This window comes from Nitrospirillum iridis (assembly GCF_014205765.1).
Lineage (GTDB): Bacteria > Pseudomonadota > Alphaproteobacteria > Azospirillales > Azospirillaceae > Nitrospirillum > Nitrospirillum iridis.
Map to the genome: position 1 here is coordinate 1 of NZ_JACIIZ010000018.1, position 115,343 is coordinate 115,343.

Consider the following 115,343-nt stretch of genomic DNA (forward strand, 5'->3'; position numbering starts at 1 on the left):
GGTAGGGCAGGCGGTGGTGGTGCTGCGGGAGGATCGTGCGGGCGAGAAGCGGCTGGTCGGGTATGTGGTGGCGCGGGACGGGGGCTGCGCGCCGGCGGCGTTGCGGCGGGCGCTGGCCGTGCGTCTGCCGGACTACATGGTGCCGGCGGCGATCCTGGTGCTGGACGCGCTGCCGCTGACGCCGAACGGCAAGCTCGACCGCCGGGCGCTGCCGGCGCCCGATTTTGTGCCCACGTCGTACCGGGGGCCGTGCACGCCCGAGGAGGAGATCCTGGCCGGGCTCTTCGCCGATCTGCTCGGGCTGGACCGCGTCGGCATTGATGACAGTTTCTTCGATCTCGGCGGAAATTCGCTGCTGGCATTGCAGATGATCGGCCGGATCCGCTCGACCTTCGGGGTCGAGGTTCCGATCCGGACGTTTTTCGAGACGCCCTCCGTCGTCTCGTTGGCCCCGCAGCTCGGCCGGGGCGGGACGGCCCGTCTCGCCTTGAGCCCGAGACGGGACGATCGGTCGAATGCGATACCGCTGACCCCCGCCCAGCGCGGCCTGTGGTTGTTGGACCAGATCGAGGGGCCGGCGGCGACATACAACCTGCCCTTGGCCTTGCGCCTCAGCGGCCCATTGGACGCCGGTGCTCTGGCCGGCGCCCTGGCCGCTGTGATGGAGCGGCATGAGAGTTTAAGAACGCTCTATGTCGAAAACGACGAAGCCGAGGCGCAGGGAATCCTGCTGCCTTCGCCCCTGGGGGCCAATTTTACTCTGATCGAGACGGGCGCGGACGAGTTGCCGGCGAGACTCGCGCAGGCAGCCGCGTACGCCTTCGATCTGTCGCGTGAGCCCCCCTGTCGCGTCACCCTGTTCCGACTGGCCGAGCACCATCATATCCTGTTGATCGTGCTGCATCATATCGCCGGCGATGGCTGGTCCATGGCGCCGCTGCTGCGCGATCTCGCGACCGCTTATGCCGCGTGCCGAGAAAATGAGGTACCCGGATGGGCACCCCTGCCAGTGCAGTATCGGGATTACACGCTATGGCAGCGCGAATTGCTCGGCAGCGAGGCCGATCCCAACAGTCTGGCCGCGCAGCAACTGCGCTACTGGCAAGCGGCACTCGCCGGCTTGCCGGAGCGGCTCGCTTTGCCGACCGATCGGCCATATTCGCGGGTCGCAAGTCGGCGCGGCGACCATCTCGAATTCAGCATCGATGGCACCTTGCATCGGCGCTTGTCCGGCTTGGCACGTGAGAGCCGAGCGACGCTCTTCATGATGCTGCAGGCCGGACTGACGGCGTTGCTCGCCGGCTTCGGGAGCGGTACGGATATCGTTTTGGGCAGCACCGTCGCCGGACGGACGGACCAAGCGCTGGACGATCTGGTCGGCTATTTCGTGAATACTTTGGTATTGCGCGTCGACATATCGGGCGATCCGAGCACCCGAGAGTTGCTGACCCGCATAAGAGAAGTCGACCTCGCCGCCTATGCGAACCAGGATCTGCCGTTCCAGCGGCTGGCGGAGCTGCTGAACCGGCCGCGCTCGCTGCCACTGTTTCAAGTGATGCTCGTGCTGCTGAACACCGTCGAGCCGAACTTTGTCGCACCGGCTGTCACGGGGGAGTTGGAGTTCGTCACCACGGGAACCGCGAAATACGATTTGACCATCGCCTTTGCCGAACGGCGTAGCGCAGACGGGATGTTCCAAGGCATCCAGGGATCGATCGAGTATGCGACGGACCTGTTCGACCGGGATACGATTGCACATCTTGCGCAGCAGTTGCTCAGCCTGCTCACGGCAATGGTCGAGAAGCCCGATCAGGTCATCAGCACGCTTTACTCAATTCCTGAATGCAAAAAATGAGATTCGTCATTGCCACAAGGGATGAAGGTATGCGCGCGCCGGGAATGCGGAATCCTGCTGAAGCGAGTTCAGCACCAAATCGATGCGCGCAACCCGTCGAGGCGTGCGGGGGCGGGCACCCAACGTCATGCGTAAGATCGGGAGGAAAGCTTTGGTTGAATTGATTGAACTGCAGGACGCTGACTTCGAATGGCTTACCGATGAGCGCCTCCCGACCCGCGCAGGGCTGATACGGCCGCCCGGCGGTCTCGATGACATCGCCGTGCTCATGGTGATTCGCCGGATGACGAGGCGCCTTGCCGAAGCAGGATGCCGCGCTGCTTGGATGGTCGTCGCGGATAAGGAAGTCGTCGGTCTCTGTAGCTACAAGGCGCCGCCATCGGCCGGACAGGCCGAGATCGGCTATGGGATCGCGGCCAGCCGTCGGACCCTCGGGTACGCGACGAAGGCAGTCGGTACGATCATCAAAATTGCTCGACGCGATCCTGGGCTGAGGGCCCTGGTTGCCGAAACCGCAGTCGGGAATCCAGCGTCCGCGCGTGTACTCGAGAAGAATGGGTTTGTCGAGGTCGGGCGTCGAAACGACCCCGAAGATGGTCTGATGAGACTGTGGGAACTCCTGGTCTAAATTTTGGCGGATGTCGTTAGTTATAGCGTCGCGGGTAGGTTTCGTACCGATAAGCGCACAAAAATAATCTTGACAGGCATACTTGGGTGCATCATCGTAATTCGCGTAAGGGTAGAGTTTAATTGTTAATTAAACTTAATTGGGCGCCCACCCCTCGAAAAAAAAGCTATTTGGCGAGCTTTCCTGACGGTGCGTCATAGCCGAGTCTGCCCCTGATCGGGATGGCTCGCGAATATTGTGTGTGCGATAAATAATTATCGACTTCTATAAAGATCAGGGTGGCCTGCTCTGCTCGGCCACGGTTCGTTTATTTGTAAGCCCATGCAACCGGCATGCGCGCTCGACAGCCTGGTTTGAGCCCTATCGAATCGTCTTGCCTGTGCTGGATCGACTTGCTCGTGGAAGGACCTCGCGTCTTGGTTGAGCCGGATCTGCCTATGCTGATCGATGATCTGCCGCGGTTCGCGCCGGTGGCCGGACATTTCCATGACGTGCCGTTCTATGTTTCGCGGGAGATGTTCGGCGGCGTCCCGATCGAGATCGCCGGAGGCGAAATTGCCCATTTGGTGGAAACGCCGGTGGCGGCGACGCATAGGCATGATTGCCCCGAAATCTACCTGCTGCTCTCGCCAAGCCCCAAGGGTGCTGTAATCGAGGTCGAGGTGAACGATCAGATCTTCACAGTCGTGTCGCCTGCGGCGTTTTATGTGCCTGCCGGAGCGCCCCATCGCTTCGTCACGCGCCGGGCCGAACGGGGTAGCTACTGTCTCGGCGTTCTCCTGCCCCGCGCGTCAAGCGGTGGCGCATGAGCCAGGCGCGCCTTTTCGATATGGGCGACAGCAACCTCTTGAGGTTGCAGCTCAGCGAGTCCCATTGGGGACCTTCTCCGAGCGTTCGGGCCGCGCTCGACCGGGAACGCGAAAGGTTGCACCTCTATCCGGATCCGAGCGCCCACATCCTGCGCCAGTCGATCTCGGCATTCCACGGTGTCGCGGCCGAGCAGGTGCTGATCGGCAATGGTTCCGACGAGGTTCTCCTGCTCCTGGCGCTCGCTTATCTCGCGAAGCGCCGGATCGTCGCTGTCACACCTGGTTTCCCCGGCTATGCGATTTCGTCCCGTCTTGCCGGCGCGCAAGTCGAGATCGTTCAGCAAACCGAACTCGGTGTCGGTCTGGACGACATTATGACACGGCCACGAGCCGACGCCGCCTTCATCTGTCATCCCAACAATCCGACTGGCGGCATCGTGTCGAAATCGGCGCTTGCGGCCTTTGTCGCCCAAATGGACCGAGACCGGACGCTTGCCATCGTCGACGAGGCCTATGCCGAATTCGCAGGAGCAGACTTCGCATCCGCGATTCCTTTTGTGCGGGAAGGAAGTGAGATTGCCGTGTTGCGGACATTCTCGAAGGCCTACGGCCTCGCCGCGCTTCGCGTGGGTTATATTATCGCACCTCGCGCCGTCATCGCGGCGATGGAACAGGTCCGTGCCAGTCTTCCTTTCTCGGTCAACCATCTGGCGCAGGTCGCCGCGCACGCGGCGCTGTCGGATCAAGCCCATCTCGGTCACGTGCAAAGCCTGACCGCGCAATCGCGCGAGGAATTCTGCGCCCGGCTTGCCGCGATGAATGTCCCGTTCCTTCGATCGGACACGAATTTCGTTGCCGTAGGTCCTCTGCCCGACGCCGGCCGGCTCACAGTCGAACTGGAGCGGCGGCACGGCATCCTCGTGCGGCACCTGAAAAGCTTCGGCTTGCCGAACTTCATTCGTATTTCCATGCCGATGCCGGATGCGCTGCCGCGTGTAGTCAACGCGATCAGCCTGTGTTTGGCGGCCAGCTTGAACAGAGAGGCGGTTTAGCTGTGGCGCATTCCGAGTCCTCGTCCCGTGAACTGCCTTGCATGAACCCGACCGAGGAAGACCAAAACCTCCGGTTTCGCTATGGACGTGGGAGTTACTATGAAGAAGGCACCTTCATAACCCGGACACTGGACGTAATATCCAATGAACATCAATTGATGTGCCATGACGAGAGAACTTTTCAATTACTTCATCTGCAAACCGAGCTTGCCTGGTATGATATGCATTTCGAGCTCAGAAAGGCGATCCGTCTCATCAAAGACGCCGAGTTCACAGCCGCGATATCGATCATCCATCGCGTAAATCGTCTGTCCGAAATCCCCATTCTAGCCATCGACATAATGTTAAGTTGTATAAATCAGTTTGGATTGCTCAATTTCCGTGCTATGCTGCCGAACAATGCAACGGGAATTGATTCCCCGGGCATGATAAATTTAAAATATGCCGCAAGAACAATTTGGAATCAGTTCAAATCAAATGTAAATGAATTGGGGTATACACTAGAGGAATTCGCTATGGCGCGCGTCTCGGGATTTCCAGACAATGCGCGGGCCCGTGATATCGGGGCACTCTTTGATGGAATTCAGCAGCTCGACATCAAGATTATGAATTGGAAGCAGTCCCACCTCAGAATGGTGTGGATGTATCTGGGCGGGGCGGCTGCGGCAAGTGCCTCTCCGCGGGATCGGAAAACCGGAGCCCCGTCGAGGCAGTCGACCGAGACCGATGACGCGCCGGTCCCGACCAGTTTGCGCGGCCGGCCGATCACGGAGCTGCAACGCATGACGGCAACGCCTCTTTTCCCAGAACTCTGGAAATTATCCGATGTCGTCTACGAGCGGATGAATGCCCAACGTCATGTAGGTGCATAGATGAACGGCCCGTTCCACTCAACGAAACTGCTCATCGACCGGTTTGACGAGCAGGCTTTGCGGCGACCCGAGGCTATTGCTGTCGTCGACCAAGGCGTGACGCTGACTTATGCACAACTCTTGGCCCGAGCTCGCGGTCTGGCCGCGCAGTTATGCGCGCGCGGGATCGGACCTGGATCAAGAGTCGGGGTTCTGGTCGGGCGATCTGTCGATCTCGTCGTCACGATCGTCGCCGTCGGTTATACGGGCGCTGCCTATGTTCCCCTCGACGTGGACTGTCCGCCCGATCGGGCACGCTTCGTACTCACCGACGCCAAAGTTTCGTTGATCGTGACCGATCAACCACTTGGCGAGCAGCTCGGCATGGCGGCGCTCCCGCCCGCGGGATCGGCAGAAGGCGGGGGGGGCTCCGACCTCACGAGCAGATCAGCACCAAACTCGAACGATCCCGCCTACATCATCTATACTTCCGGTTCGACGGGGCAGCCGAAAGGCGTGCTCGTTTCCCACGGCAACGCGGCACGATTGTTCGACGCGACGAAGTCCTATTATGACTTCGGTCCAGAGGATGTCTGGCTGCTGTTCCATTCGATCGCCTTCGATTTTTCCGTGTGGGAATTGTGGGGGGCGCTCGCCCATGGCGGTCGGCTCGTCGTGGTCCCCTACATCGTCTCCCGATCCGGTCGGGAGTTGATCGCGTTGGTCGCGTCCGAGGGCGTGACCATCTTGAATTTGACGCCATCGGGTTTCCGCCAGCTCGTTGCCGACATTGTGCTTGATGAGTTGGTGCTGCCGGATCTGCGGTGGCTGATCTTTGCAGGCGAACCGCTCGCGCCCGTTATGCTGACAAAATGGTGCGACCGATTCGGCGACAAGCACCCCCAGATCGCCAACATGTACGGCATCACCGAAACGACTGTGCATTCCGCCTTTCGACGGATCCGAGCGCCGGACCTGCTGGTCCCGCGCAGCCCGATCGGGCGGCCGATCGACGATACCACGATCACACTTCGCGACGCGGAGGGACGGCTGGTCGGTCCCGGCGAGATCGGCGAAATCTGGGTACACGGACCTGGGGTGGCGCTCGGCTATCTCGATCGGCCAGAACTGACGGCTTCGCGATTTTTCACGGAGGGGCCGGGAGCCTTGTTCGATACTTACCGGTCCGGCGATCTCGCCGCCTGGAACGCCGAGGGCGAACTCGAATACCACGGACGGATGGATGACCAGATCAAGCTGCGAGGCTATCGCATCGAGCTTGGCGAGATCGAGCATCGTATCCGTTTGGCCTGGCCGGGCTGCGAAGCGGCGGTGATCGTGTCGGGTGAAGGGAGCGAGGCGCAACTCGCCGCCTTCATGACCGTCGCGGATGGCAAGATGATCGCCTCGACCGAAATCCGTCAAGCACTTGCTCCGCATCTGCCGTCTTACATGATGCCAGCCACGATTATGGCCGTCTCGGAGCTGCCGCTGACGGTAAACGGCAAGACCGATCGGGCGGCCCTGCGGAGACGTTTGTTGCGCGCGAGTAGCGACAGCGATTCCTCGACGGCGGTCGGTGCCCCTTCGACACTGTTGGCGATCTGGCGCGACGTCCTGAACGTGCCGGACCTCGGAGAGGCCGACAACATCTTCGATCACGGCGCGAATTCATTCTTGGTTGTCCAGGCTTCGCACCGGATCAAGCGTGAATTCGGGGCCAAGCTCACGCTTCGGGAAATCTTCACCTCGCCGAGCGTCGCGGAAATGCTCTCGGTGCTGGCTCAAAAAGCTCCCTCGATTGTGACGCAACTGGTGTCCGGATGAAATGGCCGTCGAACTCGATATAGCCGGCCAGCCCGTCGGCCGCCAGTCGCCAATGGATCGGCCCTCCGCAGCGGGAAGGAGTCTGAGCGCCGACCAGCATCAAATCTGGACGGCCCAACAACTGAGTCCGACGAGTACGATCTACAATGCGGGGTGCCCGATTCTCATCACGGGCGCTCTCGACATAAGACTTCTGTTCGAGGCGCTGTCGGATCTCTATCGACGGTACGATATATTTCGCTTCCAAATGGCCGAGGGCGGTGATCGCTGGCTGCTGGCGCCGGAACCGGCTGAGCAACCGCCTGCCAGCGTCATCGATCTTTCGTTCCTAGCGGGAGAGGAACTCGCAACGGCCTGGCGTCGTCGGGTCGCTGATCTCCGCGCGCGCGTCATGGATCTGACCACCGCGCCTTTGGCCCATATCGAGCTGATCCGGCTGTCCCCAACCGAACATATTCTGGCGTGGTTTCACCATCATCTGATTACCGACGGCACCAGCCAGCGGATCCTGATTGCCGAACTCGGGGCTCGCTACGAGCATAAGTCCGAGGATCGCGCGTGGCCGCATGTTCCGCCCTTGTCGTTCGCGGAATATTTGATGGAGCAGCCCGACGTCGCGGGTAACATCCCGCCAATCGAGGCCACCGTGCCCTTATTGCCGGCGTCAGCCATGCCGCATCCGGGCGAAAACGGTTTCCCGGCAGATTTCACCAGAACTGCCATCGGTGTCGGCCCGGCTGGCGCGACCGAGCGCCGCCTCCCGCCGGATCATTCGAAGCGGTTGACGCAATTCGCGCGATCGCGGCACGCGAGTCCGTTGATGGTGGTCTTGGCCGCCTATGCCGCGGTGTTGGCACGGTACAGCTTGGAGAGCGGCGTTTCGATCGGCCTCCCGATCGACAGGAGACAGGCACGTCACGCGGGCATGGTGGGGATGGCGGTCCATACGCAAGCCATCCGCATCGCCGTGCGGCCTTCGGCGACCATGGACGAGTTGGTGAGCATTGCGCGCGACGCGATATTTGCGGCGCATGAAGCGATGGACGCTGAGGCCGGCGTCCTTGCCGCGGCAAACCCGGCGCGAGCGAGATTTGCCGTCCTTTGTACCCATGAACGCATGCACGAGCCGCGTCGCTTCGGCACGGTGGTGTTCACGCCGGTGGTCGTCCAAGAACGGCGAGATACGTTCTTCGAATTCTCGCTCACCCTGGTGGAGACCGAGAATGGCGAATACATGCTGCGTGCCGAGTACCGAGCCGACCTTTTCGCGGCCGAGAGCGCTGATCGGATCCTGGATCATATCGCCGAACTCCTGTCCAAGGCGATCGACGCGCCCGATATGGCGGTGTGCGATTGGCCGCTGAACATCGCCGATCATCGTTGGCAATATTCGATCGATGGGGGGGCGGACGCTCTTCCGTATCGGACCGTCGATCATATGGTCGAAACGGCTGCAAAGGCCAGACCGGCCAGCATCGCGCTCGAGCACGGCCCAAGCACGCTCAGCTATGGCCAACTGATGAACCGCGCCGAGCGGATCGCGGCGGGGCTGGCGGCCCACGGTCTGAAACGAGGAGACATCGTCGTTCTCCTGTTTCATCAGGGCATTGATGTCATCGTCGCGATGCTCGGGGTCATGATGGCTGGCGGCGCCTACATGCCACTCACCCCCGAGGACCCGGTCATCCGTCTGAACGACTGTATAGCCGATGCGAAACCGGCGGCGATCGTGACCGGCGAAGGTGTCTCGTCTGGGGGATTGCGTGTCGACACGGCCTTGTTTTCCTTCGTCGCATTGGAGGCCGGGGCAGCGGGGGTTTCGTTTGTACGGCCCTCGACGGGTCCGGACGACCTCATCAACGTCCTCTACACCTCGGGATCGACGGGCAGGCCGAAGGGGGTGATGCTGCCGCACCGGGGCGTGCTGAGGCTGCTTGGGCAGGCAGGTGTCGTCGAGGTTTCCAGCACCGACATCATGATGCAACTGTCGCCGTTGAACTTCGACGGCGCCACATACGAGATCTGGGCCGCTCTGACGTCGGGCGCCCGCCTTGTGATCGTCGACAAGACAATCGTGCTCTCACCGATCGCGCTGGGGCATGCGCTCGAGGGGGCCGGGACAACCATCCTGCTGTTGACTACCCCGCTGCTGAACCGTTTGATCGAGGACGCACCGCATGCCCTTGGCAAACTCCGCAAGGTCGTCTTCGGCGGCGAACTGATTTCCAAGCGGCACATCGCGGTCGCCTTGGATCATGTGTCCGGCGACGTCCTTCTGCACACTTACGGTCCGACCGAGAACTCGTTTACCTCGTGCTCGTTCCTCATCCGGCACGTCGATGAGAGGGCGCCGACGATCCCGATCGGAACGGCGGTCAACGGCACCGGCGTTTTGTTGCTCGATGACAGGTTGCGACAAGTGCCGGTCGGCGGTTTGGGTGAGCTTTATCTGACGGGCGACGGTCTGGCCCACGGCTATCTCAACGATCCCGCGAAGAGTGCCGCCGCCTTCCTGCCGAATCCGTTCGCCACGGCGTGCGCCGATCGGCGGATGTACCGCACCGGCGATCGCGCGCGCCGCCGGTCGGATGGCGCGATCGAGTTCATCGGTCGTACCGACCATCAAACCAAAATTCGTAGCCAGCGCGTGGAATTGGCTGAGGTCGAGGCCGTGTTGCGGCGCAGCGACATGGTCAGGAGCTGCATCGTCGTGGCGATGTCGCGAACAACCGGTGAGAAATATCTTGCGGCCTATGTCGTGCGCCGGCAGCAGGAAAGCGCCCACGCCGCGCCCGCGGCCGGCATGCATGAGCCGGCGCTGCGGGCATTCTTGAGGGAACGACTGCCGGAATTCATGATTCCGGCGCATATCGTGGAACTCGACAGCCTTCCCCTCAACGCCAACGGCAAGATCGACAGATCCAGGCTTCCCAAGCCCTGGGAAGCAGGGCCGCCGGTTCCGCTCCGCCGCGGCAATCTTACGCCGATGGAAGTGGAGATCGCTGCAATCTGGTCGCATGTCATCGGCACCGAGATCGACACGGTCGAGGCGCATTTTTTCGATGTGGGCGGGCACTCGCTGCTTCTCGCGCGGGTTCAAGCCGAAATTGCACGCCGTCTAGCGCGCAAGGTTTCTATTGGCGAATTGTTTAAGTTTCCGACAGTCCGTGAACTGGCCAGTCATCTGGACGGCGGCAGCACCGCGGGCCTTTGGACGCCGCCGCGCGATCTCGCTGCCTTCGTCCGGCAGGAAGACAACGCTATCGCCATCGTCGGCATGTCCATTCGAGCGCCGAAATCGCCCTCCCTCTCGGCTTACTGGGACAATCTGGTCGCCGGACGGGATTGCATCACGCGTTTTTCGCCCGAAGCCGCGCATCCCGTCGCCCGCGACCGGCTGGGCGGTGCAGGAGACAGATGGGTGCGTGCCTTCGGCGTGGTCGAGCGGGCGTTCGAGTTCGATCATGAATTTTTCGGCATGACGGCGCGAGAGGCTGCGCGCACCGATCCGCAGCAGCGCCTCTTCCTCGAATGCGCATGGGAGGCCCTGGAGGATGCAGGGGTCCCAAATGGTGGGATGGGCGCGCGCGTGTGCGTTTATGCTGGTGGTGCTCCCGGCGCGCTCGGCGGTCAGGGGGAGGAAGGGGATGGCGCCGCGGGATTGGCCGACGCGGTCGGTTCGAGCATTGCCTTCCTGGCGACGCGGACCTCCTTCAAACTGAATTTGCTGGGCGAAAGCGTCATGGTCGAGTCTCTTTGCTCGACCTCGCTGCTGGCCGTTCACATGGCATGCGCGTCGTTGCTGCGCGGTGACGCTGACTATGCCCTCGCCGGCGGTGCGAACCTTCTCTTTCCCCAGAACGTCGGATATCTCTACGAGCCGGATTTCATCCTGTCCGCCGATGGCTATTGCCGTCCCTTCGACGAGCGTGCGGCGGGAACGGTGCCGAGCAACGGCGTGGGTGTCGTCTTGCTGCGAAGGCTGAGCGATGCGCTACGTGACCGCGACCCGGTCTATGCCGTGATCGCCGGTTCGGCCGCCAACAATGACGGCAATGGCAAAATGGGATATTACGCGCCGAGCGTCCGGGGCCAGGCCGCCGTCATTTCCAGCGCTCTGGAGCGCGCCCGTTTCGACCCGTCGACAATCGGCTTCGTAGAAGCGCATGGCACGGCGACGGCGCTTGGGGATCCGATCGAGATCGAGGCTTTGAATCAAGTCTTCCGCGCCTCGACCCGGAAGGCGGCGGTCTGTGCCCTCGGTGCGGTTAAGGGAAATATGGGGCATATGGGGGTCGCCGCCGGTATCGGCGGGCTGATCAAGGCGGTCCTTGCCGTTCAGTCTGGCGTCATCCCGATGAGCCCCCATTTCCAGCGCGCAAATCCGCTGATCGAATTGCCCCGGACGCCCTTCTATATCTCAGCGCAAGGTCAGGCGTGGCCGGAAAAACCGACGCCCCGCCGGGCCTGCGTCAGCTCATACGGTATCGGTGGGACGAATGTCCATGTCGTGCTGGAGCAGGCGCCTTGAACGCCGTGGCCCCAGCGCGTCGCACGGCGGGCTTGGCTCTGCCCAGCGTCGTGCCCGTCTCGGCGCGGAACGCATCCTCGCTGGTCAGCGGGCTCCATCAACTGGCTGACCATATCGAGCGTAATCGCGACGTTCCGCTCGTCGACATCGCTTATTCCTACCAGGTCGGCAAGGTCGCCTTTCCCTTTCGCGCCGCCGCGGTCGCTCGAACCCACGAAGAGATGATTGTCCACTGCCGGACGCTGGCCGGCCGGTTGGAGCGGTCAGCCCCTGCCGGTGTCTCGGCCGTAGCGGAGCCACGCGTCGCTTTCCTTTTTTCCGGGCAGGGGTCGCAGTATCCCGGAATGGGAAAGGAATTATTCGACACCTCGGAAATCTTCAGAGACGCCATCCTGCGCTGCGCGGCGGTGTTGGATCGAAAATTGCCGGTCCCCCTACGAGATTTACTGTTCGAGGCGGAATTCGCTGCGATGCTCGGTCGAACCGAATTTACGCAACCAGCGTTGTTTGCATATCAATACGCGCTCGCGCAGCTCTGGATCTCGATTGGATTCGTCCCTTGCGTGGTGCTCGGCCATAGTCTCGGCGAGTGGACGGCCGCCTGCATCGCAGGCGCCTACACGCTTGAGGAGGCTTGTACCCTCGTTGCGGCGCGCGGCGCGCTGATGGTCGGCCGCTGCGAACCTGGCGCCATGATCGCGGTCGGTACGAACGCGGCGGCTGTGCACGATCTGCTTGGGAGCGGATACGATCTCGAGGTGGCCGCGATAAACGGCGAAGACCAGACCGTCGTGGCCGGGACCGGGACCGTAATTGAGGCGTTTGCGCACGAGCTCGCGCGGCTGGATCTTCCGCATCGGCGGCTCGATGTTTCGCACGCATTTCACTCCCGCGCGATGGTGCCGATGCTCGAACCCCTCGCTGGTGTCGTCAGTCCCATTCCGGTTCGGGCCCTCGACATTACGCTCATCGGCAACAGCGACGGGGCCACCGTGGCCGCGCCCCTGACGGCCGAGCACTGGCTCAGGCAGACGCGTGAACCGGTTCAGTTCACGCGGTGTCTTGAGACCCTCAATAGTCATGATTGCGACGTCGTCATCGAAATCGGGCCAAAGGCCGCTCTTGCCCATCTGGCGAGAGCGGTTTTGAATTCGGATACTCTCGTCGTTTCCGCCCGGGCGGGCCAGACCGGTGAGCCTCACGCGATCGCCGACGCACTGGCGGAGTGCTGGGTGGCGGGGGTCCAAATCCCCTGGGATTCGATTGGGGGACCGGACCGACGCAGGGTCCGCGTTCCGACCTATCCGTTCGACAGGACAGAGTCGATGGGCGCCACGGCCGATCCGGGGCGATCCGGCAATGCGGCGCCTGCGGAACAGGCACCGATGAGCGAGCGGCGTTCGACGCCCCAGGCAAGGCGGCCCAGCCTGGCCGTGCTCCTCGAAATCTGGTGCGACACGCTCGGGAAGACCGATGTCGATGCCGATACCGAGTTCGGCAAATTGGGGGGGGATTCGCTCGATGCCATCAAGTTGCTGAATCACATCAGAAAGGCGACGGGCGTAACGATCTCGATGGCCGAGCTGTACCGCTTGGGCACGCTTCGTGCTGTCGCGGAGCTGCATGAAGGCCGGGCGGTGGATTCGCCGCCGGAAACCGGCGCACGGGCGAGCAGCGCGGGTCGACAAAATGACGGGGGGCAAGCGCCGCAGGCCCGGCGGCAGATGGTTGGGGAGACCGAAATACGCCCGGGCACCGGCCCGGCTCAAGCTCAAGGTTCGGCGCCGCAGACCAATCCCATGGGCTCGCGTATGATTGGCGCCAAGGCAACGAGGCCCTCGCCCTGGTCGCCGAGACGAGTTCTAGTCGCCGGCGGCAGACCGGCGATCCGTTTTCATCTTGTGCGAGAGTTGTTGTCGAGCTCGGGTGCCGACATCTACACGTCACCCTATTCGCGAGACATGGTGTCTCGACTTCCGATCGAAGATGCGGACCGTGTCCGGGGCGTCAACCTGGCCGGGGCTGAGGACGGTGATTTCGACCAGGTCTTCGTTCTTGATGCGCCGCATCTCGTCGCTCTCGACACCGCCAACTGGCTTTCGGTCGACGGGGCGGCCCTCATCGCGCTCCCGGTGACGGCGACGCGCGACTTGCGCCAGGCCGCCGAGGATGCGACGCGCCGTGATCCACGGGTGCGGACCTGCGTGATCGGCCAGCTTGCCGCGATCGGGCAAACCGAGCTCGACAAGGATTTTTCGGCAGGTGCGGCGCGCCTTGCCGAAATCGCGGTGAACGCGGTCGGCTCTGGTGTTCTGCCGGATATCGCCCTGGATGTGATCCGGCCGGTCGATGCGGCGACGGCTCTGTTCACGCTCGCGCAGATTCGTGACCGGCCCGAGCGGCTCTTTGCCGTCCATGCCGACAAAGGGATGGAGATGGGGAGCCTGGCGGATGCGCTCAGAAGCTTCGGATATGGCGTGGCCGTTGTGCCGTGGCATGCTTATGCGGCCGTTCTCGCTGCTAATGTGCCGGATTGTGCAGGGTTTCTTGCCGATCTCAGCGTGCTCGCCGCGCCTGTGCCGTCGGAAGTGAAGCGCCTCGATTTGTCCGAAACCGGAGTTTCGCTGTCCCCACCGGATCAGCTTTCGCTCAAAGCCGTCTTACTGGACGCGATCCAGTCCGGCACCGTCCCACAGCCTCGCAATTGGAACGAACTCCATCATGAATTCGCCCGTCACCGAGCTTAAACGACCCGGCGTAGCCGCCACCGGCGAGCATCGCGGCAGTCTTCCGCCCTTGGACCCCGCGACGATGTTCAACGGCTTCATTGGCGCGAATGTCGCATTTGCCTTGGTCGAGAGCGGCGTGTTCACTGCGCTGGCGCCCGATGCCCATGCGACGATTCCGGAACTTGCGCGCAGCGCAGCATGCCTCGAATACCGCTTGCGCCCCTTGCTGCAAGCGGGACGACACTTGGGCCTCGTGACGATCGACGATGAAGAAACCGTATCCTGGACCGACAGTGGACGCGAATTGCATCGGAACAAGGGGTATTTCACTTGGTGCGTGGGGGGCTATGGTCGCTTCCTCCGGGAACTCGGTGCATTGACGAGAGAACCCAGCCCGGCCACGAAGTTGCGCGACGGTAGCTATGTCGCGCTCGGGGCCGATCAGAATAACGCCGCTTTGATGCAGCAAACATTGAATGCGGTCATGGATACGCTGGAGTTCCGCCGGGTTGCCGATCTCGGCTGCGGCAATGCGGGGCGCCTCATCGACTTTTGTCGTCGCTACGACGGAATTACAGGCGTCGGTATCGATATTAATCCTCTGGCGATGTCAGCGGCCGAGGAAAACATTCGCCAGTCACGGATGACGTCCCGTATCTCCCTACATTGTCAAGACGTGCTAAAATCGATCCAAGATCCGAAAATTCTGGAAAGTCTGCGGGATGTCGACGTTGTCACTTGTTTTATGATGCTTCATGATTTGATGAATGTAGATGATCTAAAAGATCATTTGTTCGATCGACTTAGGGTGGCCTTTCCATCCGCAAAATATTTCGTGATCGCCGATACGGCAACGATGGAATTTGATCAGGGTCTGATAGAGCGTCCAATATTTAATATTGGATACGAGTTATTGCACGCATTTATGGATACTAAGCTATTCACGAAACAATTCTATATAGAAAAGTTTATAACTGCAGGCCTGGAATTACAGTCATGTGATGATTTTGGAACGCCAAACACATATCTCTTTGTTTTGAAGAGTTGAACTCAAATCTTGAAAGACGGCCCGGCGCTGCATCGCCGGCTCGGCCCTTTGGCTCAATGTCAATCGATGGGTTGGACGATGACAAAATCTGGAGAACTCCAAGCGGCCGACGGGAAGAATAAAATTCATCTTCTTTGCTTTCCGTATGCCTGCGGATCTGCATCGATCTACCGAAACTGGCCGGAAAATCTCCCGGAATACGTCGTGCGACCGGTCGAACTTGCCGGGCGCGGCGCCAGATTCGGCGAAGCGCCGGCGACCACGGTCCAGGAAATCGTCAGCGAGGTCCTTCGGGATGTCGTGAGCAAACTCGATTGCCCGATTTGCCTGTTCGGTCACAGCATGGGGGCGACGATCGCCTTCGAGTTGGCGCGGGCCATGGTAACGGGCGGGTTTGCGCCGCCTCTGCACCTCTTCGTCTCGGCGCGTATCGCCCCACAGGAGCCCTGCGAACCTCTGGCTTTGGCAGATGCCAGCGACGAAGCGGTGACGGAAGTTCTCCATCGCCTGGGCGGCACCAGCCCTGAACTTCTGGCTGATCCAGGTTTCCTGGAATTCTTTCTGCCGGTGGCACGCGCCGATTTCGGCCTAGTCAACGGCTATGTCTACCAGCCGTCTTCGCCGCTCCAAATACCGATAACCGCAATCAGCGGGTCCGCCGACATGACGGCCCCGGAACCGAAAATGTTGAGTTGGCGGCGCGAGACGTCGATGTCTTTTCGACATCATGTCGTCGGTGGCGAGCATTTCTACATCGATCACAATCCGGCGAAGCTGTTGGACATCGTCGGTCGAATGGGCGCGAGCCTCAACCTGTCGCTCGAGGCCCGCCTCAGGAGGCAGGGATGACCACGTCCGGCAACCTGAGGTCGTTGAGTGAGATTCTAGAACTGTCAGCCGCTACTCTCGGCGATCCGCCCGATCATGCGGAAGGATCGCTGCTGAAGTGCGTCGCCCGCTGGGCGCGGGCCTATCTCTGCGAGCCGCATGCGGAACTCGGCCGGACTGGCCCGGTCTGTCCCTGGTCGCCGACGTCGATGGAATTCGATCTCTTCATGATGACTGAGTTGCCCTGCGACGGTATGAGCGACGCGCAGATCGAGCAGGATATTCTTGCGCTGATTCCGCGTTTCCAGGCAATCCCCTTGCGAAAGCCGAGCCAGAGCCAGTTCAGGACGATCGTTGCGGTCTTGCACGGACTGACACCCAATGAACGCGTCGCTAAGCTGCATTCGGCACTGAAGCCGGCATTTCTCGACGCGGGCTTGATGCTGGGAGAGTTTTACGACTCATGTGACAAGAGAGGTATTCGAAATTCCGCGTTTCGGCCGCTCCGTTCGCCTGTCCCGCTGCTGGTCATCCGAGAAATGCTGGAGGTCGACTTGGCCTTCCTGTCCGATGACGTTCGATTTATCAGGGCCTATCTCAAGGCACACCCGAAACAGGGACATATAATGATCCAGCAAACGCTGTCAGGCACGGCGCAATTGCCCCTCCCGCCGGAACAACGCGAAATATTGCAGGCCTTCCTGGCGGAAGCCGAACAACGCCCCCACCGTGGGGCGAAGTGAAGGGACGGCGCCCGGCACGAGCCGACAAACCGCTCGACGCATATCGCCGGAGGTTGTAGGTATAGTGCTCAAAGTTGCAGAGAATCGGCGCTCCACCGGTGACCACCGCGCGCATCAAACATCCGAACACGAAGACTGCGAAAGTGAAACCTTGATGGATTTCCTGTCATGGGCGCGAAGGCCCGGTCGTGCTCATGGACATGTCGTGGCGTTCTGGGGAGCTGAAAGGGAATGTGTCGCGAATGGCGCTTGCTGAACTCCTGGATCGCGAGGCCGCTGGTTCGCGTCGCGAACTCGCTGCTGCCGTGATTGTGTCCGGAGCGGCCAACGCCGCGATTCTGGCAGTCATCAATGGTGCTACGCAATCCGTTTCTGCCGAGTCACTCGATCTCCGCAATTTGGTGATTTTCGTCGTCTCCATGGCGCTCTACGTCGTTGGGCTCAAATACACCTTCGATACATCAACGCGCATCTTCGAGCAGGCTCTCACTAAATTACGAATTCGTCTTGCCGAGAAAATCGCCGGTTCCGAACTCTTAGTGTTGCACCGGATCGGCAAGGCACGAATTTTCCAGGCGATCACCCAGGAGACGACCCTTATCTCCGAATCTCTTGGGATCCTCGTTGCCGCGGCTCAATCCGTGGTGATGGTCGTGTTCTCGTCGATCTACATCATGACCATGTCGCTGGCGGCCTTCCTGACCATTCTTGGCGTGATGGCGGTCGGGGTGCTTATTTTTATGTCGTCGCAGAAGGAACTGATGCAGTTCATGCACCGCAGTGTCGCCGAGGAGGTCCGTTTCGTCGGTATGACCAGTGATTTGATCGATGGTCTGAAGGAAATCAAGCTCAGTCGCGCCCGGGCATCGGATGTAGTCACCGACCTCACCCAAGTCGCCGTATCAATGCGTGATCTAAAGATCAAGACGACCGATCAGTACAATCTCAATACGATATTCACTTTGTCATTTTTTTACACATTAATTGGATTTATTGTTTTTATACTGCCGGTATTCATCGAGCGCTCCGCCGATTCCGTTCAGGAACTGATCACGTCCGTCATGTTCGTTCTCGGGCCGGTCTCGATGATACTGAATGCCGTGCCCGTCTACACGAAGTCCAACCGGGCGGCCCAGGCGCTGCACGCGCTGGAAGCCGAAATAAATGAGATGACGGATTCGGCCAAGTCATACGAGCGTCCGGTCCGACCATTCAAATTTCGACAGTCGATTGACTGCCGTGGCGTCGAATTCGGCTATCCGAACGGCGATGTGGAGATTTTTCACATCGGGCCTATCGAACTCGCCATCCCGCATGGCGAGATTACGATGATCATTGGCGGGAATGGCAGCGGCAAGACGACCCTGTTGAAGGTCCTGGCCGGTCTCTATCTGCCGACCGGAGGTCGCCTGAGCCTCGATGGCAAGATTGTAACTGCCGATTTACTGCAGGATTACCGGGAATTGTTCAGTGCGATCTATACTGATTTCCACTTGTTCCGAAAGCTGTATGGCATCTCGGCCGGTTCCGACGCCATCGCGGCCGAGCTTAGCCGCATGCGGATCGGCGACAAGATCGCCTACGGTGCCGAAGGTTTCAGCACGCTCGACCTCTCGACCGGCCAGCGCAAGCGCGTAGCTCTTGCTGTGACTCTCCTTGAGGATCGGCCGATCATGATCTTTGATGAATGGGCGGCCGATCAAGACCCAGAATTTCGAAGATTCTTTTATGAGGACCTGCTGCCCGAACTGCGGGCGCAAGGCAAAACTTTACTTATTGCGACCCATGACGATCGATTTTTCTCTGTTGCAGACACTGTCGTCAAAATGGAATTGGGCCAAATCCAGTCGATCACGCGGAAGACGACGTCATGACCGAGCTCCAACAAACCTTGCCGCCGGTGCCGCCTGCTGGGCTGACCACGCGCAAATTACGCCGTTGGCTCTACGGCCTCTTGTTTGTTCTGTTCGGATTGCTGATCTGGCACAGCGTCTTCATTCCCATCGAATCCGGTCAGCTCGGCGTCTTGTGGTCGCGCTTCGGCGGCGGCACGGTCAAGGATCATGTCTTCGGCGAAGGCTATCGTGTCATCTGGCCCTGGAATCGGATGCAGATTTACGATGTGCGCCTTCAGGACATGCATGGCACGGTAGAGACGCTGACGGCTGATGCGCTTCGCGTATCCGTTGATGTTACCGCACGTTTTGCGCCGCGGGCGACGGATCTGACGACGCTGCATCAGACCGTCGGGCCTCGCTACAGGGAGACCGTGGTCTGGCCTGATGTTGTCGAGGCTGTGCGCCACGTTATCCGTCAGTTAAAGCCGGACGATCTGCGCGTTCTGGGCGAGGTCGAACTCGCCGGCAAGGTCGATGCCGCGGCGCGGGAGGCGATTCAGAAACATTGGGTCGATCTCGACCGGGTCTTGATCACCCGTATCGCGTTGCCTGATCGGCTCGACGCCGAGATCCAGGACAAACTTGCCGAAGAGCAGAAATTGCTAGCCTATCAATATATACTCAAGCAGGCCGAACAACAGAACCAGAAATGGCAGATCGAGGCTGACGGTATCCGTCAGTTCGAGGAAAAATCGCACATCTCGATGCTGAAATGGCGCGGTATTGAGGCAACCGAGCAATTAGCAGCGTCGCCCAACACCAAGATCGTCGTGACAGGTAATGGTGGAAGTCAGATTCCGGTGTTGCTCAGCGGCGATAAATAGGCCTGATTAGCGATTTGTCATGCGCCGGCGCTTTCGGTGAACTCGGTTGCGCCGGTCCTTTGATCGGCGGTCCCGCGCCCCGATAAGCGGCCCAATGCCGCGAGGTCGATTACCCGCTGTGGATGTGGGGTCGCGATTGGGCAATGACTCGGACCATGTTCCAAATTGAGTTGAGCGGAAAGCGCGTGACGCGACGGAAATGGCTTGACGCCGAGCAATTCCATCCATAATATCAACCATTACTTGTGCATTGTTAGAATTGCGTGATATATCCTATGAAGCGTAGTTAATGGCTCGCTATAAGTTGTCACGATATGATTTCTCGGATTTGTCGCATTGTTTTGTCTGCCAATAGCGATGGAAAGCGTAATCAAGAGTTAGTCACTTTGATGTTGTACAAGCTCTTCCGGTGTTGATGTGGTATCCTCGCGTAGCCCGTATTGGGTGAACTCGGAATTGGAGACGAAAATGGCGAAAGTCGAGACCGATCAAATCGATGTTTTGGGGAACACCGCTCTCCTGGCCGGCGAAATCGTTGTTCCTGGTGCCAGTGACATGATTGCTGGAAATATCGCCTCGGGTGCCGGCACATTGTTGGCTTCTGGTTTGGTGGCTGCCGTGATCGCGCCATCGATGCCCCTCATCGGGATTTTGGCGGCCGTGGGCTTGCGGATCAATTCTTTCCGCCACGCGACGACGGGTCAGCATGTCTGGAGCAATGTCCGGATGAGGCGGAGCGGGGTGTTCGTCGAGAAGGCGTGACCGCACCGTGGACCGGACGGGAGCGCTGTCGAGGCCTCCGCGGGCTTGACGGGAAGGTGTTTGGTCTGGTGGGTCGATTTGCGGCCTTTCGCGCCAATAGGACCGAGCGTGTCGGTCGATTGTGCGATGGGTGGCAATTGACGCGTGAGCGGTCTGCGTCGAACCAACGTCGGGCCGTCAAGTCGTTGGCGGGCGCTCGGGTTGGGCGATGCCGTCGCGGAACGTCACCCTAGCCTTGGTGAGGTTCGGGCGCCTGATCCATATCGTTCCCGGACGTTTTCGAGATCCGAAAAGCCATCCCACTCGTAATCAGGTCGTGACGATGCCGAATCCATTTGATGACGACAGCGGGACCTTTCTCGTTCTGGTCAATGACGAGGGGCAGCATTCGCTGTGGCCGGTCTTCGCCGAAGTTCCCATTGGATGGAACGTCCATTTCGGCCCCGGAAGCCGACAAAGTTGCCTTGAATATATTGAGGCTCATTGGACTGATATGAGACCGAGAAGCCTGGCGGCTGCGATGGACGGGACCTGAGTCACTCCTGAGTTCTCGCGCCGGAACAACCGGTGTCGCGAGGCAGCTCCTCCTGCGGGCTGGCTCGAGGCTTTCACAGGATGAACAGGATGGCGGTCCCGAAACCGACTCTCAAGCCTCTGCGGCCTTGGTTCTCCTCGGGGCCTTGTGCCAAGAGGCCCGGTTGGGTGCCGGCCGGGTTGAGCGATGCCGTTGTCGGTCGATCACATCGCGCTCCTGCAGGCCGGGCAAAGCTGCGTGAAATCATAGACAAGTCGAAGCATCTGCTCGACTTGCCGGTGACTTATAAGCTGGCGATTGTGCCGGGTTCCGACACTGGTGCGATAGAGATGGCGTTGTGGAATCTGCTGGGGCACACCGGTGTTGAGGTCTGCTGCTGGGAGAATTTCGGATTCACGTGGCTCGCCGATATCGTCGGACAGTTGAAATTGACGGACGTCACCGTTCATAGAGCCGACACCTATGGATCCATACCGGATCTCGCTAAGGTGAATTTCGAGCATGATGTCGTCTTCACCTGGAACGGCACTACGTCGGGCGTCTGTGTTCCAGGAGATAGCTGGATCCCAGAAACTCGAAAGGGGCTTACAATTTGCGACGCCACGTCGGCTGCGTTCGGAATGGAGATCGACTACCGTAAACTGGATGTCGTTACCTGGTCCTGGCAGAAGGCGCTGGGCGGGGAGGGTGCGCATGGCATGATCGCGCTGTCTCCAGCGGCGATCGAGCGCCTCTCGACGTTCACGCCCGATCGGCCTTTGCCGAAGATCTTCCGGCTCGTGAAACAAGGTGTTCTTCTCGGAGAGATCTTCGATGGGTCGACAATCAACACGCCGTCTATGCTTGCGGTCGAGGACGCGCTCGACACGTTGAACTGGTGTATCGATATCGGAGGACAGGCCGAGTTAATCAGGCGGTCGCGACGGAATCTGGACACCATCGCACGCTGGGTATCCGCGAATCCGCATATAGACTTTCTCGCCACTGATGCGAGAACGACCTCGTCGACCAGCATTTGTTTGAAATTTCGCCACGATGTCTTCGACGCGCTGACCGATACAGGCAAAGCAGATTTCACGAGACGAGTTTGTGCCAAGGTCGAAGAGAATGGCGCCGGATACGATATCGGTTCGCACCGAGAAGCCCCGCCCGGCCTCCGAATCTGGGGTGGCCCGACCGTCGAGACGGAGGATATCGACAGGCTGTTGCCTTGGATTGACTGGGCATTCTTGGAAACGACACGGGAATTCGCCTGAGGCCGCTGGCGGTTCGCAGCGAGACCGAAGCGTTGCCAACCTCCGAGCGGCCAGGTCCGGACGATGGATGCTTTTACAGCAGAATTGCTTCGATTTGCCGAACATCTCGCAGATGAGAGCAGGGTGCTGCTCGAAGGGGCGGCGACCGCGCGGGTGAATGTCGAATCCAAGGCCGATAACAGTTTCGTCACGGAGGCGGACCGCGCCATCGAGGCCAGGTTGCGCGGGCTGATCGAACGAACATATCCGCAGCATGGTATCTTGGGTGAGGAGTATGGGCCTCATAATTTGGAGGCCGAGATCGTCTGGGTGCTCGACCCGATCGACGGTACCGCCCCTTTTATTGCCGGGATACCGGTCTATGGCACCCTAATCGGCGTGAGCCGGTTCGGCAGGCCTTGGATCGGAGCGCTCGACTATCCTGCCACCGGCGACCGATGGCTGGGTGCGGCGGGCGCAAGCGCCAGCCGGAACGGGGTCGCGATCCGCACACGGCCATGCGCGGGCCTCGGCGCGGCGCTCATGACTTGCTCGAATCCTGATTTCTTTCATGACGATGAGTATGCGGCCCTCACCCAGGTGCGCAATGCCGTCCGCTATACTTTGTATGGCGCGAGTTCCTTCGCCTATGGCTTGCTCGCGAGCGGCCGGACCGATCTCGCCGTCGATTGCGGCCTGAAAGCCTATGATGTTTTCGCGCCCGCGGCGGTGATCTCCGGTGCCGGCGGCATAGTGACGGACTGGTCCGGTGCCGACATCACGCTCGGCGCACCAGTCCCCATCGTTGCGGCGGGGGACGCTGCGCTCCATGCGCAGGCGCTGGAGCTGCTTCGGGCGTCCCAAACGGCCGGCTCGTCGCGCCGGATCAAGAGATAGGGAGGGCGAAGCTCTGCTTCACCGTCTGGCTCGGAACATCCGTCTTGACGCTCTGGATCCCATTTCTTCGCGTCAGGTGGGTGGACTGGAATTTCCGGTAGCCGTCGAGGTCCGCGACGACGACACGGATCAAGGCATCGCTCTCGCCCAGCATGATGTAGCACTCCACAACTTCGGGAAGCTGCTCCATCGCCGATATGAAGAGGTCGATCGTTTCCGCGTCTTGCGTCGTGAGCCAGATGCGCGCGAAGAGCGAGAAGCGCAGCCCGATCTTGGCCGGATCGATCACGGCCACATACCGGTCGATCACACCGGCATCCTCCAGCAAACGAACGCGTCGCAGACATGGGGAGGGCGATAGGCCGACCTCCTTGGCCAGTTCCACATTCTGCAGCCTTCCATTGCGTTGGAGCGCGCGAAGGATCCGCTTGTCGATCGCATCCAAGATTAGCATAGAATGCCAATATCATGCAAAAATTATTCGATCAATGCCAAACTAACGACGATTTTCGATATATCCGCAACCAAATTTCGTCAATTGACGCGTATAACATATTTCATGAGCGCCGATCGCAGCTTTCCAAGCGGAACGATACCGGAAGTGTCCGCGCGGACTCTTCTGTCCGAATTCACGCGCGCCGCCTTGCCGGTCACAGTCGCTGGCCTATGGGCTGGTGCTGGGCGCGCAAGCGACACAAAAAGGGCTGCGTTTCCTCGAAGTCCCGCTTATGACCGGGACCAATTACGCGGGCGGGGCGGAATTTGCAGCGATCGATTTGTGGGCGTCTCCGCCACCGATCTTGATGATCGCCGCCGTCACCTTGCTATCAACAGCCGCCGAGGCGACTGCCGATATGGGCAACCGTCGCGATCGCCGTTGGCTCGGCGGGAGTGTTGCGGCTCGCCATCAGTTGAGAGAGTTGGAGACAGCCATGACCATAAAGCGATATCTCGACGATCGTGCGTTGAACGGTGTCGTGGAAGTAACCGCTGTGATTCCGGGCGACCGGCCAATCGTGCGATGCAATGAGACATGGTTTCATGCGCAGGGGGGAGGCCAGAAGGCCGATCGCGGGACGCTTGCCGCGATTCCGGTCCTCGATGTGCGGCACGCGCCCGATGGCGCTGTCGATCACATCGTCGCCGTTTCCGACGGTTTGGAGGTCGGGGGGCGATACGCCTTCGCGGTCGACGAGGAGTGGCGCGTTCTAAACTCGAAATTTCATACTGCGGCGCATCTGCTCGTCAGCGTTTGTGAATCGATGTTTCCGAGTGTGTCCGTCATAGCCGGCCATCAATGGCCGGGTGAGGCCCGGGTGGATTTTGTCGGCGAGGCGGTAGAAGAGATCATAGAGCGCTCCGACCAACTTGAGCAGGTGATCAGAGACGAGATTCGCCGCGATCTGCCGGTGACCTTTGTCGGCGATCCCTATGTCAGTCGGGCCTGCCAAATTGGGGGCTACGCGCCGATCGCGTGCAGCGGAACCCACGCTTTGTCGACGGGGGAATTGGGCCAGTTCAGAATCCGCTCGGCCAAGCTGAAGCGTGGCCAATTACGCCTCGGCTACGAGATCACGGCAGCCTAGCCTGGATAATTCATCAGGGTTGGTGGGCATAGCGTAAGCCTATGGAATCACTTAAGATTCGATTGCTAAAGCCGAACCTGCAGTTTCCGGAGCGCTATGCCCGCCGAAGTTGATCCTACTCTGCCGCTGCCGGAGCTGTCGCCGGTCTGCGGCAAGCCTGTTGTCGCCCGCTTTGACGGTGGGCGGCTGTCGTCGGACGGCGGCGTCCTGCTGTTGGCGGAGGTGGAACGCTGGCTGGGGATCGTCGACCGGCCGGCGCGCGGCATCGAGGACCCCGCGGATGCCGGAGCGGGTTGTCCATGGGGGGGCGGAGATGATTCGGTTCCGTGCCCCGGCGGTCACACCGGGGTTGATCTGAACGCCGCTCGAAGCCGCTCATGCGTCCTTGTCAGGTCACTCGTCTGATACATCGCCCTATAGGCTGCTAGGGACGGGTAACCGGCGTCGGCCTCCCTTTTCAGAATTTGAACGAAGGCGCCATCCCGAATTTGTTGCAAGATTGCGCGGCCTTTAACTTTGACGTCCTCGCCGAGCAACGTACCAAGATAATGCTGAACGCCGAGGCGGCAGGTCGGCGACCCTTGTTGCTCGATGACTTCGTACAAGCCCGCAGTCGCGGCCTCGGACATCATTTCCGCCATCTCGCCCGATGCATGCATGTCCAGCAGTGCTGCGGCTGGGTCGAAGCCGGCCTCGATCAATATCTCGAACGCGATCCGGGTCGCGTCGATCAATAGCGGCGTCAGAAACTGCTCCTGGAACAAATCCAATTCCGTTTCGCTCACATGGGATACCGGCATGACGCCGTAGCGGGTGAAACCGACGGCCTTGGCGATGGCGAGGGTGCGCGGCAAGGCCTGACCCGATACGTCTTGAATCACGTCGATGAACGCCGGGACGCCCGAGCCCGCGGTATAGTGCTGTCGTATGGGCTTGCCGAACATCTTCGGGGCGAGCAAGGCGGCATCGACATCTGGGCGAAGCTCGATCTGACCGAAGCGGATCGAAAAGCCATGGGCGAGGATCAAGAGATCACTCTGCCGCAGATGGGGCGCAATCTCCGCGCGATAGACCTCCGGATGCGCGTCATCCGGAATGAGCAGGATGACGACGGAGGCATTCTCGACGGCGTCTGCAATCGGGCGGGTGTCGAAGCCATCCCTGAGCGCGGCATCCCGATAGTCGTCAGGACGATTGCCGATGATGACCGACACACCACTATCGCGAAGGTTGGCGGCGAAAGCCTTACCTTGAATGCCATAGCCGATGATGGCAACGACCTTCTCCGCGATATGATGAAGACTGGCATCTTGCTCGAAATACATGCCCGATTTCTCCAGCGCAAAATATTACAGAGTTAGGGAGGACGTTGCTTGACGAAACATTGCGCACCGATATGTGGGAGAAAGCAAGATCATTTTTCTATTAAGGGTTGTCAAAATGGATTGAATATCGTGGACGCTTGAGGCACGCTTTCCGTGGTTGAGTTTCGTGTGTTGTCTTGCGTTCTCTCTCTTCGGTGTCCAGATCGAAGCGCTAGCGGCCGGTATCGCTTAAGTCTTGTTGGATCGGTTGCCTGACTACAATCGGGAGTGAAGTCCGGCATGAGTGATGCCATGAGAATGCAGCGCCTCGCAGATGCGCCGGCCTTTCGCCTGGTGGAACCGGGGCCGGGTTTCAGGATCCCGGTCCGGAATCGCGCTTTCTTGGCTGGGTCGAGCGACGAGGCCGTTCCGGAAGCGATACCGGATGCCGGCGGAATGATCCCGATTTTTGCTGCAGACCGGGTCGATACCGTACTGTCTTCGCTCGCGCTTTCGGCGAGGGCGACGATCGATGCGATGTTGCCCGCATGCGGCGGCGTTGTGCTGAGCGCTTTGGCCTTGGCTGACAAGGCCGATTTCGAGCGGTTCATGATCGCTCTCGGATATGACTTCACGGGATATGTCGGTGGCATCGCGGTCCGAGGGGATGGTGCGGGGGTAGTGCTCGTGGCGAGCGAGGAGGATGCGCGGATCACCTTGTCCCCCCATAACGAGATGGCCTATCTCGCGACCTATCCAAACAAGATCTTCTTCTTCTGTCAAACCGAGGCCCCGCTTGGTGGCGAGGTTCCAGTCAACGATATTCGGCAAAGCATTCGCTTCATTCCCGATTCCGTGAAAGATGATTTCAGAAAAAAGGGAATTCGATACTATAGGAACTTGCCTAAGGCGTCGTCTATTTCGGAACGGGGCTGGGTCGATACATTCCTCACGGACGATAAGGTGTCGATAGAGCGTATTATGAGGAGTTTAAATTATGATTTCGATTGGATAAAAGATGATAGGCTTATCTATTCCTATGCCCGCCCTGCTTTCATCGCACATCCAGAGACAGGGGCGGAGATATGGTTCAATCAAGTTACCGAATTGCACAGTTCCTATTGGCGATCTCATCCAAATTTTCCCGATGGTCTGACGGATCTAGACTATCCAGCTACGACAACATATGGGGACGGGTCGCCGATCGACGATGATCTGATCTCCCTCCTTCGGTCTACACTTTGGACGGCCGCGCGGGCTGTTAAGATGAAGAAAGGAGATGTCCTCGTGCTGGACAACCAAGTCTTGCAGCACGGGCGGTTTTCCTTCGAGGGGGAACGCAGACACTTCGTCAGCTTGACGCGATAGCGGATGGGGTTTGAGCCGATTCGTCACCGACGCGGGGGCTTCCAAGAATCATTGCGCGGGATAATCTGGTTGAAGATTGTGTAGCTTCATGGTATGCAATTCAAAGAAGAATAAACTTAAATCCACACCTCTTATAATCGCCTTCGGCACTTTTGAGCACCGTCGCGGTACCGACAGGGTTTGCCCATCGGAATGTAACGTTGGAATGTAACGTTGCGCCGTAGTAAGGCGCAATGTTCTGCCGTTCCGTGTACTGGAGAAAGCTTTCCGACGATGAGGCAAAGTCCACAGCGGCGCATTTCTCTTGTGGCGAAGGACGCTCGCCATATCCTTCATCCTTGGGCGGATCTCACCAGTCTCGGTCGGCAAAACTCCCTGGTCATCAGCGAAGCCGATGGCATCAGAGTTACGGACAGTCAGGGTAAGACATATCTCGACGGAATTGGCGGGATGTGGTGCATCACGGTTGGTTACCGGCATCGAGATCTGATCGCTGCGATGCGTGCCCAAGCGGAAACAATGGTATATTTCACCCCGTTTGGCAACGTTACGAGCGAACCAGCGTCTCAATTGGCGAGTCTTCTATCGGAGCTCTCGCCAGGAGATCTGAACCGTGTCCATTTCACAACCTGTGGCTCGACCGCCGTCGAATCTGCGGTCCGCATCGCTCATTATTATTTCTCATGTCGAGGGCAGCGGCAGAAGCGTCACGTCCTGGCGCAGACCAATGCGTATCACGGCAGCACCTATCTTGCTGCCTCGTTATCCGGCAAGGCAGTGGACCGTACCCATTTTCATTATGAGGGCGGATGGGTGCATCACCTTGAGAGCCCCGCCTTCGATCCCGACAACTCGACTGTGTCAGCGGCGGAGCGTCTCGATCATCTGATCGCGGGAATGGAACGGGCGATTGCGCGGATCGGGCCCGAGCAGATCGCCTGTTTTGTGGCAGAACCGATACTCGCCTCGGGCGGGGTGCTCATTCCGCCGCCAGGCTACCATCAGGCTGCGCTCGACCTCTGCCGTCAACACGACATTCTTTATATTTCGGACGAGGTCGTCTCCGCGTTTGGTCGACTGGGCCATTTTTTCGCGTCGGAGACGCGGTTCGGGATCGTTCCCGATCTGTTGGTCACAGCCAAGGGAATTACCTCGGGATATCAGCCGCTCGGGGCCGTCCTCCTTTCCGATCGCATCGCTGACGCGCTGGTCGAGGCCGCCGACCCCGCCAAGCCGGTGTTGTCGAATGGCTTCACCTATTCCGGGCATCCGGTCGCCTGCGCGACGGCAATCGCGAATATCGCTGTCATGCAGCGCGAGAAGATCTGCGAGCATGTGCGCGACGTCGGGCCCTATTTCCTCGAACGCCTACGGGGATTGCGCAATTGGTCGATCGTCGCTGCAGTCAGGGGAGATCATCTCATGGCCTGTGTCGAATGCCACGTTCCCGGTGAGACCGGTCCGACGCCGCGTAATCAAGCGCTCGCGCGCGCCGTCGACGCGTATTGCGCACGGTCCGGACTCCTGGTGCGGCCATACGAGAATCTTTGCATCCTGTCTCCGGCCTTGATCATAGTAAAGGAGGAGATTGACCAAATTGTCGCAATCCTGGACGACGCCCTCGCGCGTGCGGAACGCGATCTCTGGGCTGGGGCATTTTAGATAAAGGAGATACGTCGCCCGCTCAATTTTGGCTGATAACGTGAAGATGTGGATGAGAAATGAAATATGTCGGGTGTTTTCTTGTTTGAAACTCCTCCTTTTGGAGAGGTATTGTGACAATGTCGCCCTCTACCCTCGACTGTCGTGGCTTGACGGAGGCGCTGTCGATCCTGCGGATCAAGCAGACCATCTGTTCCGGCACCCGCGTTGAGGCGCCGCTGCTGGTCGTGTTGGGGGCGGATTGCGGATCTGAACGGGTTTCAAACGCACTCGGCAACCTGGCTGACCGCGTGCAGTACGTTATCTCCGACGCTGCCCCGACGGGCGAAGACTTAGCGGCGGTACCATCGACATGGTGGCAACGGCATGATCTCCGCTACCGAGATGGCCGTCTCCACCTCGGCGGCGTGGACCTCGCCGAACTGGCCACGCAAATCGGTACGCCATCCTACGTTTACCGGGCCGCACGGGTCAGGGAAAACATTGAACGTCTGGACGAGGCAATGTCGTCCGCCGGGATCGACCACAGACTTTATTACGCGATGAAGGCGAACAGATCGCCCGCTCTGTTGTCATATTTGCGTACTTTAAATCTGTGCGGTGTCGACGTTTGTTCTGCGGGAGAATTGCTGCACGCCGTCAGTTGCGGGTTTCCCGCCGACGCGATCTCGTTCACCGGTACGTCGCTCACACGTCACGACATCCAAGCGTTGTCCGCTTTCAAGCAAGTCCGGGTCAATTTGGACTCGCTCGCTTCCTTGAACAGTCTTGGACGGGCATGTCCGGGTCGGGCTGTCGGTCTCCGGGTCAATCCCGGCCGAGGGCTCGGCTATCACGGCGACAGTCGATTGAACTACAGCGGCGCGGCGACGACGAAATTCGGAATCTATCCTGATCATGTCGAGGAGGCGAAGGCCATTGCCGCGACATGGGACTTGCGGATCGTCCGCCTTCACGTCCACGCCGGATGCGGCTATCTCGACAACGAGTTGGGACAATTGGCGGATATCTTCGAGATCGTCGGCGAACTCGCGGCACAGTTCGCGGACCTCGAAGAAATCAATATCGGAGGTGGGTTGGGTGTTCCGCACGTCGCGGGCGACAAGGCGCTCGACCTCCGGTCCTGGGCCGCGGTTATCGCACGACACTTTGCCGGCAGCGGCCTGCGCGTTGCGGTCGAACCGGGAGACTATCTGGTGAAGGACGCCGGATTGCTGCTCACCACGGTGACGTATGTGGAGCGGCGAAGGGATGTTTTGTTCGCCGGCCTCGACGCGGGCTTCAATCTGGCGATGGAGCCAGCCTTCTATGGGCTGCCGTGCGAGCCAGTGGCGGTGGCGCCGCGATCGGACGAAGAGACCGAAATCTACACCATCGTCGGCAATATCAACGAGGCTCTCGACCGATGGGCGACCGGTCATCGGATGCCGCGGCTGCAGGAGGGCGATTACGTCGCCCTGCTGAATTGCGGCGGCTATGCCGCCTCGATGCGGTCGGATCACTGCTTGCGCGGCCAAGCCAGGGAGGTTTTTTTGATTGATTAGAACATCTTGGCGGTAGCGGCGGACGGTCGTGTCGACGCGACCGAACAGTCATAGTCGAAGCTGTAATTCGCGCTTCATGGGGATGAGTAGATGTGGGCAGAGAGCGTGCGCCCGGCGTGGCGGGAAGATCTCGACGGCGCCGCTCCAAGCTTTGCTTTCGATCCATCCGATTCCTGGACCGTCGCGTTTCAGGCCGGGTTGGCGCGTGCCGAGTTGAGCGGCCGGCGCGTTTACGAGGTCGGGATTGGCACTGGCACGAACATGGCGTTCATGCTGCAGCATTGCGCTGCCGCATTCGTGTCGGGCAGCGATCTCGATCCACGCCTGCCGGCGTTCGCGCGGCGGTTCATCGGACGCATGGCCCCAGAATTGCTGGATCGGTTTCGCCTGATCGCCGGCTCCGTCAACCTCATCGACACGCCGGCTGCGATGGCAGAGGTCTCGGCGGCAGACGTCGTCGTCGGTTGCCTTCCTCAGGTGCCCGATTGCGAAGATGAAATGTACGAAGCCTTCCATCTCGCCCAGTTGGAGCGGCCGGCCGGAAGCAGCCAGCGAGCTGCCGATCACATTGCGCATTATTATCCTTGGGCAAGGTTCAACGACTATCCATTCAACTCGGTGGGCCTTGGATTGAACGAGGCTCTGCTGCGAAGGGTTCGGCGTTGCGCCCCCCACGCACAGGTCATTCTGAATTTCGGCTGCCGGATCGGCAAAGGCGTCTTGTTGAATCTGTTCAAATCGAACGGCTATCGGCCGGAGGAACTTGCTTCGCGCATCGTCCGCCACCACGACGGCACCAGCATTTCGTTCTTCGTCGCTCTCGAGGCGGCCATGCGCGGAACGGGGTATGAGCGCGACTTTCGATGCGAATTCTATACCGATCCGAGTGGCGCGACCGTTATTCCTGCCAGTGAAGCCCAAGAGCGGTTGGATATCGATCCGACAACGCCGCTTTATCACGAAATCTGCGTTCTGCGCGGACATCCCATAAATGGATAGACGATCCGATCAGCGCCACGAGACCGGCCTGTAGCGTGGTCTTCGAAAGGGACTCCTGAATATTCGCGATAAATACGCCGGGAAAATTCTAGGGGGATGATGATGGATGCCTCGACGATGAAATCGACAAAAATGTCCGATGGGGTCGAGGCTGTCACCTTGGCACGGCCTGAAAATGCGAGTTTGCGGCTATTTCTTTTCCCGCACGCCGGCGGCAATCACGACAGCTTTCGTGACTGGGCATCCCACTTGCCGAAAGATATCGAGATCATCTCGTATTCGCTGCCGGGGCGCGGCCGGAAGCCCTACACGCGGCCCTATACCGACTGGACTTCCCTAGTGGCCGATCTGGCCGAACTGGTTGCCGGATATACGGATGGCATGGCGACGGCATTCTTCGGCCACAGCTTCGGCGCCTTGCTCGCATTCGAGGTCTGTCGCGAGATTTCCAGGACAACATTGCGGGCCCCGAATATCCTCATGTTATCGGCCCACAAGGCGCCGCATCTTTCTGAATCTGGTGATAACAGGTCTTCCCTTCCTCAAGAGCAATTTCTCGAACTGGTCCGGAACTGGGGTCTCATACCCGAGGAGTTTTTCAAGAACCAGGATTTGCTCCAATTCATACTTCCGCCTCTTCGGGCCGATTTACGCCTGGATGAAGGTTATAAATGCCAGACGGGTAATAGAACCGGCCGGCGGCTGGAAGTTCCTTGCGTGATATACGGCGGATCGGATGACAAGACAGTCGCAGCGGCAGAGCTTCAGGCGTGGCGCGAGCATTTCGATGGGCAGGCGTCGTTTCAGATCGAAATCTTCCAGGGTGGCCATTTCTACACCATCAGCGCGCAAGCCGCTCTCCTGGACAGTATCGAACGGCAATTGGATCGCGTGCGTAAGGCGGTGGAGCCCTCGATCATCGTGGCGCGCCAGAACGATAGAAGACCCTATCGGAATATCTGGGCGCGCTTCGAAGACTGCGTCGCCGTCCAGCCGGACGCGCTCGCGCTGGTCGATCATCCACGGCGATGGTCTTATCGGGAGCTCGGCGCCTGTGTGCGGGCGCTCGGGACCGAGTTGACCGCGCTCGGGATCAGCAAGGGCGATGCCGTCGGCCTGTACTTTCCACACGACGCCGAATATTGCATCAGCCTTCTGACCTGTTGTGCGATCGGGGCACCGGGCTGCCTGCTCGAGAAGAATTGGCCGCCCGTCCTGCTGGCTCAATTCCTGGAAAGCGCAGACGTCAAGCTCGTCCTCACGACGCCGGAACTTGCGGCCAGCCTGCCGGCTTCGTTCCAGGCGCCCGGTAGGCATCTCGTCCTGCACCAAGATCGATGGTCGAAGATCGACTTGGCTCATGACGGCTCGCACGCGTTCGGGGATGTCGAGCCGGATGATATCGCGCTGATCTCGATGACGAGCGGGACCTCCGGCACGCCGAAGGCCGTGCTGAACACATATCGCGGCTGTCTATACTGTTTTGATGCCCGCTATGAGCTCTATCCCTATCGGGACGGATCACAAGACGGGCTGAACGCGTTCTTTGCCTGGGAATGCCTTCGGCCGCTCCTGCAGGGAAGAACCGCCGTGGTCATTCCCGATGCCGACATTTTCGACCCTGTCCGGTTCGTGACCGCGCTTGAGGTATTCGACATCACGCGCATTGTCGTTCCCCCCGCTTTGTTCGAGAGCGTGCTCGATCATCCGGTGATCGGCCCGACGCTGGCGGACCGGCTGCGCCACATGGAGATCTGGTTCCTGATGGGCGAGGTCGTGCCGACCCGTATCGTCGAGAAGGCCGCTCGTCTGCTGCCGGGCCATGTGCGGCTTGTCAATTCGTATAGTACATGGGAAAGCCTCGATATTTCATTCGCCGACCTTCTCCCGCAGCCGCAACCCCAGACTGGGAGATCGTCTTTCGCGCCGGTCGGCCGGCTCTTGAACGACAGTGCGGCGATCCTGCTGGACGAGGACGACATTCCGGTGCCGTATGGCGCCGTCGGCGAGCTCTATGTCGCGAGCCCTGGAGTCGCCGTCGGTTATCTGAACGACGCCGCGAAAACCGCCGAGCGCTTCGTGTCCTGTCCTGCGGCGCTCGCCGATTCGGCTTTTGCCGATGCGATCTTTTACCGGACAGGCGATCGCGCGCGTTTCCTGGCGCAGGGCGAGATCGAGGTGCTCGGTCGGGCCGGCGATACGGTCAAACTGCGCGGCTTCAAAGTCTCTTTGCGGGCGATCGAGGTCGTTCTCGAGGAACAGGCGGGGGTTTCCCGCGTCGTCGTACGACCTGTCCTCGACAGCCAGACGAAGCAGCCCGAGAGCCTCGTCGCCTATATTATCGGAGATCACGGCAAACCATCGGAAACCGTGCTTGCGCGGTTGCGCCAGAAGGCGAGGCGCGACCTGGCCGAGTATGCGCGGCCGCGGCACTTCATCCCGCTCGAAGCGCTGCCTATCAGCCGAAGTGACTCGCGCAAGCTCGACCTATCGGCGCTTCCCTCGCCGCAGGACGACCTTTCCCATGAGGAAGCGACCGAGGACTCGCTCACCGCCGTGGAGCAGCGTGTTGCCGCGGTCTGGCGTGACGTCCTCGGCGTTCAAAGGATTGGACTCGACGACAATTTCTTCGACCTCGGCGGCAATTCCCTCACTGCGGCTCGATTGTCGGGGCTCATGGCGGCGCGGTTGGGCCTCTCCTTGCCGGTGGTCGAGGTGTTTCAGTTCAGCACCTTGAGGGCGATGGCCCGATATTGTTCGAGCCAGGCGGCAAACGGCGGGAAGGAGGTCCTGCGAGGCCGGCGGCTCCGCGCCCCGCAAGCCACCCCAAAACTGGCGGTGGTCGGCATGGCGGGACGTTTCCCAGGGGCGGCGAATATCGAGGCTTTCTGGGCGAACCTGGAGGGCGGGGTCGACTCCCTCAGCCATTTCTCCAAGGAGACGTTGCGCCAGAAGGGCGTGCCCGAGGCCGTTCTGGCACATCCGAAATGGGTCGCCGCCGGACAAGTATTGGCCGACGCGGACATGTTCGACGCAGGGTTCTGGGGCATCGGCCGCCGCGAGGCCGAGATCATCGACCCGCAGCATCGGGTATTCATCGAAGTCGCATGGACCGCGCTGGAGCAGGCGGGATACGCGCGGCGCGACAATCCCTACCGCGAACGCACCGGCGTATTCGCGTCTTGCGGGCTCGACGGCTATCTCATCCTCCATCTGGCGGGAGGCGGGCTGAAAGATCCATTGGATCCCGGCGGATTGTTCCTGACGGAAATCGGCAACGAAAAGGACTACATCGCGACCAGGGTAGCCTATCTGCTGGACCTCGGGGGGCCAGCGATAACGGTCACATCAGCTTGTAGCAGCGCGCTCGTCGCGGTGGCCCAGGCCGCTCAATCCATCGTTAGCGGACAATGCGACATGGCGATTGCGGGCGGCGCGTCGATCAATTTTCCCAATTTCGGATATTGCTACGAGGAGGGGTTGGTCGGCAGCGTCGATGGCTACGTGCGGCCATTCGATGCCGAGGCGAGCGGTACGCTTTTCGGCGACTCGGTCGGTGCCATCGTCTTGAAGCGTCTCGATGACGCCATCGAGGACGGCGATCACATCTGGGGCGTCCTGACCGGCTTCGGCGTCTCGAATGACGGACGCATGAAAGCGGGCTATGCCGCGCCGAGCGCGCGGGCGCAGGCGCAATGCATCTCCGACGCCATTGAAATGGCCGGAATCGGCTCCGAACAGCTCTCTTATGTGGAATGTCATGCGACCGCGACGCATGTCGGTGACGCCATCGAGCTGAGCGGGCTGCTCGACGCGTTTTCCCGCCATCGCCGGGCCGACGCTTTCGCAGCCCGAAGCTGCGCCATCGGCAGCGTAAAGGGCAATATTGGCCACGCCAACTGTGCCGCGGGGATCACCGGTTTCATCAAGACGGTGTTGTCCCTGTACAATCGGAAGCTGGTCCCAACCGTGAATTACCGGACGCTAAATCCGAAGCTGGTCGAGTTCGTCGACTGCGGCGGGTCGCCATTTGTCGTCCAGGAGACATGCGGGGCCTGGACCGTCGCGGATCCAGCGACCCAGCTTCCGCGCCGTGCTGGGGTGTCGAGTTTCGGGATCGGCGGCACCAATGCCCATGTGATTCTTGAGGAAGCGCCGGAAATCGAGCCTAGCGGCGCCGATCGGGGATATACGAGACAGCTCCATCTGGTGACGGTCTCGGCCAAGAGTGCTGACGCCCTGCAACGCAACGCGGATGAGGTGGCGCGGTTCATCGAGGCCTTGCCCGACGAGGAGATTGCGCCCGCGATTCGATGCTTGCATGTCTCGCGCGAGGCTCATCCCCTGCGCGCCGCCGCCGTTTTCGCACCGGGATCGGCCGCCGGGCTGGACGAACTACGCCGCCTCGGCAGGGCATTTCCGGGAGGGCGAGCGCCTTTGGGCCAGAGCGCCACGGTCGCCTTCTGCTTCTCGGGCCAGGGCTCGCAAGCGGCAGGCATGGCACGCGGTCTCTATCGCGGCCGGGCCGATGGCGGCCGGTTCCGGCGGCATTTCGATGAAGCTTGTGCCGAACTGGCGCGCCATCTGCCGGGTAATCCCGCCGGCTTGATCCTCGAGGCGGACGACGACTCGGTGTTGCGGCCGATCGCGACGCAATGCGGATTATTCGCCGTCGAATTCGCGATTGCTACGACATTGCTCGATCTCGGCGTGAAGCCGGTCGCTGTCGCCGGTCACAGCATCGGGGAATACGCCGCGGCGGTGGTTTCGGGTATCCACACCCTCGAAGAGGCTGCCGCATTGGTGGCCATCCGCGCTCAGGCGTCGGAGGACATGCTCCGGCTTGCCGACACGAGCCAGGGCGGCGGCGGGATGCTCAGCATCCTCGGTGACGAGGATCGGCTTCGGGACTGGCTCGACGGTCGGAAAGATCTGTGGCTGGCGGCCGAGAATGCTCCCGGCCAAGTCGTGGTGGCCGGAACGAAGAGGGCGCTGGAGCAGGCGGCCGTGGCCGTGGCCGGGGCGGGTTTCACCTGTCGTCCGGTCCCTGTCTCACATCCGTTTCACAGCGCGCTGATGTCGCCCGTGGCCGAACGGCTCGACGCCGTCGCATTCGGCTTAGACGCGCGCGTGCCGCGGATCCCGATGGCGAGCAACCTGACCGGAGCGTGGCTCGATACGACATTCCGGCCGGATCGGTATTGGGGCCAGCATGTCGTTTCCACGGTCCGGTGGCGTGACGATCTTCGCAAGCTGCTCGAGTGGGAGCCGAACATCATCCTCGAGATCGGGCCGGGTAGCGTCCTCACCACGCTTACGAAGAAATGCCTGAAGCACTGGACCGTTTCGGGGCCGCTGCCAATTGCGGCCATGCCCGACGCGAAAAATGACGATCGGGACGACGAGGCCAGTTTCTTGCGAACGATCGGCGAGCTTTGGTGCAACGGCGTTGATCTGGATTTCGTGGCTTTCCACGACGGCGAACGCGGCAGCGATGGCCGTCGTCCGACCCACCCCTTCGTTCCGACATATAGCTTCGAGCGGACCCGTTGTTGGACGAACCCCAATGCCTCGATTTACGTCTCAGAGGGGACGGCAGCTGCGCTGCCCGAGGTGGGCGGTGAGTCCGCCGACGCTGGCTCGGACTTGCTGATCCGCTTCGTCGAGAAGCCCGCTGCGCGGCTGAAGCTGTATTGCTTTCCTTACGCGGGCGGCACCTCGGGCGCCTTCCGATCTTGGGCTCGCGGTACGCCGCCTTGGCTCGACCTCGTCGCGGTAGAACCGCCCGGACGGAATGGTCGGTCCGCTTCCGCGGCCCGGCCGCAGGATCGCGACGACCCCGCCTCCTTCGATCTGGCCTTCTTGGACCGTCTGGCTGCCGGAATTCGGGAAGACGCCGGGGCGAGCCCGGTCGCGTTCTGCGGCCTCAGCTTCGGCGTCTCGATGATGATGGATTTGTTGAGCGGGCCGCTCGCCGACTGGGCCCGGGGCGGGCGGGTGCGGGCGGTCTCGGTCGCCGGCCGGGTGGCGGTCACGGGGGCAGCCCAAGCCGAAGCGTGGCCGCTGGATGCCTTGTTGATGGCGCCCGAGGAACTGCGTGCCACCCCCGAATGGGAGCGTGCCATGCTGCCCATTCTCATGGCCGACCTCCGGTTCGACGTGCGGTCGGCCGAACGGATTGTCGAAAGACGGCGGCGCCATCGCGCGCCGCTGCTCGATTGTCCCGTTCAAGTCCATTGCGGCGCGGATGATCCCACCTTCCCGCAAGCCTCGACGACGGAGTGGGCGAGGGAGACGAGCAGTCCGATCCTGGATGTGAATGTCTATCCGGGCGCGCATGATTTCTTGCTCCATCAGCGCAGCCCGATGCTTGACCGCCTCGTCGCGTTTCTAGATCGCCTCGATCCGACGAGCACTGTGGAGCGCGACCGAAGTCTTGGGCGGCTCCATCAACTCCGGTGGCTGCCGGCCAAACCCGGTGGCGATGTTGAGACGTCAACTCCCATCCCCTGGATCGATTTCGATACGGCCGGGCTTTCACCATCGGTGCGATTCTTGAAAGAGCGTCTGCGAGAGGCGGGGGCGCAAGCTGCTCTTTTGTGCGGACTGCCGTCGGCGGTGTCCCCGAGCCGGTATTGCGAGATCTTCTTCGAACTCTTGAAGGAGCTGACGCTCGGGGAGGCGCGGGGCAGATTGATCCTGATTCTGCCTGCACACGACACCGGCGGTATGCTGGCCGGCATGACGCGGTCATTGGTTCGTGAAGAGCCGGGCCTCGTGGTGCAACGCATTTTTGTGCGGGATTGGCCGACGAGTGGTCGCGACGATCATGGCCCGGAATGGCCGAGCCGATTGCTTCAGGCGTCGCGCCGTTACGCGCAGGAGATCGACCTTCTTTACGATGGCGGGCATTTCCTGGCCCAAAGACTCTTACCGATCGCCATGCCGGATCTGCCGGCCGGCACGCTCGGTCGTTCCGAGAGCAGCTACCTCGTCACGGGGGGCACTGGCGGTCTCGGCCGGGTCGTCGTCGATTGGCTGCTGCATACCCAAAACGTTGCTGCCGCGCGGATCATCGTGTCGGGACGGACCATGCCCGACGATCTACGTCCAGGGGTGCGGTTCATGAAAATGGACCTCGCCGCTCCGTTGGATGTCGACGCTGTCGGCGAGCGAACCGGCCCGCTAGCCGGCATCATTCACCTGGCCGGATGCCTGGATGACCGGGCATTCCGGAATCTCGAGGCGCGGCGTTTGGCCCGCCTGCTCGCGCCGAAGATTGCGTTGTCTCAGATCTCGGCGCTGGGCCGTGCCACCGGCGCTCGTTGGGTCGTTGCCTTTTCGTCCATGAGCGCCCTTCTCGGGGCGCCCGGTCAGGCGAACTACGCGGCTGCGAATGGCTGGATGGACGCGCACGCGATGTGGTCCGCGACCACCGCGAGGCTCAACGTCGTCTCGATAGCTTGGGGAAGCTGGGGCGAGGTGGGAATGGCATCGCACAATCCCAAGGCCCTCGACGCCGCGCGCAGCAGCGGCGAGACACCGCTCTCGTCCGCCACTGCTTTGAATTTGTTTGGTAAGGTCGTCGCGACGCTCTTGTCGGACAATGTCTTGGGGCGGAATTTCGCGATATGCGACGTCGATTGGCGCCGGGCGGAGTGGGCCGAAACGCCGTTGGTATCCGGTCTCGCCGGTCCGATTCCGGCAGTCCAAGAAGCCGATCGGTCGAACTCGTCTGGCACTCGCGCGGTGATGGACACGGGGATCGACCGGCCGGTTCATGGCGGCGATCAGATTCGCTCATTCCTCAGTAGTTACATTCATCAGTGGGACGATTCGATGTCGCTCTCTGATCATGGCTTGGATTCTCTAGATTTTACTAGAATTCGTGTCGAATTCTCCAAGGCTTTTGGCAAAGATGTGCCGCTTTCCGTATTTGCCAAGCCGGATAAGGTTCTTGGGGAGTTGTATAAAGAACTTTCCGTATACTAAAGGTGGCATGGTCTTTGTAGAAAGTGAGGTGCTATGTCTGTCATCGCTCTGGATGGTCATGCCGAGGAACGTGAGATCGGAGACGTCAATGCGGATGATCGCGTCGTCCGAGAGATTTTGGACTGGAGCGGACGCGACCAAAGCCTGAAAGCGCCGCTGATGCTGATGTCGAAGCGCGCTTATGATGTATTGTGCCGCCTACAAGGGTCCGACGCCCGGCGGTTCGAGTTTGTGTCGGCGCAGCACCAGAAAGCGGTGGCTCGGCATTTCTCCAAGGTCTTGCGCGAGATCGCCGAGGGGCGGGAGCCGAGCGGCGACGATCTGAGCATGCTGGCGAACACCATGGCTGTTGATCCGATACAATCGGCATTCCTTGCCGATGCGGACCGCGTGGCGGTGCAGGAAAGCCTGCGGGAGCGCATTCAACTCATACGCCGGCTCTGGCGACCGTTCCTCGTCTGGTGGCACGCCTATTTCCCAAATGGTACCGAGCGCGGCGACCCGAGCGTCGACCTGTGGCAATTATACATTCCGTTCGGGCAGTGGATCCTGCGCGAAAAAAGGCGGCGCCGGGCGAGCGGTCTCTTCGTGATCGGCTTCAACGGAAGCCCCGGTGCCGGGAAGACTGTGTTGGCGAACGCGCTCGCGGTCGTGCTGAACCATTTACTCGACCCTGAAACCGAAGGACAGGCGATCGCGCGAAGCGGTGACGACTGGTATTTGAGCAAGCGCGACCGTGAAGGTCTGAGAGCGCTTGGATACGACCCCGGGACACCGGGCCTCTCGAACCGGGCGCCGCCCGGAACGCATGACCGGGAATGGCTGGAGCGGAACCTGATCGAGATGGAGCTGAGTGATCAGGATTCGGTCATCCGCATGGGAAATTTCGACAAGAAGATCGACGATCAACCGGACGGGGCGGATCGCTATTACGAGGTGCGCGGTAAGGTCGGCGTCTTCCTCTTCGATTTGTGGTTCGCGGGTGCCGAGGCGGTGGTCGATCCGACGCGGCTGCCCGTCGGGCTGAAGCGCAAGGTCGCTGAGAATCTGCGTGAATGGCGGACGATCTTCGATCGATTGGACGCGCTCTGGATGTTCGAATGGCCATCCTTGGACAGGGTGCTGGAGGAGCGCGAGGCGCAGGAACATCTGGTCGAGCAGCGGCACGGCAGGCGCGGGATCAGTCGGGAAGATCTCATGGCGTTCATCCGCTACATGATTTCGCAATGCTGGGACTGGGAGACGATGCCGCCGTTCCCGCCTGAGCGGGCAATCACGTTCCGCGCGCGGCGCGACGCGCACCATCGTGTTATCGGAATCGAGCGAGGAGGCCGCGTGTCGTGAGGCAGCACCCACAATCGGCGCCGCCGAATCCCGGCGCAAAACAAACATTCGCAATGTCGGACGTGGCCCGTCAGTTTCAGGAACTCGTCCGTGAGTCGGAACAGGAAGCGCCCGTCCTTTACGACACGGTCATTATCGGCGGCGGCGCGGCCGGCGCGGGCGTCCTCAGAGATCTTGCGTCCCGCGGCAATGCGCGCGCGATTCTGGTCGATCGGGGCCCTTTCGGCGGCGAAACCTCAAGCAAATCGGGAAAAGCCATCCATCCCGGCATTCGATATCTCAGGATGGGGTTTCACCGGATACTCCTCGCGTTCAAATTTCGGAAAGATCCGAAGCTCAAGCAGAGCTTTGCCCAGAACATGTGGTCGGCCTGGCAGGATCTGCGGCTGGTCTGGTATGGAACGCGCGAGAGAAACCTGCTGATCGAGACCTGCGGCGACACGGTCGAAGCGATGCCCAATATCGTCTTCGTTTATCCCGATAGTCCGGAATCGAAATGGGCCGTTTTCTTCGGGATCTCGATTTACGGGCTCCTCACCACGATCTGGGCATGGCCCAAACCGATCGCCAGGTTCGGCCGGGTCGAGCTATTCATTGATGTTGCGGCCGTCCGCCGCAAGCTCCCGCATCTTGGGCTGAACAAGATACTCGGTGCCATTCGGTACTGGGATGGCAAGGCCAGCAACGACAAAATTCTCGTCCTCAAGGCGATTAGAGACGCCTATTTTCGCGGGACGCCAGAATATCCGCTCCGTGCCCTGAGTTATGTCGAACTCGAGCGCTACGAATGGTGCGCAGATCGAGGCGGCGGATATTTTCTCGTTACCTTGATCCGCCGATTCGAGTCTGCTGAATTGCCGGAGAGGATTGTGGTCAAAGCGAGGACGGTTACGAACGCCTCAGGTCCCTGGCTGGATCAAGTGAGAAATCGGGGGGCCGAACCGGATCGAAAAAAGACTGTCGTCTATTCGAGAGGATCGCATCTGGAGGCGACGAACCGCTTCCTGCATGAAAGCCTGTCGGCGAATCCGAGCCTCCAGGTCGGGCTCGTGCCGCTCAACCCGGAGCGTCAGCATTATCTCCGACCGTTCTTCCAAAACGGTATCTGGTACATCCAATGTACGACGACGGACAGGGCGCATACCGACCCCGATGAAATCTTGCCTCAGGAAGACGAAATCGAAGAACTCTTGCACTCCTACAACGAATTGGTCGACGATAAATGGAAAATCGCCCGATCAGATATTTTCAATGTCTTTTGCGGCGTGCGACCTCTTGCCTCCAGCGGCCCAGGAGAGATTTCAGTCAAAGATATCTCGCGAATGTTTAAAATAAATCCACATCGGTCGGGTGATGGATTGGTGTTTGATTTGATCAATGTAAAATTGACTGAATTCAGGTGGGCCGGCCGGGTCCTGGGGGATTTGATTGCAAAGGAACTCCGACAGCAGAATCGCCAGCTCGGAAAATCCACGACACATCGGTTGAAATTTCTAACCGTAGAGGATGAAGAACGGTTTGCCATAAATCGGCCCGATCATCCGCGCGGCGATTTGAACTTCATCAAAGAAAAAATCAGGCATTATGTCGATTATCAAATGGTCTGTAATTATGCGGACTATCTTTTGAATTCGGGCGGTCTTAGGGACGCTTTGGTTTTCAATGAAGCCGACCGTTGTGATCTCGACCAGGAAGTCCTCGATTTGATGTTGGAAGAGATGGGGACTCTGCTGCAGTGGTCTCACCAGCGACGGCAGAGGGAATGGCAAGAATTCGAAGCCGCCTACAGCCGAAACATGGCGCATTGCGATTTGTCCGGTCGGAGGTCGATCGCTGCGGAAAAATGTGCGCCCTGATCGGCGTCGAACAGGGATAGCGTCGCGCGAATTGCGCCAATCCTGCATGAGAGGGAGCCGTCTCCAGAGCGAAGCATGGTGATTTTTGCTCGTTTCAGGCGCAGTAATTGTCAATAAGCGTGGAAGGGGGACCCACTTTCACGTCCAAACGGGGCTCTCTCTATTCGGCCTGTTGGGGTCAAGCGCTTTCAGGCTGTTTTCACCATCGATCGGGCGATGCCGCTCGCGGATCCGCCGATCGGTGACCTGGGGCGCGTTTGGCAGCGCCTTGGCGGTCGCGATCGCACAGCCGCCGCCGCGATCCCGCGCGACGGTACTGACCTGGGGCAGGCATTCCAGCCAAGCCTGGACGGTCGCGGGTTCGCGATCCGGTAACAGCGCGATCGTCCGCGGCGCTCCAGGTCGAAGATCAGGGTTCCGTCGCGCTGGTTACGTCTGAGGTTCGGCTGCTGCCGGGCCACCAGAGGGCTTGGAAATCACTCTACGACGGCCTTGACTTCGAGGTAGTCATGAAGGCCGAATACACCGAATTCGCGGCCGTTGCCAGACTGCTTGAAGCCACCGAAGGGGGTATGCATGTCCTGTTGGCCGCCGTTGACGACCACCTGTCCCGATCGGATACGGCAGGCGACGCGTCGGGCCCGCTCCTGATCGCCTGACCATACATAGGCGCTCAACCCATAAGGTGTGTCATTGGCGATTCTGACGGCGTCTTCTTCGTCGTCGTAGGGGATTATCGAGAGTACAGGGCCGAAAATCTCCTCGCGGGCAATAGTCATATCGTTCCGGACTTTGGAGAAGACCGTGGGCTGTACATAAAAGCCCTTTTTGATTCCCGCTGGGCGCCCCAGGCCGCCGACGATCAGCTCGGCTCCCTCGGAAATGCCCTTTTCGATATAGCCCTGGATGCGACCGTACTGGATCGCCGAGACCACGGGCCCCATTTCAGTTTCCTCGGAATTGACATCACCCAGCCGCATGGATTGGGCGGTGGAACGTGCTACCCTTTCCGCCTCGGCTAAACGCTTGGCAGGCACGAGCAGTCTGCTCGGGGCGTCGCAGGACTGACCTGAATTAAGCATCAGGACGCGAACCGTGGCGTCGATGGAGGTCGCGAAATCAGCATCGTCCAGGATGATGGATGGCGACTTTCCGCCCAGCTCTTGATGCACCCGCTTGACCGTGGGAGCGCTGGCCAGCGCGATTTTGACACCCGCCCGGGTCGACCCGGTGAACGATACCATGTCGACATCGCGATGACTCGCAAGGGGGGAGCCCACATCCTCACCTGATCCGTTGACGAGATTGAAGACACCTGCCGGAACGCCAGCGTCGTCAAGGACCTGCGCCCAGACCATCGCGCTGTAGGCTGAAAATTCGGAAGGCTTCAGCACCATGGTGCAACCGGCCGCAAGTGCCGGCAAGACTTTCGCCGCCACCTGATTGATTGGCCAGTTCCAGGGTGTGATCAAGGCGCACACGCCCACCGCTTCGTAACGGAGGAAGCCGCTGGCGCGTTTTTCCTCGAACGCGAACTTCTCAAGCACTTCGATCATGGCGCTGATGTGTCCGACACCGATGCCGGCTTGATGATCCCGCGCAATGGCAACGGGAGCGCCCATCTCCCGCGTGATGGCCTGCGCGATCTCACCGAAACGCGCGTTGTAAGCTTCGAGAATGCGCTCCATTAGCGCTTGGCGTTCCGCGCCCGTGGTTTGGGAGTAAGCAGGAAATGCAGATTTGGCGGCTGCGACCGCGCGGTCGACGTCCACAGCTCCGCCCAGTAGAATCTCGCCCGACGTTTCCTCGGTTGCCGGATCAATCGTCCGGAAGGGGCGCGGCTCTATCGGCTGAACCCATTGGCCGTTCACGTAGTGCTTTGTAAAGTCCATGATCAAAGTCCTTCCATCGGCCATTTTCCAGATTTGCACGAACGCAATGCCGTCCAATTCCGGTTTGCGTTACGCATATTGAGCTGGCCCCCCTTGGCCGGACAGGTTTGACCGTTCGTTAACTCGGATGGCGCCCTGCTGGTTACTCAAGCTGCCACAGCCAGTGTGGACGGGGCGAGCCCCGTCCACACTGGGCGGCGGAAATAGACCTCATCGGGGGTCTGATAAGCCCGCCCCTGATGCGGTCGTTGGGTGTTGTAGGCGGATTCCGTCGTGTCGACTTGCTGATGGTTCTGCTGTCCTCTGCGTTGGCTGAGAACAAAACCGGAGCTTAACGACATGTCCACTTTGCCGGGACCAGCTCAGTGGGGAGGGTGTGGGCTCAGCCCTTCGCCCACTGGGTCGCGGCATCCCTGGCGAAGGCGGCATAAGAGCGTGGGGCGTGACCGAGCAGCCTGGTCAGGTGCGCGATATCGTCAGGGGTCGCCACCGCGCCATCCGCCTGATAACGGGCGAACATCAGGCGCAGGTCGAGCGCGTGCCAGGCGGGCAGCATGGTTTTCATGCGCTGCTCCATCACGACGAGATCGTCGCCGCCATACCGGATGTCGCGGCCGAGCGCTTCGCTCCAGATATTGGCGATGTCGCTGCCGGTCAGGCTGTCCGGGCCGACCAAGGCGTAGGTCTCGCGGCCAAGCGGCGTGGCGGCCCGCTCACGGCGAAGTAGCTCGATCGCGGCGGCTTCGCCGATGTCGCGGATATCGACCATCGAGACGCCCTTCGCGCCGATCGGCGCGCCATAGACGCCCGCCTTCAGAAGCACGTCCTTCTGACGAAGATCATTCTGGATGAAGTAGGCGGGGCGCAGAACCGTCGCGGGCAGGTCGAGCGCCTCGATCATGTGCTCGACCGTGTACTTGCCCGCGAAATGCGGCACGTCGGCATAGGCCTCCCCGCCGAATACCGAGAGATAGACGATGCCTTTGACGCCGGCCTCGCGGGCGACCGCCAGCGTCAGCATGGCCTGTGTCAGTTCATCGGCGACATTCGGGGCGAGCAGGAACAGCGTGCTGACGCCCTGCAGTGCCGCGCGCACCGAATCCGGGTCGGCGAGGTCACCGCGGACCGCTGTCACGCCAGCGGGAAGCCGCGCCGTCTCGGGCGAGCGCGTCAGAGCGCGGATATCGGTGCTGTGACCTTGAAGATGCGCCAGGACCTGCGCCCCGATGGTGCCCGTGCTGCCTGTAACGAGAATGGTCATGTCGAAATCTCCTCATGATTTTGCGAGCCGTATGGCTTGAGGAGCAAGATACCCGTTTCACTATTTTGCGGCAGACCCCAGTATCAAGATAGCCTGTCTCAAATACGGAACATCAGCATGGATCTTCAGGCATTGTCCGACTTCGACCTTGTCGCCGCCCATGGCGGGTTCGGCCGCGCCGCCCGCGTCTCCGGCCGCTCCAAGGCCACGCTGTCGCGGCGGGTCGCCGAACTCGAACAGAGCCTCGGCGTGCGGTTGATCGAGCGCGGGTCCCAGAGCCTGCGACTGACGGATGAAGGACGGGCGCTTCATGAGCGCACGCGCGGGCTGCTCAGTGAAATCGCGGAGGCCGGAGAGGCGGTCGTCCTTGGCGCATCGACGCCGAAAGGCAGGCTGCGGATCAGTGCGCCGGTCGTCTTCGCGCATGTGGCGCTTCCCCGGATCGCGGCGCGGTTCGCTCTGGCTTATCCGGAAGTCCAGCTCGAAATCGTTGCCGAGGACCGTAAGGTCGATCCGGTTGAAGACGGCTATGATCTGATCATCCGGATCGACCCATCGCCGGACGAGCGCCTTGTTGGCCGTCGCTTCCTCAACGATGAACGTCTGATCGTGGCGCCGCCCGGCATGTCACGCCCCATTCTCGGGGCGGACGGCGACGCCTTGGCGGTGAGGGCCGTTTTGCTCTCGGCGACACCGCCTGGGGCTCTCTGGCGGATGAGCGCAGGGGCAGAGGCTGACATCGTCCTGATGCCGGACCCGATCCTCCGCCTCTCATCCCTCCTGATGGTCCGCGATGCCGTGCTCGCGGGTGCTGGTGCGGCCTTGCTGCCAAAGCTGCTTGTTGCCGAAGAAATCGCCGCCGGCAGGCTTGCTTATTGGGGAACCCATGCCGGTCCGCCGGTGGAGATCTGGGCGCTGCAAAGTTCACGCCGACTGATCGGCGCCAAGGTGCGCGCCTTCCTGGAAGTGGTCGAGAGAGCGTTTCCGGAGAAGCGGTTCGACGCGCAACCGATATGAGTGAAAGCGGGTGTTCCGTCCAATCTGCGTGCCGATCAACAGGCAAGGGTTTGCCGCCGCCCTTGCTTCGTGCGGCGACGTCCGCCAAACCCGTGTTGGTCGCGGAGAGGGCGGGTGAGTGAACCACCAGGACGGGGCCCCGCAGATGAGGCCCCGCCCGCTTTCCTTAGGCCGCCTTGCGGCCGCGCCGCGCCTTGGCGGGCGCCGGTTCAACGGCGGTGGGTTCCGCGCGTTTGCCCAAGCCGATGGACTTGGCCAGATCGGAGCGCTGAGCGGCATAGTTGGGCGCCACCATGGGATAGTCGCTGGGCAGGCCCCACTTGGCCCGGTATTCGTCCGGGGACAGGTTGTAGGCGGTGCGCAGATGCCGCTTCAGCATCTTCAACTTCTTGCCGTCTTCCAGGCAGACGATGTGGTCGGGGGTGACGGAGCGGCGGACGCTGACGGCCGGGACCAGGGCGGCGGGCGCCTCGATTTCCGGGGCGGGCTGACCCAGCGTGGTCAGTTGCTGATAAATGGTCTTGAGCAGAGCCGGCAGGTCGGCGGGCGCCAAGGTGTTCTTGGACACATAGGCGGCGACGATGGTGGCCGTCAATTCCAGAGGGGCATCGGACATAATAGCTTCCTGTTTATGACTGTCGCGCCACGATCAGCCGACAACTTGCCAGATAAGATAGGCGCGAATAATCAGAAATCAAATAGCCGTTTTCTTTATTTTGACGCGCGTCATTTTATTTTTCTTGAGGACAAGGTGCGCACGCTGGCGCGGGTGGGAAGCGCCGGCGCTTATTGTCTGGCACTCCCGCGGTACCGCCAGTCACTGTATAGCGAGGGTGGGTTAGTGATCGAAGCGCCTAGAGTTGCCGAGGAGCGGGCTGAATAGTCTGATGTCTTCTCCGGCGGTAGGGGTGGGCAGCGCGACGGTGCCCGAGGCGGACAGCAACCTGTTCGATTCCGGGGTGGGGACCGACGCGCAGCTGATGTTTAAGCTTGGCCCTGAGGTCCCGGCCAGCGGCAGTACATAGTCAGCCACTATAATGTGGTGGTGGAAGTTTCATTTTAATATTGCGGCATAACGGGCTGTGGTCCGGTTAATTAACGCTCGTGATTCTGAGGTTTATGCTAGCTGATTATGATCGCGCCGCGTGCCTTCTTCCGACTCGGTAAATCTGATGCAAAAATCCATGGCTCGGATGCGGTCGATTGTCGCGTCTATCCGTGAATCCACATACGGATGCGATTTAGTGTGGATTGGCGTGGATATTAAACCTTTGAAGATAAAGCATTCCACTACGCCAGTATTCAGATCCGCAAAATTGCCCATAAACGTATTAATAGCAAAGCAGAATTGACTGATTTGCGATAATCGTTGTTCGATGTGACCGATTGCTGCGCCCGGAACGTAATATTGTTGCGGGCGAGAAGCGTATCGTGTCACTTCGTCGGGCTCTTCCGTGCCGTTGCCATCCCTTCATCGTCGCTCCCAAGTCGAGCCTGTGCTGCAATCGGAGGCGGCGGAGTGTGGCTTGGCGTGCCTGGCCATGGTGGCGGTGTATCACGGCCACCGGGTGACGCTGTCGGAGCTGCGGCGGCGGCATGCGGTGTCGTTGAAGGGCACGACGCTCAAGACCCTGATCGCCATCGCCGATGCCCTGGGCTTCACCAGCCGGCCCTTGCGGTTGGAGCTGGACGATCTGCCCAAGCTGAAGCGCCCCTGCGTGCTGCATTGGGACCTGGCGCACTATGTGGTGCTGAGCCGGGTGACGACGCGTTGGGTGGAGGTGCACGATCCCGCCAGCGGCCTGCGCCGTCTGACGCAGGCCGAGGTGTCCAAGCATTTCACCGGCGTGGCGCTAGAGCTGACCCCAGCGGCCAGCTTCCAGAAGCGGGAGGTGGTGGAGCGGGTGCGCCTGGCCGACCTGTGGTCCAAGGCGGCGGGCTTCATCCCCAGCCTGGTGCAGATCCTGGCGCTGTCGGCCCTGCTGGAACTGTTCGGCCTGGTCTCGCCTCTGGTCAACCAGATGATCGTGGACGACGCCATCGCCAAAGGCGATCTGGACCTGTTGAACGTCATCGTCATCGGCGCCGCGCTGCTGCTGCTGATCCAGGCGGGCACGACGCTGCTGCGTGGCTATGTGCAGATGCACTTCGGCACGCTGCTGACCTTCCAGATGCGGGGCAACCTGCTGCGCCACGCCCTGCGCCTGCCGGTGCCGTGGTTCGAGAAGCGGCGCCTGGGCGACATCCTCTCCCGCTTCAGCTCTTTGCAGCCCGTGCAGGACTTGCTGGCCGGCGGCATCATCTCCGTGGCGCTGGACGGGGTGATGGCCCTGATCACCCTGGTGGTGATGGTGCTCTACGCGCCGGTGCTGACCGGCATCGTCATCGCCTCGCTGGCGCTGCTGATCGGGGTGCGGCTGGGCACCTTCCCCTGGCTGAGGCGCCTGGCCAACGAGGGCATCCAGTACCAGGCCAAGGTGGACGGCGTGTTCCTGGAGACCGTCCGGGGCGCTCGGGCGTTCAAGCTATTCGGGCGGGAGCGGGAGCGCCACGCCGTGTGGCAGAACGCCTACGCCGATAGCGTGAACAACGGCGTGCGGGTGCAGAAGGTGGGACTGAACGGCGGCGCCGGCCTATCCATCCTGTCGGGGGCGGAGACGCTGCTGGTGTTCTACCTGGGCGCCAAGGCGGTCATCGCCGGGGAGATGACCCTGGGTATGCTGATGGCCTTCCAGTCCTACCGGGGCCAGTTCTCCAATGCAGCCCTGTCGCTGGTGAACCAGTTCTTCAAGTTCCGCATGCTGGGACTGCACCTGGAACGCCTGGCTGATGCCGTGCATCAGGACCCGGAAGCGGGTCTGGATGCCGAGGTGCGGGAGGAGCGGCCGCTGGCGGGCGCCCTGGCCCTGCGCAACCTCAGCTTCCGTTACGCCGAGCATGAGCCCTGGGTGCTGAAGGATGTGGCCCTGTCCATAGAACCGGGGCAGTTCGTGGCCTTCGTCGGCCCCTCGGGCGGGGGCAAGTCCACCCTGCTGAAGCTGCTGATGGGCCTGTACCCGCCCAACGAGGGGGAGGTGCTGGTCGACGGCCTGCCGCTCAACGCCTTCGGCCTGCGCGCCTACCGTGAGCGCATCGGCGTGGTCATGCAGGACGACCAGCTGTTCGCCGGCACCATCGCCGACAACATCGCCTTCTTCGATCCCGACCTGGATCTGGAGCGGGTGGAGGAGGTGGCCAAGCTGGCGGCCATCCATGATGAGATCGTGCGCATGCCCATGGGCTACATGACCCTGGTGGGCGATCTGGGATCCACCCTGTCGGGTGGCCAGCAACAGCGGGTGCTGCTGGCCCGTGCCCTCTACCGGCGGCCCAGCATCCTGTTCCTTGACGAGGGCGCGGCCAATCTGGACATGCTGGCGGAGCGCCGCATCATGCAGGCTTTCGCCAATCTCGCCATCACCCGGGTGGTGGTGGCGCACCGGCCCACGGCCATCGAGGGTGCTGACCGGCTGTTCGCGGTGGAGGGCGGGCAGGTGCGGGAATTGGTGCGGGAGGTGGCGAGCCAGCCGCCGCACCTGGTTCCGTCCCCGGTCGGGACGCTGGAGGCCGTGCCATGACCGCCGGCCTGTTCCGCCCCGAGGTGGTCGAGAATGGCCGCCGTCGCCTGTGGGGCGAGGTCATCATCGTCCAGCCGGTGAGTCACGGGGTGATGACGGCGGTGCTGAGCCTGTTCACCGTGGCGGCGGCGACATACCTGGTGACCGGCACCTACGCCAAGACGGAGACGGTGCAGGGCTATGTCGCGCCCACCGGTGGCCTGGCGCAGGTCTACGCCAGCAAGGGCGGCATCGTGACGGCGGTGCTGGCGCACGAGGGCGATGTGGTGGCCCAGGGCCAGCCGCTGGTGGCGCTGTCGCTGGAGACGGCTGGGGCGGACGGCCCAGTGGGGGAGAAGCTGCGGCTGGAAACCCAGACCCGCATCCGCGAGACCGACGCGCAGATCGGGGCGGCGGAGGCGCGCTACGCCGAGGAGGGCCGGCGCCTGGCCGCGCGGCTCAAGGGCATCGCGGAGGAGCTGTCCAGCCTGGACCAGCGCCTGGTGTCGGAGCGGGACCTGCAGGTGCTGCAACGGGACGACGTGACCCGCTATGCCGAGCTGGAGGCCAAGGGCAACGGCACGCGGCTGGAACTGTCGCGGCGCAAGCAACAGGTGCTGGCGCAGGAAGGATCGATCCAGGAGTTGGAGCGGCAGCGGGAGGCGCGCCAGGGCGACCTACGCGACACACAATCGCAACTGGCCACCCTGCCGGCGGAGCGGGCGGACAAGCTGGCCCAGTTGCGCAGTGCCCGCAGCGAGCTGGAGCAGTCGCTGGCGCAACTGGAGGTGAACCGGGGCTACGTCATGGCGGCGCCGGTGGCGGGGCGGGTTGCGGCCATGCAGGCGCAGCCCGGGCAGACGGCCACGGCGCAATCGCCGCTGGCGGCCCTGGTGCCGGCGGGCAGCGACCTGGAGGCCAACCTGCTGGTGCCGTCGCGGGCGGCCGGCCTGATCCAGCCGGGGCAGGAGGTGCGCCTGCGGGTGGACGCCTTCCCCTACCAGCGCTTCGGCGCGGTGCGGGGCCGGGTGGTGCAGGTCAGCCACGCGACATACCGCGAGGGCGAACTGCTGGCGCCCATCCCCTACAAGGACCCGGTGTACCGGGTGACCGTGAGCCTGGAGCGCACCAGCGTCACCGCCTATGGCGAGGACCGGCCGCTGACCTCCGGCATGACCTTGACCGGCGACGTCGTCACCGACCGCCGGCACTTCATCGACTGGGTGCTCGACCCGTTGCGAGCTATTCACCGATAGATAGATTTTAACAATGAAGGGGGGCGTTTTCATAACTGAAAATGGGCGTTATGAAATATCACAACATCGAAGTTGAATGATATGATCAGAACCTTAGATGTGCAAGAAGTCGACATGGTTTCTGCCGGTAGTGGTGCTGGCGCTGCGAAGAACACGCTAAGCGGAGCGGCGGCTGCGGCCGGTATGCTATTGTCTATCGCGACCGGAAATATTCCAGGATTTTTTATCGCTGGCGCTGGCGTCTTGGCATCATATGCTGGCGCTATAGATGAAGACCACTCACATTCTTTTACCCCGGCTCCGGAATTTAGCCCTGGCTATGTTGATGGAGCTTGATACGCGCTAAGCAGGAGCACTGCCCGCGTACGCGGGCAGTGCCACTTGAAGTTTTAAAAATTCGACAGGAGGTATCATGTCCCGGTCCATGTCTATCTCGTTCAACGTTCTGGCCATTTCCGCAATTTTTCTGTCGATAGCGACTACGGTGTCGCAAATTTATTATAGAAAAGGATTTTTAATTATTGCTTCTGATTTTTTGGCATTTTTGTTCGTTTCTTTATTTTACGTTGTTTATAGAAATAAACTTTCCGAAAAAAATATAAAATATATTTGCTGTATATATGCGATTTTTTGCGCCGGTTATGCGCTGTATATTTTTAATTTATTATAAGAAATTTATCTCGCATTAAATAATGTTGCAGAACCATGATTTATATTTAAGGGACGGCGCTGTTGGTGCCTCTTTGGTGCCACCGCCGAGAAGAGTCTATCGAGCGCTGCCGCTTCCGTCATTGAACTTAGGCGGAATCGGGTCGGGGCTGGTTGATATATTCGGCGACGGTGGCAGCTACAGGGGCGGTAATTTCTATGAATCGATGGGTCTAGCGAACGAAGATTAAAGATATATTTGATTGTCTGGTTATCTGACCGGCCCGTCAAATATGCCAGCGTAAAGGATCAGAATGTTTACAATTTCAAACGGTGCAAAATCAGGAATGATCTACTTTTTTCCGAGGGCGCTATTTTACGGCGTCATATCAAAGTATATAGATGTTAGTTTCATCGTTGCTGGTGAGCGTCTTTCTGTAGATGTGTGTAAAAATCTCATATTAATTAATTGCATTCCATTTGTTATATTTGGAATAATAATGAAATATGACGATAGCGTCTATTTAATATTCATGGCATCTTTTGCAACAGCAGTTTGTTTTGCTTCAATGTTATATAGATTAAAATATTATGACGGCTTATATCTGACCGTAAATAAAGGCGGCGATTTAAAAGTTAATAGATCTCATGGCTGGTATCTGGCAGATTTCATTTTTTTTGCAACTCTATACAGTCGATGGTGCGGTTTTTCAGTTATAAAACAAGCGGGTATGTGGGGTTGACTCTAAGAATTATTGACTATTGGTTCTTTATGGTTGTTTTCGCAAATCTAACAACATTTATGATGTTGGATTTTCTATACAAAAATAAAAATGTTTATTGAATAAAAGGCGCATATTTATTGACTTTATGTTCATGTTATTCAAATGCCTTATCGGCAAATATAAAAATTATAGTAGCAGCGTATGTTTTAAATAATTTTTTTTGCTCTAATGACACGCCTGCTTTTGGGAGCGGTTTGTGGATTGCGTATGGCTCCAGAAAGGAATTTTCCCGAATGATTTGCGCTCCTCGGTCGCTTGATGGCGGCCTTTTCTCGGTTGGCTTCAAATCCCATCGCGCCTTTTCGCGCGCCCTTCTGGCCGCCACGGTCCTCGTTCCCTGCTGGTCGGCGGCCCAGGGTGCGGACCTGCCCATCGAGACGGTCCTCTCCACCGAGGACATCGTGGTGCAGAAGGATGGCACCTTCGTCGCCACCGATCATTTCGAGATCCTGGCCAAGACGGACGCCGCCGCCCACGCCATCGGCCAATTCCCGCTGTCTTACAGCGAGGCGATGGAGGCCTTGGACATTGATGAGGCGTACACCCTGAAGCCGGATGGCCGTAAGCTGCCCATAGACGTGACGGCCATCCAGGCGCAACTGCCCCACGGGTCGCCCAACATCCCGATGTACAACGACCAGCGGCAGAAGGTCCTGATCTTCCCCGATCTGGCAGGCGGCGACACCATCGTCGCCACGGTGCGCCGGCAGTTGAAGAAGCCCTTCTTTCCTGGGGAGGTCCTGCACGGCTCCTTCTTCAGCACCACGGTGACCATCCGGGACGCCCATGGCAGCCTGTCGCTGCCCAAGGGCATGCCCTTGTACCTGGATGCCGAGGGCATGACCCTCAGCCAGGAGGAACAGGGCGACCGCGTCCTGTACCGCTGGCGCCATGCCAACCTGACGCCCCTGGCCGAGGACATCGCCCTGCTGGCGCCGACGGACCGCAATCCCCGGTACTTCGCCACCACCTTCAAGGATTACGACAGCTTCGCCGCCGCCTACGCCAAGCTGTCCGCCCCGGCGGAGGAGGTGACGCCCAAAATCCAGGAACAGGCGGACAGCATCACCGCCGGCGTCACCGACCGGCGCCAGCAGGCGGAGCTGATTTATGCCTGGGTGGCCAGCCACATCCGGTATGTCGGCCTGGAACTGGGCCAGGGCAGCGTCATTCCCCATGCCGCCGACGCCGTGCTGACCAACGGCTACGGCGACTGCAAGGACCACGCCGTCCTGTTCGGGGCCTTGCTGAAGGCCAAGGGGATCGCCAGTGAGGTGGTGCTGATCAACGGCAGCAAGGGCTACACCCTGCCCAAGCATCCGTCGCTGCTGCCGCTCAACCACGCCATCACCTGGCTGCCCGAGTTCAAGCTGTACGTCGACACCACCGCTGGCGTGGCCCCGTTCGGCGTCCTGCCCTTCCCGGAATATGGCAAGCCGGTGGTGCATGCCACCACCGCCGGCCACGCCCTGCGCCAGGTGCCGGTGCTGGCCGCCGGCAGCGGCACCCAGGTTTCCACCACCGCGAAACTTGGGGTCGACGGCGCCCTATCCGGCGAAACGGTCACCACGGCCACAGGTCCCTTCTCCGTCATCCTGCGCCAGATGGCGCAAGGGATACAGGCCCAGGGGTCAGAACAGGCGGCGACCGCCCAGTTGCAGGCGCTGGGAACACCCGGCACGGGCGGTTTCACCATGGCCAGCGCGCCAACGGATCCGGGGCCCAACTACAGCGTCACCGGCCGGTTCGCCGCCGACCCCATGCCAGAGCGGCTTTCCGGCGCGGGGTTCGCCATGCCGGGCGGATTGCGCCTGTTCAATCCCGTCGGGAATTTCCTTATGGGGCTGCTGGCCCTTCCCCGGATGAAGGATACGGAGCCGACGCCCTGCTATACCGGGCGCACGGCCGAGGATCTGTCGCTGGAACTTCCCCAGGGTTACCACCTGGCCAGCCTTCCCAAGGACGCGACCATCACCACCGACACCCTGACCTATGCCAGCCACTGGTCCCAGGATGGCCAGGTGGTCCGCCTTCATCGTGATTTCGAGGCGCATATCGACCAGGCGCTGTGCACGGGCGATGTCCGGAAGGCCGCCGCCAAGGCGCTGCTGGCCATCGCGGCGGATCACAGGGCGACCCTGTCCTTGACGGCGGATCACGCGGCCACGCAGTGATCCTGGGCGTGCTGGTTCAAGCGGTGAGCCAGGCACGTGCGCCGGCGAGGCCGCGGAAGTCATCCAGGGCGCGGACCTCGGCGATGGGCAGGACCGCCGCCGCCATGTCCGCCAGGGCGCGGCCGGGCCCCAATTCCAGGATCCGGGTCACCCCACGCTCACCCAGGGCTTCCAGCAGCTCCGCCCAGTCTATGGTCTCCGCCACCTGCCCGGCCAACCCGGCCAGGGCTTGTTGGGGACGGCTTACCAGGGTGGCGCCGCTGGCGGTCATGAGGCGAAGGGTGGGGCGCTGGGTGGGGATCGCCGCGAGGGCGGCGGCGAAGGGCGCCACCGCGCCGGCCAGGCGCGGCGTGTGCGAGGCGACGTGCACGGCCATCGGCGCGGCGCGCGCGGCACCTTCCCGCAGGGCCGCCGCGCACAACGCCTCCGCCGCCGACCGGGGGCCGCCGACAATGAACAGCCGGTCGGGGTTGACGATGGCGATGGCGCAGCCGAAACGTTCGGCCAGCCGCTCCACCGTTCCGCGGGGCAAGCCGCGCACGTAGGCCAGCTGGTCATCCGGTCCGCCCGCGACATCCATGCTTCTGGCCCGGTGATCGACCAGCCTCAGGGTTTCCGCCGGTGGCCATACACCGGCGATGCCCCAGGCCGCCATCTCGCCGACGCTATAGCCCGCCACAATGGTGTCCGCCGGCACGCCGTTCGGGAACAAGGCGGCGGCGGCGGCCAGGGCGCGGGTCACACAGAGGATCTGCCCCTCGCGGTTGGCGTGCAGCGTGGCGATGGGGGCCGTCCGGCAGAAATTCGCCGGGTGGTCGCCGAGGATGGCGGCGGCGGCGGCGAAGGCCGGCACCGCCGCCGGCGCGTCCGCCAGCAGGCTGAAGCTGTCGCGATCCTGCCGGCCCTGGCCGGAACAAAGCAGCGCGAGGCTCACGTTTCCAGCGCCTCCGTGAAAAGCGCCATGGCGAGCAGGTCAGCGCATCCCCCGGGGCTGAGGTTCCGGGCCACGAACGCCTCATGCACGGACTTGGCGTCCCATCGCCACTGCCGGCGTCCAACCCCGCCGTCCCGCAGGAAGCGACTTGCCTCCCCCCGGGCGAACTCCAGCCCCCCGATCCCGCCGCGGTACAGCAGGTTGCTGTCGTCCACGGCGGCGATCAGGGCCATGCAGGCTTGCACGCGGGCTGCTTCCTCGTCGCCCGCCGCCAGGCGGCGTCCATCGGCCAGGGCCGGCCGGGCGACATCATAGACGGATGGCATGCCGGCGGCCGCCTCCTCGCGGGCGCCGCCCACGCGGTAGCGCCGGGCGACGACGCCACCATGGCTGTCGGACTCCTGCGGCTTGGCGGTTATTTCCCCGCCCCAGCGCGTGGCGATCAGGCGGCCCAGGGGCTGCCGCCAGGCGCAGGCCATGGCCAGCCCGGCCGCCGCCGCCAGCAGGCCCAGCCCGAAGATCGCGCCGCGGTGGGTGTTCACACCCCCGGTGGCGCGACGCATCGCCCCCTCCGCCTCCTGCCCGATCAGCCGTAGCCGGTCCATGCCCGCGTCGGCCGCCCCGGCTTCCGCCAAGGCGACGAAGAATGGTTCCAGCGTGTGGGCGCTGAGGCGCAACAGGGCGGCGTCCATGTCCTGGTGGGCACCACTGTCGATATGGCTGACCAAGCCGGGTTTCGGCCAGGTTTCCACTTCCAGGATCAAGGCCCGGGTCGCCTGGTGGCCGATCCACCGGGCGGAGGTCCGATCGTCGGCCTGGAGGAAAGGGGAGGGGGCGGGCTGTGCCAGCGTTCCATGCGGCGGGGTCATGGGAACAGGTCCTCCCGGGGGACCAGGACAGGGCCGGCCAGGGTTTTGACCAGTAGCTGCGGGGCGTCCGACAGCCACTCCCGCCACTGCACCGCGGCCCCCGCCGGGGACACCAATTCCGCGTCCAGGCGCATCGGCGCCTGGGCGGCGATCTCTCCCAGCATCCCTGTCTTCCGGATCGCGTCCGTGCGGGAGGAGCAGGGGATCAGCAGATCCAGGTCCGACGTGGGGGTCAGATAGGACAGCCCGGTCAGGTGCTGCCAGGCAAGGCTGCCGAAGCACCGGCAGGACGGCTCCGCCTCCAGCAGGGCGTCGATCGCCGGCTGCCAGGGGGCGGGCGCTACGGGCCGGGCGTCGCGCACCAGCGGCGGTGGCGTCACCCGTGTCACGGCGCCAGCCGGGCAGGACAGGCTCAGCCGCTTGCGCCCCATGCCGGGCGGCAGGGGCAGGCCCAAGGGCACGGATCCCTCCGGGTCGGCGCAGAGGCGTTGGCGGAAGATGACCGGCCGCCCCAAATCCGCCCAGTCGAACACGTCCTCCACCAGGCCCGTCACCTGGCTGCGCCAGGCATCGGGCGACAGGTGGGCGAGGTCGTGGCGCCGTGGCGCGGCAAGGTCAACCATGGGCCAGCGCCAGTCGTTCCACCTCCTGCGCGATTGTGGCGGCCTTCAGCCGGCCGCCCCGCTCCCGGCCCAGCTCCGCCCGCCCATCGGCGGTGGCGGGGGTGGCCAGCAACGCCTTGAGCTGATCGCTCAGCGGCCGCGCCGGATCCCAGATCTCGGCGATCGCGCCGGTGGCGAACAGATTGTCCAGGCCCGGCGCGAAGACCGGCGTGGTCCCCGCCTTCTCCGTCAACACCTCCACCGACAGTTTGGTCACCCGCGCCATCGACGGCAGGTCCATGACCTCTGGCCAGGCGCCGGGCAAGGCGACCAATGAGCCGCAGGCCAGGGCGGTGGCGATGAAGGCGCCAGCGGCGCTGCCACCATACAGCAGCCCGATCGTGCGGTGTCCCGCCCGCTCCGCCTGCCATAACGCTTTCGCCAAATGGGCCAACGTTTCGCTGAGGCCCATCAATTCGTCGCGGCGGCTCATCCTCTGGCTGCCGGAATCGACCAGGAACAGCAGGGGTGCCGGGTCCGGCCGCTCCGCGATGGCGAGGATGCGCCCGGCGAGCGCCAGGGCCTCGTCGACACCGGGATAGGTCTTGCCGGTGATGCCGACGATGTCGACCACGGTTTGCGGGTCAAGTCGCCCGGTGCCGGAGAGTAGGCCGCCCGCTTCCCCGACCTGATGGCCAGCCGGGAAAAGCGAGGAGAGGATGTCAGCGGGCCGCATCGGCGCTCTCCCGTTGGGTGTTCGCGAGGGTCAGGAAGGCGCTGGTGTCCAGGTCCGGCAGGGCGGCGGGATGGGGAAGGCCCAGCCGGGCCCAAACTTCCGTGCCGTCGGTGGCGTCGCCGAAGCGCGCCAGGCGGCGCTCCAGCCGCCCCTGCTCTGATGCGAGCGCCGCAGGGTCCAAGAGGGCAGGGCGTTCCAGCGCCGCGACGGCCCCGGCCCGGAAGGCGGCGACATCGTCGCCGACGAAGAGATCGACGCCGCCTATCAGATAGCGGTGCTTGCCCCCCATGGTGCGCCAGACCAGCGCCCGGTCCCGGGAGTCGAACTCCTCCACGCCCTTGTTGGTCTCGATGACTTCCGGTCCGGAGACGGAGAGCCGCCCCTGCTCGGAGATGACCAGCGCCGAACAGCAGCCGGCGATCAGGCTGCCGCCGCCGTAGCAACCGGCGCGGCCACCCAGCAGCCCGACCATGCGCACCCCTTCGGCGCGGGCGTCCAGGGTGGCGCGGATGATCTCGGAAATGGCCAGTTCGCCGGCGTTGGCTTCCTGCAGGCGCACCCCACCGGTGTCGAACAGGATGACCACGTCGCGCTTCAGCTGGCGGGCGGCGTGCAGCAGGCCCGTCAGTTTGGCGCCGTGCACCTCACCGATGGCCCCACCCATGAACCGCCCTTCCTGGGCCGCCACCAGAACGGGCTTCCCCGCCAGCGCGCCGGCGCCGACGATGATGCCGTCATCAAACTGGCGCGGAAGATTGAACAGGGCGAGGTGCGGGCTCAGTTCCCGCCGCTCCGGCCCGAGGAATTCGGTGAAGCTGCCGGCGTCGAGCAGATGGGCCAGGCGGCCCCGGGCCGATTCCTCGTACCAGCTTCGGGGCAGGGGGGTGGGGCTGGTCATTCCGGTTTCTCCATCAGGCGCACGCCCTGGGCCAGGCGCAACGCTACCGTGTCCGGCCGGGCGCCGCCGTCATTCACGGTGATGCGCAGGCCGCCCGCGGCGGAGCGCGCGGCGAAGTCGGCCGTCACCGCCTGCCACAGGTCGGCGAAGCCGTGGGCCGGGGTGGCGATGTCGATGACGCAGCGGTCGGGCGCCTCCCCCCGCTCAAGCAACACCTCAAGATTGCCGGAGGCGACGACACCCACCAGGGCCACGGCGCGGGTTCCCCCGGCGGGCGTCGTCGTGCTGAGTTCGTAGCGCAGGTTTTCCATGGGGATGGGGCCTTACCAATTGCGGAAGCGGCTGGGCGGCCGGTAGAGCCCGCCCGAGGCGATCATCAGGTCCTTGATGGAACGCGCCACCAGCAGGCTGCGGTCGGCGTCCAGGGGGTCGATGCCCAAATCTTCGGGCCGCTGGATGACTTTGCGCTCGCGCAGGCGTTCCACCATCTTGCGGTCACGGGCGCGGCCGACCTCGGTATAGCCGGCGACCCCCCGGATGGCCTGCTCCCGCTCGTCCTTGTCGCGGCACAGCAGCAGGTTGGCCACCCCCTCTTCCGTGACGATGTGGGTGACGTCGTCGCCGTAGACCATGACCGGCGCCAGGTCGAGGTCCAGCTTGTCGGCGAGGTCCAGGGCGGACAGCCGCTCCACGAACATCGGCGCATTGCCGTCGCCGAAGGTCTCGCCGATCTGGATGACCAGTTTGCGCCCCCGGCGCAGGGCCGGGGCCCCGGTCGGGTCCGCCTCCTGGCCGGCGCGCAGCCAGGGGGCGCTGGGATGGCGACGCCCCCGGGCGTCCGATCCCATGTTGGGCGCCCCCCCGAAACCGGCGACCCGGCTGCCGGTGATCGTGGAACTGTTGCCAGCCAGGTCGATCTGCAGCGTGGAACCGATGAACATGTCGCATGCGTAGAGGCCGGCGGTTTGGCAGAACGCCCGGTTGGAGCGCAGCGAACCATCAGGGCCGGTGAAGAAGATGTCCGGCCGGGCCCGCATGTAGTCCTCCATCCCCACTTCGGAGCCGAAGCAATGGATCTGTTCCACCCAGCCGCTTTCGATGGCGGGAATCAAGGTCGGGTGGGGGTTGAGCGCCCAGTGGGTGCAGACCTTGCCCTTCAGCCCCAGCCGTTCGCCGTAGGTCGGCAGCAGCAATTCGATGGCGGCGGTGTTGAAGCCGATGCCATGGTTCAGCCGACGCACGCCGTAGGGGGCGTACAGCCCCTTGATGGCCAGCATTGCCGTCAGGATCTGGGTTTCCGTGATGGCCGCCGGGTCGCGGGTGAACAGCGGCTCCACATAGAAGGGGCGCTGGGCGTTCACCACGAAATGGACCTGGTCGGCCGGTATGTCGACACGCGGGACCTGGTCGACGATCTCACCCACCTGGGCGATGACCAGCCCTTTGCCGAAGCTGGTCGCCTCCACGACGGTGGGCGTGTCCTCCGTGTTGGGGCCGGTGTAGAGATTGCCGGCCCGATCGGCGCTGACCGCGGCGATCAGCGCCACCTGGGGCGTCAGGTCGATGAAATAGCGGGCGAACAGCTCAAGGTAGGTGTGGACGGCGCCCAGCTCGATCCGGCCGCCGAACATCATGCGCGCGATCCGGGCGGATTGCGGGCCGGAATAGGAAAAGTCCAGCCGCCGCGCTATGCCGGTTTCGAAGATGTCGAGATGCTCCGGCAGGACGACGCCCGACTGCACCATGTGCAGGTCGTGGACCTTGGCCGGATCCACCTTGGCCAGGGCCTTGGCCAGCACGTCCGCCTGCTTTTGATTGTCACCTTCCAGGCAGACCCGATCGCCGGGGCGCAGAACCGCTTCCAGGAACGCCACGAGGTCCTGGGCCGCGACGACCTTGCCCGAGGCCAGGCGGCGGCCCGCTTCCAGCCGCGCCTGCCTGTCCCGGCCCTTCATGTTCCAATCCCGCATGATCGACCTTCGTATGCGCAAGGGTGTATTTTCCCGACCATTGTATCCGCAATTGCGGGAAATTCAATATCGTGTATTCTCACGGCGATGGACCTAGAGAGTCTGCATGCACGGGAGGGGAATAATGGCGACTTTGCGTTTTGATGGACCAACAGGCCGGGGAGGCCGGATATGACCATCTCCGGTGTGGCGCTGCTCGCCATCTGCACCCTTTTGGGCAGTTTCCTCGGTGATCTGCTGGGGTCGGCCCTCGGGGTGAAGGCCAATGTCGGTGGTGTCGGCATCGCCATGTTGCTGCTGATCGCCGCGCGCCTCTGGCTCACCCGCCGCGGCCTGATGACCGCCGGCGTCAAGTTTGGTGTCGAGTTCTGGGGCGCCCTCTACATTCCGATCGTGGTGGCCATGGCCGCCCAGCAGAACGTCCTGGTCGCCGCGCGCAGCGGTCCCCTGGTGCTCATCGCCGGCATTTCCGCCGTCCTGATCTGCTTCGCCACCGTCGCCTTGATCAGCCGGATCGGCAAGAAGGGCGAGACCATGGATGAGATCGAGGCCAAGGCCAGGGCGCAGGCATCGCCCCCCGGCGAGCCGGTGGTTTGAGGGGGATGGTCATGGAAATCCTGAAGCACGCCCTGTCCGCCAACGCCTTGGTGACCGCGTTCGCCATCGTCGGCCTGGTGATGTGGTTGTCGAACGCCATATCGAAACGCCTCCTGTTCGGCCGGGTCCACGGTTCGGCGATCGCCATCGTCATCGGGCTCGCCGCCGCCTTCGCCGCCGGCCTATGGACGGGTGGGGACAAGGGGGTCGTGGATATCCCGGTCCTCGCCGGGATCGGCCTCATGGGGGGGGCGATGCTGCGCGACTTCGCGATCGTGGCCACGGCTTTCGAGGTGGACGTCATCCAGGCGCGCAAGGCAGGCGCCATCGGCGCCTGCGCCCTGGCCCTGGGAACGATCCTTCCCTTCATCGTCGGGTCCCTGGTGGCGGTCGCCTTCGGCTATACCGACGCCGTGTCCATCACGACCATCGGTGCCGGCGCCGTCACCTACATCGTCGGTCCGGTGACCGGTGCCGCCCTGGGCGCCAGTTCGGCCGTGATGGCGCTGTCCATCGCGACCGGTGTCTTCAAGGCGGTGTTGGTCATGATCGGCACGCCCATCGTCGCGAAGGCGATTGGCCTGGACAACCCACGCAGCGCGATGGTCTTTGGTGGCCTGATGGGGACGGTCAGTGGCGTTTCCGGCGGGCTGGCGGCGACCGATCGGCGGCTGGTGCCTTACGGCGCCTTGACGGCCACCTTTCATACCGGACTTGGTTGCCTGGTCGCCCCGTCCATCCTCTATCTTATCGTGCGGGGAATTGTGGGGGGCTGAGGATCATGAGCGCGATCGTTGACCTGACGGAAGGCATGCCCGAGGAACGGGCGCTGCTCTCGGACCGGATCCGCGACGCGCTGACCGATGAAATCGCCCGTGGTGACCTGCCCGCGGGCATGCAACTCGACGAACAGGATCTGGCCGATCGGTTTGGCGCCTCGCGGACCCCGGTGCGCGAGGCGTTGCGCCAGCTCGCCTTCAGCGGCCTCGTGGAGATGCGTCCCCGGCGCGGCGTGGTCGTCACGCGGCTGACGCCTGAGCGCATCATGGACATGTTCGAAGCCACGGCGGAGATCGAGGCCATGTGCGTGCGTCTTGCCACGCACCGCATGACGCCGCTGGAACGCAGCCGCCTCATGCGGCTGCACCGGGAGTCCCTGGAGATGGTGGAGCGGGGCGACATCGACGCCTATGACGCCTTCAACCGGGAATTCCATGAAACCCTCTATCATGCGACCCACAACAGCTTCATGGCCGAACAGGCGATGGCGGTCCGCAAGCGCCTGAATGCCTTCCGGCGCACCCAGTTGCGTCAGGGGGACCGCATCGCCCGCTCCCGGGAGGAACATGACAGCGTCATGGCCGCCATCGCCGAGGGGGACGGCGAAACGGCCGCTCGCCGCATGCGTGCCCACATGCTGAACGCGGCGACGGCGCTGGAACAATACATCGCCGAACATAGCGTGCCGGCCGCATCCGAATGAGCGGGCGCGCCAGCGCTTGAGGGGCTCTTGGGGGGGCGGACTTCATGGCATGACGTTCCGTGTCGTGCGCCTGATCGCCCGCGTCCGGCGGTGATCCGTTCGGCGTTTCACGCCGTACCTCAGATCACCTGCGCCGCCGCCGTCACCATAGGGGTGCCCCGGGACTTCGCGCGAAGGTTCATGAGGGGGCGGACATGTGGAAGCGGTTCTTGGCCATGCTGGCGTGCGCCCCGCTGTTCAGCGGATGCGCGACCATGACGCCGACGGACTTCGCCCAGGGCACGCCGCGGCTGGTGCTGGAAGATTACTTTTCCGGCCACACCAAGGCCTGGGGCTTGTTTGAAGATCGCTTCGGCAAAATCAGGCGGCAATTCACCGTGGACATCGAGGGCACCCGGCGGGACGATGCGTTGATCCTGCATGAGGTCTTCCTCTACAGCGACGGCGAACGGGAAGAGCGGACCTGGACGGTGCGCCGGGTCGCGCCCGACCGGTATGAGGGAACGGCGGGTGACGTCATCGGCACCGCCCGGGGCGTGGCATCCGGCAATGCCTTCAACTGGGCCTACCGCATGGATCTCAAGGTGGGCGATGGCCGGCTTCGCGTGTCGTTTGACGATTGGATGTTCTTGCAGCCGGGCGGGGTGATGCTGAACCGCGCCCACGTCAGCAAGTGGGGCGTGGAGATCGGATCGGTCAGCATCTTTTTCCGGAAGGGCGACGGGGATGCCGGACAGCCCCCTGGGGCAACCCCGGTTGGGGATGCGGGCGGCCGTTCAGCGTCCAACTGACCGGCCGCCCGCGGGAAAGCGCTGAATAGGGGGCGTCCCTTTCTCAGGCGGCGCGCAATTTGGCGAAAAAGTCGGAGACGGCTTCCTGCAGCCGGGCCGATTCCTTGGCCAGGCTCTGGGAAGCGTCCAGAACCTGCACCGAGGCGGCGGCGGTTTCCTCGGAGGCTTCGGCCACGGCGCCGATGTTGTTGGACACCATCACCGTGCCTTTGGACGCCTCGGTCACGTTACGGGTGATCTCCCGCGTCGCCGCCCCCTGTTCCTCCACCGCCGCGGCGATAACGGAGGTGCCGGCGCCAATGTCGCGGATGGTGGACTGGATCTGGCGGATGGCCGTCACCGCGTCCGTCGTTTCCTGCTGGATGGCTGCCACCTGGGCGCCGATGTCCTCGGTCGCCTTGGCGGTTTGGTTGGCCAGGGCCTTCACCTCGGTGGCAACGACGGCGAAGCCCTTGCCAGCCTCCCCCGCGCGGGCCGCCTCGATGGTGGCGTTCAAGGCCAACAGGTTGGTCTGGCTGGCGATTTCACGGATCAGGCCGATCACCGCCTCGATCCGCTGGGCGCCCTCCGCCAGGCCGTTGACGGTGGCGTCGGTGCGTTCCGCCTGGCGCACGGCCTGGTCGGCCACGGTGGCGGACTGCAAGGCCTGGCGGCTGATCTCACCGATGGAGGCGGTCAATTCTTCCGTCGCGGCGGCAACGGTCTGCACGTTGGTCGATGCCTCCTCCGCGCCGGACGCCACGGCCTGCACCTGGCGCCGGTTGCCATCGACGATCTGGGTCAGGCGGCCGGCCGTCTGGCCCAATTCCTCGGCGGCGTGGGCGACGAAATTCACCAGTTCGGTTGAGACCTTGTTGAACTCCTCGATGTGCAGCTCGCGCTGGCGCACTTGCTCTTCACGGCGCGCCTGTTCCTGCCGGGCGGCTTCGGCCAGTTCATCGGCGCGGATCATGCTGTCGCGGAAGACGGCGACGGCGGCGGCCATGCGGCCGATCTCATCCAGCCGGTCGGCGCCCGGGATTTGCACCGACAGATCATGGTCGGCCAGACGGCCCATGGCGGCCGTCATGTCGTCCAGCGGTTTGGACACGAGGCGTATCAGGGCGAAGCCGGCCAGTCCCCCCAGGGCCAGGGCAAGGATGATGGCGCCCGTGACCATGAGCTTGGCGTCGGCGTAGCTGTTGCGGTTGGCTTGGGCCGCCATGTCGGCGCCCTTCATGTTGACGTCGGCGTCCAGCTTCAACGCCTGGCGCAGCTTGGTGAAATTATCAATCATTTCGCCACGGAAGGAGGCGATGGCCTCATCCATCTGTCCGGCGTGGGCGGTGGCCAGCAGCTTCTGGTGCAGGCCCAGGTAGACTGTCCACAGCCGGCTGATGTCGTCGGCCGCCGCCCGTTCCTCCCCGGGGCCGATCAGCGGCTGATAAGCCGTCCAGGCCTTGTCGTAGTCCGCCAGCGTCGCGGCGAAGCGCTTTTCCACCTCTTCCCGCATGGCCGGCTCCTTGACCAGCAGGTAGGACCCCTCCAGGGAACGGAAGCGTTCCGTCGCCTGCACGATCTGCCCCACCGCCCGGGTGGATGGCAGCCAGTCGTCGCGGATCTCCATGGCTGAATTGTTCATGCGCGCGGCCTGCACCATGGCGACCAGGCCCAGAATCAGGGTGATCGTCAGCACGGCGCTGAACGCCAGGATGACCTTGCGGCGGATGGACAGGTTTTTCATGGCTCTTACGGTTCCTTGGCCGAAGTCCGGACTGGCGCGTGGCCAGCCCAAATCCCCGGCGCCCCCTCGAGACCGGGTCCGGCAAGGGACACGGGAGGACGGCGCCATCAGGCTCAATAGTCCGTTAAGCATGTTAAGGAACGGTAAAGCGCGCCCCTATGCTTATGGTTAAGGGGGCTTGCTCTTCCGTCCTCCTATCAGGAGCCATCCGTGCCGCAGGCTGCCGGCGTGGTGCCGGGGGCCGCTTGGTCCAGCCGCGACAGGCTGTCGGCGACGGCCGCCGCCAACTGGGCGGCTGCGCTCGACAGGGCGGTGGCCGCAGCGTCCGTCGTCGTTGCCGTCACTGGGACGCTGAAGCCGGCGCGGCAGGTGAGGGCGGCGCCCTGGGGCAGCCGGCGCATGGTCCAGCTGCCGTCCACCACCGCCGTGCCGCCAGGGGTGGCGTCAAAGCGTTCGATGCGCAACGCCAACCGGTATTGCGGCGGGCCGTTGGGGGCGGGAGCCACCGGCGCCTGGTAGACGTCGGTGGCGCGCAGCCGCTGCCAGAGGGTGCCGGCCAGGGCCAGGCGCATCTCATCGGCCACGGGTGCGGCCCAGCGATCCTCGTCCCGCACGTCGAGGCGCCCGGCGGGGTCGGTGAGGACCAGCTGGGTCCTGTTCAGGCGCTCCGGCACGGCCACCGGCAGCACCTCCACCAGTACCCTCGCGGTGCCGGCCGCCGGTGCGCCGGCGGGCTGCGGCGCCAGCGCGTGATAATGGATGGGCGCCGATCCGCCGCAGCCGGCCAGAAGGGCGAGGCCGGTGAGGACGCCCAAGGCCTGGGCGAGACGGGAAGGGGGCGGCATCACGGTCATTCGTCCTTGTCCTTTCTGCCGCGCACCAGGGATTCCGGGTGGCGTTCCAAACTGTCGCTCAGGGCTTTCAGGGACCGGGTGGCGTCCATGACGCCCTTCAGGGCCTGGCGGGTATCCTGTTGCAGCGGCGCGTCGGGGGCGACGCTGGCCTGCGTGGCCGCGAGGGTCTGCTCCATTTGTTTCAGGCTGTCGCGGATTTCCGGCAGCACGTCATGGTCGGCGTGCTGTACCAGATCGTCGATATGGCGCGTGGCGCTGTCGACACTGGCCAGCGCCTTGCGGGCGTTCTCGCCGATGGCATCGAAGGGGATCTTGTTCAGCTTCGATACGATCTGCTGCACCTGTTCATACAGCGCCTCCAGATCGCCGGGCACGGTGGGCAGTTCCACGGGATCGCCCTTGGGGTCCAACGTCGCCGGCGGGGCGTTCTTGATGAAATCCAAGGCCACGTAGAGTTGCCCGGTCAACAGGCTGCTGGTGCGCAGTTGGGCGCGTAGACCATGCTCCACGAGTTGGCCCAGCACCTTCAGCCTGGCGGCGGTGTCGGCTTCCGGCGGCAGGGTCCGTTCGTAGGAACTGAGGCGATCAGGGAAAATGTTCACCGTCACGCGGGCGGCGAAGTCCTGGCTGGCCGGTTCATATTCCACGCCGACGCTGGTGACGTTCCCCAGTTCCACACCGCGGAAATCCACCGGCGCCCCCACGGTCAGGCCGCGGATCGATTGGTGGAAGCGCAAGAGCACCGGCACATGGTAGCCATCCGGCGCCTTCAGGGCGTCGGCATGGTTGGCGGCTAGTTCGAACTCGCTGCCGGCGGGTGCGGGTGTCATGGGCGTGTCGGGGGGAACCTCGAAAGCGATTCCACCCATCAGGATGGTCGCCAGGGCCTGGGTATCCACTTTGAGGCCGGAACCGTCGATGCGCACGTCTATGCCGCTGGCATGCCAGAACTTGGCGTTTTTGGTGACGAACGAATCATAGGGTGACTTGATGAAGACGCGCAGCGTGATGCGCCGTCCGTCCTTGTCCAGGGTATAGCGCTCGATGTGGCCAACGGGGATACGCTTGTAATAGATGGGGGAGCCTGCGGCCAGCGACCCGATGTCGTCGGTATGCAGCGTGTAGCGTTGCCCGGGCACGTCCGAGGCGACCACCGGCGGGTCCTCCAGCCCGGTGAACTCCGTGCGTGGGTTGTCCGATCGGCCGGCATCGACACCGATGTAGGACCCCGACAACAGGGTGTTCAGGCCGGACACGCCGGTTTCGGCGAAACGCGGACGCACCACCCAAAACCGGCTGTCCTCGACTGCGAAGCCCTTGGTGTCCTTGGTCAGGTCCACCTTGACCAGCACATGGGCGTGGTCGGGACTGAGGGTCACGGCTTTGACCTCGCCGATGTCGACATCCTTGAACTTCACCTTGGTCTTGTTTGGCTCGATTCCATCGGCGGTGACGAAGCTGATGGTGATGCTGGGCCCGCGCATCCAGAGGGTCTTCACCACGAGCGTCAGGCCGATCGCTGCCGCCAGCAACGGTATCAGCCAGACCAGCGACGGGACCCAGCGCCGGCCGGGATCGATCACCGGTTCTGGCAAGGAACCGGCAGGGGCGTTTTCGGGGGTGGGGTCAGCCATGGTGTTTTCCAGGGGGGTGTTTCCCTGAGGGGTGTTTCCCAGGGGCGGGGCGTCGTGCGCGGTCCCAGATCATGCGCGGGTCGAAACTGTGGGCGGCCAGCATGGTCAGCACGACCACCGCCCCGAAGGCGGCGGCGCCCGGACCGGCCTGGATGACAGCCAGTCCCTGGAAATGCACCAGCCCGACCATCAACGCCACGACGAACACGTCCAGCATGGACCAGCGGCCCACGAACTCGACAATGCGAAACAGTCGGGCGCGTTGGTGCGTGCCGCCGGCGGCACGGCGGTGGATGGAGAGGGCGAGCGCGCTGAGCGTCGCCAGTTTCAACAGGGGCACCAGGATGCTGACGCTGAAAATCAGGATGGCCAGTTCCGGTGAGCCCGAGGTCCAGAAATAGGCGATGCCGGACAGGATGGTATCGTCCTGCGTTCCGAACAGTGTGACCGTTTCCATCACCGGGAACAGGTTGGCGGGGATGTACAGGATAACGGCGGCGATCAGCAGCGCCCATGTTCGCGACAGGCTGTCCACTTTGCGGGGGTGCAGGCGGCCGGCGCAGCGCGGGCAGCGCAGCCGCCCCCGCAGGGTGGGGGTGTCCGTGGCGATGTCCCGGCACACCAGACGGCAATGCGGGCAGGCGACCAAGCCAGCGTCCGCCGCGGTGGTGATCGGTGGGATGGGGGGAAGGGGGGCGGCGTTCATCGGTGGACAGGACGTCCAGGCGCTTTGAGGGAGGCGACGGTCCGGGGGGCCACGTGCCATAGGGCATGCAAATCCATCGACAGGATGACGGCCATCAGCACGGTCAAGATGCCGAATGCCCACAGCGCCACCCCTGGCAGCACTTGGGCCATGTTGGAGAGTTTAACCAGCGAGACGACGATGCCCAGCATGAACACCTCGATCATGCCCCAGGGGCGTAGCGTCAGCAGGAAGCGCAGCAGGGGGGCGAACGCGCGCGTCGGGCGGCCCCGTCGGGTTATCAACAAGAGGGACAGCATGGCCCCCAGATCGATCAAAGGGAACAGCAGCGTGGTGGCGAACACCAGGACGGCCACCAACTCACGGCCATCCCGCCAGAGTGAGAGCACGCTGCCAACGAGAGTGGCGCTGTTGCTGCGGCCCTGGATCTGCAGGTCGACGATGGGGAAGCTGTTGGCGATCAGGTAGGTCAGGATGGCCGCCGTCACCAGCGCCAGCTGGTTGTCCAGCTCCAGGCGGGACCGGCGGTACAGCACGGCGCGGCACCGCACGCAACGGGCCTTGGCGCCGGGTGCCAGCTCTCGCCGTTCATGCAGCGCGTCACATTCGGGACAGGCGACCAGGAGTTCGGTCACGGGGGGTGTCAGCTCTTCTGTCGTGGTTCAGCCCCGGTGCATGGCCGCGACCGCATTGTCAGACCCGCATGGTGGGCGGTCCGCCGCGACCACGATAGTCCGGCTTCCTGAATAGCACCATAGGCGGGGAGGGGAGGGATGAATCTGAATTGGGGGGAGGCCGGCCGGCGTCGCGACGCTGCTGGCCGGGGGGTGCGCTGATTAATTCCCTGCCCAGGGCATGCGCCCTCATGCACACTGCGCGGGCAGCTGTACCGACGCGGGGCACCGCGCCCGGCACGTTTCGTGGGAAAGAGAGGGACGATTTTGGCTTCTGGTAAGATTTGGCTGGCGGCCGCGCTGGCTTCCGGCTGCGCCCTGTCCGCCCTGGTGGCGCCCGTCTTCGCGCCGTCGCCTGCCTATGCGGCCGATACTCCGGCCAAGGCGATTCCCGCCGGCAAGTCGTCCGCCCCGGCGTCGGTCGCCCCGGCCTCGGTCACAAGTGTCGAGGGCATCACCGAATACCGCCTGGCCAACGGCCTGCGCGTGCTGCTGTTCCCCAGCGAGGCCAAATCCACCATCACCGTCAACGTCGTCTACCGCGTCGGTTCCCGCATGGAAAGCTATGGCGAGACGGGCATGGCCCACCTGCTGGAACACCTGATGTTCAAGGGCACGCCCAACCATAAGGGCATCCCGCAGGAAACCCAGAAACGGGGATTCCAGAACAACGCGACCACGGCGGAAGACCGCACGAACTATTACGAGACCTTCGACGCCCGCCAGGATTATCTGGACTGGGCGCTGGGCCTGGAGGCCGACCGCATGGTCAACTCCTTCATCGCGCGCGCCGATCTCGACAGCGAGATGACGGTGGTGCGCAATGAGATGGAGATGCGGGAGAACAACGCCGTCGGCATCCTGATGGAGCGCATGCACTCCACGGCCTATCTCTGGCATCACTACGGCCATTCCACCATCGGTGCCCGGTCTGACGTGGAGAATGTGGACATCGGCCACCTGCAGGCTTTCTACCACCGCTATTACCGGCCGGATAACGCCACCCTGGTCATCGCCGGCAAGTTCGACCCGGCCAAGGCGCTGGCCAGCGTGCAGGCGACCTTCGGCAAGCTGAAGAACCCGGCCGGGGTCCTGCCGCCGGAATACACGGTGGAACCGGCGCAGGATGGGGAACGGTCCGTCACCCTGCGCCGGGTGGGCGACACGGGGTATGAGGGCCTAGCCTATCACATCCCCGCCGCCACCCATCCCGACAGCGCCGCGCTGTCGGTTCTGTCCTTCATCCTGGGCAGCGTCCCGTCGGGCCGCCTGCACAAGGCGCTGGTGGAACAGAAGCTGGCCACCGCCGTTTCGGCCTCCGCGGAAAAGCGGCTGGATCCCGGCCTCGCCCTGGTGCTGGCGGAGGTGCCCAAGGGCGGGGACGCCGCCAAGGTGCTGGAGGTCATGACCGGCATCGTGGAGGGCGTGCACGACCACCCCATCACCGATGAGGAGGTCGACCGGGCCAAGACCCGCATCATGAAGAATTACGACCAGCTGATGGACAATCCCAACGGGGTGGCCCTGACGCTGACCGACAGCATCGCCCAGGGCGACTGGCGGCTGATGTTCTTGAATCGCGACCGCATCGCCGCCGTGACGGCGGCGGACGTTCAGCGGGTGGCCGAAGCCTATTTCCGGGCGGCCAACCGCACGGTGGGGCACTACATCCCCACCGCCCAGCCCGAACGGGTGGACATTCCGACGGCACCCGCCGCCGCGACCCTGGTGCAGGCATACAAGGGCCGGGAACAGGCGGTGGCCGACACCCTGTTCGACGCCACCCCGGCCAATATCGAGGCGCACACCCAGCGCCTGGATTTGGCGGACGGCGGCAAGCTGGCCCTGCTGGCCAAGCCGGCGCGCGGCCAGGCGGTGAACGTGCTGGTGCGCCTGCGCTATGGCGATGACGCCAGTCTGACGGGCAAGGACGCGGCGGGCGAGGCGGTGGCCAACCTGCTGACCAAGGGAACGGTCAAGCATAGCCGTCAGCAGATCGCCGACATGCTGGACAAGATGAAGGCCAGCCTGGGTGTCTCATCCGGAACCCAGCTGGTCAGCGTGGCGGTGCGGACCGACCGGGCGCACATCAACGACGTCATGGGCCTGGTTGGGGAAATCCTGCGCGAACCCAGCTTCCCCGCCGATGAGTTTGAACAGTGGCGCGCCGCCACCATTGCCGACCTGGAATCGTCCAAGACCGATCCGCAGGCGCTGGCGACCAACGCCTTCGACCGGGCCTTCGACACCACCCAGCCCGATCACCCCGGCCATATCGACTCGGTTGACGATTGGATCGCCAAGGTCCGGGCGCTGACGCTGGATGAGGTCAAGGCCTTTCACCGCGCCTTCTACGGCGCCCGGTCAGCGCAGGTGGCCGTGGTCGGCGACTTCGATGCCGCCACCATGCCGCAACTGGTGCAGGGGGCGCTGGGCGGATTCGTGGCGCCGCAGGCCTATAGCCGCATTCCCGAGACGCTGGCCCCGATCGCCGGACTGGACCAGGTGATCGAGACCCCGGACAAGGCCAACGCCATCCTGCTGGCGGGCCTGCCCCTGGCCCTCAACGAGGATGATCCGGAGTATCCCGCCCTGCTGATGGCCAACCGCATCCTGGGCGGCAGCACCCTCCACTCCCGCCTGGGCGATCGCGTCCGTCAGAAGGAAGGCCTGTCCTATGGCGCCGGGTCAGCCTTGTCGGTGGGCTCCATCGACCCTGTCGGCCGCCTGACCCTGCAGGCCATCGCCGCCCCGCAGAACGTGGCGAAAGTGAAGGCCGCGTTCGGCGAGGAGGTGGCTCGGCTGATCCGCGACGGCGTCACCGATCAGGAACTGGCGGAAGCCAAAAGCGGTTTCCTGGATCAGGTCCACATGGGGCGCACGGATGACGGCCGCTTGGCCAGCATGTTGGCGGGCAACCTCTATCTGGGCAGGACCATGGCCTGGTCGACGGAGATGGAGGCCAAGGTCAAGGCTTTGACGCCGGCGCAGGTGACGGCGGCGCTGCGGGCCCGTATAGACCCGGCCAAGCTGTCGTATTTCCGTGCGGGGGACTTCGCCAAAGTCACCAACTGAGATGCGCTCCGTCGGCGGGGGCACGCGAGCGCATAGGGCATACCTCTCTCTGGTCAGGGGCGCCGTGGCGCGGTAGCTTGGCGACCTCTCGGAGAGGGGGCCTTTCCCGCCTGACGAGTCAAGCGGGGTTCGTGAAGCGCGCCTGTGCCGGCGGCCGCTCTCTGGCGAAGGGATGAAGACGTGGCGGATGGCGAGGATGTCGGCCCCCGCGAGGGCCTGGCGGTGGGACGGGGGACGGCGGCCGCGATGGCGGCGCCCTCTGGCCTGCGCGCCCGCTTCGCCGCCAGGGGCGGACCGCGGGCCGCCCGTCCGTCCCTGGGGGTCCGCGGGCGGTTGCTGCTGGCGGCCGTCACCTTGTTGTTGCCGCCCCTTTTGGGGGGCGCCCTGCTGCTGGGGGGCGCCTATGTCCGCGAGCGACGGGTCGCCGAACGGCACCTGGACGAGACCGCGCACATGCTGGCCCTGGCGGTGGACCAGCAATTGGGACAGAGCCAGGCCTACCTCAAGGCGCTGATCGCTTCCCCCGCCCTGGCTGTTGGCGACTTGGCGACGCTGGAGGCGCAGGCCAGGGCGATCGATCTGCCCAAGGGGTATTGGTTCCGCCTGGCCGCTGCCAGCGACGGCCGGGTTCTGATGAACACGGCGCTGCCGCCGGGAACGCCGCTCAGCGGCGGCCAATTGGGTCCGAATCTGCGGGCCACGCTTGAATCAGGGCATGGCCGGGTGGGCACGCTGTTCAACAGCGCCCTCACCAATCAGCAGGCCATCGCCTTGCATGAGCCGGTGTTCCGGGACGGCGCGCCCGTTTACATCCTCTCCCTGATCATGCCATCCACCGAATTCACCCAGCTGTTGACGGACCAGCAATTGCGGGCCGGCTGGATCGGCGGAATCGTCGACCGGTCAGGCGTCATCATCGCCCGGACCCGGGATCCTGACCGCTATGTCGGCCAGAAGGCGCCGCCGGAATTCATCGACGCTTACGCCAGGATGGCGTCGGGCCGTATGCCGGGGGTGTCGCTGGAAGGCCTGGCCATGATCGTGTCCTTCCGCAAGACACCCAGCCAGGACCTGGTCGTGGCGGTGGCGGCCCCCCGCGACGAGTTGGGGCGCGAGGCTTGGCATGGCCTGCTGTTCGCCTTGACCGGTGCGGTGGCCCTGTTGGCGCTGGCCATGGGCCTGGCCCTGCGGCTGGCCCGGGGCATCACCTACCCTGTGGAGCAACTGGCCGCCCGCGCCGCCATCCTGGGCCGGGGGGAGGCGGTTCCGGCCGATAGCCTGGGATTGGCCGAGGCTGACGCCGTGGCGCTGGTGCTGGCGGATGCCGGGCATCGTCTGGCCCGGTCCAGCGCGGAGCAGGAGGAAAAGGTGCGGGCCGCGGTGGCGGAGGCGGAGAGTGCCAACACAGCCCTCTTCCAGGCCCACCGGATGGAGGCCGTCGGGCGCCTGACCGGGGGAATCGCCCATGATTTCAACAACCTGCTGCAGGCGGTTTCCGGTTGCCTCGACATGCTGTTGCGCCGGGCGGCGGATGATCGCAGCCGGGACCTGATCCGCGCCGGCATGCAGGCGGTCGACCGGGGCGCCGGTCTGACGCGGCAGCTCATGGCATTCGCCCGGCGCCAGGCGCTGCGGCCGGAACCGGTGGACGTGGCGGAACTGGTGCGGGGCATGCGCCAGCTGCTTATGCATGCGCTGCGTGCCGATATCGGTCTGGAGATGGCGTTGCCCCAAGGTCTTTGGCCCGCCATGGCGGATTCCGCCCAACTGGAGTTGGCGCTGCTGAACGTGGCGGTCAACGCGCGCGACGCCATGCCCCAAGGGGGCGTTCTGCGCTTCGTGGCGGAGAATGTGCACCTGACCCCCCAATACACGGAGGAGGGACTGAAGGGCCAGTTTGTGCGGTTGGCCATCACCGACACCGGGTCCGGCATCGATCCCGCCGTTTTGCCGCATGTGTTCGAACCGTTCTTCACCACCAAGGAGGTGGGTAAGGGATCCGGCCTCGGACTGTCGCAGGTCTACGGTTTCGCCCGCCAGTCGGGGGGGACCGTCCACCTTGACAGCGTGCCGGGGGTGGGAACCACGGTCACCCTGTTCCTGCCCCGATCCGCGACCGAAGCCCGCCGCCCGGTGGTGGTGCTGGAACCGCGTCCGGTCGACCGGGCGGAGACGCGGACCGTGCTGGTGGTGGAGGATGACGCCACCGTGGCCGCGACCGTGGCCGCCAGCCTGAAGGAGAGGGGGTTCACCGTGCTTCAGGCGTCGCGCGCCGACCAGGCCCTAGCCCTGCTGCAGGATGGCGACGTCATCGACGTGCTGTTTTCCGATATCGTCATGCCCGGGGGCATGAACGGGGTGGAACTGGCCAAGGTGGCGCGCCTGCTGCGGCCCGACCTGGCCGTCCTGTTGACGACGGGATACGCGGAAAACCTGCCCCCGCTGGAGGGGCTGCGGCTGCTGTCCAAGCCGTATCGCATGGAGCAGCTGCTGGAGGCGCTGGACACCCTGCGCTGACGGGTCAGCCATTCGTCCCGCGCGTATTTTCCGCCCGGCTTTTCCAGGCGGCTTTCAGCTTCCATTAACCCGCGCCGGCCATACTGGCCCAGGCGGCGCGATCCCGCCTTTCGGAAGGACCGGCCCGGCGGCCGTTCGCCGCAGACCGGCGGCGTGGCCGCATACGGCTCCGGCCCACCTGGTTTTCCTGGTCGCGAGCGAAAGGTCCCATGTTCGGCGCCCAGCTGCCCCAGATCCTGGATGATCACGAACGCTGGCTGGCGGCGGCACCTGGCGGCCGGCGGGCCAATCTGGCGATGCATGTCCTGCGCGGTATCGACCTGTCGCGCCGTAACCTGACGCGGGCCCTGATGGCGGGGGCGGACCTTTCCACCGCCACCCTCGTTGGCTGCCGGCTGGAAGGTGCTGATCTCCATGGGGCCGATCTTTCCGGTGCCGATTTGACCCAAGCCTGCCTTGTCGCGGCGGATCTGCGCGGTTCCAATCTCCGGGGGGCGCGGCTGGACCGGACGGACCTTCGCGGCGCGGACCTGCGTTCCAGCGACATGCTGATGCCGGTGCCGATGAAGGCGGCGGGCGAGGCGCCTTCCGGCCGTGACATCGTTTTCCGCCAGGCCCGCCTGGGGCGGGCGCTGCTGGTGGGTGCGCGCCTGTCGGGGGTGGTCATGCGGGAATGCGACGTCACGGGCGCCGCCCTGCGCGGCGCTGACCTGAAGGGGGCCGATCTCGGCGGCTCCGTCCTGCGGGATGTGGACTTCACGGGCGCTGATCTCAGCCAGGCCGATCTGACGGCCACGCGACTGAGCGGCGCGTCGCTGGTGGGCACCCGCCTGAACGACGCCTGCTTCGCCGGCGCCGATCTGGTGGGGGTGGACCTGGAGCACTGCGATTTCAGCGGCGCCCTGCTGGACGAGGCACGCTTTTCCCAGCCCCTCGATTCGCTGGCGCTGGACATGCGTCATCGGGTCCATGAACACGAACGCTGGATCGATAGTGGCGGCACCCGGGGGGCCCGGGCGGAGCTGGAGGCGGCCAATCTTGAGGGGGCCGACCTGCGGGGGGTGCGTCTGTCCGGCGCCGCCCTGCGGGGGGCCCGGCTGCGCGGCGTCCTTCTGGCCGGGGCCGATCTGACCCTGGCCGACTTGTCCGGGGCGGACCTGACGGACGCCAGCCTGCGCGGCGCCGTCCTGCGGGGGGCGGCGTTGGGGCATGCGCGCCTGATGGGGGCCGATTTGGCGGACGCCCGCCTCGACCCGGCGGATATCCTGCGGCCGGATGGCCATCCCAGCGGCCGCTCCTGGCCAGCGGATCTTTCCGGCGCGGACCTGACCCGGGCCAGCTTGTGGCGCGCCCAACTGCAGTATGCCAATTTCACCGGCGCCGATCTCAGAGACGCCGATCTGGGGCAAGCGGACGCGACCGGTGTGCGCTTCGCCCAAGCCCGCCTGGAGGGGGCTATCGGCCTTGACCGCCTAACGGCCCCGGCGTCGGCCCAGGCCGGCTGATCCAGTTCCCGCCTCCCCGCCGGTGGCGGCCTCGGTCCCTTGTCATAGTGTAGCCGGGGCGTGGCCAGTACCCTTGGCCGGCATCACTCATCCAAACCGCATAGGCCGAATTAATGGGCGCTAAACGAAGCGTCTTTGATTACGGTCCCTCTATCAAGATGTCCTTGGGAAGCGGGTGGGAGCGGTAGATGAACGATCGGCTGAAGCCGGAATTGCGCGAACTGGCGGTTAAGATCGCGACATCGTATGCCCGGTCCAATACCGTTACCGTCGAGGCGCTTCCTTCGGTCATCGTCATGGCCTATCAGGCGCTTGAGGCCTGTATCGCGCCTCCGCCCCCGCCGCCGGCCGAGCCGCCAAAGCGTGGGCGCCGGGGCGGCAAGGTGGTGGCCAAGGCCGCCGTTCGCGGTCGTGGCAAGTCCGTTGGTCGCCAATCCGCGTCTTGAGGCCCGCTCCCTGGGGCGCCGATAAGCCGCCCCATCCGATGCGTCCGTCCTGAATCGCGCAGGGAATCGTGAGCGGCTGGATTGGTCGTTCCCCATCATGTACAGTGGCTGTGACACCCTGGGAACATTGGTTTCCTGCGGGTGTTTAGCCCGGACTCACCGATACCGCTACCATATGGCGTCATCGGTGGGCCGATATGGGGGAATGTCAATCAAACGGCATAAAGGTGCCGGCGCGTCGATTCATGGCTGTGATCAGCGGTTCCAAACGAATGCAAGCCGTCACCGCCCGTCGCCTTGATCTCGGGCGGCCATGACGTCCGACCTCGATTCTCTGTTCATGATTGAGGACGCGCCGGCGACCAAGACGCCGGACCTGCCGCCCTGGCCCATTCTTGTCGTCGATGACGATGAGGAAGTGCACATCATGACCCGGCTCGTCCTCAGCCGGCTGACCTACAAGGGCCGCCCGCTGGAGCTGCTGACCGCGCGTTCGGCGGCGGAGGCCGCGACCATCCTCACCCGGCGCTCGGACGTGGCGGTGGCCCTGCTGGATATCGTCATGGAGACCGACGACGCCGGCCTTGTTCTGGCCCGCCGCATCCGTGAGGAGTTCGACAACAACGACGTGCGCATCGTGCTGCGCACCGGCCAGCCGGGCCAGGCCCCGGTACGCGACGTCATCGTCAATTACGATATCAACGATTACAAGGCCAAGACCGAACTCACGTCCGAAAAGCTGTTCATCACCATCATCACGGCGCTGCGCTCCTACGACAACATCTGCACCGCACGCGAGGCGCAGAGCGCCAGCCGGTTGAAGTCCAGCTTCCTGGCGACCATGAGCCATGAGATCCGCACGCCCATGAACGCTGTCCTGGGCATGTTGGAACTCATGTCCCATACGGGCCTGGACGATGACCAGATGGAGATGCTGTTCACCGCCCGGGACGCCGCCGGGACCCTGCTGCGCATCATCGACGACATTCTCGATTTCTCGAAAATCGAAGCCGGCCGCATGGACATCGAATGCCATCCGGTGGCGCTGGGTCCCCTGGTCGAGGGGGTGGCGGACATGTTGGCGGCACAGGCGCGCAAACGGTCGCTGGACCTGCACGTCCACATCGATCCCGCCGTCCCCGAACTGCTGATGGGCGATCCGCTGCGCTTGCGACAGGTGCTGTACAACCTGACGGGCAACGCCATCAAGTTCACGGAAAAGGGCGGCGTCACCCTCTCGGTGCGATGCCTCGCGGGGGCTGCGCCGGGCCGGTCGCGCGTGCGTGTCGCCGTGCAGGACACCGGTATCGGCATCGCGGAGGAGGTGCAGAAGCAGCTGTTCCAGCCGTTCACCCAGGCGGAAAGCTCCACCAGCCGCCGCTTCGGCGGTACCGGCCTGGGCTTGTCCATCAGCCGGCGCCTGGTCGATTTGATGGATGGCCGCATCGGTCTGGACAGCACGCCGGGCCAGGGCTCCACGTTCTGGTTTGAGATCGACCTGGCCGTGGCCGAGGAACAGCCGGTGGCGGCACCCCAGCCGGCCTTGCCGTCGCTGGCGGGCATGGCGGTGCTGGTCGCGGCGGAGACTCAGGCGCTGCGCGACACCGTCGCCTGCTACATCGAGGCGGCCGGCGGGCATGTGGTCGCTGAAGGCCAGGCCTGGACCGTCGCCGTGGTCATTCCCCGGCCCGGGGACGTTTGGCCCGACCTGCCGGCGGGCAAGCCGGCGGTGCTGGTCGCCGCGGCGGATTCGGTCCGGCCGTCGGGCCTGCCGTCCGGGACGGTGCAGATCGGACGTCCGGTGCGCCGTGTCCCGTTGATTCGGGCCGTGGCCGCCGCCGCGGGGCAGGAGATGGCGGCGCGGACCGCCGCCTCCCCCTTGCGCCGAGGGCGGGGGGAACCGCCATCGCCGGAGGCCGCCGCCGCCCAGGGGCGCCTGGTGCTGGTGGCGGAAGACCAGCCGGTCAATCAGATGGTCATCCGGCGTCAATTGTCCCTGTTGGGCATCGCGGCGGAGATCACCGAGGACGGGGCCCAGGCGCTGTCGGCATGGCGCACGGGCCGCTTTGGCCTGGTGCTGACCGATTGCAACATGCCTGAGATGGACGGTTTCGAACTGACCGCCGCCATCCGGGAAGCGGAGGCGGGCACCGGTCTGCGCACCCCCATCATCGCGCTGACGGCCAATGCCATGGCCGGCGAATCCCAGCGCTGCCTGGCGGCCGGCATGGACGGCTTCCTGGCCAAGCCGTTGGAACTGGAGCGGCTGGACCGCTGCCTCACACAGTGGCTACCACCCTTGCCCGCTGGCGTGCCGGCGGTGGACGCGGCGGCAGCACCCGTGGTGGCTGATGCGGAAGGGGACGCGCTGCCCCTCAACCTCTCCTACACGCTGGACCTGTTCGGCGTTCTGGATGATGAGGCCCGGGGCTTCCTGCGCGATTTCCTGGACGCGGCCAAGCCCTTGGCCGATGGGGTCGCGCTGGCTTTTGAACGGGACGACGCCGTTATGGCGCGACGGGACGTGCATGCCCTGGCCGGGGTGGCCAAAAGCGCGGGCGCCGAGATTTTGGCGCGCGTGGCTGATGGAGTGGAAGACGCCCTGTTGAAAGGGAACGTGGGGGACGCCCGGCAGGCGGCCAAGGGTCTGCCCCCGGCCCTGCAACAGGTGGCGGCGGCGATCGCCGCTTTATAACAAGACGTTCCTTATAATTTCTGCCTATACTATATCTGTATTCCCGGCATGAGGGCGGGGGGTGGAAAGAAACCGCGCGTATTCATTTTGCGTTAAAGTTAAAATTGTTTGGAACGGGACAGCGAAGCGGCCGTTTGGGGATGGCAGATGAGTGCGATTTCATTCAATTTCCGCAGCGCCCTGGTGATTGAGGATCAAAGTTTCATCCGTGGTGTCGTTGTTCGCATCCTTCGCCAGCTGGATTTTGGCACGGTGATGGAGGCGGAGGACGGGTCCTCCGGCCTGAACGTCGCCATGGAGAGGCGGCCGGACGTGATTGTCGCCGATATCGACATGGCCCCGGTGGACGGGCTGACCTTTTTGCAGCACCTGCGGGCGCGGGAAGCGAAGGGGCATCACATTCCAGTGGTCTTTTTGACCAATCGCGCGGACAAGGTTACGGTTTTGAAGGCCAGGGATTTGGGTGCGGACGCGTTTATCGCCAAGCCCGTGACCCTGGTGAACCTGCGCGAGAAATTGCAGGTGGTGATGGCGCGGCGATAAAGCAGATCTTGGACAGAGTCAGTGAGCGCGGGCTGCGGTTCCCTTTGACGCGGACGGCCCTCGCCGTGGGAAGGCGGCACCCGAACGCCGGTGGAAAAGGCAAGAAGCGGATGGCGATGGCGCGGGTTAGGGGAATGTCGAACGGGCGGACACCGGCGGCAAGGCCTGTGAAAGGTGTGCCGTGAGCAAGCCTGACGCGTTCTCGACCCCGTTGTTCACCGTCCGTCCGCCCCGCTGGCTTCACGCTTGGCGCGTGCGGCGCGCCCGACAGCAGGAGGCGATGCGCCGCCATCGGATGACGGTGGCGTTCTGGCAGTCGCTGACGGTGCGGCAAGCGGCGCTGGCCTTGCTGTCGGCCGTCGTCATCGGCGCCGTCCTGTCCTTGATCCAAGGGGTGGGGGAGGCTGAACGGGAGCGGGCGAAGTTCGCCAACACCGGCCACCTGGTGATGGATCTGGTTGAGAACACGGCCAGCGCCGCCGTCTGGAATCTGGATCCGGATCTGGTGTCCGGACTGGTCCGTTCGGTGCTGGCCATCGACGGCGTCCGCTCCATCCGGCTGATCGAGACGCCGGATCGCGTGCTGGCCTCCGGGACGCGGGACACGGCGCCGGTGGAAGCGGGCGGGGGCATGTGGCGCGATTGGCTGTCCAGCGCCCGTTTCGCGGCCATCTTCCAGGATCTGGCGCAGACCCAGCGCCTATTGTACCGCCCGTCCGGCAGCCCCCGCACGGGCCCCGTCATCGGCCGGTTGGAGCTGGAGCTGGACACCAGTCGGGCGGCGGCCGACTACGCCGCCTTTATCCGCGCCACCGTGGTGGGCGGCCTTGTGCGCGACCTTGCCTTGGGCGTGGTCCTGGCCGTGCTGCTGCACACCTTTCTGACCCGGCCGTTGCGCGCCGTGGGCCTGGCCATCGCCCGCATCGACCCCTCGCGCGCCGGGGCGGCCCGCTTGCCGGACTTCCCCGGTCAGGCGGACAACGAGTTGGGCTTCCTGGTGCGCCGCTTCAATGAGGTGCTGCGCCTGCTGGACCGTAGCCGGTCGGATATGGAGCAATTGGCCACCCATGACGCGCTGACCGGCCTGCCCAACCGCCTGCTGTTGCAGCGCCGGCTGGATGAGGCGCTGCGGCGGCGGGAACGGTGGCTCCGCAATCCCGCGGGGGCGTTATCGGAAGGGCAGGGCCGTCCGGTCCCGGCCGGGGGGCGTGATGGCATCGCCCTGTTCTTCCTGGACCTGGACCGCTTCAAGCATGTGAATGACAGCCTGGGCCACGATGTGGGGGACCGGCTGCTGAAGGCGGTGGCGGGCCGCCTGCGCGACTGCATCGGCGCGGGCGACATGCTGGGCCGCCTGGGCGGCGATGAATTCCTGGTGGTGACGGAAGAGGCGTTTGAGGCGGTGGACGCCGCCGTGCTGGCCGAGCGCCTGTTGAAGGCGCTGGAGGCGCCGTTGATGGTGGAGGGCGGGCACCAGCTGCATGCTGGCGCCTCCATCGGCGTGGCGCTGGTCAATGACGCCGCCGACGACGCCACCACCCTGATGCGCCAAGCGGACACCGCCCTTTATGTCGCCAAGTCCGCCGGCAGGGGCCAGTACCGCTTCTTCTCTCCCGAAATGAGTGAGCGCGCGGAAAGCCGCCTCAGCACCGAGGCCAATCTGCGGCAGGCCCTCAGCATCGGTTCGTTCGAACTCTATTTCCAGCCCAAGGTGCGGGCCGCTGACCAGTTCCTGGTGGGGGCGGAGGCGCTGGTCCGCTGGAAGCATGATGGCCAACTGGTGCAGCCCGGCGCCTTCATGACCGTGGCGGAGGACAGTGGCCTGATCATGGAATTGGGCAGCTGGGTGCTGGACCAGGCCATCCGTGAGGCCACGCACTGGACCAAGCTGCTGCCGGATTTCCATATCGCCGTGAACGTCTCCGCCCGTCAGATCATCGCGCCTGGCTTTGTCGAGCTGGTGCGGGACTGCCTGTCGCGCAGCGGCGTGGCCGCCGACCGCATCGAGATCGAGGTGACGGAGAGCGTCATGGTGGACAGCTCCCGTTCGCTGGAAGTGCTGTGGCGGCTGAAACGGCTGGGTGTGCGCATCGCCGTGGATGATTTCGGCACCGGCTTCTCCTCGCTGTCCTATCTGCGCCAGATGCCCATCGACACCTTGAAGATAGACCGGGCCTTCGTGCAGGATCTGCCGCGCGACAGCGCCATCGCCGCCATGATCCTGACCCTGGGCGCGCGACTGGGCCTGGAGGTGGTGGCCGAGGGCGTGGAACGGGAGGAGCAGCTGGCCTGGCTGGTGGCGGAGGGCTGCCCCGTCGTCCAGGGATTCTACATCGCCGAGCCCATGCCAGCCCGCCAGCTGGAAGCCCGCTTCCTGCATCCGCTGCTGATGGCGCGGGAGGATGAACGCGAGGGGCGCAGCGCCTGATCGTTCCTCACCGCCCCAGGTTCGGTCAGGGCTTCCAGGACACAATGCACATAAGCGGCAACACCATAGGGAATTGCGACTGAGCGGATAGGCTCCAGAACGCACCGGGCGTTCCTGGGCCGCTGGGTTGGGTCCGGTGCAGCAGCGTTACGGTTATCGGTATCTGCTTCCATGTGAGCAGATACACGCCCTGGTCGTCATTGACCTCGGCATTCTTGGGCCCGGAGATGTCGGAGCCAATAACGTTCCCGTGACAAGTGGCGGGGTCGATTTCCCGTGCATAGGTCGAAAGGCTGTGAAGTTTTCCTTCGCCGCTTGGCGTTGTCCACGCCATTTTCCGATATAGGAGCAGGTATAGTTTCGTATTGGTCAGCTGCTCGCTGTAGACGTCATATCGCTCGAAGATCTGACCCGTAGGTTGCTCCGTTGGTACCTTGAATGGCGGCGGTGGCGGCTCCTGGAATAAGTCCGCCGGACACCGGTCCAGCTGAGTTTGCGCCGCGATGTCCTTGGCCGACGTTGCGGATGTTATGGGATGTTGGACCGCTATGTTGGTGTTGGCGAGGAAGTCTGAAATAAACTCCTCGCATCCGGGTTCAGCTTGGTGTGGGCGCTTCAGGGAACGGACAGCGGTGAGAAAGGTCTGTATCCCCTTTTCCTTGTTTGGAGAAAAGAGGGGGTAGCGGGCCTCGGTTCGTTCTATGAGCGCTGCATTGCCTTGGCTCTTTTGTGAGGCGCACCCCGTCAGGGCGATTATCCCCGCCAGTGTCAGGACGTTGAAAACGGATGCGGAGACGCTTCTCTTTATGAACACCGGATAAAGGCCCCTTCGATTTGAATTTAATAATGGAAATCAGTTCTTAAAACTGGTGCTCAGCATTTCCCCACCCTTCGGTCCCCAGAACAAAACCCAGGTGGCGAAGTCCTCGGTGAAGTCCTCGAACCGGTGTGTGGCGCCGGCCTCCACGAACAGCAGGTCAAGCGGCTGGAAGGGGCGGCGCTCGTCATTTTTCACGAAGGTACCCGTGCCGCTGATGATGACGTAGATTTCATCGCGGATATGGGGGCCTTGCGGATCGTGGCCACGGGGGCCGTAGATGCCCACCTTCATGGTGCCGTGTTCCAGCAGCTACTGGAACCGTTCCCCGGCGGGCACATCGGGCAGGCCGGCCAGGGCGGGGGCCGCTGAAATGAGCCAGGACGGCGCTTGCATGGCGGGCTGACCTTGTCAGTATGTGCTATCAGGCGCCGGTCGAGGCAGCCGTAGCCTCCTGCTTCATTCGCTGTTCTTCGCGGTCGTTTTCCAGCTTCAGTTTTCGCGCCCGCTCGCGGACCTCCTCCTCCTTGGCCTCAATCAAATCCGACAGGTTCCAGAAGACGAAGCCGCCACCGAACAGAAAGAGCAATAAAAGACCGTCTGTGAACGTCATTGGTGCCCCCCGTGATTCTTCCAAATGCAACTTAGGCGATCGGGATGTGCCAGGGCCAGGGAAAAGGTCCAGGTCACGGCGTCGCACGTCAGCGGTCAGCCGGCGGACAGCGAAAAGGCCCGGCGTCGCCGCCGGGCCTTCACAGTCACTCGGTCGCTGATCCGGAAGGGATCAGGCGATGGCCGTTTCGGCGGCCACATAGCGGGCGTCGCCCGCTTCCACCAGGGCCGGATGGGTCAGCTTGCCGCGGAACACGTTCAGGCCGTTGCGCAGGTGCACGTCATCGGCCAGGGCCTGCTGCCAGCCCTTGTCGGCCAAGGCCAGGACGAAGGGCGCGGTGGCGTTGTTCAGGGCGAAGGTGGAGGTGCGGGCGACGGCGCCCGGCATGTTGGCGACGCAGTAGTGGATGACGCCGTCGACCACGTAGGTGGGGTCGGCGTGCGTGGTGGCGTGCGAGGTCTCGAAACAGCCGCCCTGGTCGATGGACACGTCCACCAGCACACTGCCGGGGCGCATCTTGGTCACCATCTCCTTGGTGACGACCTTCGGCGCGTTGGCGCCCGGCACCAGCACGGCACCGATGACCAGGTCGGCGTCCAGCACGCACTTTTCGACGGTGTCGAGGTTGGCGTAGAGGGTGTTCACGCGGCGGCCATACTGCTGGTCGATCTGACGCAGCCGGTCCAGCGACTTGTCCAGCACGGTCACTTCCGCTTCCAGGCCGACGGCCATACGGGCGGCGTTCAGGCCGACCACGCCGCCGCCGATGACGACGACCTTGGCGGCCGGGGTGCCGGGCACGCCGCCCAGCAGGATGCCGTTGCCGCCGTAGCTCTTCTCCAGGCATTTGGCGCCCGCCTGGATGGACATGCGGCCGGCGACCTCGCTCATCGGCGCCAGCAGGGGCAGGCCGCCGCGGGCGTCGGTCACGGTCTCATAGGCGATGCAGATGGCGCCGGAGGCCAGCAGCAGCTCCGTCTGCTCCGGATCGGGGGCCAGGTGCAGATAGGTGAACAGGACCTGGCCGGGGCGCAGCATGCGGCACTCGTGCGGCTGCGGCTCCTTCACCTTGACGATCATGTCGGCCTTGGCGAAGACCTCCTCGGCCGTGTCCACCAGGGCGGCGCCGGCGGCGGCGTACTGGTCGTCCGTCAGGCCGATGGCGGCGCCGGCGTTCTTCTGCACCACGACGCTGTGGCCATGGGCCACCAGCTGGCGCACGTTGGCGGGGATCAGACCGACGCGGTACTCGTGGTTTTTGATTTCCTTGGGAACGCCGACCAGCATGACATATCTCCCGGTATTTGGGGGGTTGGCGCCGCCTGTCCGGTCGCTCAACCGTTGCCTCGATTTCGGAAGGCAGAATAAGGCCGAAGGCCGGTGCATGTCCTTGCGTTCAGGCCAGGCGTGAGGGCAAAATGAGCAAGAAACCATCGTTTGGGGGACGCTATGCGGCAGGGTCTGCGAACAACAGTCCTTGATAGGATTGATCGTGCCATCCTGGGCCGGTTGCAGGAGCATGGACGCATCCCCAATTCAGACCTGGCCGCGCATGTTCATCTGTCGGAAAGCGCCTGCCTGCGCCGGGTCAAGGCGATGGAGGAGGCCGGGATCATCAGCGGTTACACCGCCATCCTGGATCCCGCCACCTGCGGCCGGCCGGAGAGTGTCTTCGTGCAGGTGACGCTGGAAAAGCAGACGGAGCCCTATTTACGGGCGTTCGAGGAGGCGCTGGCCACCTGTCCGCAGGTGATGGAGTGCTATTTGATGTCGGGGGACAGCGACTATCTGCTGCGGGTGGTGGTGGCGGGGGCCGCCGACTATGAGGCCCTGCACAACCGCATCCTGACCCGCCTGCCGGGCGTGGCCCGCGTCCATTCCAGCTTCACCCTGCGCACCGTCATGAAGCGCACGGCCTTGCCGCTGGCCGACACTGTCACGGTGGGGGGTGACTGAGCGGGTGGGAGCCGAGCGGGTGGCGGCAGAGTGGGTGGCGGCCAAGCGGGTGGCGATTGACGGGGCCGATGCCAGGCCGTACACCGCAAAGCCGTCCGTTGCGATAAGGGATGGGAAGCGCACGCTACCCTTGTCGGCGGCCCAACCATTTTTTGAGGAAAGCGCCCCCGCATGACTGAGCTCCCCTCTCCCCTCCCCACCGGTCGCCTGACCGGCCGGGTGGCCGTGGTCACCGGCGCCTCGCGTGGCCTGGGCGCAGCGGTTGCCAAGGGCCTGGCGGCGGAGGGCGCGCATGTCGTGCTGATCGCCCGCACCGTGGGCGGGCTGGAGGAGGTGGACGACGCCATCCGCGCCGCCGGCGGCAGCGCCACCTTGATTCCCCAGGACATGGCGGCGGAGCCGGCGCAGCTGGATGTGCTGGGCCCGGCGCTGCTGGACCGGTTCGGTCGGGTGGACATCCTGGTGGCCAACGCCGGCATGCTGGGCGCCATCGGCCCCATGGCCCACGCCAACGTCAAGGAATGGGACAAGGTGCTGGCCCTGACGCTGACCGCCAATATGCGCCTGATCCGCAGCCTGGACCCCCTGCTGCGGGGATCGGACGCGGGCCGCGCCGTCTTCATCACCGACCGTTACGGCCATGAGCCGGTGGCTTACTGGAACGCCTACGCCGTGGCCAAGGCGGGGTTGGAGATGATGGCCCTGACCTACGCGCAGGAGGTGCTGCAAAGCCCCCTGAAGGTCAACCTAGTCGACCCGGGCCCCATGCCCACCAAGCTGCGCGCCCAGGCCTTCCCCGGCGAAAAGCCGGACACGCAGCCGCCGGTCACCCGTGTCGTGCCCACCATCCTGGACCTGGTGGCACCGGCCAACGTCCGCCATGGCGAGTGCATCGCCCTGTACTGAGCGGCGCTGGGTGGGGGCGGCGCCCGTTCAAGGGTGGCCGACGCATGGCAGCATTTGCTTACGCTCCGTACCGTAGTGATATTGGTCACAGCCGCAGCGGTTCAGCGGGCATAGTCTTCCTCTTGTACCGGGGCTGGCCCCAACCGCCCTGGTACAGAGACGGCGACCCCCGCGTCCCGTTTCTGCTTCCCCGTCCGGGTGGGTTGCTCCCCGCGCCCAACCCGGCATCTATGAAGGCCCGCCGCTCCCCCGCAGGCGGGCCTTTTTCTTTGGGCTGTCGGCGGAACGCGCGGGGAATTGCCGCCGCAACCGCCTTGTGCTGACGACAACCCCCGTCAGGCTGAACACCAGGCCCAGCGTCAGGGGCTGCAATTCCAGGGTCCAGCGCAGCATCGGCCGGCCGGTCAGGCCGGGGAAGTTGAAGGTGTGGAGGGCGAAGTAGACCCAGGCATAGGTGCTGCGGCTGTCGTCCATGACGACAAGGATGCGGCCGGCGTGTCCATCCACGTAAACGTCGACCGGCTTTGCGCCCTTTATCGCGAAGCGCCGGGTGTCGGTCGTCATTCCCTCCGCCAGGGCATAGAGGTCGGTCGCGTCCACGCTGCCGGCCGCGCTCACCGCTGTACCGGGCCAGGCGTTCCGCAGCCCGGCGGCCAACACCTCATCGGGCAGGAACAGGGAAGGGCCCCCACCCGGTATCATGGTCCGGGGGGGCGCCCCGCCGCCATAGGCGGTGATGACGGGATGTCCGGCCACGGCGCCGAAGCGCAGTTCCGTGGCGGAGCCCAGGGCGCGCAGGTCATCCAGGGTCAGCGCCGCGACGGCGGCCTCCAGCGTGAGGCCCTGGAAGGCCGCGCGCCGGTCGTCGCCAGCCTCTCCCGTCGAGAAGAGGCGGCCATGGTCCATGGATAGCCAGCCGCTGAGGATCCAGGTGAAGACGAACAGCCCGGCGCCGAGGCCCAGCAGATGGTGCCAACCCAACCACCCGCGAAACGGGGTCAGGGCGCGCCGGCGGGACGCCCGCGCCTTCATCGTGCGGTAGATGCCCAGCCAAATCCCCGCGATCGTGGTGAGCAGGGCCCACAGCGATATCCACCACACCACTTGGTTCCACAGGCTCCAATCCTGGCGGATGGGTGTGAAATAGACCCAGTGCAGGACGGCGCCGCACCAGTTCCAGGCCCGCTCCGCCCGTGTGGCCCGCTGCAGGACCTCGCCGGTGGTGGCGGAGACGTACAGCCAGGTGTGGGCCGTGTCCGCCAGCACCACACGATAAAACGGGCGGTACCGGTTGAAGCGATGGTGGACCACCCACTGGTCGTACGCCAAAGGACCCTCGACATGGTCGACCGCATCCCCGGCGAAGCGGCCGGCGATGGCGGCCGCCTGGCTGGGCGTCAGCGGACCAGGGGGCAGTGGATTCGGCGGTGGCGCGGCGTCGCCCGCGACCGCCACGTCCGGCCGCCCCGGAACTTGCAGCAGGTAGCGGGGGTGGCCGTCGGCGCTGACCAGTCGCAGGTCGGTCGCATCGGGGGCCTGGGCCAGCGCGGCGGCCGGTGTCACCGCCATGGCATCCAGGGCGATGGGCTCGGCCGCCTCCCGCCGGGCCGCGTCGGGCAGGGCGGGGAAGGGCACGAACATCAGGACGGCGCCGCTGGCGAACCAGACGGTGAACAGCAGGCACAGGACGACGCCCGCCCACCGGTGAAACCACGACAGCCACCGCAGCACCGTTGGCCACCGGATCGGCCACCGGGTGCCGCTGCCCGTGGGGCGGGGCCTAGAACTTGGCGACAATGCCCACCTCGGCGCTGCGGGGGGCGCCCAACATGACCTCCGACGGATAATAGATATCCGCCCACTGCGCGTAGGCCTTGTCGAACAGGTTGTTGATGCGCCCGGTCAACATCAGGCCGGCCGACAGGCGGTATGAGGCGTAGAGGTCCACCAGATAATAGCTGTCAAGCCGGACGGTGTTGGCGGCGTTGGCGTAGCGGGCGCCGACGTAGCGGACGCCGCCGCCAACCTCCAAGGGCAGCCCGCCGATGTCCGACACGCTGGTCCACAGGTTGCCTGTCCACCGGGGAATGTCCGGCGGCTGGTTGCCGCTGTCGTTCAGGCCCGTGTTGGTGTCGATGAAATAGCCGTAGCGGCTGTCGGTGTACGCGGCATTGGCGCTGACGGTCCAATGGTCGGTGACGCGCAGGTTGCCGGACACCTCCACCCCCTTGGATCGCTGGCTGCCGATGTTGGTCAACACGTCCAGCGCCGTCTGGGTCAGGATGTTCTGGCGCAGGATGTCATAGACCGCCAGGGTGGCGTCGGCGCGATGGTCCGGGGTGTTGGCCTTTACCCCCACCTCGACCTGATGGGAACTGCTGAGGCCGAAATTCTCGCCCGCGTTCACCAGGAAGATGTTGGAGCCGACCGGGTCCTGCCCCGTGGTGAAGGAGACATAGGGGGTGATGGTGTCGGTGACATTGTAAACCGCACCCACCCGCCAGGTGCCGGAGCGGTAGGTGCGGGTGAAGCTGGTGGCGGCGCTATAGCTGCCGTCGAAATTGTAGTTCTTGCGGTCCAGGTCCAGCACATCGTAGCGCCCGCCGGTGACGAGCTTCAGGGCGGGGGTGACATCGATCGCGTCCTCGAAGAACACGGACGCGTCGTCCCATTTGGTAGGGCTTTGTTTGCCCGTCAGGGCGCCGAAGACACCAGGACTGGGGGCGAAGGGATCGACGCTGTCGCCATCGGGGAAGCCGCGGATGCGGTTGAAATCCAGGTGGTTGTAGTCGAACCCCACCACCACCTTGTTGGGCAGGGTGAACAGATCGCCCTTGTAAGCGACGCTGCCCTGGTCGCCCACCAGATCCTGCTTGTGGATGACGAAAAAGCGGTCGCGATCGATCAACTTGGTCGCGGTGTTGAACTGATAGGTCTCGGCGTCGATCCAGTGACGGTCGGCATGGAAGTAATAGGTGACGTTCTCGACCGTCAGGTTTTCGTTGGGCGACCACTTCACCAGGATCTGCGGCCAAGTCTGTTCGGAATGGATGCTGGCGTCGGTGACGTTGTAGTTCACGTAGCGCATGCGCTCGTCCAGCGTCAGCCCGTTGGTGGACGAGATCACGCCGCTCAGCGGCTTGGTCGCGAAGGATGTGGGCACCAGGGGCGTGCCGAAATAGGTGGATGGGTTGTCCTGCAGGTAGTCCACCATCACCTGGATCTCCACCGTTTCGGTGGGCCTCCACACCAGGGAGAAGGTGGCGTTGGTGGAATCGGCACCGGCGTCATGCACATAGCCGTCGGTGCCGGTGCGGCTCACGTCCAGGCGCACCGCCACCTTGTCACCGAAGTGGGTGGTGCCGCCGACACCGATGTTGGTGGTGCCGAAGCTGCCAAAGGTGGCCAGGGCGTTGACCTCGGGCGTGCCGAAGCTGGGCCCCTTGTTCACGATGTTGACCACGCCGCCGATGGCGCCCTGACCATACAGCACCGACGCCGGCCCCTTCAGGATCTCGACGCTTTCCAGATTGAAGGTGTTTTGCGGCCGGTTGGTCATGTTGGACGGCCCCAGATAGAGCCCGTTGTGCAGGACCGTGATCTGGTCGCCGGTGAAGCCGCGCATGGAGAAGGAGGAGGAGTCGCCCGGCGACCCGCCGGAGGTGACGCCGGGCAGGCTGTCGGCAGCCTGCTCCACGGTGGCGAAGCCGCGGCCGATCATCTCGTCACTGTCGATGGTGTCCAGCGTCGCCGGCGTTTCGCGCGCGCTCAACCCCAGGCGGCTGGCTGTCGGCGTGAACTGCTCCAGCGATCGCGTTTTGGCGGCGGTGACGGTGATGACGTCCACCGGCTGAAGGTCGTCCGCCGCCTGCTGCGCCCGTGCCGGCCCACCTAGGCCCATCGCCAAAGCGAGCACAGAGGCGGCCGTCCACCTGATGCCCCCGCCATCCCGCATAGTCGTTCCCCTGTCGCGCTGCCAACTGCCCTGCATTTTTCCCCGGTTTTCCGTTGAAAGAACAAGCGTAACCTGACGCCAGTTCGTGTGGTGTGATTTAAATTTTATACACAGATAAAATCTGTTTATTTGACCCGCGCGCCATGATCCCGGTCCATTCCTTTCATTGTCGGAAAGACCAAGGGCCGCCCCCGTGCCCGACTTGGTGGGCCGCCTGACGGCGCTAGGGCTTTTGCGCCTGTCCCCGCATTCGTGTCCATGCATGAGGGCTGCCCAGCAGGATCACGACGCCCAGGGCGCCGCCGGCGCCCAGCAGGGTGAAACTGGTGTCGTCGATGTCCACGCCGTGCCCGCTGATCTCAAGCAGCGCGAACAGCGCCATCCCATACGATAGGGCGACGATCAGCCAGCCAACCGCCCGGCGGTATCGCTGGATGACGGCGGTTGGGCTGTCGCGTGAGCGCAGCAGGCGGCTCACGATCTGGCTGTCGAGCGTGTCGGCGAGGATCATTCCGGCCGCGAAGGCGATGATGATCCCGGCAATGGCGGCGAGGCCGCCTTGGGTCGTCGCCGCGGCGCCCCATGCCGCCGCCTGGGTGGCCGTGTCGAACACCAGCCCGAAGACGATCCCGACAGCGACCAGCGCCGCGGGGTGGGTGCTGGTGCGCAGCCGCGCCGGAATCAGGCCCGCCCGCCAGCCGACCGGCGCATAAGGGCGCCGCCGCAGCAGCGCGGCGAGATTGAGCGATCCGACGAAGGCCAGCAGCAGGATGACGGCGATGTCGACGGTCGGCGCGAACCATGGCGGCATGGCCAGTCGACGGGCGAACGCCGCCACGCCGACCGCCACGCCCGCGACCGCCAGGCTGTGCCCCAGGGCGAACAGCGTTCCCGTCCAGGGCGACAGGCGCGGCCGCTCATCGACCATGCGGAAGACGATATTGTCGATGACGGCGACGTGATCGGGATCGAGCCCATGGCGCAGTCCCAGCACGAACATCAGGCTCAAGGTCGGCAGGGCCAGCGACACGTCGCTCATGAACGGTCTCCCGCCGTCTGGGAAGCGCGCGCCGCCAGCTTGGCCAGGCGGCGAGGTAGGTCGGCGCTGATCGCCAACAGTTTCGGCCGGGACGCCTTGCGCCAGATCCGGCATTCATCCAGGGTCCGTCCGCAGGCGACGCACCAGCCGGTGCACCCATCGAACCGGCAGACCTCGACGCAGGGGCTTCTCATGCCCGCGCCCGCATGTTCAGCAGGCCGATCCGCCCGTCCTCGGCACCCCAGCCCAGCCATGTGCCGGCGTCGTTCCAGGCAAGGGCGGTGATCGGCGCTCCACGCCCATCGACGTCGAGGGTCCGGTCGTCCGCCGGCCGCGCCAGCGTCACCGCACCGTCGTCATAGCCGACCGCCAACAGGTCCTCCCGTGGGTGGAAAGCGACGCGGGTCACGATCGCGCCCATGCGTTCCGCCACCAGCAGCGGGGGCTTGCCCATCGGTCCGGTCTTGCCGTCGAACGGCCACAGCACCGCGCGTCCGTCGCCGCCCGTGGCCAGCCATTTGGCGCGCCGGTCCCAGGAAAAGCTGCGCGTCTTGGCGGCATATCCCGGCATCCGCATGTCAAGCATCCCGGGCAGTTGCCAAGCGTGCAGCCCCGTTTCCTGAAGGGCGGTGACAAGGTATCGCCCGTCCGGGCTCAGCGTGCAGGTCAGATGGGAGCCGACCCAGTTGAGCGCGGTGCCGCCGCTCGCGGCATTGGTGGCATAGTGCAAGGTGGCGCCGTTATAATGGGCAACCGCCAACCGCTTGCCTTTGCCGTCGAGCGCCAGGCCGCCGATGGACGAGCCGATCGTGTAGCGATGCGCTGGCGCGGTGCCGCCGGCCAGCCAGACCACGGCCTCGCGCCCGGCACCGGCGACGATCAGGCCGGAGGTGGCGCTGGCGACGAGGTGCTCGACCCAGCGCCGTGGAAAATGGCCCAGACCGTCCACGCGTCCATCAAGGCCTACGCGCCGGACGTGGCCATCGTCACCGCCGGTCACGATGGAGCGCCCGTCGGGGTGGCGGCAGGCGCTCAGGATCGCGCCGTCGTGCGCGGTCCACGCGGCCATGTCCCCACCGCCATCGAGCTGGCGGACGGTGCCATCGCCCAAGGTGGCCAAGAGGGTGTCGCCCAGCCAGAGGATCGCCGTCGGTTGGGCGTCGACCGCGACATGGCGGCCATAGCGACCGACCAGGGTGTCGTTGCCATCGCCTGCCACCCCGCCGCCTGCCGGGGTCATCATAGGTGCCGCCAGCATCAGTTGGCCCGCGCCGCGCACGCGGCGAACCCTTGCCGCAGCGCCGCCGCATCCAGGTTGCGGCCGATGAACACCATCCGGCTGGTTCGCGTCTCGCCGGGCTTCCAGTCGCGCTGATGGTCCCCTTCCAGCAGCATGTGCACGCCTTGGACGACGTAGCGCTGCTCCTCGCCGGGGAAGCACAGGATGCCCTTCAGGCGCAGGATGTCCTGTCCCCGTTCGGCGGTCAGCCGGCGCAGCCAGGGCATGAACAGGTCGGGCCGGATGGGTGTGTCCGATGTCACCGACACCGACGTGATCGCCACGTCGTGTTCGTGATCATCCTCGGAAAGGAAGTTGGGCTCGATGGCCAGGATGCGGTCGAGGTCGAACGCGCCGCGCTCCAGCACCTCTTCCACCGGGATGACGCAATTGCGCGTTTCGTGCAGGCGCGCCTGGTTGTTGATGGTCCGGATCCGCTGCCGCACCGTTTCCAACTCCCGGTCATCGACAAGGTCGATCTTGTTCAGCAGGATGACGTCGGCGAACGCGATCTGCTCCTCCGCCTCATGGCTGTCCTCCAGCCGGGCCAAGACATGGCGGGCGTCGACCACCGTCACGATCGCATCCAGGCTGACGCGCGCCCGCACATCGGTGTCGACGAAAAAGGTCTGCGCCACGGGGGCGGGGTCGGCGAGGCCGGTGGTCTCGATGATGATGGCGTCGAAGCCGCCCTTGCGCTTCATCAGTCCCTCGATGATGCGGATCAGGTCGCCGCGCACGGTGCAGCAGATACAGCCGTTATTCATTTCGAACACTTCTTCATCGGCATCGACCACAAGATCGTTGTCGATGCCGATGGCGCCGAATTCATTGACGATGACGGCGTACCTGCGGCCGTGATTTTCGCTGAGGATGCGGTTGAGCAGCGTGGTCTTGCCAGCGCCGAGATAGCCGGTCAGCACGGTGACGGGGATGGGCGGGGCGGCGGTCATGACACGATCCAACGTTATGTTATAACATAACGTTCGTTATAACGTATCCGCCACCAAACTCAACCCCTTCCAAAATTCCGCGTTGGCCCGGGGGTTACGCGTGCGGAACGTAGGGCACGCCGTTGCGCTTGAACCATTCCAGCATCTGCTTCCACGCCACCTTGGCGTCGGCGGGGTTATAGCTGGGGCGGTAGTCGGCGTTGAAGCCGTGGCCGGAATCGTTGAACACCATGATCTTGCAATCTTTGGCCGCTTTGTCGCCGTCGGCCAAAGCCGCCCGCATCTGTTCCACGCTGCTGACCGGGATGCTTTCGTCCTTGGCGCCATAGAGGCCCAGGACCGGGGCGTTCAACTGGTTTACCAGGTCGATGGGGTTCTTGGGATGCAGTGGGTCGGTGCCGCCCACCAGCCGCCCATACCACGCGGCGCCGGCCTTCAGGTCGGGATTGTGGGCGGAATACAGCCAGACGATGCGTCCACCCCAGCAGAATCCGGTGATGGCCAGCCGACTGGTGTCGCCCTTGCCGTGGGCCGCCACGTAGGCGACGGTGGCGTCCAGGTCTGCCATCACCTGCTCGTCCGGCACTTTGGAGACGATATCGCGCACCAGCGTGGGGATGTCGGCGACCTTGGTGGCGTCACCCTGGCGGAAATAAAGATCGGGAGCGATGGCGTAATAGCCCGACTTGGCCAGCCGCCGGCACAGGTCGCGGATGTGTTCGTGCACCCCGAAGATTTCCTGGACCACCAGCACCACCGGATGGCCGCCGCCCTTGCCTGTCCATTTGGGAACAGCACGATAGGCGCCCATCGTGGCGCCACCCGCCACGGGCACCTGCACCATCTCGGCGTCGATGGAGTCGGTGTCGGTGGTGATGGTCTCCGCCGAGACGGGCAGCACCGCCAGCGCGAAGCCGGTGGCCAGGCTGGCGGCGGTGAAGCCGCGACGGTTGATCAAGCTGTCTTCCATGGAAGTCGCACCCTTCTTCGTTGTTATCGCTGGTGGTCGTTTATGGCCGTCGGGGAGGGGGGCAGGACCTCGCTACAGGGCGCCCGCCTGCCGCAGGCGGCCGATGTCCTCATCCTCCAGGCGCAGCCAGTCCTTCAGGACGGCATCGGTGTGCTGGCCCAGGGTCGGCGGTGCCTGGCGGTAATTGACCGGTGTGTCGCTGAACTTCATCGGGCTGCCGATCAGGTCGACCGTGCCCGGCAGTCCGTCGCCGGGCGCCCCCGTGCCGCCGGCCAGGGGGTGGGGCAGGGTGACGCGCATGTCACGGGCGGCCACCTGGGGGTCGGCGAACACCTTGTCGATGGTGTTGATGGGGCCGCAGGGGACGCCCAGCGGTTCCAGCGCGCTGATCCAGAACTCCGACGTTTGCTTCTGGATCACGGCGGCCACCGCCGGCACCAGGGTGTCGCGGTTGCGCACCCGCGCCTGGTTGGTGGCGTACTGGGGATCGGTGGCCCAGGCGGCGTTGCCCGACAGGCGGCAGAATCGGGCGAACTGCTCATCATTGCCGATGGCCAGGATGATCCAGCCGTCGCTGGTGGCGAAGGTCTGATAGGGCACGATGGTGGGATGGGCGTTGCCGACGCGCGGCGCCAGCTGGCCGCTGGTCAGATAGAATTGTCCGGGATGGGACAGCCAGGCCACCTGGGTGTCGAACAGCGACAGGTCGATGGCCTGGCCCCGCCCGGTAAGGTCGCGGTGGCGGAGTGCCGCCAGGATGGCGATGGCGGCGTAGGTGCCGGTCATCAGGTCGGCGATGGCCACGCCCGCCTTCAGGGGCTGGCCCTCCGGCTCGCCCGTCAATGACATGAAGCCGCCCATGCCCTGGACCAGGTAATCATAGCCGGCGCGGGCGGCATAAGGGCCGGTGTGGCCGAAGCCGGTGATGGAGCAATAGATGAGCCGGGGATAGGCGTCCCGCAGGTCGTCATACCCCAGGCCATAGCGGCCCAGCGTCCCGGTCTTGTAGTTCTCCACCACCACGTCGGCATGGCCGATCAGCTGCAACGCCAGCGCCTGGCCGGCCGGGGTGGTGAAGTCCAGGGTCAGCGATCGCTTGTTGCGGTTGGCGGACAGGTAATAGGCGCTTTCCGTCGTCTCCTGGCCGGTGTCGTCCTTGAGGAAGGGGGGCCCCCACCCACGGGTGTCGTCGCCCTGGCCGGGCCGCTCCACCTTCACCACGTCGGCGCCCAGATCCCCCAGAATCTGCGTGGCGCTGGGGCCGGCCAGCACCCGGCTCATGTCCAGCACCTTCAATCCGGTCAATGGACCGGTGGCGGGCGGGGGGGCGACGGCGGGGGGCTGGATCATGGCGCAGGTCTACCTTCTGCTGGGGACACCCTTTATCTGCACGGCGCTGATCTTACACACGGGATGTCGGCCGCGCCTAGATGGCAGGGTGGCGCGAGGCCGGGCTTTCCCTGCGCGGCGTTTCACGCTCTGATAGGCCAACCATTTGCCCGCCTATCCTGACCGAGGTCCCCTGAATGCTCCACAAGACCGCCAAGATGCCCGATGAGATCCCGGTCATCCGCACCATCGCTATGCCCGCTGACACCAACCCCGCCGGCGATATCTTCGGCGGCTGGTTGATGTCGCAAATGGATTTGGCGGCGGGCAACGTGGCGGCGCGGGCGGCGCGCGGCCGTGCGGCCACCGTGGCGGTCGATGCCATCGCCTTCCTCGGCCCCGTGTTCGTGGGGGACGAGGTCAGCCTGTTCGGGCGCCTGGTATCGCGCGGCCGCACCTCCATGCGCATCGAGGTGGAGGCTTGGCGCCGCAGCCGTGACGCTGAGGACACCAACAAAGTCACCGAGGCCGTCTTCACCTTCGTCGCCATCGACGAGAATCGCCGCCCGCGCGCCTTGCCGCCGGTGGAAGGCTGAGGTTCCCTCGGCAAAGTTCGCTCGACATCGGGGGCCGGGCGCGCGCAGTCTAGCCTCGCCCCTGTTTTGCGAAAGGCGGATCCGTTCCATGGCCGACCCCCGTGACGAACTGCTGCGCCAGATCCGCGCCATCCGTCGGCGGATCGACCCGGACGTCCTGGAACGGGCGGCCGCCGCGGCGGAGCGGGTGCAGGCCGGCCCGCCGCCGGCAGAGGAACCCTTCGACCGGCAGGCCGCGCGGGAAGTCGTCATGAACTTCCTGCAGGCGCGCCACGATGGTGGCCGCTTCGCCATGAAGTTGATGGAAGAGATGAAAAAGCCGGCGGCTGCCGCCAAGGCCTACGACAAGACCGGGCCGCAGCGACCGGGCCCCTCCCGTCCCACGGGCTCGCGCAAGGCCTAACAAGATTTCGCCAAGACGATAGAATGTTGTGGGGAGTCCCACGCCCCATGCCACCAATAAAGCCAAGGGGCGGCAAGACCTGATCCGCACCCTGTACGGCTGGGGACTAGCTTTGTCCTGCGGCCTCGTGGCAGCATAGCAAGCGGATTACCCATGTAGTCCTGGGATTGGCGTGCGGGCCACTGCCCGGCCGGACTAATGGCTGGGAAGAATTAGGGAACGGGCCGGGTGGGTCACCACATCAAGCAGATCGTCTGGCCGGACCGGGCTTATGTCGACTACAAGTTCGACCACCACCGGCTGTTCAGCACCATCATGACCATCGCGACCTCCCTCACGGTCAGCGGGCTATGGGGCTGGGACCATGTCATCGATCCGGCGGGGGCCGAGCGCACCATTGGTCTGCGCTTGGTGATGTCGGTCATCATCGTCTTGCACGCCCTGCTGCTTCACTTCCGCGTGCCCCGCCGCCTGACCACGGCCTACGCCTTCATCGGCGCCATAGCCTGTCAGCTGTTGTTCATCGAGGCGTTGAACCGACTGGATCACGGCATGCAGGCGCAGTTCTCCGGCTTTCTGTTCTTCACTTTCCTGCCGCTGCTGGTGATGCAGTACGTGCCCTTCACCACCGGGGCGCTGTTCATGGCGCTGATCATTTCCCTGCCGCCGATCGCTGGCGCCACCGGCTTCGCCCAAGCCTTCGAATATGTGAAATACCCCCTGCTGTTGGGGCCGGTGGGCGGCATGTTCATCTGCGTGCTGTTCGCGTTCGAGCAGATCAACTACACCAACTATGAGAGCCAGCGGCTGCTGAAGCTGATCGCCATCACCGATTCACTGACCGGCGCCGGCACCCGCCGCTACATCACCGACACGGCGGCCCGTGAAATGGCCCGGGCCAGACGGTACGGCGGGCCGCTGTCGGTGCTGATGCTGGATATCGACCATTTCAAACGCATCAACGACACCTGGGGACACCAGGCGGGGGACCTGGCCATCTGCGGCGTGGTCGACTTGTGCCGGGCCGCCATCCGCGACACGGACGTCATCGGCCGCTTCGGTGGGGAAGAATTTGTGATCCTGTTGCCGCAGACGGATCGGCAAGAGGCGGAGCGGGTGGCGGAACGGTTGCGGGTGGCCGTGGCCGGCGCCCCCCTGACCCTGGCCCCCAACGTGGTCGTGACGCTGACGTGCAGTCTGGGGGTCACCACCCTGATGCCGTCCGACCATACCGTGGATGTCCTGCTGAGCCGTGCGGACAAGGCGCTGTATGAGGCCAAGAACGCCGGCCGTAATCGGGTGGCCGTGGCGGCGTAAGCCGCTGGAGCAAAGCCAGGCGCGTGGACGATATCCCGGCCTCAAGCCGGGTATAGGGCGTCGCTGTGGATGCGGGTGGGCCTGGCGGCGGGCTGAGGCCGCGCCGGTCCCAGGACGGCGGCCACCAGACGCCGGGTCCAGCCCGGCTCGTCCAGCTGCTGGTGACGAACCAACAGGCGGCTGTAAAGCGTGTTGTACAGCAGCTCCACCGCCATGGCCTCATCCAGATCGGCCGGCAGCTCGCCGGTCCGCACGCCCTGACGCACGATTTCCCCGATACGCTCGCGACGGGGCTGCAGCACCTGGGTGCAGTAGCTCTCCAGCACGTCGGGGTTGCTTTGCCCCTCGACGATGATGCCGGCGATGACCCGCCCCATGGGGCCCGCCATGGTGCCGGCCATCACCTCCAGCAGGCTCTCCAGGTCGCGCCGGGCGGAGCCGGTGGCGCGGATCGGGGCCACCACTTCCACCATCTCCAGCAACGCGGCGATAGCCAGCGCTCCCTTGGTGGGCCACCAGCGGTAGATGGTGGTCTTGGCACAGCCGGACCGGGCGGCCACCGCCTCGATGGTGAAGCCTGACAGGCCCGCCTCCACCAGCAGTTCATAGGCGCCGGTAAGGATGGCTTGGCGCGACTTGTCGCAACGGGGGCGACCCCGCAGGGAACGCGGGGGCGACGGGGCGCGGGCGGTGGCGGTCATCGGGCTGTCATCACGCTCATGAGACATCGGTGAACACGAAACGACTTGGCCGAGCCGGGTGTCCGGTCGCGACGGCCGCTTGCGCATGATGGCGTCTGAACGGCGGCGGCCACTCCCTGAATTGGCGCGCGCCATCCTTTTCCTGAACTCGTCTTATAACATCAAATCGCAACAAACAAGACGCTGACGGCCCGCAATGGGTCATATTATTTGCGGCCGCTCATAGCTCCCCGCCCGGTGAATGAACGGGCGGGCGCGGGACACCAGCCCGGCCACCCCCTCAAGGAGGGTCCTGACAGCAGACGGCCCCGGTGCCGGGGCACCGGGGCCTGATGAGGCTTGCGACAAGCGGGGGCGCGCGGCGGCGCCCTAAAGTCGACCGATCAGGATCAGAACAAGCACGATGACGATCAGCGTGCCCAGGCCGCCCGCCGGGTAATACCCCCAGTTGACGCTGTGCGGCCAGGTGGGCAGGGCGCCGATCAGGAATAGTATTAAAATGATGAGGAGAATGGTTCCGAGATTCATGACGGCCTCTCTTCAGAATTCGAAGGCTTCCGGAGGATGGGTTTTCATTGTGACGAAAACATGTTTTCGAAGCCGTCGCGTCAGGGAAAAGGGACTATTGGTCAAAGAAAAATGGCCTATACGCTTCCGGTCGAAGCGCCTGGAAGTGGGGTGTATTTCTAATTGTCGATAACATGAATGACAAAAATAGATGGCATAGGCAAATGGTCGTATACGCCGCAATGTGTGGCCGATGGGGCGATGGCGAAATAAATAATGACCTTTTCCTCTGCGGCGCTAGTTCATTTTATCGGTAAGATTACCATCATTCCTATCTGATTTCGCCACATTGCGGCCACATGACAGGGATATCATTCAGTTTCCATTGTTTCTCTAACCTATCGGAAAGTGGTCTCTGCCATTGCGGGGACCTGCCTTCCGACGGGCAGATCAGGCCGGTTCCGGGCATGAGCGCTGACGCCGCTTACGGATGCGACCTTTCACTTCAACCCACGCGAGGAGCGAGACCATGAACAAGAATCGTATCGAAGGTAATGCCAAGATCGCCGGCGGTGCCGTGAAGGAAGCGGCCGGCAAAGTGATCGGCAATGACAAGATGGCGGCCGAAGGCAAGGCCAAGAAGGTCGAAGGCCACGCCCAGGACGCCGTTGGCAAGATCCAGGAGGCCGGCAAGGCCCTCAAGGATACCGCCAAGAAGGCCCTGGACAAGTAGACGGGTCGTGGTCTGCCGTTGTGCCCGCCGCTGGATGGGTGACGACGCGCGCGCCGTCACCCCCCGCGACGCGACGGGAACCTTGAGCTTGTTGGCGACCACCTTGAAGCAACAGAAGGAACGGCCCCAAGGGCCGTTCCCGTCCACCACCCCCGCCGACTGGACACTCAGCGGCGATGGCTTGGCCGGCGCACCGGCCCGGCCCAATAATGGAGTGACCATGATGCCTGCGCCCTTCACAAAGCCGGCCGCGAAGCCCTCGCCGCGATCCCGCATCCTGCCTGCCGCCCTGTCGGCCCTGATGATTTTCGGCGCCATGACGGCGGCGGCTCCCCATGCCCTGGCCGCTGCGGCCGCCCACGGCACCGATCAGAGCAATCTGGTGGAACGCGCCCGCGTCACCGTCGACGATCTGCGCAAGGACAAGGAATTCGGTAACGCGCGTGAACTCATGAAACGCGCCAAGGGCGTGCTGATCGTCCCGCAATTGATCAAGGGCGGGTTCTTCGTGGGCGGGGAGGGTGGCGACGCCGTGCTGTTGACCCGCGGGCCGGACGGGGAATTCAGCTACCCCGCCTTCTACACCCTGGGCTCCGCGTCGTTCGGGCTGCAGATCGGTGTGGAGCAGGCTGAGCTCGTGATGTTCATCATGAGCGACAAGGCCCTCGCCTCCGTGCTGCAGGATGAATTCAAGATCGGCGCCCAGGCGGGGTTGGCCGTCGTGACCTTGGGCTCCACCGCCGAGGCGGCCACGCCCACTTCGCTCAATGGCGACATCATCGTCTGGTCTTCGGCCAGTGGCGCCTATGCCGGGCTGACGCTCAATGGTTCGATCCTGAAGCCGCGCGACAGCTGGAACGAGGCGTATTACGGGAAGCCGGAGCCCGTGTCGGCCATCGTTTCCAAGCGCAGCGCCAAGAATGCCGACGCGGATGGCCTGCGTCGCAACCTGGCCACCATCCGCTAGGGGACGTCTTGATGGGAGAGGGGCGGCCACGTCCCTCTCCCTCACGGGGTATCCCGTCGGTGCCGTTTGTCCGGATAGGCGTAGACCTAAAGATTGAAAATATTCTGGCGGCCTGTGGGTCTAGATAACAGCCTCTGTGTTGCGGCGAATAAATAAAAAATAGCTATAAGGGCATAGCAAACAAGTTCTGTGAAACAATTCTTGCTCCCTGTTTGTTTGTGCTGAGTCGGGACGAATGATGCGATCCCGGCATACTGATAATTCCAGGAGAGGAGCAGACCATGATTCCGCCGACCGTTTCGCCAGGCGTCGCCCCCGCCGGCACCGAACAGCCGATCAAGGTGCTGAACAACCTGATCGAGAAGACGCTGGACAGCGCCCTTGGGTACAAGGACGCCGCTGAAGAGGCGACCAACGACAGTTTCAAGACGCTATTCTCCACCCGTGCGCGCCAGCGCCGTCAGTTGACCACCGCCCTCCAGGCGGAAGTGATCAGCCTGGGTGGCCAGCCGGAAACCGACGGCACGGTACTCGGTGCCGCCCGTCGCATGTTCGTCAACCTCAAGAACGCCGTCACCGGCAGCGACCAGAGCGTGGTGTCGGCGGTCGAGGCGGGCGAGGACGATATCAAGGCCAGCTTCGAGAAGGCCTTGCAGGGTGACCTGCCCATGCCGGCCCGTGAAGTGGTGGCCACCTGCTACGACAGCATCAGGTCGGACCATGACCAGATGAGCACGTTGAAACACGCGCTGGAACAGCACCGATAGGCTGCCTGCCTGATTTCCAATTCCGGCGGATCCCAGGGAACCTCCCCATGGGCCGCCTGCTTGACGGGGACGCCGCCGCGCGGCTTTCGCGGGCGGCGCCCCCGGTTGATTTGAAGGAGAAGGACGATGAAGAGCGAAACCATTGATGCCGCGGCGACCGCCGCCCGCAGCGTACGCGACGCCGCGCGGGAGGACGCCGACACCCTGACCAGCCACCTGAAGGCCGAAGCCAACGACATCTACAAGAATCTTGCGGCCAAGGGCGAAGAGGCCGCCAAGGCCCTGGGCACCCAGGTCGAGGCCCAGCCCATCACCAGCCTGCTGCTGGCCTTCTCCGCCGGGTTCATCGTCAGCCGGCTGCTGTCCCGCTGAGGGGTGGGCAGTGAGGTCGGGGCGAGAAGAAAGTGTCAAATATTGGGGGCCCGGTGATGGAAGGTTGGACCAAACTGGCCATGATGGCCTTGTCGCAACTGGGGGTCATCCCCTTTGGTCCGGTGCACCGGTCGTCCCCGGCGCCGCTGGTCGACGGCCTGATCACGGTCGCCGTCGCTGGCGTGCTGGCTCTCCTGGCGGTCATCGGTGCGGTGGGCTGCCTGTGCGCCGCGCTGTGGGCCGGACTCCAGGATCAGATGGGCCCCGTCTGGACACCGGCCGTGGTCGCGGCGGCACTGCTCGCGCTATGCCTGCTTTTCCTGCTGGTGGCGCGTCTGATGATGGGCCGCCGTGAGCCGGCCCCGTCGGTGCCGCAGACTCCGGCCCTGGATCTTGACCCCGAGGTGCTGATGACCGAGGCCCAGCGCCTGGTGGCCAAGCACAAGGTGCCCGCTTTGCTGGCGGCATTGGTGGCCGGGATGGTCGTCGCGAATACCGGCAGCCGACCCGCCAAGAAGTAACGCGTTCAACCCTAGCCCCATGAGGAGGGCCACAGTGATGTCCACGAAACTGCGCGCGCTTGTCCTGTTGTCGATGCTGGGTATGGGGGCGCTGGTCAGCGCCTGCCACACCACTGCCGGCGCCGGCGAAGATATCGCCGCCACCGGCCACACCATCACCAAGGAGGCGCACAAGGATACGCCGTAATCCGGCGGCCTTGCCGGCTTGATGGAAACGCCCGCCGGTTCTTCGCCGGCGGGCGTTTCCCTGTCAAGGATAGCGCCGCGTCAACGATAGCGGCGCATGGCCTCCAGGGTCAGGCCCAGGCCGACGGAGCCGAACTTGTCACCCTCCACCGGCCGCGCGTCCGGCAGTTCCGCCAGGATGCTGGCCCGCACGTTGGGCAGCAGGGTGGAGCCGCCGGTCAGGAACACCGCATCGATCTTGTCCGCCGTCAGGCCGCTATCGGCCAGGCAGCGGCGGATCATGCCGGCGATACCCTCCGTCAGCGGCAGGGTGGCGGCGGCGAACCCCGGGACGGTGAAGGGAATTTCCAGCCCGCGCTCGATGAACTCGAACGGTATCTCCACCACCTGCGCCTCGCCCCCGGGCTGGGCGGCGGCGGTGCTGAGGCGGATCTTGGTCCGCTCCACCGTCATGGCCACCCGATGGCCCAGATGCTCCTCGACCACCTGGATCAGGCGGCCGATCAGCTCCGGCCGCGCGGATTCGCGCAGGACTTGGCGCAGTTCCGTCATGACCTTGGGCGCGTAGAGGAAGTTGATCTTGGACCACGTGGCCAGATCGTTGAAATAGCTGTTGGGTGCCAGCAGGCCGGCGCGCTTCATCGGTGACTGATAACCCAGGTGCGGCATGACGCCGTGCAGCGACAGCAGGCGGTCGAAATCGGTGCCGCCGATGCGCACGCCGGTGCTGGCCAGGATATCCTGGCCCCGGTCGGCGGCCTCCCGCCGTTCCGGTCCGATGCGCACGATGGAAAAGTCCGAGGTGCCACCGCCGATGTCGGCGATCAGGGCGATCTCTTCGGCGTTGACTTGCCGCTCATAGTCCAAGGCGGCGGCGATGGGCTCGAACTGGAAGGAGATGTCGGTGTACCCGACATCCCGCGCGATGTCGGCCAGGGCGTCCTCCGCCCGTTGGTCGGCCGCGTCGTCGCCGTCGACGAAATGCACCGGCCGGCCGTGCACCACCTGGGTGAGGGGCCGTCCGGCCTGCTCTTCCGCCCGGCGCTTGATCTCCGCCAGCAGGCGCTTCAACACGTCGCGGAAGCTGATGCGTCGACGGTCCAGCTGGGTTTCCATGTCGATCAGGTCGGTGCCGAGAACCGACTTGAGTGAACGCATCAGGCGGCCATCGGCCCCCTCGGCATAAATCTGGATGGCGGCGCGGCCGAACTCCTCCCGCTTCGCGGCGAAATCGAAGAACAGCGCGCTGGGCAGGGTGGTTTCCTCCCCCTCCAGCGGCAGCAGGCGGGCGTGGCCCTCTTTGCCATCCGAGGCATCGACGATGCCCAGGGTGCTGTTCGACGTTCCAAAGTCCAGGCCGCAATAGCCCATGGTGCGCGCTCCGACGACAATCTGGCCAACGACGGCTGGGGATGAGGCCGTCTTAGATCGGGTTTTCAAATGGGGGCGCGGTTTTTAACGGAAATCGGGGGTGGCCGCCAGGGAAAAGGCGGCATGGGCGGCGGGTTCAGCCGGTGGGGACGTCGATTCACGCACCACCAGGCTGTGATCGAAGACCTGCTTCAGGTAATTGCCCACCTGGCCGGCGGTGCGGTTGATGATGAAGCGGGCGGCGGCGGCCCCCATCTCCATTATTGGCTGGCGCACGGTGGTCAGGGGCGGACAGACGACGCTGGCGGCCGGCAGGTCGTCAATGCCGGCCACGGAGAGGGCGCCCGGCACCGGGATGCCCATCTTGTAGGCCACCGACAGGACGGCCATGGCCATGCTGTCATTGGCCGCGAAGATGGCGGTGGGGCGTCGCTTTTGTTCCAGCAGGGCCCGCGCGGCGGGCAGGGCGCTGTTGAAGGTGAACAGTCCCGGTTGGATCAGCCGTTCGGGAATGGGGCCGCCATCGAACAGGGCGTCGCGGTATCCCGCCTCGCGCTGGGCGGCGGCGGCGTGCTTGGGGTGGCCCTGGATGAAACCAATGTCGCGGTGCCCCTGGTCCATCAGATGGCGGGTCATCTGGAAGGCGGCCTGGTAATTGTCGATGTCGATGCCCCAGCCCCAATTCTGGTCCGCCGTGCCATCGAGCGTGGGGGAGACGCGCACGCAGGTGGCGCCCCGCTCCGCCAATAACGCCAGCAATTTGGGATCGTCACACAGCGGCGGGATCAGAATGACACCGTCCACCCGCAAGGTGGACACCAGCGTTTCCACCAGGGCGCCGAAATCGGTCGCGCCGCCATCGATATATTCCGTCAGCAAATGATACCCGCCCGCGCGGCAGGCCTGGATGGCCCCCATCTGCAGTTCGGTGACGTACAGCATGGCGTTGTCCGACACCCCGCCCGACGAGACCAGGGCGATCAGGAAACTGCGTGACCCCGACAGCGCGCGGGCCGACAGGCTGGGTGTGTAGTTCAGGCTGCGCACCGCCTCCATCACCCGGGCGCGGGTTTCCGGGCTGGCCTTGGGTTCGCCGTTCAGGACCCGGGACACCGTCTTGATCGAGACGTTGGCCACGCGGGCGACATCATAAATGGTGGCCTTGCTCAACGCCCTGAAACTCCAACCTGGACGCCGCCCTTTGCCCCTTGCGCGGACGCGGCGGGATCATAACACCGGCGGATCGCAAAGATAGCCCGGCAAACCGGGCCGGTGGATCGGGGCGCGCAGGGCCGAATTCGTTTTTTGAAGGGCGGCGCGAAACCCTCTTGCGTCCGGTTGTTCTGGATGATAACAAAATAAGGCCAACAAGGCCTCCTTATTTTTTGGGATGCGGGGACAGCGCTGTCATTCAGTCCCGAACCCAACGATAATGATAAGGCGGGGGCCAAAACAAACGGGAGAGACGACCATGCGTGAAGGCAGATATCGCCTGAGGGCCGGCCCCAGTCGCTGACGCGGCGGCCCTTTTAAAAGCCGATCCATTGGACATGAGCCATCGCGCCCCTCGGCGACGGTGACAGGCTGGGTCTTGCCCGGACCCTGGCCATGCCTGATCCCACCATGAAGCGGGATCGGGGCGGGAGGATCATGCCCGAAATGGGATCAAAGCGGTGGGAATGGAGCCTCAAGGCCCCCGCCGGATAACGACAAAAATAAAAGATGCAGAAATGGGAGAATTGGGAGAAATGCGTAAACGTGCCCTGCTGGCGGCCACCGCGTTGGCCAGCCTGATCACCATCCCCGGCCATGCCCAGACCAGTGCCGCGCCGGCCCCTCAAGGGGGGACCCCGCAAGCGGCCCCTCAGCAGCTGGAGGACATCGTCGTCACCGCCGAACGGCGGCAGGAGACGACGCAGAAGACGCCGATCGCGATCACCGCCTTTTCGGGTGACACCCTGGAACAGCGCGGCGTTTCCAGCTCCACCGACCTGAACAACATGGTTCCTGGCCTGGCGGTGGGCAACAACGGCAGCGGCTCTGTCCAGATCGCCATCCGCGGCATCGGCAGCACCAATGATACCGAGGTGGGCGACCCCGCCGTGGCGTTCAACGTCGACGGCGTCTACATGGCCCGGTCCCGTGCCGCCATCGGCGCCCTCTACGACATCGACCGTATCGAAGTCCTGCGCGGCCCCCAGGGCACGCTCTACGGCCGCAACGCCACGGCGGGCAGCATCAACGTCATCACCAAGCGCCCCAGCGAGAAGCTTGAAGGCGCCGCCTCGCTGGATTACGGCAATTACAACAGCTTGCAGACCTCGGGCATGCTCAACGTGCCGCTGACCGACACATTGGCCGTTCGCGCCGCTTTCCAGACCAGCCGCCACGACGGCTACACCAACAACGGCCGCTCCAGCAATTTCAACGACGAGGATACCCAGGCGGGCCGCCTGCAGATCCAGCTGACCCCCAGTGAGACGTTCAAGGCCCTGCTGTCCGTCGATGTCTTCCATGAGGGGGGCGTGGGCTACGCCGCGGCACCGATCGGCCAATATGCCAAGTTCGGCTCACCCTATACCTATCCCATGTCGGCGGACGGCAGCCTCAACCATACCAACAAGGGCGTCGCGCTGACCACCGACTGGGACCTGGGTTTCGCCACCCTGACCTATGTCGGCAGTTACCGCGAGGATACCGATCGTACCCACGGCGGCTCCACGCAAAGCGGTACCTGCCAGGCGCCGTCCGGCACCTACTGCGCCTCCACCATCTTCCATTCCAATGAGGATCAGACCTCGCACGAACTGCGGCTGGCCAACAGCGACGGGCCGCTGAAATGGGTGGCGGGCCTTTACTACTTCAAGGAAAACAACGACGTCCTGTTCGCGCTGGACCCCGTCGCCGGCATCGCCTCGCTGGCCTTCGTCCAGCCTTCGGTGATGGAGGAGTCCAAGGCCGCCTTCGCCCAGGCGACCTACGGCATCACCGACAGCCTGCGGGTGACGGGTGGCCTGCGCTATACCGAGGATACCAAGGCCCGCACCGGCGCCACCGAGGCCTTCGGCCACATCGTCGGTGACGCCTATGTCGGCGGCTCGGCCCTGTACCTTAACAATGCCAGCTACACGTGGCAGTCCACCAACTGGAAGCTGGGTGCTGAGTATGACCTGGCGCCGGACAGCCTGCTCTATGCCTCCGTCGGCACGGGCTACAAGGCTGGTGGTTATGGCGATGGCGCCCCGCCCAACAACAACCCCTATCAGCCGGAGAAGCTGACCGCCTACGAGGTGGGGGTAAAGAACCAGTTCATGGACAAGCGGCTGCAGCTGAACCTGACCGGCTTCTACTACGACTACCGGGACTTCCAGGTCAGCGCCATCGGCCAGGTGGCAGGCCAGGCCTCCACCGTCACGGTCAACGCCGGCACCGCCGAGGTGTACGGCGTGGAGGTGGAAGGGGCGGCCCTCCTGACCGCCAGCGACCGGGTGGACGGCAGCGTCTCCTACATCCATGCCCGTTACACCGACTTCATCCTCGCCTCGGGTGATGTGTTCCACCGGTCCGGCGCGGCGGTCTACACCGGCAACACCCTGGCCAAGTCCCCGGAATGGACCGTCAACCTGGGCTACCAGCACATGTGGGACCTGGCGTCCGGCGCCATGATCACGGCCCGCGTCGACAGTGTCTATGTGGGGGACCAGAACCTGGACTACCGCAACTTCGCCGTCACCGAACAGAAGGCTTACACCAAGACCAACCTGTCGTTGGCCTACGACGACGCCGACCGGCGTTGGCGGGTCATGGCCTATGTCCGCAACCTGGAGAACAACGCCGTGCTGGTGGTGGCCAACCCCGACACCAACGGGTCGGGCAACATCTACGCCGGCAGCGGCTCCTACGCCCCGCCCCGCACCTACGGCGTGAGGGTGTCTGCCAACTTCTGATCCTGGCCCTTCCTCCGGGGCTTCATGCCTCGTTTCCCCTGGGCGTGCCGCCCAACCTCCTTCCTGGGCGGCACGCCTTCTTTTTCTTTCAAACGAGCGGACCATCCGAAATCATGCCCATTCCGAGCCGCCTGACCGCAATGGTGACCCTGACCCTGTTGATGGCCGCCCCCGCGATGGGGGGGGCGCCGCAGCCGGTACTGGGCAGCCGGGTGAAGCCGCTGCTGACCGTGGACGGTCTCTCCTTCCGGGACCTCAACGGCAACGGCGCCCTTGACCCCTATGAGGATTGGCGCCTGCCCGTGGCCACCCGGGTGAATGATCTGCTGACACGCATGACCGTGGAGGAGAAGGCCGGCGCCTTGCTGCACGGCACCGTGCCGCCGGAAGGGGGCTTCACGCTCGCCACCATGCGCGGGCCTTATGATTTCCCGCTGGCCACCCGCATGATCCGGGAACTGGGCATCACCACCCTGATCACCCGCCAGGCCACCCCGCCACGGCAGTTGGCGGAGCAGGACAACCGCCTGCAGGCGGTGGCGGAAGGGGGGCGCCTGGGCATTCCCGTCACCCTCAGCACCGACCCGCGCAACCATTTCCAGGTGACGGCCGGCGCCAGCCAGCAGTCCGCCGGCTTTTCGCAGTGGCCGGAAGCGCTGGGCCTGGGCGCCATCGGCGATAGCGCGCTGGTGCGCCGCTTCGCCGATATCGCCCGCCGGGAATACCGGGCCGTGGGTATCCACCAGACCCTGTCCCCCATGGCCGACGTGGCGACGGAGCCGCGCTGGCCCCGCATCAACGGCACCTTCGGCGAGGACCCGGATTTGGACCGCCGCCTGGTTCAAGCCTATATCGAAGGCTTCCAGGGCGGTGACGAGGGGCCGGGCGTCACCGGCGTTTCCGCGGTGGTGAAGCACTGGGTGGGCTATGGCGCCGCCCAGGACGGGTTCGACAGCCACAACAGCTACGGCCGCTATTCCCTGGTGCGCCCCAGCCAGTTCGAACAGCACCTGTTGCCCTTCAAGGGCGCCTTCGCCGCCCATGTCGCGGGCGTCATGCCGACATACTCCATCCTGAAGGAGATGACGGTCGACGGCAAACCGGTGGAGCAGGTGGGCGCCGGCTTCAGCCACTGGCTGCTGACCGACCTGCTGCGCGGCCAATTCGGTTTCCAGGGCATCGTCCTGTCGGATTGGGCCATCGCCAACGATTGCAACGACATATGCCGCCATGGCTTCCCGGCCGGCGAACGGCCCAGCTTCAAGGATTTCTCCACCGCCTGGGGGGTGGAGGACTTGGCCACGCCCGCCCGCTTCGCCAAGGGGTTGGCGGCTGGCCTGGACCAGTTCGGTGGCGTGGACGACCCGGCGCCCTTACTGGCGGCGGTGAAGTCCGGCCTGGTGACGGAGGCGCGGCTGGACCAGTCGGTGCGCCGCATCCTGGAGCTGAAGTTCCGCCAGGGCCTGTTTGAGAACCCCTATGTCGATGCCGAGGCGGCGGCGACGGTGGTCGGCACGCCCCAGTTCGTGGCGGAGGGCCTGGCCGCCCAGTCGCACTCCATGGTTCTGCTGGAGGCGGGTGCCGCGCCGACGACCTTGGCCGGGCGCAAGGTCTATCTCCATGGCGTGGCGGCCGACGCCGCCAAGGCCGCCGGCCTGACCGTGGTGGATGACCCCAGCAAGGCGGACGTGGCGCTGCTGCATCTGTCCGCCCCCTTCCAGACCCTGCACCCCAACTACACCTTCGGCCTGCTGCAGCATGAGGGCGACTTGGCCTTCCACGACGGTAATGCGGATTACGAGGCGCTGAAGGCCGTCGCCGCCGCCAAGGTGCCGGCCGTGGTCAGCGTCTATCTGGACCGGCCCGCCATCCTGACCAACATCCGCGACAAGGCCGCCCGTCTCTATGTCGATTTCGGCGTCGGCGACCAGGCGCTGCTGGACGTGGCGCTGGGCAAGGTGCCGGCGCAGGGCCGGCTGCCGTTCGAACTGCCGCGCAGCATGGCGGCGGTGACGGCACAGGCGTCCGACGTGCCGCATGACAGCAAAGACCCGCTCTATGCCATCGGCGCCGGGATACGCTGATGAACCGGCGCGACTTCCTGGCCGCCACTGGGGCCGTCACGGGGGCCGCCGCAGGGGCCGTCAGTGGGGCTGGCGCCGTCATGGCGTCGGCTCCCGGGCGGGCGGTCGCGGCGCCAGCGACGGGTGGGGCGCCTGTCGCCGGCGTGACATGGCGCTGCACGACGCGTAAGGCCGCCTGGCAGGCCTGCGCCGATGGCCTGACCCTGGGCGATGTCCAGGCCAACCCCTTCGGCCGCGACGCGGAGGTGCGGCTGGACCAGCCGCGCCAGACCATGGCGGGTTTCGGTGGCGCCTTTAGTGAGCGGGGCTGGCTGGCCCTGCGGGCGCTGCCCGCGCCGACGCGTGACGCGGTGCTGGACGCGCTGTTCGCACCCGGCCAGGGGTTGGGGTTCACCCTGTGCCGCACCCCCATCGGCGCCAATGACATTTCCCGAGGATGGTATAGTTACGATGAGGTCGATGGCGATTTCGCCCTGGATCATTTCAGCGTGGCCAATGATCAGGACACGCTGATTCCCTTCATCCAGCAGGCGCGGGCCCGCCAGCCGGGCCTGAAGCTGTGGGCGTCGCCGTGGAGCCCGCCGACCTGGATGAAAACCAATCGGCACTACGCCATGACCCCGGCGTGGCCGGGGCAGCCGTCCAACGGCCTGGCGCCGGATCAGCAGGGGCGGGAAGGGCGCGACCACTTCATCCAGGAAGATCGCTATTTCGATGCCTATGCCCTGTATTTCCGCCGCTATGTCGAGGCGTACGCGCAAGCGGGCATCCCCATCTCCGCGGTGATGCCGCAGAACGAGTTCAATTCCGCCCAGCCGTTTCCCAGCTGCTGCTGGACCCCCGCTGGCCTTGCCCGCTTCATCCCCCATCTGGGCCGGGAAATGGCCAAGGTGGGCGTGGACATCCATTTCGGCACGCTGGAGCGGGCCAACGCCGACCTGCTGTCCCAGGTCATGGCCGATCCGGCGGCCGGTCCGCTGCTCCACGGCGTCGGTGTGCAGTGGGCGGGCAAGGGCGCGCTGCCCATCATCCGCGACCGCCACCCCGGCCTGGCGATCTGGGCGTCGGAACAGGAATGCGGCACCGGCACCAATGACTGGCACTATGCCCGCTACGCCTGGGGGCTGATGAAGCTGTATCTGCTGAACGGCGCCAGCGCCTACCAGTATTGGAACATGGTGATGCCGCCCGGTGGGATGAGCGGCTGGGGCTGGCCCCAGAACGCCTTGGTGACGGTGGATCCCGCCACGGGGGGCTATCGCTTCAATCCCGACTTCCACGTCATGAAGCACGTCAGCCACTTCGTGGCGCCGGGCGCCCGCCTGCTGCCGGTCGATAGCTTCACGGGGTATGACAACCAACTCGCGTTCCTCAACCCGGATGGGTCCGTGGTCGTGGTGGCGCAGAACGATCTGGCCGAGCCGTGGCCGTTGCGCCTGAAACTCGGCAACCGCCTGTTGACCCTTCGCCTGCCGGCCGACAGTTTCAACACCGTTCATATCGCGGGGGGATTGGCGTGAGGGCGGCGTGCGCGGCACTCATTCTGGCGCTGGTCTGGGCACCGGTGGCATCCGCCGCCGCCAAGCCGCGGGTGTTCGTGCTGACCGATATCGCCAACGAACCGGACGATGAGGAATCGTTCGTCCGCTTTCTGCTGTACACCGACCAGATGGATGTGGCGGGCATGGCCGCCACCACCTCGACCTGGTTGCGGGACGCGGTGCATCCCGAACGCCTGCGGGAACGGATCGCCGCCTATGGCCAGGTGTTGCCCAACCTTCGGGCCCACGATCCGGCCTATCCCGACGCCCAGGCGCTGATGGCGCGGGTGACGGCGGGACCGGCGCTCTATGGCTTGGCCGGTGTCGGCGACGGCCATGACAGCCCCGCGTCCGACGCCCTGATCGCGGCGGTGGACGCCCCGGATCCCCGGCCGCTCTGGGTGACCATCTGGGGCGGGGCCAACGTCCTGGCCCAGGCCCTGCACCATGTGGCTGGCACGCGCACGCCTGAGCAGGTCGCGGCATTCGTGGCGCGGCTGCGCGTCTATGCCATCTCCGACCAGGACGACGGCGGGCCGTGGATTCGGGTGCGCTATCCCCGCCTGTTCTGGATCGGCAGCATCAGCGCCTTCAGCCACTATTCCACCGCCACCTGGACCGGCATCTCAGGCGAGGGCTTCTACCAATTCCCGGGGCCCGACAGCACGTCGGTTTCGCATCAATGGCTGGACGCGCATATCCGCAAGGGGCCCTTGGGCGAACTTTATCCCCAATGGAAATTCATCATGGAGGGGGATACGCCCTCCTTCCTTTACCTGGTGGACAATGGCCTGAACGCGCCGGAGCATCCGGACTACGGCGGTTGGGGCGGCCGCTACGGTTTGGCCAATGACGGCATGGGGCTTTACACCGACGTGGTGGATACGGCCGTCGGCGCCGATGGATCGCCCCACCGCAGCGCCCAAGCCACCATCTGGCGGTGGCGGGAGGCCTACCAGAACGACTTCGCCGCCCGCATCGGTTGGACGCTCACCCCCGACGCGCGCGCCGGCCGCCATCCGCCGGTGGTGGTGGTCAATGGCCAGGAAGGGACCGCCCCGCTTGAGGTGTCCTTGAAGCCTGGGGACAGTCTGGCGTTGGACGCCAGCGCCTCCCGCAGCCCGGATGGCGGCGCGGTGACCTTTCGCTGGTGGCAGTACAAGGAACCCAGCACCTGGCAGGACGCCGTGGTGGTGGTTCCCGATCTGCTCATCCAGGGCGCCGATGGCGCGAAGGCCGTCGTCACCGTCCCAACCGCCCGGCCGATGCTGCCCGGCCCCCAGCGCCTGCATGTGATCCTTGAAGTCCGGGGCGGCGGTGACCTGCCGCTGACCCGATATCGCCGCGTCATCATCGATGTGGCGCAGCCATGACCCTTTCCCGCCAAGCCTGACAACCAGCCCTGACAACCAGCCCTGACAACCAGATGGATCCGCATCCCATGACCGCATACGCCCGCGCCTTCCTTCTTGGCACCGCCCTCACGCTCAGCCTGGGGGCGATGGCCCCGGCCGTGGCGGCCGACGCACCCAAGCCGTGGATGGACACCAAGCTGTCGCCGGACCAGCGCGCCGCGCTGCTGGACAAGGAGCTGACGGTGGAGGAGCGCGTCGGCCTGGTGCACGGTCCCATGGCCATGCCCTTCCTGGGCGCCACCTTGCCGGAGGGGGCCATCGGCTCCGCCGGCTACATTCCCGGCGTGCCGCGCCTGGGCATCCCGGCCCTGCAGGAGACGGACGCCAGCCTGGGCGTCGCCAACCCGATGAACGTGCGGCCGGGTGATCCCTCCACCGCCTTGCCCTCCGGCCTGTCGCTGGCCGCCACCTGGAACCCGGAGGTCGCCTACAAGGGCGGCGCCATGATCGGGCGCGAGGCGCATGCCAAGGGCTTCAACGTCCTGCTGGCCGGTGGCGTCAACCTGGCGCGCGACCCGCGCAACGGCCGCAATTTCGAGTATCTGGGCGAGGATCCGCTGCTGTCCGGCACGCTGGGCGGGGAATCCATCCGTGGCATCCAGGATCAGCATGTCGTTTCCACCATCAAGCATTTCGCGGTGAACGACCAGGAAACCCAGCGCATGACCATCGACGTCAAGATCGGCGAGGCGGCGGCGCGGGAAAGCGATCTGCTGGCCTTCCAACTGGCGATCGAGAAGGGCAAGCCCGGGTCGGTCATGTGCGCCTACAACAAGGTCAATGGCGCCTATGCCTGCGACAACCCCTTCCTGCTGAACAAGGTGCTGAAGACCGACTGGGCCTATCCCGGCTGGGTCATGTCCGACTGGGGCGCCGTGCACGGCGTGCAGGCGGCGCTGAATGGCCTGGACCAGGAATCCGGTGAACAGATCGACGCCCTGCTGGCGCCGGGCGGCGCCGGCAAGGTCTGGTTCAATGAACCGCTGAAGGCGGCGCTGGCCGACAAGACCGTGCCGGCGGAGCGCCTGTCCGACATGACGCGGCGCATCCTGCGGTCCATGTTCGCCGCCGGGCTGTTCGAT

At 64.0% G+C, this 115,343-nt stretch carries 89 protein-coding genes and 3 pseudogenes (1 of these 92 running past the window's edge); 58 read left to right on the plus strand and 34 right to left on the minus strand.

Annotation, left to right across the window (positions count from 1 at the left end; all coding sequences use genetic code 11):
• From FHS74_RS25385 to FHS74_RS25465, 17 genes are all read left to right on the plus strand, one after another.
• A partial coding sequence (locus tag FHS74_RS25385; RefSeq protein ID WP_246463362.1) for a condensation domain-containing protein occupies nt 1-1,855 on the plus strand: 1,855 nt, incomplete at its 5' end.
• A 127-nt stretch (nt 1,856-1,982) separates the two neighbouring features.
• Entirely contained in the window at nt 1,983-2,483 is a 501-nt protein-coding gene (locus FHS74_RS25390; RefSeq protein WP_184807041.1) for a GNAT family N-acetyltransferase, read from the plus strand.
• Nucleotides 2,484-2,920: 437 nt separating this feature from the next.
• On the plus strand, nt 2,921-3,292 hold the full coding sequence (locus FHS74_RS25395; protein WP_184807044.1) for a cupin domain-containing protein: 372 nt from the start codon (nt 2,921-2,923) through the stop codon (nt 3,290-3,292).
• On the plus strand, nt 3,289-4,344 hold the full coding sequence (locus tag FHS74_RS25400; protein ID WP_184807046.1) for a pyridoxal phosphate-dependent aminotransferase: 1,056 nt from the start codon (nt 3,289-3,291) through the stop codon (nt 4,342-4,344). The genes FHS74_RS25395 and FHS74_RS25400 overlap by 4 nt, the downstream gene beginning before the upstream one ends.
• 41 nt (nt 4,345-4,385) lie before the next feature.
• Nucleotides 4,386-5,216 carry an RNA-binding protein gene (locus FHS74_RS25405; RefSeq protein ID WP_184807049.1) on the plus strand — a complete coding sequence of 277 codons (831 nt, stop codon included), beginning with the start codon at nt 4,386-4,388 and terminating at the stop codon, nt 5,214-5,216.
• Nucleotides 5,217-7,022 (plus strand): non-ribosomal peptide synthetase, encoded by a 1,806-nt coding sequence (locus tag FHS74_RS25410; RefSeq protein ID WP_184807051.1) that lies wholly within the window; start codon nt 5,217-5,219, stop codon nt 7,020-7,022.
• 1 nt (nt 7,023) lies between these two features.
• Nucleotides 7,024-11,553, plus strand: a complete 4,530-nt coding sequence (locus FHS74_RS25415; RefSeq protein WP_184807053.1) for a non-ribosomal peptide synthetase — start codon at nt 7,024-7,026, stop codon at nt 11,551-11,553.
• A 5-nt stretch (nt 11,554-11,558) separates the two neighbouring features.
• The gene (locus FHS74_RS25420; protein WP_343067039.1) at nt 11,559-14,300 is read left to right on the plus strand and encodes an acyltransferase domain-containing protein; all 2,742 of its coding nucleotides are present in this window, start codon (nt 11,559-11,561) and stop codon (nt 14,298-14,300) included.
• Nucleotides 14,275-15,330 carry a methyltransferase domain-containing protein gene (locus tag FHS74_RS25425; RefSeq protein WP_184807064.1) on the plus strand — a complete coding sequence of 352 codons (1,056 nt, stop codon included), beginning with the start codon at nt 14,275-14,277 and terminating at the stop codon, nt 15,328-15,330. The genes FHS74_RS25420 and FHS74_RS25425 overlap by 26 nt, the downstream gene beginning before the upstream one ends.
• 9 nt (nt 15,331-15,339) lie before the next feature.
• Entirely contained in the window at nt 15,340-16,179 is an 840-nt protein-coding gene (locus tag FHS74_RS25430) for a thioesterase II family protein (RefSeq protein ID WP_184807066.1), read from the plus strand.
• The gene (locus FHS74_RS25435; protein WP_184807067.1) at nt 16,176-16,901 is read left to right on the plus strand and encodes a DUF6875 domain-containing protein; all 726 of its coding nucleotides are present in this window, start codon (nt 16,176-16,178) and stop codon (nt 16,899-16,901) included. The genes FHS74_RS25430 and FHS74_RS25435 overlap by 4 nt, the downstream gene beginning before the upstream one ends.
• A 242-nt stretch (nt 16,902-17,143) precedes the next feature.
• Entirely contained in the window at nt 17,144-18,775 is a 1,632-nt protein-coding gene (locus FHS74_RS25440) for a cyclic peptide export ABC transporter (RefSeq protein WP_184807068.1), read from the plus strand.
• Entirely contained in the window at nt 18,772-19,623 is an 852-nt protein-coding gene (locus tag FHS74_RS25445) for a prohibitin family protein (protein WP_184807069.1), read from the plus strand. The genes FHS74_RS25440 and FHS74_RS25445 overlap by 4 nt, the downstream gene beginning before the upstream one ends.
• Nucleotides 19,624-20,091: 468 nt before the next feature.
• On the plus strand, nt 20,092-20,385 hold the full coding sequence (locus FHS74_RS25450) for a DUF6072 family protein (RefSeq protein WP_184807070.1): 294 nt from the start codon (nt 20,092-20,094) through the stop codon (nt 20,383-20,385).
• A 322-nt stretch (nt 20,386-20,707) separates the two neighbouring features.
• Nucleotides 20,708-20,920, plus strand: a complete 213-nt coding sequence (locus FHS74_RS25455) for an MbtH family protein (RefSeq protein WP_184807174.1) — start codon at nt 20,708-20,710, stop codon at nt 20,918-20,920.
• 89 nt (nt 20,921-21,009) lie between these two features.
• Nucleotides 21,010-22,176: a phosphoserine transaminase gene (locus FHS74_RS25460; RefSeq protein WP_184807071.1), complete on the plus strand. Its 1,167-nt coding sequence runs from the start codon at nt 21,010-21,012 to the stop codon at nt 22,174-22,176.
• A 63-nt stretch (nt 22,177-22,239) separates the two neighbouring features.
• A complete protein-coding gene (locus tag FHS74_RS25465) occupies nt 22,240-23,052 on the plus strand; it encodes an inositol monophosphatase family protein (protein ID WP_184807072.1) in 813 nt (270 codons plus the stop codon).
• On the opposite strand, the gene FHS74_RS25470 is transcribed toward FHS74_RS25465, so the two are convergent.
• Nucleotides 23,042-23,506 (minus strand): Lrp/AsnC family transcriptional regulator, encoded by a 465-nt coding sequence (locus FHS74_RS25470; protein ID WP_184807073.1) that lies wholly within the window; start codon nt 23,504-23,506, stop codon nt 23,042-23,044. The two genes, FHS74_RS25465 and FHS74_RS25470, sit on opposite strands and share 11 nt — an antisense overlap.
• Before the next feature lie 217 nt (nt 23,507-23,723).
• On the opposite strand from FHS74_RS25470, the gene FHS74_RS25475 reads away from it, so the two are divergent.
• Both FHS74_RS25475 and FHS74_RS25480 read left to right on the plus strand, forming a co-directional pair.
• On the plus strand, nt 23,724-24,638 hold the full coding sequence (locus tag FHS74_RS25475) for an AzlC family ABC transporter permease (protein WP_281384697.1): 915 nt from the start codon (nt 23,724-23,726) through the stop codon (nt 24,636-24,638).
• Between the two features lie 96 nt (nt 24,639-24,734).
• Nucleotides 24,735-24,987 (plus strand): annotated as a pseudogene (locus FHS74_RS25480) (transposase); the annotation flags it as partial.
• On the opposite strand, the gene FHS74_RS25485 reads toward FHS74_RS25480, so the two are convergent.
• Nucleotides 24,977-25,963, minus strand: coding sequence for an NAD(P)-binding domain-containing protein (locus tag FHS74_RS25485; RefSeq protein ID WP_184807076.1), 987 nt, complete (start codon nt 25,961-25,963; stop codon nt 24,977-24,979). The pseudogene FHS74_RS25480 and the gene FHS74_RS25485 sit on opposite strands and share 11 nt — an antisense overlap.
• Nucleotides 25,964-26,242: 279 nt before the next feature.
• Here FHS74_RS25485 and FHS74_RS25490 point away from each other — a divergent pair, with 279 nt between their 5' ends.
• The 7 genes from FHS74_RS25490 to FHS74_RS25520 all read left to right on the plus strand — a co-directional run bounded on the left by FHS74_RS25490 (nt 26,243) and on the right by FHS74_RS25520 (nt 42,707).
• Nucleotides 26,243-27,310: a TauD/TfdA family dioxygenase gene (locus FHS74_RS25490; RefSeq protein WP_211106548.1), complete on the plus strand. Its 1,068-nt coding sequence runs from the start codon at nt 26,243-26,245 to the stop codon at nt 27,308-27,310.
• Nucleotides 27,311-27,583: 273 nt separating this feature from the next.
• A complete protein-coding gene (locus tag FHS74_RS25495; RefSeq protein ID WP_184807077.1) occupies nt 27,584-28,972 on the plus strand; it encodes an aminotransferase in 1,389 nt (462 codons plus the stop codon).
• Between the two features lie 149 nt (nt 28,973-29,121).
• Nucleotides 29,122-30,516, plus strand: coding sequence for a diaminopimelate decarboxylase (locus FHS74_RS25500; RefSeq protein WP_211106549.1), 1,395 nt, complete (start codon nt 29,122-29,124; stop codon nt 30,514-30,516).
• A gap of 90 nt (nt 30,517-30,606) precedes the next feature.
• Nucleotides 30,607-31,515 carry a class I SAM-dependent methyltransferase gene (locus FHS74_RS25505; protein WP_184807079.1) on the plus strand — a complete coding sequence of 303 codons (909 nt, stop codon included), beginning with the start codon at nt 30,607-30,609 and terminating at the stop codon, nt 31,513-31,515.
• Between the two features lie 96 nt (nt 31,516-31,611).
• Nucleotides 31,612-39,507, plus strand: coding sequence for a type I polyketide synthase (locus FHS74_RS25510; RefSeq protein WP_211106550.1), 7,896 nt, complete (start codon nt 31,612-31,614; stop codon nt 39,505-39,507).
• Nucleotides 39,508-39,540: 33 nt separating this feature from the next.
• Nucleotides 39,541-40,851 (plus strand): kinase-like protein, encoded by a 1,311-nt coding sequence (locus FHS74_RS25515; protein WP_184807080.1) that lies wholly within the window; start codon nt 39,541-39,543, stop codon nt 40,849-40,851.
• Entirely contained in the window at nt 40,848-42,707 is a 1,860-nt protein-coding gene (locus tag FHS74_RS25520; protein WP_211106551.1) for an FAD-dependent oxidoreductase, read from the plus strand. The genes FHS74_RS25515 and FHS74_RS25520 overlap by 4 nt, the downstream gene beginning before the upstream one ends.
• A gap of 234 nt (nt 42,708-42,941) precedes the next feature.
• Here FHS74_RS25520 and FHS74_RS30640 read toward each other — a convergent pair.
• From FHS74_RS30640 to FHS74_RS25530, 3 genes and pseudogenes are all read right to left on the minus strand, one after another.
• A pseudogene (locus FHS74_RS30640) lies at nt 42,942-43,144 on the minus strand (ISL3-like element ISMex26 family transposase); the annotation flags it as partial.
• Nucleotides 43,145-43,183: 39 nt separating this feature from the next.
• On the minus strand, nt 43,184-44,599 hold the full coding sequence (locus tag FHS74_RS25525) for an aldehyde dehydrogenase family protein (protein ID WP_184807081.1): 1,416 nt from the start codon (nt 44,597-44,599) through the stop codon (nt 43,184-43,186).
• A gap of 382 nt (nt 44,600-44,981) precedes the next feature.
• The gene (locus tag FHS74_RS25530; protein ID WP_184807082.1) at nt 44,982-45,860 is read right to left on the minus strand and encodes an NmrA/HSCARG family protein; all 879 of its coding nucleotides are present in this window, start codon (nt 45,858-45,860) and stop codon (nt 44,982-44,984) included.
• Between the two features lie 117 nt (nt 45,861-45,977).
• Here FHS74_RS25530 and FHS74_RS25535 point away from each other — a divergent pair, with 117 nt between their 5' ends.
• Nucleotides 45,978-46,877: a LysR family transcriptional regulator gene (locus FHS74_RS25535; RefSeq protein ID WP_184807083.1), complete on the plus strand. Its 900-nt coding sequence runs from the start codon at nt 45,978-45,980 to the stop codon at nt 46,875-46,877.
• 166 nt (nt 46,878-47,043) lie between these two features.
• On the opposite strand, the gene FHS74_RS25540 is transcribed toward FHS74_RS25535, so the two are convergent.
• On the minus strand, nt 47,044-47,493 hold the full coding sequence (locus tag FHS74_RS25540; RefSeq protein WP_184807084.1) for a Ros/MucR family transcriptional regulator: 450 nt from the start codon (nt 47,491-47,493) through the stop codon (nt 47,044-47,046).
• 880 nt (nt 47,494-48,373) lie between these two features.
• Between FHS74_RS25540 and FHS74_RS25545 the strand changes: the two genes are divergently transcribed.
• The 4 genes from FHS74_RS25545 (at nt 48,374) to FHS74_RS25560 (ending at nt 55,336) form a co-directional block, all read left to right on the plus strand.
• Nucleotides 48,374-50,494 carry an ABC transporter transmembrane domain-containing protein gene (locus FHS74_RS25545; protein ID WP_184807178.1) on the plus strand — a complete coding sequence of 707 codons (2,121 nt, stop codon included), beginning with the start codon at nt 48,374-48,376 and terminating at the stop codon, nt 50,492-50,494.
• Nucleotides 50,491-51,729: an HlyD family secretion protein gene (locus tag FHS74_RS25550; RefSeq protein WP_184807085.1), complete on the plus strand. Its 1,239-nt coding sequence runs from the start codon at nt 50,491-50,493 to the stop codon at nt 51,727-51,729. Before FHS74_RS25545 ends, FHS74_RS25550 begins: the two co-directional genes overlap by 4 nt.
• Nucleotides 51,730-52,691: 962 nt before the next feature.
• Nucleotides 52,692-53,120 carry a hypothetical protein gene (locus FHS74_RS25555; RefSeq protein WP_184807086.1) on the plus strand — a complete coding sequence of 143 codons (429 nt, stop codon included), beginning with the start codon at nt 52,692-52,694 and terminating at the stop codon, nt 53,118-53,120.
• 275 nt (nt 53,121-53,395) lie between these two features.
• Nucleotides 53,396-55,336: a DUF3857 domain-containing transglutaminase family protein gene (locus FHS74_RS25560; RefSeq protein ID WP_184807087.1), complete on the plus strand. Its 1,941-nt coding sequence runs from the start codon at nt 53,396-53,398 to the stop codon at nt 55,334-55,336.
• A 16-nt stretch (nt 55,337-55,352) separates the two neighbouring features.
• Here FHS74_RS25560 and FHS74_RS25565 read toward each other — a convergent pair whose 3' ends face one another.
• From FHS74_RS25565 to mdcA, 7 genes are read right to left on the minus strand one after another with little or no spacing between them, the layout of a single operon-like run.
• On the minus strand, nt 55,353-56,270 hold the full coding sequence (locus FHS74_RS25565) for an acyltransferase domain-containing protein (RefSeq protein ID WP_184807088.1): 918 nt from the start codon (nt 56,268-56,270) through the stop codon (nt 55,353-55,355).
• Nucleotides 56,267-57,139 (minus strand): triphosphoribosyl-dephospho-CoA synthase MdcB, encoded by an 873-nt coding sequence (gene mdcB, locus FHS74_RS25570; protein ID WP_184807089.1) that lies wholly within the window; start codon nt 57,137-57,139, stop codon nt 56,267-56,269. Before mdcB ends, FHS74_RS25565 begins: the two co-directional genes overlap by 4 nt.
• Nucleotides 57,136-57,762, minus strand: a complete 627-nt coding sequence (gene mdcG, locus FHS74_RS25575) for a malonate decarboxylase holo-[acyl-carrier-protein] synthase (protein WP_184807090.1) — start codon at nt 57,760-57,762, stop codon at nt 57,136-57,138. The genes mdcB and mdcG overlap by 4 nt, the downstream gene beginning before the upstream one ends.
• Complete coding sequence (locus FHS74_RS25580; protein ID WP_184807091.1) at nt 57,755-58,477, minus strand: biotin-independent malonate decarboxylase subunit gamma; 723 nt, start codon at nt 58,475-58,477, stop codon at nt 57,755-57,757. The genes mdcG and FHS74_RS25580 overlap by 8 nt, the downstream gene beginning before the upstream one ends.
• Entirely contained in the window at nt 58,464-59,375 is a 912-nt protein-coding gene (locus tag FHS74_RS25585) for a biotin-independent malonate decarboxylase subunit beta (protein ID WP_184807092.1), read from the minus strand. The genes FHS74_RS25580 and FHS74_RS25585 overlap by 14 nt, the downstream gene beginning before the upstream one ends.
• Complete coding sequence (mdcC, locus tag FHS74_RS25590) at nt 59,372-59,686, minus strand: malonate decarboxylase acyl carrier protein (protein WP_184807093.1); 315 nt, start codon at nt 59,684-59,686, stop codon at nt 59,372-59,374. The genes FHS74_RS25585 and mdcC overlap by 4 nt, the downstream gene beginning before the upstream one ends.
• Nucleotides 59,687-59,698: 12 nt before the next feature.
• Nucleotides 59,699-61,345 carry a malonate decarboxylase subunit alpha gene (mdcA, locus tag FHS74_RS25595; RefSeq protein WP_184807094.1) on the minus strand — a complete coding sequence of 549 codons (1,647 nt, stop codon included), beginning with the start codon at nt 61,343-61,345 and terminating at the stop codon, nt 59,699-59,701.
• A gap of 171 nt (nt 61,346-61,516) precedes the next feature.
• Here mdcA and madL point away from each other — a divergent pair, with 171 nt between their 5' ends.
• From madL to FHS74_RS25615, 4 genes are all read left to right on the plus strand, one after another.
• Nucleotides 61,517-61,942, plus strand: a complete 426-nt coding sequence (gene madL / locus FHS74_RS25600) for a malonate transporter subunit MadL (RefSeq protein ID WP_184807095.1) — start codon at nt 61,517-61,519, stop codon at nt 61,940-61,942.
• A gap of 11 nt (nt 61,943-61,953) precedes the next feature.
• Complete coding sequence (madM, locus tag FHS74_RS25605; protein ID WP_184807096.1) at nt 61,954-62,718, plus strand: malonate transporter subunit MadM; 765 nt, start codon at nt 61,954-61,956, stop codon at nt 62,716-62,718.
• A 5-nt stretch (nt 62,719-62,723) separates the two neighbouring features.
• Nucleotides 62,724-63,425 (plus strand): GntR family transcriptional regulator, encoded by a 702-nt coding sequence (locus FHS74_RS25610; RefSeq protein ID WP_184807097.1) that lies wholly within the window; start codon nt 62,724-62,726, stop codon nt 63,423-63,425.
• 194 nt (nt 63,426-63,619) lie between these two features.
• Nucleotides 63,620-64,216: a DUF3833 domain-containing protein gene (locus FHS74_RS25615; RefSeq protein ID WP_184807098.1), complete on the plus strand. Its 597-nt coding sequence runs from the start codon at nt 63,620-63,622 to the stop codon at nt 64,214-64,216.
• A gap of 43 nt (nt 64,217-64,259) precedes the next feature.
• Here FHS74_RS25615 and FHS74_RS25620 read toward each other — a convergent pair.
• From FHS74_RS25620 to FHS74_RS25640, 5 genes and pseudogenes are all read right to left on the minus strand, one after another.
• A pseudogene (locus tag FHS74_RS25620) lies at nt 64,260-65,921 on the minus strand (methyl-accepting chemotaxis protein); the annotation flags it as partial.
• Nucleotides 65,922-66,136: 215 nt separating this feature from the next.
• Nucleotides 66,137-66,793 (minus strand): PqiC family protein, encoded by a 657-nt coding sequence (locus tag FHS74_RS25625; protein ID WP_184807100.1) that lies wholly within the window; start codon nt 66,791-66,793, stop codon nt 66,137-66,139.
• Nucleotides 66,790-68,427, minus strand: a complete 1,638-nt coding sequence (locus tag FHS74_RS25630; protein WP_184807101.1) for a PqiB family protein — start codon at nt 68,425-68,427, stop codon at nt 66,790-66,792. The genes FHS74_RS25625 and FHS74_RS25630 overlap by 4 nt, the downstream gene beginning before the upstream one ends.
• Nucleotides 68,420-69,133 (minus strand): paraquat-inducible protein A, encoded by a 714-nt coding sequence (locus FHS74_RS25635; protein WP_184807102.1) that lies wholly within the window; start codon nt 69,131-69,133, stop codon nt 68,420-68,422. The genes FHS74_RS25630 and FHS74_RS25635 overlap by 8 nt, the downstream gene beginning before the upstream one ends.
• Nucleotides 69,130-69,768 (minus strand): paraquat-inducible protein A, encoded by a 639-nt coding sequence (locus tag FHS74_RS25640; RefSeq protein WP_184807103.1) that lies wholly within the window; start codon nt 69,766-69,768, stop codon nt 69,130-69,132. The genes FHS74_RS25635 and FHS74_RS25640 overlap by 4 nt, the downstream gene beginning before the upstream one ends.
• A gap of 306 nt (nt 69,769-70,074) precedes the next feature.
• Here FHS74_RS25640 and FHS74_RS25645 point away from each other — a divergent pair, with 306 nt between their 5' ends.
• The 7 genes from FHS74_RS25645 to FHS74_RS31215 all read left to right on the plus strand — a co-directional run bounded on the left by FHS74_RS25645 (nt 70,075) and on the right by FHS74_RS31215 (nt 83,016).
• The gene (locus tag FHS74_RS25645) at nt 70,075-72,882 is read left to right on the plus strand and encodes a M16 family metallopeptidase (protein ID WP_211106554.1); all 2,808 of its coding nucleotides are present in this window, start codon (nt 70,075-70,077) and stop codon (nt 72,880-72,882) included.
• Between the two features lie 180 nt (nt 72,883-73,062).
• Nucleotides 73,063-75,399, plus strand: coding sequence for an ATP-binding protein (locus tag FHS74_RS31210; protein ID WP_184807104.1), 2,337 nt, complete (start codon nt 73,063-73,065; stop codon nt 75,397-75,399).
• A 209-nt stretch (nt 75,400-75,608) separates the two neighbouring features.
• A complete protein-coding gene (locus FHS74_RS25655) occupies nt 75,609-76,904 on the plus strand; it encodes a pentapeptide repeat-containing protein (RefSeq protein WP_184807105.1) in 1,296 nt (431 codons plus the stop codon).
• 188 nt (nt 76,905-77,092) lie between these two features.
• Nucleotides 77,093-77,350, plus strand: a complete 258-nt coding sequence (locus tag FHS74_RS25660) for a hypothetical protein (protein ID WP_184807106.1) — start codon at nt 77,093-77,095, stop codon at nt 77,348-77,350.
• A 313-nt stretch (nt 77,351-77,663) separates the two neighbouring features.
• On the plus strand, nt 77,664-80,045 hold the full coding sequence (locus FHS74_RS25665) for a response regulator (protein ID WP_184807107.1): 2,382 nt from the start codon (nt 77,664-77,666) through the stop codon (nt 80,043-80,045).
• A 108-nt stretch (nt 80,046-80,153) separates the two neighbouring features.
• Complete coding sequence (locus tag FHS74_RS25670; protein ID WP_184807108.1) at nt 80,154-80,588, plus strand: response regulator; 435 nt, start codon at nt 80,154-80,156, stop codon at nt 80,586-80,588.
• Nucleotides 80,589-80,769: 181 nt separating this feature from the next.
• On the plus strand, nt 80,770-83,016 hold the full coding sequence (locus tag FHS74_RS31215) for an EAL domain-containing protein (RefSeq protein ID WP_184807109.1): 2,247 nt from the start codon (nt 80,770-80,772) through the stop codon (nt 83,014-83,016).
• A gap of 25 nt (nt 83,017-83,041) precedes the next feature.
• On the opposite strand, the gene FHS74_RS25680 is transcribed toward FHS74_RS31215, so the two are convergent.
• The 4 genes from FHS74_RS25680 to ald all read right to left on the minus strand — a co-directional run bounded on the left by FHS74_RS25680 (nt 83,042) and on the right by ald (nt 85,733).
• Nucleotides 83,042-83,830 carry a hypothetical protein gene (locus FHS74_RS25680; protein ID WP_184807110.1) on the minus strand — a complete coding sequence of 263 codons (789 nt, stop codon included), beginning with the start codon at nt 83,828-83,830 and terminating at the stop codon, nt 83,042-83,044.
• A 39-nt stretch (nt 83,831-83,869) separates the two neighbouring features.
• Nucleotides 83,870-84,127: a cupin domain-containing protein gene (locus FHS74_RS25685; protein WP_184807111.1), complete on the minus strand. Its 258-nt coding sequence runs from the start codon at nt 84,125-84,127 to the stop codon at nt 83,870-83,872.
• A gap of 130 nt (nt 84,128-84,257) precedes the next feature.
• Nucleotides 84,258-84,446: a hypothetical protein gene (locus tag FHS74_RS25690; RefSeq protein ID WP_184807112.1), complete on the minus strand. Its 189-nt coding sequence runs from the start codon at nt 84,444-84,446 to the stop codon at nt 84,258-84,260.
• A 171-nt stretch (nt 84,447-84,617) separates the two neighbouring features.
• Nucleotides 84,618-85,733: an alanine dehydrogenase gene (gene ald / locus FHS74_RS25695; protein ID WP_184807113.1), complete on the minus strand. Its 1,116-nt coding sequence runs from the start codon at nt 85,731-85,733 to the stop codon at nt 84,618-84,620.
• 162 nt (nt 85,734-85,895) lie between these two features.
• Here ald and FHS74_RS25700 point away from each other — a divergent pair, with 162 nt between their 5' ends.
• Both FHS74_RS25700 and FHS74_RS25705 read left to right on the plus strand, forming a co-directional pair.
• Nucleotides 85,896-86,402: an Lrp/AsnC family transcriptional regulator gene (locus FHS74_RS25700; RefSeq protein ID WP_184807114.1), complete on the plus strand. Its 507-nt coding sequence runs from the start codon at nt 85,896-85,898 to the stop codon at nt 86,400-86,402.
• Nucleotides 86,403-86,573: 171 nt separating this feature from the next.
• Nucleotides 86,574-87,308, plus strand: a complete 735-nt coding sequence (locus tag FHS74_RS25705; protein WP_184807115.1) for an SDR family NAD(P)-dependent oxidoreductase — start codon at nt 86,574-86,576, stop codon at nt 87,306-87,308.
• Nucleotides 87,309-87,536: 228 nt separating this feature from the next.
• On the opposite strand, the gene FHS74_RS25710 is transcribed toward FHS74_RS25705, so the two are convergent.
• The 8 genes from FHS74_RS25710 to FHS74_RS25745 all read right to left on the minus strand — a co-directional run bounded on the left by FHS74_RS25710 (nt 87,537) and on the right by FHS74_RS25745 (nt 96,854).
• Nucleotides 87,537-89,039, minus strand: a complete 1,503-nt coding sequence (locus FHS74_RS25710) for a PepSY domain-containing protein (RefSeq protein ID WP_184807116.1) — start codon at nt 89,037-89,039, stop codon at nt 87,537-87,539.
• A 49-nt stretch (nt 89,040-89,088) separates the two neighbouring features.
• Complete coding sequence (locus FHS74_RS25715) at nt 89,089-91,224, minus strand: TonB-dependent siderophore receptor (protein ID WP_211106555.1); 2,136 nt, start codon at nt 91,222-91,224, stop codon at nt 89,089-89,091.
• Between the two features lie 262 nt (nt 91,225-91,486).
• Entirely contained in the window at nt 91,487-92,302 is an 816-nt protein-coding gene (locus FHS74_RS25720; protein ID WP_184807117.1) for a HoxN/HupN/NixA family nickel/cobalt transporter, read from the minus strand.
• Nucleotides 92,299-92,556: a DUF1289 domain-containing protein gene (locus FHS74_RS31365; protein ID WP_425491377.1), complete on the minus strand. Its 258-nt coding sequence runs from the start codon at nt 92,554-92,556 to the stop codon at nt 92,299-92,301. The genes FHS74_RS25720 and FHS74_RS31365 overlap by 4 nt, the downstream gene beginning before the upstream one ends.
• Complete coding sequence (locus FHS74_RS25730) at nt 92,493-93,545, minus strand: WD40 repeat domain-containing protein (RefSeq protein ID WP_211106556.1); 1,053 nt, start codon at nt 93,543-93,545, stop codon at nt 92,493-92,495. The genes FHS74_RS31365 and FHS74_RS25730 overlap by 64 nt, the downstream gene beginning before the upstream one ends.
• Before the next feature lie 14 nt (nt 93,546-93,559).
• Nucleotides 93,560-94,534: a CobW family GTP-binding protein gene (locus FHS74_RS25735; protein ID WP_184807119.1), complete on the minus strand. Its 975-nt coding sequence runs from the start codon at nt 94,532-94,534 to the stop codon at nt 93,560-93,562.
• A gap of 94 nt (nt 94,535-94,628) precedes the next feature.
• A complete protein-coding gene (locus FHS74_RS25740) occupies nt 94,629-95,504 on the minus strand; it encodes a dienelactone hydrolase family protein (protein ID WP_184807120.1) in 876 nt (291 codons plus the stop codon).
• 72 nt (nt 95,505-95,576) lie between these two features.
• The gene (locus FHS74_RS25745; RefSeq protein WP_184807121.1) at nt 95,577-96,854 is read right to left on the minus strand and encodes a CaiB/BaiF CoA transferase family protein; all 1,278 of its coding nucleotides are present in this window, start codon (nt 96,852-96,854) and stop codon (nt 95,577-95,579) included.
• Nucleotides 96,855-97,030: 176 nt separating this feature from the next.
• Between FHS74_RS25745 and FHS74_RS25750 the strand changes: the two genes are divergently transcribed.
• The 3 genes from FHS74_RS25750 to FHS74_RS31220 all read left to right on the plus strand — a co-directional run bounded on the left by FHS74_RS25750 (nt 97,031) and on the right by FHS74_RS31220 (nt 99,149).
• A complete protein-coding gene (locus FHS74_RS25750) occupies nt 97,031-97,429 on the plus strand; it encodes an acyl-CoA thioesterase (RefSeq protein WP_184807122.1) in 399 nt (132 codons plus the stop codon).
• A gap of 88 nt (nt 97,430-97,517) precedes the next feature.
• Entirely contained in the window at nt 97,518-97,832 is a 315-nt protein-coding gene (locus FHS74_RS25755; RefSeq protein WP_184807123.1) for a hypothetical protein, read from the plus strand.
• A 228-nt stretch (nt 97,833-98,060) separates the two neighbouring features.
• Complete coding sequence (locus FHS74_RS31220) at nt 98,061-99,149, plus strand: diguanylate cyclase (protein ID WP_184807124.1); 1,089 nt, start codon at nt 98,061-98,063, stop codon at nt 99,147-99,149.
• 41 nt (nt 99,150-99,190) lie between these two features.
• On the opposite strand, the gene FHS74_RS25765 is transcribed toward FHS74_RS31220, so the two are convergent.
• The gene (locus FHS74_RS25765; RefSeq protein WP_184807125.1) at nt 99,191-99,850 is read right to left on the minus strand and encodes a TetR/AcrR family transcriptional regulator; all 660 of its coding nucleotides are present in this window, start codon (nt 99,848-99,850) and stop codon (nt 99,191-99,193) included.
• Nucleotides 99,851-100,219: 369 nt separating this feature from the next.
• Nucleotides 100,220-100,378 carry a DUF3309 family protein gene (locus FHS74_RS25770; protein WP_044562421.1) on the minus strand — a complete coding sequence of 53 codons (159 nt, stop codon included), beginning with the start codon at nt 100,376-100,378 and terminating at the stop codon, nt 100,220-100,222.
• A gap of 508 nt (nt 100,379-100,886) precedes the next feature.
• Here FHS74_RS25770 and FHS74_RS25775 point away from each other — a divergent pair.
• The 6 genes from FHS74_RS25775 to FHS74_RS25800 all read left to right on the plus strand — a co-directional run bounded on the left by FHS74_RS25775 (nt 100,887) and on the right by FHS74_RS25800 (nt 103,904).
• Nucleotides 100,887-101,090 (plus strand): CsbD family protein, encoded by a 204-nt coding sequence (locus FHS74_RS25775; protein WP_184807126.1) that lies wholly within the window; start codon nt 100,887-100,889, stop codon nt 101,088-101,090.
• 34 nt (nt 101,091-101,124) lie between these two features.
• Complete coding sequence (locus FHS74_RS25780) at nt 101,125-102,057, plus strand: lipid-binding SYLF domain-containing protein (protein WP_184807127.1); 933 nt, start codon at nt 101,125-101,127, stop codon at nt 102,055-102,057.
• A gap of 281 nt (nt 102,058-102,338) precedes the next feature.
• Nucleotides 102,339-102,824 (plus strand): ferritin-like domain-containing protein, encoded by a 486-nt coding sequence (locus FHS74_RS25785; protein ID WP_184807128.1) that lies wholly within the window; start codon nt 102,339-102,341, stop codon nt 102,822-102,824.
• 126 nt (nt 102,825-102,950) lie between these two features.
• Complete coding sequence (locus FHS74_RS25790; protein ID WP_184807129.1) at nt 102,951-103,196, plus strand: hypothetical protein; 246 nt, start codon at nt 102,951-102,953, stop codon at nt 103,194-103,196.
• 56 nt (nt 103,197-103,252) lie between these two features.
• Nucleotides 103,253-103,717, plus strand: a complete 465-nt coding sequence (locus FHS74_RS25795; RefSeq protein ID WP_184807130.1) for a hypothetical protein — start codon at nt 103,253-103,255, stop codon at nt 103,715-103,717.
• A 37-nt stretch (nt 103,718-103,754) separates the two neighbouring features.
• Nucleotides 103,755-103,904 carry an entericidin gene (locus FHS74_RS25800; protein WP_184807131.1) on the plus strand — a complete coding sequence of 50 codons (150 nt, stop codon included), beginning with the start codon at nt 103,755-103,757 and terminating at the stop codon, nt 103,902-103,904.
• A gap of 80 nt (nt 103,905-103,984) precedes the next feature.
• Here FHS74_RS25800 and FHS74_RS25805 read toward each other — a convergent pair whose 3' ends face one another.
• Both FHS74_RS25805 and FHS74_RS25810 read right to left on the minus strand, forming a co-directional pair.
• Entirely contained in the window at nt 103,985-105,274 is a 1,290-nt protein-coding gene (locus FHS74_RS25805) for an Hsp70 family protein (RefSeq protein WP_184807132.1), read from the minus strand.
• A gap of 84 nt (nt 105,275-105,358) precedes the next feature.
• Entirely contained in the window at nt 105,359-106,444 is a 1,086-nt protein-coding gene (locus FHS74_RS25810; protein ID WP_184807133.1) for a LacI family DNA-binding transcriptional regulator, read from the minus strand.
• Between the two features lie 578 nt (nt 106,445-107,022).
• On the opposite strand from FHS74_RS25810, the gene FHS74_RS25815 reads away from it, so the two are divergent.
• The 5 genes from FHS74_RS25815 to FHS74_RS25835 form a co-directional block, all read left to right on the plus strand.
• Nucleotides 107,023-109,221, plus strand: coding sequence for a TonB-dependent receptor (locus FHS74_RS25815; RefSeq protein ID WP_184807134.1), 2,199 nt, complete (start codon nt 107,023-107,025; stop codon nt 109,219-109,221).
• A 113-nt stretch (nt 109,222-109,334) separates the two neighbouring features.
• A complete protein-coding gene (locus FHS74_RS25820) occupies nt 109,335-111,305 on the plus strand; it encodes a glycoside hydrolase family 3 protein (protein ID WP_184807135.1) in 1,971 nt (656 codons plus the stop codon).
• Nucleotides 111,305-112,825, plus strand: coding sequence for a glycoside hydrolase family 30 protein (locus tag FHS74_RS25825; RefSeq protein WP_184807136.1), 1,521 nt, complete (start codon nt 111,305-111,307; stop codon nt 112,823-112,825). Before FHS74_RS25820 ends, FHS74_RS25825 begins: the two co-directional genes overlap by 1 nt.
• Entirely contained in the window at nt 112,822-114,219 is a 1,398-nt protein-coding gene (locus FHS74_RS25830; protein ID WP_184807137.1) for a nucleoside hydrolase-like domain-containing protein, read from the plus strand. The genes FHS74_RS25825 and FHS74_RS25830 overlap by 4 nt, the downstream gene beginning before the upstream one ends.
• A gap of 68 nt (nt 114,220-114,287) precedes the next feature.
• Nucleotides 114,288-115,343 carry the 5' portion of a beta-glucosidase gene (locus FHS74_RS25835; protein WP_184807138.1) on the plus strand. It continues 1,191 nt past the right edge of the window, so only the first 1,056 of its 2,247 coding nucleotides appear in the window; it begins with the start codon at nt 114,288-114,290; the stop codon falls past the right edge of the window.

What these genes read in the sequence shown, in the direction of transcription:
- FHS74_RS25660 (WP_184807106.1), top strand. Translation starts at nt 77,093, where the DNA reads ATGAACGATCGGCTGAAGCCGGAATTGCGCGAACTGGCGGTTAAGATC.
- FHS74_RS25700 (WP_184807114.1), top strand. Translation starts at nt 85,896, where the DNA reads ATGCGGCAGGGTCTGCGAACAACAGTCCTTGATAGGATTGATCGTGCC.
- FHS74_RS25460 (WP_184807071.1), top strand. Translation starts at nt 21,010, where the DNA reads ATGGCGGTCCCGAAACCGACTCTCAAGCCTCTGCGGCCTTGGTTCTCC.
- FHS74_RS25655 (WP_184807105.1), top strand. Translation starts at nt 75,609, where the DNA reads ATGTTCGGCGCCCAGCTGCCCCAGATCCTGGATGATCACGAACGCTGG.
- FHS74_RS25625 (WP_184807100.1), bottom strand. Translation starts at nt 66,793, where the DNA reads ATGACCGTGATGCCGCCCCCTTCCCGTCTCGCCCAGGCCTTGGGCGTC.
- FHS74_RS25795 (WP_184807130.1), top strand. Translation starts at nt 103,253, where the DNA reads ATGGAAGGTTGGACCAAACTGGCCATGATGGCCTTGTCGCAACTGGGG.
- FHS74_RS25790 (WP_184807129.1), top strand. Translation starts at nt 102,951, where the DNA reads ATGAAGAGCGAAACCATTGATGCCGCGGCGACCGCCGCCCGCAGCGTA.
- FHS74_RS25540 (WP_184807084.1), bottom strand. Translation starts at nt 47,493, where the DNA reads ATGTCCGATGCCCCTCTGGAATTGACGGCCACCATCGTCGCCGCCTAT.
- FHS74_RS25580 (WP_184807091.1), bottom strand. Translation starts at nt 58,477, where the DNA reads ATGCGGCCCGCTGACATCCTCTCCTCGCTTTTCCCGGCTGGCCATCAG.
- FHS74_RS25630 (WP_184807101.1), bottom strand. Translation starts at nt 68,427, where the DNA reads ATGGCTGACCCCACCCCCGAAAACGCCCCTGCCGGTTCCTTGCCAGAA.
- mdcB (WP_184807089.1), bottom strand. Translation starts at nt 57,139, where the DNA reads ATGACCCCGCCGCATGGAACGCTGGCACAGCCCGCCCCCTCCCCTTTC.
- FHS74_RS25820 (WP_184807135.1), top strand. Translation starts at nt 109,335, where the DNA reads ATGCCCATTCCGAGCCGCCTGACCGCAATGGTGACCCTGACCCTGTTG.
- FHS74_RS25635 (WP_184807102.1), bottom strand. Translation starts at nt 69,133, where the DNA reads ATGAACGCCGCCCCCCTTCCCCCCATCCCACCGATCACCACCGCGGCG.
- FHS74_RS25485 (WP_184807076.1), bottom strand. Translation starts at nt 25,963, where the DNA reads ATGTATTTCGAGCAAGATGCCAGTCTTCATCATATCGCGGAGAAGGTC.
- FHS74_RS25390 (WP_184807041.1), top strand. Translation starts at nt 1,983, where the DNA reads ATGCGTAAGATCGGGAGGAAAGCTTTGGTTGAATTGATTGAACTGCAG.
- FHS74_RS25800 (WP_184807131.1), top strand. Translation starts at nt 103,755, where the DNA reads ATGTCCACGAAACTGCGCGCGCTTGTCCTGTTGTCGATGCTGGGTATG.
- FHS74_RS25435 (WP_184807067.1), top strand. Translation starts at nt 16,176, where the DNA reads ATGACCACGTCCGGCAACCTGAGGTCGTTGAGTGAGATTCTAGAACTG.
- FHS74_RS25530 (WP_184807082.1), bottom strand. Translation starts at nt 45,860, where the DNA reads ATGACCATTCTCGTTACAGGCAGCACGGGCACCATCGGGGCGCAGGTC.
- FHS74_RS25745 (WP_184807121.1), bottom strand. Translation starts at nt 96,854, where the DNA reads ATGATCCAGCCCCCCGCCGTCGCCCCCCCGCCCGCCACCGGTCCATTG.
- FHS74_RS25615 (WP_184807098.1), top strand. Translation starts at nt 63,620, where the DNA reads ATGTGGAAGCGGTTCTTGGCCATGCTGGCGTGCGCCCCGCTGTTCAGC.
- ald (WP_184807113.1), bottom strand. Translation starts at nt 85,733, where the DNA reads ATGCTGGTCGGCGTTCCCAAGGAAATCAAAAACCACGAGTACCGCGTC.
- FHS74_RS25445 (WP_184807069.1), top strand. Translation starts at nt 18,772, where the DNA reads ATGACCGAGCTCCAACAAACCTTGCCGCCGGTGCCGCCTGCTGGGCTG.
- FHS74_RS25720 (WP_184807117.1), bottom strand. Translation starts at nt 92,302, where the DNA reads ATGAGCGACGTGTCGCTGGCCCTGCCGACCTTGAGCCTGATGTTCGTG.
- FHS74_RS25685 (WP_184807111.1), bottom strand. Translation starts at nt 84,127, where the DNA reads ATGAAGGTGGGCATCTACGGCCCCCGTGGCCACGATCCGCAAGGCCCC.
- FHS74_RS25805 (WP_184807132.1), bottom strand. Translation starts at nt 105,274, where the DNA reads ATGGGCTATTGCGGCCTGGACTTTGGAACGTCGAACAGCACCCTGGGC.
- FHS74_RS25775 (WP_184807126.1), top strand. Translation starts at nt 100,887, where the DNA reads ATGAACAAGAATCGTATCGAAGGTAATGCCAAGATCGCCGGCGGTGCC.
- madL (WP_184807095.1), top strand. Translation starts at nt 61,517, where the DNA reads ATGACCATCTCCGGTGTGGCGCTGCTCGCCATCTGCACCCTTTTGGGC.
- FHS74_RS25555 (WP_184807086.1), top strand. Translation starts at nt 52,692, where the DNA reads ATGTTTACAATTTCAAACGGTGCAAAATCAGGAATGATCTACTTTTTT.
- FHS74_RS25610 (WP_184807097.1), top strand. Translation starts at nt 62,724, where the DNA reads ATGAGCGCGATCGTTGACCTGACGGAAGGCATGCCCGAGGAACGGGCG.
- FHS74_RS25415 (WP_184807053.1), top strand. Translation starts at nt 7,024, where the DNA reads ATGGCCGTCGAACTCGATATAGCCGGCCAGCCCGTCGGCCGCCAGTCG.
- FHS74_RS25425 (WP_184807064.1), top strand. Translation starts at nt 14,275, where the DNA reads ATGAATTCGCCCGTCACCGAGCTTAAACGACCCGGCGTAGCCGCCACC.
- FHS74_RS25755 (WP_184807123.1), top strand. Translation starts at nt 97,518, where the DNA reads ATGGCCGACCCCCGTGACGAACTGCTGCGCCAGATCCGCGCCATCCGT.
- FHS74_RS25690 (WP_184807112.1), bottom strand. Translation starts at nt 84,446, where the DNA reads ATGACGTTCACAGACGGTCTTTTATTGCTCTTTCTGTTCGGTGGCGGC.
- mdcA (WP_184807094.1), bottom strand. Translation starts at nt 61,345, where the DNA reads ATGCGGGATTGGAACATGAAGGGCCGGGACAGGCAGGCGCGGCTGGAA.
- madM (WP_184807096.1), top strand. Translation starts at nt 61,954, where the DNA reads ATGGAAATCCTGAAGCACGCCCTGTCCGCCAACGCCTTGGTGACCGCG.
- FHS74_RS25505 (WP_184807079.1), top strand. Translation starts at nt 30,607, where the DNA reads ATGTGGGCAGAGAGCGTGCGCCCGGCGTGGCGGGAAGATCTCGACGGC.
- FHS74_RS25560 (WP_184807087.1), top strand. Translation starts at nt 53,396, where the DNA reads ATGATTTGCGCTCCTCGGTCGCTTGATGGCGGCCTTTTCTCGGTTGGC.
- FHS74_RS25450 (WP_184807070.1), top strand. Translation starts at nt 20,092, where the DNA reads ATGGCGAAAGTCGAGACCGATCAAATCGATGTTTTGGGGAACACCGCT.
- FHS74_RS25780 (WP_184807127.1), top strand. Translation starts at nt 101,125, where the DNA reads ATGGGTGACGACGCGCGCGCCGTCACCCCCCGCGACGCGACGGGAACC.
- FHS74_RS25490 (WP_211106548.1), top strand. Translation starts at nt 26,243, where the DNA reads ATGAGTGATGCCATGAGAATGCAGCGCCTCGCAGATGCGCCGGCCTTT.
- FHS74_RS25585 (WP_184807092.1), bottom strand. Translation starts at nt 59,375, where the DNA reads ATGACCAGCCCCACCCCCCTGCCCCGAAGCTGGTACGAGGAATCGGCC.
- FHS74_RS25440 (WP_184807068.1), top strand. Translation starts at nt 17,144, where the DNA reads ATGGCGCTTGCTGAACTCCTGGATCGCGAGGCCGCTGGTTCGCGTCGC.
- FHS74_RS25525 (WP_184807081.1), bottom strand. Translation starts at nt 44,599, where the DNA reads ATGGACTTTACAAAGCACTACGTGAACGGCCAATGGGTTCAGCCGATA.
- FHS74_RS25770 (WP_044562421.1), bottom strand. Translation starts at nt 100,378, where the DNA reads ATGAATCTCGGAACCATTCTCCTCATCATTTTAATACTATTCCTGATC.
- FHS74_RS25735 (WP_184807119.1), bottom strand. Translation starts at nt 94,534, where the DNA reads ATGACCGCCGCCCCGCCCATCCCCGTCACCGTGCTGACCGGCTATCTC.
- FHS74_RS25815 (WP_184807134.1), top strand. Translation starts at nt 107,023, where the DNA reads ATGCGTAAACGTGCCCTGCTGGCGGCCACCGCGTTGGCCAGCCTGATC.
- FHS74_RS25665 (WP_184807107.1), top strand. Translation starts at nt 77,664, where the DNA reads ATGACGTCCGACCTCGATTCTCTGTTCATGATTGAGGACGCGCCGGCG.
- FHS74_RS25785 (WP_184807128.1), top strand. Translation starts at nt 102,339, where the DNA reads ATGATTCCGCCGACCGTTTCGCCAGGCGTCGCCCCCGCCGGCACCGAA.
- FHS74_RS25410 (WP_184807051.1), top strand. Translation starts at nt 5,217, where the DNA reads ATGAACGGCCCGTTCCACTCAACGAAACTGCTCATCGACCGGTTTGAC.
- FHS74_RS25510 (WP_211106550.1), top strand. Translation starts at nt 31,612, where the DNA reads ATGATGATGGATGCCTCGACGATGAAATCGACAAAAATGTCCGATGGG.
- mdcG (WP_184807090.1), bottom strand. Translation starts at nt 57,762, where the DNA reads ATGGTTGACCTTGCCGCGCCACGGCGCCACGACCTCGCCCACCTGTCG.
- FHS74_RS25455 (WP_184807174.1), top strand. Translation starts at nt 20,708, where the DNA reads ATGCCGAATCCATTTGATGACGACAGCGGGACCTTTCTCGTTCTGGTC.
- FHS74_RS25825 (WP_184807136.1), top strand. Translation starts at nt 111,305, where the DNA reads ATGAACCGGCGCGACTTCCTGGCCGCCACTGGGGCCGTCACGGGGGCC.
- FHS74_RS25705 (WP_184807115.1), top strand. Translation starts at nt 86,574, where the DNA reads ATGACTGAGCTCCCCTCTCCCCTCCCCACCGGTCGCCTGACCGGCCGG.
- FHS74_RS25495 (WP_184807077.1), top strand. Translation starts at nt 27,584, where the DNA reads ATGAGGCAAAGTCCACAGCGGCGCATTTCTCTTGTGGCGAAGGACGCT.
- FHS74_RS25515 (WP_184807080.1), top strand. Translation starts at nt 39,541, where the DNA reads ATGTCTGTCATCGCTCTGGATGGTCATGCCGAGGAACGTGAGATCGGA.
- FHS74_RS25400 (WP_184807046.1), top strand. Translation starts at nt 3,289, where the DNA reads ATGAGCCAGGCGCGCCTTTTCGATATGGGCGACAGCAACCTCTTGAGG.
- FHS74_RS25730 (WP_211106556.1), bottom strand. Translation starts at nt 93,545, where the DNA reads ATGATGACCCCGGCAGGCGGCGGGGTGGCAGGCGATGGCAACGACACC.
- FHS74_RS25395 (WP_184807044.1), top strand. Translation starts at nt 2,921, where the DNA reads ATGCTGATCGATGATCTGCCGCGGTTCGCGCCGGTGGCCGGACATTTC.
- FHS74_RS25470 (WP_184807073.1), bottom strand. Translation starts at nt 23,506, where the DNA reads ATGCTAATCTTGGATGCGATCGACAAGCGGATCCTTCGCGCGCTCCAA.
- mdcC (WP_184807093.1), bottom strand. Translation starts at nt 59,686, where the DNA reads ATGGAAAACCTGCGCTACGAACTCAGCACGACGACGCCCGCCGGGGGA.
- FHS74_RS25535 (WP_184807083.1), top strand. Translation starts at nt 45,978, where the DNA reads ATGGATCTTCAGGCATTGTCCGACTTCGACCTTGTCGCCGCCCATGGC.
- FHS74_RS25740 (WP_184807120.1), bottom strand. Translation starts at nt 95,504, where the DNA reads ATGGAAGACAGCTTGATCAACCGTCGCGGCTTCACCGCCGCCAGCCTG.
- FHS74_RS25550 (WP_184807085.1), top strand. Translation starts at nt 50,491, where the DNA reads ATGACCGCCGGCCTGTTCCGCCCCGAGGTGGTCGAGAATGGCCGCCGT.
- FHS74_RS25405 (WP_184807049.1), top strand. Translation starts at nt 4,386, where the DNA reads ATGAACCCGACCGAGGAAGACCAAAACCTCCGGTTTCGCTATGGACGT.
- FHS74_RS25465 (WP_184807072.1), top strand. Translation starts at nt 22,240, where the DNA reads ATGGATGCTTTTACAGCAGAATTGCTTCGATTTGCCGAACATCTCGCA.
- FHS74_RS31365 (WP_425491377.1), bottom strand. Translation starts at nt 92,556, where the DNA reads ATGGCTGGGCTGGGGTGCCGAGGACGGGCGGATCGGCCTGCTGAACAT.
- FHS74_RS25750 (WP_184807122.1), top strand. Translation starts at nt 97,031, where the DNA reads ATGCTCCACAAGACCGCCAAGATGCCCGATGAGATCCCGGTCATCCGC.
- FHS74_RS25765 (WP_184807125.1), bottom strand. Translation starts at nt 99,850, where the DNA reads ATGACCGCCACCGCCCGCGCCCCGTCGCCCCCGCGTTCCCTGCGGGGT.